The sequence below is a fragment of the Arthrobacter sp. U41 genome, from assembly GCF_007679325.1.
In the GTDB taxonomy this organism is placed as follows: Bacteria; Actinomycetota; Actinomycetes; order Actinomycetales; family Micrococcaceae; genus Arthrobacter.
This window is the reverse complement of the sequence record NZ_VEGI01000005.1, coordinates 98223-213565: the sequence shown is the minus strand read 5'-3', so window position 1 is coordinate 213565 and position 115343 is coordinate 98223. Positions and strand designations below refer to the sequence as shown.

Sequence of the window (115343 nt, the reverse complement as noted above, 5' to 3'; positions counted from 1 at the left end):
TCTGGGCGCGCAGGGCATCGGAGAGCGTGCGCATGGTCTCCAGTTCGCTGCCGAGGGACTCGATTTCCGTGCGGTCGCGGATCGTGGCGACGGTCCCGTAGACGGCCGCGCCGGTGCGTCCGGCGGCGGAGCCGGGCCCGACGGCGGGTCCCTGGTTCACCACGAGGATCCGCGAGCCCGTCAGGTGGATCTCGTCGAGCGCGGTCCGGCCCGACTCGAACAGCTCCCTGAGGCTGGGGGCCAGCGGGAGGTCCGCGAGCGACGGCGCCTCCTGCCGGCCGCCGTCGGCCGCCGTACCGTCGCGGCCGGCAGCCGGATCTCCGCCGTCAGACGTGCGGGGAGCGAGGCCCAGCAGTTCGGCGGCCTGGTCGTTGTACATCACCACCTTGCCCTTGGGATCGATCAGGATGACGCCTTCGCGGACCGAGTGGAGGACCGATTCGTAATAGGCGAAGAGCTGGGCGAGCTGCTCCGGACCCCAGCCCCGGGTGACCTGCCGGAGGTACCGTCCCAGCAGCCAGGACGCCGCCGATCCGCCCGCAAGCAGGGCCAGCCCGATGGCCAGCAGCGCCGGCAGCCTGCCGGAGACGGCGATGTCCACCGTGCGGACCGTTACCCCGGCCGCGACGAGGGCCCGCACCGTGCCGTCCGCGTCCTTGACCGGGGCAATGGTGCGGACGGAGGGGCCCAGGGTGCCGGCCGTGATCTCCGTGAAGACCTGGCCGTCCAGGGCGGCGTCGATGGACCCGATGTAGGGCTTGCCGAGTTCCTCGTCCTTGGGATGGGTCCACCGGGTGCGGTCCGGCGCCATGATCGTGATGAAGTCCGCGTCCGCGTCCGCCATGACCTTCAGGGCGTACGGCTGCAGGAGGGGCGTGGGATTCGCGGCGCCGGCCGCGTCCAGTACAAGCGGGTTGTCCGCCATGGTGGTCGCGACGGCGGCCATCCGCCGGCCGGCCTCGTCATAGGCCTGGTCGCGGGCGTCAACGAACGTGGCCGTGCCGACGATGGCGGTCAGGGCCAGCATGAACAGCAGATGGGCCACAAACAGCCGTCGGGCGATGCTCCAGCGGTGGATCATCAACACCTTCCATGACCAATATGAACGCAAGGGTGATGCGCGTCACTCCATCCCCAATGATGGTGGAACACGCAGAACGGACGCGACAGGCCCACAGCCTGGGCCGCCGACTTCCAGCCTACTAAGGAGAACACCATGGCCTCTCAACGAGGAGAGTCAGCGGCACTGGCCGCGGCGCCGGTCAAAAAGCGCAAGGGGCTCGACAAGTCCCATTACCTGTACATCGCGGTCATCGCCGCCGTCATCCTCGGCGCACTGGTGGGGCTGCTCTTCCCCGAGTTCGCCAAATCCCTGAAGCCCCTCGGTGACGGGTTCATCAAACTCATCAAGATGATGATCGGCCCGGTCATCTTCTGCACCATCGTGCTGGGCATCGGTTCGATCGCCAAGGCGGCCACTGTCGGCAAGGTCGGCGGGCTGGCACTGGGCTACTTCATGGTCATGTCCACCTTCGCGCTGGCCATCGGCCTCGTGGTCGGCAACCTGATCCACCCGGGCGAGGGCCTCAAGCTGGCCCCCTACGATCCGAGCAAGAAGGCCGCCACGGACAGCACCGTCGACTTCCTGCTGGGTATCATCCCCGGCGACATCCCGGTCCTGCCGACCCTGCTCGCCGCGCTCTTGGTGGGCTTCGCCCTCCAGCAGATGGGCCCGCAGGGCGCCCCGATCCTCAAGGCCGTCGGCTACGGCCAGGCCCTCGTCTTCCGCATCCTGGTCATGATCATGTGGCTGGCCCCGATCGGAGCGTTCGGTGCGATTGCCGCCGTCGTCGGTGCCACCGGCATGCAGGCCATCCTCAGCATGGCCACCCTGATGGGTGCGTTCTACGTCACCTGCGCCCTGTTCATCGTGGTGATCCTGGGCGGCCTCCTCAAGATCGTCGCCGGCGTCAACATCTTCCGGCTGATGAAGTACCTGGGCCGCGAGTACCTGCTGATCTTCTCCACCTCATCCTCCGAGGCCGCCCTGCCGCGCCTGATTGCGAAGATGGAACACCTGGGCGTGTCCAAGCCGGTCGTCGGCGTCACTGTCCCCACCGGCTACTCCTTCAACCTTGACGGCACCGCCATCTACCTGACCATGGCGTCCCTGTTCGTCGCCAACGCCATGGGCACGCCGCTGGACCTCGGCGCTCAGGTGTCGTTGCTGATCTTCATGATCATTGCCTCCAAGGGCGCTGCCGGTGTCACCGGCGCCGGACTGGCCACCCTCGCTGCCGGACTCCAGGCCCACAAGCCGGAACTGCTCGGCGGAGTCGGCATGATCGTCGGAATCGACCGCTTTATGTCCGAGGCCCGCGCCCTGACCAACTTCACCGGAAACGCCGTCGCCACCGTGCTGATCGGCACCTGGGTCAAGGAGATCGACGGCGGACGCGTGGAGCGGGTCCTCGCGGGCAGCGAACCCTTCGACGAGCAGACGATGATCGCCGGACATGGTGTGCACGAGACAGCCCCCGAGGCTGCCACCGAGCCGGCCCGACCGGTCCTGGCGAACGCCTGATTCGCAGGACGGCCCAAGACAAACCGCCCGGACGCCCCCAAGGGTCCGGGCGGTTTCTCGTGCCCGCATGGCAACCTTCGACTTCTACCAGAAGGTTGAGGCTCAAATATTGGCCGCTGTCAAGGTCCGCGGAATACCGTGTCGGGCGCTGTAACCTTGGGAGGAATAAGATCTGCGCTGGAGGTTCAGCGCAGATCAAAAAGCAGGTAGATCAAAGCAGGCAGAGAAATCACGCAGGCAGAATATCAAGCACCACCATCACCGTCATCGAAAGTGTGGATAGATACGTGAGCAGCGAACAGGGTTCAGCAACTCTGGAAGGCACCGAACTCGATCTGGAAGACGCCGTTATGGGCCCCACCGGGCGCCCTCAACGCGACTTTCCGGAGCCCGCGCCGCTGTCATCCCACGGCCCCGCGCGGGTCATCGCCATGGTCAACCAGAAGGGCGGAGTGGGTAAAACCACCTCCACCATTAACCTGGCTGCCGCGCTGGCCGAATACGGCCGCCGGGTGCTCCTCGTCGATTTCGACCCCCAGGGCGCGCTCTCCGCAGGCCTCGGCATCAATCCCCACGAACTGGACCTCACGGTCTACAACGTGCTGATGGACCGCAAGGTGAACATCCGCGACGCCATCCACAAGACCGGCGTCGAGAACGTGGACCTGCTCCCGGCCAACATCGACCTCTCCGCCGCGGAAGTCCAGCTCGTCAACGAGGTTGCCCGCGAGCAGGTGCTGGACCGCGCCCTCAAGAAAGTCGAGGACGATTACGACGTCGTCCTGATCGACTGCCAGCCCTCCCTCGGCCTGCTCACCGTCAATGCGCTGACCGCCGCCCACGGCGTCATCATCCCGCTCATCTGCGAGTTCTTCGCCCTGCGCGCCGTCGCGCTGCTGGTGGAGACCATCGACAAGGTCCAGGACCGGCTGAACCCCCGGCTCCAGGTCGACGGCGTCCTGGCCACGATGTACGACGCCCGCACCCTGCACAGCCGCGAAGTGATCTCCCGACTGGTGGAGGCCTTCGGCGACAAGGTCTTCGAGACCGTGATCAAGCGGTCCATCAAGTTCGCTGATGCCAGCGTCGCGGCCGAGCCCATCACCAGCTACGCCGGCAACCACATCGGCGCCGACGCCTACCGCAACCTGGCCAAAGAGCTCATTTCGCGCGGCGGCGCGCCCTAGCCAGGACCGTGACGGTTACAGGGACCCCCACAGCGCAGCCGGAGTCGTCGCCGCCCGCGAAAAAACCCGGATTCGAGGTCCGGCTTGCCAACTTCACCGGCCCCTTCGATCTCCTGCTCGGCCTGATTTCCAAGCACCAGCTGGACATCACCGAGGTGGCGCTGTCCACCGTCACCGACGAATTCATCAAATACATCAAAGGCCTGCAGAAACTGGGCGAGGAGTGGGCTCTTGATGAGGCCAGCGAATTCCTCGTCATCGCCGCCACCCTGCTGGACCTCAAGGCAGCCCGGCTCTTGCCGGCCGGCGAGGTGGAGGACGAGGAAGATATCGCCCTGCTGGAGGCCCGTGACCTCCTCTTCGCCCGGCTCCTGCAGTACAAGGCGTTCAAGCAGGTGGCGGGCATGATGGGTTCCACCCTCGAGCTCGAGGCCGCGCGGTATCCCCGGCAGGTCGCGCTGGAAGGCCACTTCGCGGCACTTCTGCCGGAGCTCCTGTGGCGGCACACCCCGCAGCAGTTCGCCGCCCTCGCCGAGGCCGCCCTCAAACCCAAGGAGGCCGCACCCACCGAGGTGGGCCTCGCCCACCTGCACGGCACCCCCGTCAGCGTCAAGGAACAGGCCGAACTGCTGGGGCACCGGCTGCAGCTTGCCGGACCGCTGACCTTCCGGGCATTGATCGCCGACGCCGAATCCACCCTCGTCGTTGTGGCGCGCTTCCTGGCGCTGCTGGAGATGTTCCGGGACAAGGCAGTGGGCTTTGAGCAGGTGCTCCCGCTGGGGGACCTGACTGTCCGCTGGACCGCCGACGGCGAAGCCTGGAGCAGCGCGAACCTGAGTGAAGAATACGAGGAGCAGCCGTGAACGAAGCATCCGACGCCGCACCCGACACCGGTCCCGGCATCACCGGTCCTGACACCACAGGCCCGGCCGACGTCGGAAGCCTCCCCGGCGGCGGTGAGTTTCCCGGGAGCGCCCGGGCAGCCCTCGAGGCGGTCCTGATGGTGATCGACCAGCCGGCGACGGCGGCCGAGCTCGCCGCCGGGTTGGACCTGACCGTCGACGTCGTCGAGGACCTGCTTGCGGAACTGCAGCGGGAGTATAACGGCTATACTGTTAATGCCCCGGATGTGGACGATGCCAGTTTCGCTATCAAGACTGCTGGCTTTCGTGCCGCCCCCCGGGGTTTTGAATTGCGGAATATCGCCGGAGGCTGGCGGATCTATTCACGCGCGGAGTTCGCCGACATTGTCGGCAAGTTCGTGCTGGAGGGACAGACAGCCAGGCTGACGCAGGCGGCGCTCGAAACGCTCGCCGTCATCGCTTACCGCCAGCCCGTATCAAGGGCGCGGGTGTCTGCAATTCGAGGAGTCAACGTTGACTCTGTCGTGCGGACGCTGACGCAGCGGGGGTTGATCGAGGACTCAGGAAATGATCCGGAGTCCGGGGCCATCCTGTACCGCACGACGTCGTATTTCCTCGAAAGAATGGGAATCGGCTCGGTGGCGGAACTACCGCAACTTTCACCCCATCTTCCGGGGCTGGAAGGCATCGAAGAGTACTACGACGCAGGAAGAATGTAGACATAATTGGTGCGGGTGCAACAACCCGCACACGAGTATCCACCGGGGCGCTGTTCGCCCCAGCCTGCGGGTGCTGTCGGGAGACAGTGGCCGTGGACAACAAACGAAGGACGGGTCATGACACAGGCGGGACGCCAGGGTTCACCACGTAACAGTTCGGGACGCAACAGTGCCGGACAAAACAAAGCACAGGGCTCCGGCCGCGGCGCACAGGGCTCCGGCGGCGGCGCCCAGGGCGGCGCAGGCCGCAGCGGCGGAGCCGACTACAAGGGCGGAAGCCGCGGCGGGGGAGCCGGCTACAAGGGCGGCAGCGACCGCCCCTTCAAGCACCCCAAGCCCCGCGAAGAGGCCTTCATCGATCCGGACCTGCAGGGACCCGACGGCGCGCCGTCGGCAAGCCGCTCCGCCTCCGGGGACTGGAAGTCCAAGGCGCCCTCCGGCAAGGAAGCGGCCCGCAAGGCTGCCGCCCGCAAGCCTGGCTTCGGCAAGGCCCCCGGCACGCCCGGGGCCCTCAAGCCCAAGCCGCGCATCGGCGCCGGGGCGGCCAAGGCCACCGGTTCCCGAGCCTTCGGCAGCGAACGCTTCGGCCAGAGCCTCGGGCCCGTGCGCAAGCCGGCCCGCAAGCGCGGCCCCCGCGCCGAGGTTCCCCAGTCCGAACTGCACGACCAGGACGGCATCCGCCTCCAGAAGGTCATGGCATCGGCCGGCGTCGCCTCACGGCGTGTCTGCGAAGAAATGATCGCCGAGGGCCGGGTTGAGGTCGACGGCCAGGTGGTCACCGAGCTCGGTGTCCGCGTGGACCCCAAGTCCGCCGTGATCCACGTTGACGGTCTCCGCATCCAGCTGGACGAGAACATGGTCTACATGGTGTTCAACAAGCCCAAGGGCGTTGTCTCCACGATGGAAGACCCGGACGGCCGCCCGTGCATCAGCGACTTCGTCCGCAACAGCCACGGCGAACGCCTGTTCCACGTCGGGCGCCTCGACGTCGCCACCGAGGGACTGCTGCTGCTGACCAACGACGGCGAACTCGCCAACCGCCTGACGCATCCGTCCTACGAAGTGCCCAAGACCTACCTCGTGCAGGTCCGCGGCCCGTTCCCGCAGGGTATCGGCGCCGAGCTGAAGGCCGGCGTGGAACTCGAAGACGGCATCGCTTCGGTGGACTCCTTCAGGCTCGTTGACTCCACCCCGGGCCACGTGCTGATCGAGGTCGTGCTGCACTCGGGCAAGAACCGGATCGTCCGCCGCCTGTTTGACGCCGTCGGTTTCCCGGTGCTCCGCCTGGTCCGCGTGAAGGTCGGGCCCATCGGCCTGGGCGACCAGCGCCAGGGCAGCATCCGCAACCTCGGCAAGCAGGAAGTCGGCCACCTGCTGGCATCCGTAGGGCTGTAGGCATGTCCGCCTTTCGCACCCACGGCCGCGGCCACCTCAACGGCCCGGTCGTGGTCGTGGGGACCGGGCTCCTTGGCACCAGCATCGGTCTGGGCCTGCGGGGCCGCGGAGTGGCAGTCTTCCTCTCCGACCCTTCGCCCACCAACCAGGCTGTCGCCGTCGACATCGGCGCCGGCCTGCCTTTGGCGCGCCTTGACGGCGAGCAGCCGGAACTCGTAGTGGTCGCCGCACCGCCGGATGTCACCGCGGACGTTGTGGAACGCGCCCTCAAGGACTACCCCGAGGCTACCGTCGTGGACATCGCCAGCGTCAAGGCCGGCATCCAGTCCGAGCTCCGGGCCCGCGGCGCCGACCTCGGCCGGTACGTGGGCACCCACCCGATGGCGGGCCGCGAAAAGTCCGGTCCCGTCGCCGCCCGCGGCGAACTGTTCACCTCGATGCCGTGGGTCCTGTGCCCCTCGGAAGAGACCCTTCCGCAGGCCCTCAAGGCAGCGCGCGCACTGGCCGGGGACCTCGGCGCCGTCGTCTCCGAGTTCGGGGCCGAGGAACACGACGAGGCGGTGGCGCTCGTCTCGCACCTGCCCCAGGTGGTGTCCTCACTCGTGGCCAGCCGGCTGCAGGGCACACCCCTGCATGCGCTGTCCCTCGCCGGCAACGGACTGCGGGACGTCACGCGGATCGCAGCGAGCGACCCCACCCTGTGGGTGCAGATCCTCGGGGCGAACGCGGACAAGGTCGTGGAAATCCTGCACGGGGTCCGCGAAGACCTCAACCGCCTCATCGGCACGCTCGAGAACCCGACGGCGCCTGGCGCCCGGCTGGACCTCGCACAACTGATCAGCGAAGGCAACGCCGGGCAGTCCCGCATCCCGGGCAAGCACGGCGGACCGCCGCAGGCGTACTCCTGGCTGACCGTCCTGGTGGACGACACACCCGGGCAGATCGCCAAACTCCTGACGGAGATCGGCGAGATCGGCGTCAACCTCGAGGACCTCCGGCTGGACCACTCCTCGGGACAGAACGTGGGCATGGTGGAAATCTCCGTGCTGCCCAACAAGCACGAAATGTTAATCGAAGCCCTCAATGACCGCGGATGGCGGGTACTCCAGTAATGACCCAGGAACTTATTGAAACCGTGGACATCCTCCGTCCCGGGAAAAGCCTTGTCGTCGCAATCGACGGGCCCTCCGGATCAGGCAAGTCCAGCGTCAGCAAAGAGGTGGCACGCCGGCTCAAGCTGGCCTACCTCGACACCGGTGCCATGTACCGCGCCCTGACCTGGTACTGCCTGGACAGCGGCACGAATCTGGACGACGGCGCCGCCGTGGAAACGGCCGCCGAGAACCTCCCGCTGGAAATCAGCACGAGCCCGCTGGAGGAATACGTCCGTGTCGGCGGCACCGACGTCACCCACGCGATCCGGGAGCCCTCCATCTCCGCCGCCGTCAGCGCCGTCGCCACCACCCTCGGCGCCCGCACCGAACTGATCCGCCGGCAGCGCGAGCTGATCGAAAAGCACCACCGCCGCATGGTGGTCGAAGGCCGGGACATCACCACCGTCGTCGCGCCCCATGCCGAAGTGCGGATGCTGCTCACGGCGAGCGAGGAGGCGCGGCTGCGCCGCCGGGGCATCCAGCTCGGCGGGAGCCAGAACGCCGAACAGCTCGCCGCGCAGGTAACCCAGCGCGACGCGAAGGATTCGACCGTGGTGAACTTCACCCGGGCCGCCGACGGCGTGGTGACGCTGGACTCCTCGGAGCTCGACTTCGCCGAGACTGTCGACGCCGCGCTCAGCATCGTGAACGGTGTTATCAACCATCAGGCCCTTAACCGTGACTGACGCCGGGCAGCGGCGCGACATGTCTCCTGCCGGAGCGTCCGACGCCACGGTGCCGGCCCGCTGGACCACGCTCTGGAGCCGGCCTGTGGGCTGGACCCTGAACCACGTCCTGTACCGGACCTCGGTGACCGGCCGCTCGAACGTCCCGGCCACCGGTCCGGTGATCTTCGCCGGCAACCACATCAGCTTCCTGGACGGACCGGTGATGTTCGGGGCATCCCCGCGTGCCATGCACATCCTGGTCAAGAAGGAGATGTTTAAGGGTTTCCTCGGCCGGGTGCTCCGGGCCTCCGGCCAGCTGGCGGTGGACCGCACGGGCGACCGGGCGGCCCTCCTGACGGCCAAGAGCGTGCTGGACGCCGGACGGTGCGTCGGCATCCTTCCCGAAGGAACGCGGGGGAGCGGCGAAGCCTCCGCCATCAACAAGGGCGTCGCCTGGCTCGCGCTGAACTCCGGTGCCACCGTGGTCCCCGTGGCCATCCTTGGCACCCGGACCGGCGGAGAACACCTCGACGCCGTTCCGCGGCTGCGCCGGCGTTTGCACGTCAGCTTCGGCGGAGCCCTCAACGTCAGCCGCAGGCCCGGCGAGACCGGGCGTGTTTCAATGGACAGGGCCGGAACCGAGATCCGCGCCGCGCTGGCCCGCCATGTCCAGGACTCGATCCAAAGAACCGGGCAGCCCCTGCCCGACGCGGATTCCCCGCAAGAACGTCATGAAGCAGCAGCCGGGACGCCGGCAGATCACCCCATAAGGAAAGTGCAATGAGCGATACGACTCAAACCTCCGGCCCGTTTGGCGCCGGCGAAGACGAATACACGCCCACCGGCACGGACCAGGTGGCCGAACACCTTGCCGCCCTGGACGATGAGGAAGCCGAGCTCCGCGCGGCCTCCCTCCGGGCCGGCCTGGACGACTACGAGCTGGATGAAGACGACGCCGCGCTCCTGAGCGGCGAGTACGATGACGAGGATTTCGACGGCCCGGTCAAGCTTGACCCCGTCCTGGCGATCATCGGCCGGCCCAACGTGGGCAAGTCCACCCTGGTGAACCGAATCCTCGGCCGCCGCGAAGCCGTGGTGGAAGACACCCCCGGCGTCACGCGTGACCGCGTGATGTACTCGGCCACGTGGAACGGCCGGAACTTCACGGTGGTGGACACCGGCGGCTGGGAGCACGATGCCCGCGGCATCCACGCCCGTGTTGCCGAGCAGGCCGAGATGGCCGTGGAACTCGCCGACGCCGTGCTGTTCGTCGTCGACTCCGCCGTCGGCGCGACGGCCACGGATGAAGCCGTGGTCAAGATGCTTCGCCGGTCCAAGAAGCCGGTCATCATGGTGGCCAACAAGGTGGACGACTTCGCGCAGGAAGCCGACTCGGCAACCCTCTGGGGCCTCGGTTTCGGCGAGCCCTACCCGGTCTCGGCTCTGCACGGCCGCGGGGTCGCCGACCTCCTGGACCACGTGATGGACACGCTGCCCGAGTTCTCCACCATCGAAGGCCTGGAGCGTTCCGGCGGTCCCCGCCGGATTGCCCTGATCGGGCGTCCGAACGTCGGCAAGTCCTCGCTCCTGAACAAGCTGGCCGGCTCCGAACGCGTTGTGGTGGACAACACCGCCGGCACCACCCGTGACCCGGTGGATGAGTTCATCGAGCTCGGCGGCCGCACCTGGCGTTTCGTGGATACCGCCGGTATCCGCCGCCGCCAGCACATGGCGCAGGGCGCCGACTTCTACGCCTCGCTGCGAACGCAGAGCGCCCTTGAAAAGGCGGAGGTCGCCGTCGTGCTTCTCGCGGTGGACGAGGTGCTCAGCGAGCAGGACGTCCGCATCCTGCAGCTGGCCATCGAATCCGGCCGTGCCCTGGTCCTGGCGTTCAACAAGTGGGATCTGCTGGACGACGAGCGCCGCACCTACCTGGAGCGCGAAATCGAGCAGGACCTGGCCCACGTGGCGTGGGCGCCGCGCGTGAACATTTCGGCGCTGACCGGCTGGCACAAGGACAGGCTGGTCCCTGCCCTGGACACCGCCCTGGAGAGCTGGGACAAGCGCATCCCCACGGGCCGGCTGAATGCCTTCCTTGGCGAACTCGTCGCGGCGCACCCCCACCCGGTCCGCGGCGGCAAGCAGCCCCGCATCCTCTTCGGCACCCAGGCCTCCAGCCGTCCGCCGAAGTTCGTGCTCTTCACCACCGGATTCCTGGACCCGGGCTACCGCCGCTTCATCACCCGCCGGCTCCGTGAAACCTTCGGATTCGAGGGCACCCCGATCGAGGTCAACATGCGTGTACGGGAAAAGCGCGGCAAGAAGCGCTAATTCCGGACCGCCCGCCGGGGGAAAAGTTCCCGTGACAGGCCAAAAGTGTCACGGGCACCCTCCGGGATCGTGTAAGCTTTTCAAGGTGGTTCGGCCGGACTGCTCAGATGAAATCTTCTGGAGACACAGGGGATGGAATCGGGAGCGGAGAACGGCGGAACCAGCGGGCTGTAGCGCAGCTTGGTAGCGCACTTGACTGGGGGTCAAGGGGTCGCAGGTTCAAATCCTGTCAGCCCGACCAACAGAAAGTACCCCGTCATTCCCTCTCAGGGAATGGCGGGGTTTTCTGCTTCCCGGCGCGGCCCTCCGGCACAGCTCTCAGGACAGCGGTATAGGACACACCCGGGCCGCGACGCTTATTTCAGGAACCGGGACGTCCGGCGGTCGGCCAGGATCTTGCCCTGCGTCTGGCAGCCGGGACAGTACTGCAGGGCCGTATCAGCGAACGACACCTCGCGGACGGTGTCCCCGCACACCGGACACGCTTCACCGGCCCGCCCGTGGACCCGCATGTGGCTGCGCTTCGTGTCCTTGAGTTCAGCGGGCGGCTTCCCGCCGGCTTCCCGGAGGGCCGTCCCGAGCACGCTGTGGATGGCGTCGTAGAGCCGCTGGACCGCCTCCCGGTCCAAGGACTTCGCCAGGGCGAAGGGCGATATCTCGGCCGCGTGCAGGATCTCGTCGCTGTAGGCGTTGCCGATGCCGGCCATCACGCTTTGGCTCCGCAGCACACCCTTGATCTGGTGCGCACTGGCCGCGAGGATGCCCGCCAGGGTGTCGGCGTCGAACCCGTCACTGAAAGGATCGGGCCCCAGTGCGGCGATTCCGGGAACGTCGGAGGGGGCCCGGACTACATAGACCGCCAGGCTCTTTTTCGTTCCGGCCTCGGTCAGGTCGAGGCCCAGCGGGCCGGAGCTGCCGGCAAATGTCAGCCGCGCCGCGATGTAGCCCTTGCCCGGTTTCAGCGGGGTATCGGTGGGCGCTTCGGTAAAGCGGACCCAGCCGGCCCGCGCCAGGTGGAAGACAAAGAACAGCCCCTCGGCTTCCAGGCTGACGAATTTGCCGAAGCGGCGCACGCCGGTCACTGTCCGGCCCTCCAGCGCGGAGAAGGGCGGATCAGCGGTTTTCAGCACGGCGAAAGAGACGATCTGGACCTTTGTGACGAGGGCGTCCCGCAGGTGCGCGTCCAGAAAGTCCGCGAGGGCCGCCACTTCCGGAAGCTCTGGCATTGCCTAGCCGATTTCGGCGTTTTCGGTCATCGCTTCATGATGCCAGAGTCCTCCCCGGGCTGCCCGGATATGCCTATACTTTCAGCGGCGGACAGTTCAGCTGGCCGCCGAAGACAATGGTGGTTGACCCGATGAAAGGCCCGTCATGAGCATCATTCCCGAAGAGCTGTCCTACACCGCAGAGCACGAGTGGGTTTCCGCTCCGAACGCCGACGGTGTGGTGCGCGTGGGTATCACTGATTTTGCCCAGGACGCGCTGGGGGACGTCGTGTACGCGCAGATGCCGGAGGCCGGCACCGCGATCAAGGCAAACGACGTCATCGGCGAGGTCGAGTCCACTAAGAGCGTCAGCGACATCTACGCCCCGGTCTCCGGTGAAGTGGTGGCCCGGAACGAGGCACTGGACACCGATTCCGCCCTGATCAACTCGGATCCCTACGGTGAGGGCTGGCTGATGGAAATCAAGCTCGCGGAGGCCGACGCGATCGAGTCACTGCTCAGTGCATCGGAGTACGAACAACAGGTAGGCTAAAGCTAAAGGCCATTCGGGCCGGGGCGTTGGGATAACTGCTGGGAAACCAGCCCAACAACGCCCCGCCGGAAGGCCGGATCCCGGATTTGCGAGGCTTTTCCGGACGGCATGCGTTGTTTGCAGGGGGGACACCTGCAGCGAATGGAGGAATCAATGTTTGGGCACGAACGCAACAACACCGGTGACGGTTTTGGCACGGGTGGAGTGAAGGCTTCGGAGACCACGTCGATCAACCTCACCCCGGTCCGCGACGAACCCACCGTCGCCCCGAAACTCTCGGCTGAGGAGCGGGCCGCCGTGGAGGCGCTGCCGTATGGCTCCGCCCTGCTGGTGGCGCACAGCGGACCCAACACAGGCGCCCGTTTCCTGCTGGACTCGGACGTCACGACGGCGGGCCGTCACCCGGATGCCGACATCTTCCTCGACGACGTCACGGTTTCCCGCCGTCACGTCGAGTTCCGCCGCACGGCGCGCAGCTTCGAAGTGGTGGACACCGGAAGCCTGAACGGCACCTACGTGAACCACGACCGCGTCGACAGCGTGGAGCTGAAGTCCGGCAACGAAGTGCAGATCGGGAAGTTCCGCCTTACCTTCTATCTGAGCCCTGCCCGCGCAGCAGGCAACGTCTGATTCCGGGGTAGCTGCCTGTGGCCATGGCACAAGCGGAACGGCGCGGACCCCAGGTTCTGAACATCGGGGAAGTCCTGGCTCAACTGAGCGACGATTTCCCCAGCATGACCGCGTCAAAAATCCGGTTCCTCGAGGAAAAGGGTCTGATCAACCCCCAGCGGACCCCGGCCGGATACCGGCAGTACGCCGAGAACGACGTCGAGCGTCTGCGCTTCGTGCTGTCCCTCCAACGGGACCAGTACCTGCCGCTGAAGGTCATCAAGGACTACCTTGATGCGATCGACCGCGGGGAACGCCCCGAGAACCTGCCCCCGGGTGTCACGGTATCGCCGCGGATTGTTTCCGAGGAGCTGGCCTCCGAACTGCACAACCGGGTCCGCCGGCTCAGCGAGGAACAGCTCCGGGCCGAGTCCGGGGCGAGCGTTCCGCTGGTCGAATCGCTCCTGAGCTTCGGCCTGATCGGGCATGTCAACGGCAAATTCGATGAGAACGCCCTCCAAGTGGCCCGCGCCTGCGTTCAACTGGAGCAACACGGCCTGGAACCGCGGCACCTGCGGCCTTTCCAGGCCGCCGCCGAACGGGAGTTCGGACTGGTGGAGCGCGCGGTGGCCACCCTGACCTCCCGCAAGGACGCCGCTTCCCATGCCCGGGCCGCCGAAGCCGCCCGGGAGATCAGCGAACTGTGCCTGACGCTGCACCGTGCGTTGGTTCAGGACCGCATCTCGAGGATGGACATCTGATGATTGAGGTGGAAATTGTAGGCGTGCGGATCGAACTGCCGTCTAACCAGCCGCTCGTCCTGCTCAAGGAAATCCACGGGGAGCGGCACGTGCCGATCTGGATCGGCACGCCCGAGGCCAGCGCGATCGCCCTGGCCCAGCAGGGGGTGGTGCCGCCGCGCCCGATGACGCACGACCTGCTGATCGACGTCGTCGAGTCCCTCGGGCACAACATCGTCAGCGTCAACATCGTGGCCGTGGAGGACAACATTTTCTACGGGCAGCTTCAGTTCGAGAACGGCACCACCGTCAGCTCCCGCGCCTCCGATGCCCTGGCACTCGGCCTCCGGGCCAAGTGCCGGATCTGGTGCGCCGACGCCGTGATGGAGGAGGCCGGAGTCCGGATCACCGAACACGACGAGGGCGAAGACACCCATCCGGGGCCGGCCGTCGACGAAGAGGGTGAGCTGCGCAGGTTCCGCGAGTTCCTCGACGACGTCGAGCCTGAAGACTTCGCCGGTTGAGCGGGCTGGCGCCCCGCAAAGCTTAAAGTCGAGGATGAAAGTTTCGACACGCCCCGGCAATACCCCGAACGTCTTTGACCTTGGGCCCCGGCAGGCCTAACGTCAGAAGTACAAGTTCCCATTGCATGCAACAGCCGCTCAGGTCACACTGGAAGGTGCAGCCCCGGCAGAATTACACGGATGAATTTTATCCACCTGTGGTTCGTTTTAGCTAGGCGTAACCGGTTGTTGGTGCATTTTCCGCAGGGGAGCCATGACAAGGAGGAACCACGTGAGTCCTAAAGGCGAAGCAGGCGAGCTGAAGCAGCCCTCGACGGCTGGTGTAGCCGTGCCCGCTAGCGGTGCCCAGGGCCTGCTGTTCACCGAGGACCTCCCTGTCCTGGACGAGGACGCGGGCTACCGCGGTCCTACCGCCTGCAAAGCGGCCGGCATCACGTACCGCCAGCTGGACTACTGGGCGCGTACCGGTCTGGTGGAGCCCGCCGTCCGCGGCGCTGCCGGCTCCGGTTCCCAGCGACTCTACGGTTTCCGCGACATCCTGGTTCTCAAGGTGGTCAAGCGCCTCCTCGATACCGGCGTCTCCCTGCAGCAGATCCGCACCGCCGTCGAGCACCTGAGGGAGCGCGGCGTGGAGGACCTTGCCCAGATCACGCTTATGAGCGACGGCGCCAGCGTGTACGAGTGCACGTCGGCGGACGAAGTCATCGACCTCGTCCAGGGCGGCCAGGGTGTCTTCGGCATCGCCGTCGGCCGGGTCTGGCGCGAAGTGGAAGGCAGCCTCGCGGCCCTTCCCAGCGAGCACGCCAGCGACCAGACATTTCCCGACGACGAACTCAGCAAGCGCCGGGCCGCCCGCAAGATCGGCTAGGCTGCAGGCCCGCGAGCAAATCCACGAACGGCGAAGGCCGCCTTCCCAAGGGGAGGCGGCCTTCGCCGTTGAAGCGTTCGGGGGCCCGCCGGGCGTCTTTCGGCCCCGCCGGGGCGGGCGCATCCGCTTAGCTGTGGACACGCTCCCGGACCCGGGCGCCGGCTTTCCGGCGGTCCGTGTCCAGCACGTTCACCAGCAGGGCATCGAACAGGGCGGCGGCGTTCTTCGCCGATTCCCCCGGCCAGTGGTGGATGGAGTGCGCGGCGCCCTGTATCTGCTGCCAATTGGCCTGCTCCGGGATGTGCGGGGAAAGCAGCAGCCCGCCGAACATGGCCTCCATCTCTGAAAGCCGGAAGGTGTGCTCCGCGGAGCCGGTGCGCACCCTGTTGGCGACGATCCCGGCGGGGGAGAGGTTCGGGGCGAATTCCTGGCGGAACAGCTGGATGGCGCGCATGGTGCGTTCCGTGCCGGCGACCGAGAACAGCCCGGGCTCGGCCACGAGCGTGACTTTGTCGCTGGCGGACCAGGCCATCCTGGTGAGCCCGTTCAGGGAGGGCGGGCAATCCACCAGGACCAGCTCATAGTTCTGCGCACCGGCCAGCACGGTGGAGAGCCGGCGCAGGTCGCGGCGGCCCAGGTCGGGGCGGTCATAGATCCCCGTGTAGGCGGAGCCGACGGCCACATCCAGGACGGGTGCGGCGGAGCCGGGGACGACGCCGTTGGCGTGGGCCCGTTCCACCCAGCCGCTGGGGACCACGTTCTCGGCCAGGCGTGCCCGGCGGGGGGCCTTGAGCATCCGGCCGATATCCTGCTGGTCTCCCGGCCGGACGCCGAGGGCCGTGCTGGCATCCGCGTGCGGATCAAGGTCGACAACGAGGGTGGGGATGCCGGCGGCCAATGCCGCGGACGCCAATCCGGTGGTCACCGATGTCTTGCCGACACCGCCTTTGAGGCTGCTGATGCTTACTACTTGCACTTGAAAAACCAATACCTAACGCCGGTTGCCGGGACGGGGTCCTGCCGGCTCCTGCGTTCTCCGGAGCCGGGGCGAGCATGCGCCACCCACCCACTCATCATATGTTGCCGTCCCGGGGAAACCTGCCTCATCGGGTGCCGGGGCGGCAGATCATGGATAAGCTTCCACCAGGGGCGCAGGCCGCCCTGGCTAATCCGGTATCCCTACGTGACGCACGTCCCTGTGACGGTCGACACAATAGTTTGTGTTTGCCCGTTCACGTCTTGGACACTGTGACCAATTACAGATACACCCGCGATGATGCAGGAGAAGTATGTTTTCGAAGATTCTGGTGGCCAACCGCGGCGAAATCGCGATCCGTGCCTTCCGCGCCGGCTACGAACTTGGCGCCAAAACCGTGGCAGTCTTCCCGCACGAGGACCGCAACTCAATCCACCGTCAGAAAGCCGACGAGGCCTACCTGATCGGTGACGAGGGCCACCCTGTCCGGGCGTACCTCGACGTTGACGAAGTGGTGCGGGTGGCCAAGGAAGCCGGGGCCGACGCCATTTACCCCGGCTACGGCTTCCTCTCCGAGAACCCGCGCCTGGCCCGGTCCGCCGCCGCGGCCGGCATCACCTTCGTAGGCCCTCCCGCCGAGGTCCTGGAACTCGCCGGCAACAAGGTCGCAGCGCTTGAGGCGGCCCGCAAGGCCGGCGTGCCAGTCCTGAAATCCAGCCAGCCCTCTAAGGACCTCGATGAGCTGATCGCCGCCGCCGACGAGATCGGGTTCCCCATTTTCGCCAAGGCCGTCGCCGGCGGCGGCGGGCGCGGCATGCGCCGCGTCGACACCCGCGAGGCCCTGCCCGAAGCCCTGCAGGCCGCCATGCGCGAAGCCGACGCGGCCTTCGGCGACCCCACCATGTTCCTGGAGCAGGCGGTCCTCCGCCCCCGCCACATCGAGGTCCAGATCCTGGCCGACGCGGAGGGCAACGTGATGCACCTCTTCGAACGCGACTGCTCCATCCAGCGCCGCCACCAGAAGGTCATCGAGATCGCCCCGGCGCCGAACCTCGACGAAGGCATCCGGCAGGCGCTGTACCGCGACGCCGTGAAGTTCGCCAAGGCTCTGAACTACGTCAACGCCGGCACGGTGGAGTTCCTCGTCGACACTGTGGGCGAGAGGGCTGGCCAGCACGTCTTCATCGAAATGAACCCGCGGATCCAGGTCGAGCACACCGTCACCGAGGAAGTCACCGACGTCGACCTCGTCCAGGCCCAGCTGCGCATCGCCTCCGGAGAGACCCTCGCGGACCTGGGACTCTCCCAGGAGACGGTCCAGCTCAAGGGCGCCGCCCTGCAGTGTCGTATCACCACTGAGGACCCGGCCAACGGCTTCCGGCCCGACGTCGGCAAGATCACCGGCTACCGCTCGGCCGGCGGCGCAGGCGTCCGGCTCGACGGCGGCACCGTCTACTCCGGCGCCGAGATCAGCCCGCACTTCGACTCGATGCTGGTCAAGCTGACCTGCCGCGGCCGCGAATACCCGGCCGCCGTCGCCCGTGCCCGCCGGGCCCTCGCCGAGTTCCGCATCCGCGGCGTCTCCACCAACATCTCGTTCCTGCAGGCCGTCCTGGACGATGCCGACTTCATTGCCGGCAACGTGGCCACCTCGTTCATCGACGAACGCCCCGAGCTGCTCAAAGCACGGGTGTCGGCGGACCGCGGCACCAAGCTGCTGACCTGGCTTGCCGAGGTCACGGTGAACAAGCCCAACGGCGAAATCACCGTCCACAGCGATCCCGCCGCCAAGCTCCCGGCCCTGGACGAGGCCGCGGCCCAGCCGGGCTCCCGCCAGCGGCTGCTGGAACTGGGGCCGGAAGGCTTCGCGGCGGCACTGCGCGCCCAGGGCGCCGTCGCCGTCACGGACACAACGTTCCGCGACGCCCACCAGTCCCTGCTGGCCACCCGGGTCCGCACCCGCGACCTCGTGGCAGCCGGACCCGCCGTCTCCAAGCTCCTCCCGGAACTGCTTTCCGTCGAGGCCTGGGGCGGTGCCACCTACGACGTCGCCCTCCGTTTCCTGGGCGAGGATCCCTGGGACCGGCTCGCCGCACTGCGCAAAGCCCTGCCGAACGTCTGCCTGCAGATGCTCCTCCGCGGCCGCAACACGGTCGGTTACACCCCGTACCCGGAGGAAGTCACGGTTGCCTTCGTCAACGAGGCCGCCGCTACCGGCATCGACATCTTCCGCATCTTCGATGCACTCAACGACGTCAACCAGATGGCCCCGGCCATCCGCGCCGTCCGCGAGACCGGCACGGCCGTCGCCGAAGTGGCCCTGTGCTACACCGCGGACATGCTGGACCCGGACGAGACGCTCTACACCCTGGACTACTACCTCGAGCTCGCCCAGAAGATCGTCGACGCCGGCGCGCACATCCTGGCGATCAAGGACATGGCAGGCCTGCTGCGTCCCGCCGCCGCCGCCCGGCTGGTGTCGGCACTGCGCGAACGCTTCAGCCTCCCGGTGCACCTGCACACGCACGACACCGCGGGCGGGCAGCTGGCAACACTGCTGGCGGCCGTCGATGCCGGCGTGGACGCCGTGGACGTGGCATCCGCCTCACTGGCCGGCACCACCAGCCAGCCCTCCGCCTCCGCCCTGGTTGCGGCCCTGGCCCACACGCCCCGCGACACCGGACTGAACCTGGCCAATGTGTGTGCCCTGGAACCGTACTGGGAAGCCGTGCGCCGGGTCTACGCACCCTTCGAGTCCGGCCTCCCGGGACCCACCGGACGGGTCTACCAGCACGAGATCCCCGGCGGCCAGCTCTCCAACCTGCGCCAGCAGGCCATGGCGCTGGGGCTCGGCGAACGGTTCGAGGCCATCGAGGACATGTACACCGCGGCGGACCGCATCCTCGGCCGGCTGGTCAAGGTCACTCCGTCCTCCAAGGTCGTCGGCGACCTCGCCCTGCACCTCGTGGGCCTCAACGCCGATCCCGCGGACTTCAACGAGAACCCGCAGAAGTATGACATCCCGGATTCCGTGATCGGGTTCCTGTCCGGTGAACTGGGCGATCCTCCGGGGGGCTGGCCGGAGCCGTTCCGCACCAAGGCCCTGCAGGGGCGGACGGTGAAGCTCCGCGACGTGGAGCTCAGCGCCGAGGACAGTGCCGCGCTCAAGTCCGATTCCAAGACCGTGCAGCAGACCCTCAACCGGCTGCTCTTCGCGGGCCCCACCAAGGACTACCAGAAGAGCGTGGAGACCTACGGCAACCTCTCGGTCCTGGACACCCGCGACTACCTCTTCGGCCTGCAGCGCGGCGCCGAGCACGAGATCGAGCTGGAGAAGGGCGTCAACCTGATCGCGTCGCTCGAAGCGGTTTCCGAGCCCGATGAGAAAGGCATGCGCACCGTCATGTGCACGCTCAACGGCCAGTCCCGGCCGGTGTCGGTCCGCGACCGTTCCGTGATCAGCAACGTCAAGGCCGCCGAACGCGCCGACACCTCCCAGCCGGGCCAGGTGGCCGCACCGTTCGCCGGAGCCGTCACCCTGACCGTCAAGGCCGGGGAAGCGGTCAAGGCCGGCGATACCGTCGCTACGATCGAGGCCATGAAGATGGAAGCGTCCATTACGACGCCGGTCGCCGGCACGGTCTCGCGCCTCGCCGTCGGTGCGATCGAACAGGTCCAGGGCGGTGACCTGCTGCTGGTTGTCGAATAGCGGCAGCGAACAACCCCGAGCCGGACACACAAAGGGACCCTCCGCTGATGCGGAGGGTCCCTTTGCCGTTGTGCTTAGAGCTGGGTGGGACGCGGCGCGCCGTACATCTCCTCGATGACGTTCTCGAAGTCCTTCATCACCTGGGCGCGCTTGACCTTCATGGACGGCGTCAGGTGGCCGGAGGCCTCCGTGAAGTCGGCCGGCACGATCCGGAAGGACTTGATCGCCTCGGCCTGGGACACCGACTGGTTGGCGCCGTTGATGAGCTCCTGCACCGCGGCCTTGACCACCGGGTTGTCGGTGGCTTCGGCGATGGTGGTCGAGGCGGGCAGCCCGTGGCGGTGCAGCCAGCCGGGCAGGGCCTCCTCGTCGAGGGTGACCAGGGCGCCGATGAAGGGGCGGTTGTCGCCCACCACCAGCACCTGGGACACCAGCGCGTCCGCACGGATCTGGTCCTCCAGGAGGGCCGGCACCACGTTCTTGCCGCTGGCCGTAACGATGATTTCCTTTTTCCGTCCCGTGATGGTCAGGAAGCCCTGCTCATCGAGCTGGCCGATGTCGCCGGTGCGGAACCAGCCGTTGTCGAAGGCTTCGGCGGAGAGGTCCTCGCGCTTGTAGTAGCCGCGCATCACGCAGACGCCCTTGGCGAGGATTTCGCCGTCGTCGGCGATCTTCACGGCGTTGCCGGGAATCGGGGCGCCGACGGTGCCGATCTTGATGAGTTCCGGCGTGTTGACGGTGACGGGGGCCGTGGTCTCGGTCAGGCCGTAGCCCTCCAGGATCTGCATGCCGATGCCCTGGAAGAAGTGCCCCAGCCGCTCGCCCAGGGGGCCGCCGCCGGAGACCGCGTGGGCTACCTCGCCGCCCATGGCGGCGCGGAGCTTGCTGTAGACGAGCTTGTCGAAGACGGTGTGCTTGAGCTTGAGGCCCAGGCCGACCTTCCCGGCCTGCCGGGCGCGGGAGAACTCGATCGCGGTGTCCGCGGCGCGGTGGAAGATGGCGCCCTTGCCGCCGTCCTCGGCCTTGGTGAGCGCCGAGTTGTAGACCTTCTCAAAGACCCGCGGCACCGCGAGGATAAAGGTCGGCTTGTAGCTCTGCAGGTCCGGCAGGAGGTTCTTGATGTCGGGTGTGTGCGCGACGGTGACGCCGGCGGCCACGGCGAGCACCGAAATGAACCGCGCGAACACGTGGGCGAGCGGCAGGAACATGATGGTCCGGGCGTGCTCGTGGACGATCTTGTTCAGCGAGGTGGCCAGCGCGTTTTCCGAGAGTTCCACGAAGTTGCCGTGGGTCAGCTCGCAGCCCTTCGGCCGACCGGTGGTGCCCGAGGTGTAGATGATGGTCGCGAGGTCCGTGAGCGACGCCAGGCTGCGCCGGGCCTCCAGCTCCTCGTCGCTGACGGCCGCACCGGCGGCGCGGACCTCGTCGAGGCCCTTTCCTTCGAGCTGCCAGACGTGGGCCAGGTCGGTGAGCCCTTCCGAGGTGGCGGCCTGCCGGATGATGTCCTCGTGGTGGGCGGACTCGCCGAAGGCGGCGACGGCGCCGGAATCGCCCAGGTTCCAGGCAACCTGGGAGGGGGAGGACGTCTCGTAGATCGGCACCGACACGGCGCCGGCGAACCAGATGGCGAAGTCGATCAGCGCCCATTCGTACCGGGTGCGGGACATGATGCCCACCCTGTCGCCGGCCCCGACGCCGCTGGCCATCAGGCCCTTGGCGAGCAGTGAAACATCGGCCAGGAAATCGGTGGCCCGGATGTCCTGCCACTGTCCTGCGTCGTCCAGTCGGGAGAACAGGGCCGGGTTGGAGGCCTTGGCGGCCTGACGCAGGACCAGGTCCGTGACGTTCGATTCCGGGGGGACGGTGACCAGGGGCGGGACACTGATTTCTCGCACGTTAGCTCCTTTGATATCCATAGACCCGCGAGGGGTACGACTAACACTAGTATGTGGGCCGAGAGATGTGTGTTCCACCACATCTACTGGTGAGTAACCTTACGGTTTGGTAAAGCCGCGGCGCCAGCGGCGGGTCCCGGAGCAGGACCGGAGGCGCATGACCGGAGCCGCGGCTGCCGCCGTCGGAGCGCCGCCCGCCTGCGCGCGCCCGTCTGTCAGGTCATGCGCCCACCGGAGTGGCCGGGCGACGCGGCCCCCGCCGGGGCGCTCCGGAGAATAGGATGGGGAATCATGCACACACCTACACCCGGACAGCAGCCCGGCCCGTATCGCAGGACCGCCGCCTGGCGGCGCCGGACCCTTGCCGGGGCGGCTGCCGGACAGGCCGGCCACGGATTCCGGGAGCATCTGCGGCTTGGCCGGAAGGGCCTCGCCATCGGTGTGGACATCGGCGGCACCAAGGTCGCGGCCGGCGTGGTGGACGCGGACGGCAGGATCCTCGCCCAGGCCAAGCGGTCCACTCCGGGCAATGATCCCCGGGCGGTGGAGCAGGTCATTGTTGAACTGGTGGAGGAATTGGGCGCGGGCCACCGGATCTGGTCGGTCGGGATTGGTGCGGCCGGCTGGATGGACCTCGACGGCGGCACCGTGCTGTTCAGCCCCCACCTGGCGTGGCGCAACGAGCCGCTCCGGGACAACCTGCAGCGCCTGCTCCGCCGGCCCGTACTGCTGACCAACGACGCCGATGCGGCCGCCTGGGCGGAATGGCGTTTCGGCGCCGGGCAGGGCCAGAACCGCCTGGTCTGCATCACGCTCGGCACCGGAATCGGTGGTGCCATGGTGATGGACGGCCGGCTGGAACGCGGGCGCTTCGGCGTGGCCGGGGAGTTCGGCCACCAGATCATCATGCCGGGCGGCCACCGCTGCGAGTGCGGAAACCGAGGCTGCTGGGAGCAGTACGCGTCCGGCAATGCGCTTGGCAGGGAAGCCCGGGAGCTTGCCGCCGCCAACTCGCCGGTGGCCCAGGAACTGCTTAAAGCGGTGGACGGCCACGCGGAGCGCATCACCGGAGTGATTGTCACCGAACTGGCGAAGGCGGGGGACGCCACCTCCCGGGAGCTGCTCGAGGACGTCGGGGAGTGGCTCGGACTGGGACTCGCCAATCTCGCAGCCGCCCTCGATCCGGGCAAGTTCGTGATCGGCGGCGGACTCTGCGACGCAGGAGAACTGCTGGTGGGCCCGGCCCGGAAGGCCTTCGCCCGGAACCTGACCGGCCGGGGTTTCCGGCCCGCGGCGGAAATCGACCTGGCGGCCCTCGGGCCGAATGCCGGCCTGATTGGTGCTGCGGACCTGTCCCGGGTCAGCAGCCGGATGCACAGCTAGCAGCGCTAGATGCGGGCGCCGTCGTCGTGCTCGTCCTTCTCGCCCGGCAGCTTCATGATCAGGAAGACCACCGACGCCGCGAAGGCGGCCACCATACCGAGGATGGCCATCAAGGGGGCCGAGCGCCAGAACATCGCCGACATCACGAGCGCCACGGGACCGCCCACAGCGCCCAGCCAGGCCAGCACGGTCATGGGGTCGGCGCCGGCGAGGCTGGGCGGTTCCTCCGGCACGAACTCGCCCGGGATGAACGGATCGCCGTCCTCGGCCTCATAGTCCCGGGGCCCCGGAGCGCCCCCGGGATCGTCCGCGGCTGCCGCGCCGGCGGGTGTACCGGCTGGTGGGCTTCCCGGTGTGCCTGCTGTTGAACCCCCTGTTGAACCCCCGGAGGGCTGGCCTTGCGCGAGCCGCTCCTCGGCGGAGAGTTCAATCGGTGCTCCGGCGGACAGGCCCAGCGGGTCGAAGTCGCTGAACGGCCGGCGGGCTGCCGGGCCGTCGAGGCCATGGCTGTCGATGCTCTGGCGGTCGAGGTCCCCACCGTCCGTCACAGGAGCTTCCGGCCGCTCGGCCCCGTCCGCGCTGTCCGTGGCTCCCGGTACCACCGGGGCGACGGGGTCCGCTGCAGGGTCCCGCCCTTCCAGCCTCGCGACCAGATCGAGCCAGACGGCGTCGTCCTGGCCGGCGCGGGAATCCGATGAATCGGGATCAGGAGAGTTGGAGTCCGGTCTACTCATCTGCCGTGTCCTTTTGGCTAGCGTGGGCAGCGTCCGGGGCGTCTCCCGCAACCAGCGACCGGATGAACTCGGCCGAGCCACGGAAGATTTCGGGCGCATCGTTGTCCATCGTAGCCACGTGGTAGCTGTTTTCCAGCCGGATCACCTCCAGCGGGGCGCGGGTCAGGCCGCGGCGCAGGGCCAGCATGCTCGAATCGGAGACCACATGGTCCACCGTGGAACGGTACACCCGCACCGGAGCGGTGATCCGGGGGAGCAACCGCACTGTGTCTTTGAACATCCTGTCCAACTGGTACGCCGCGGCGACCGGCGTCCGCGGGTAGGCTCCCTCGTCCATGCCCTCCTTCAGGATGTCGTTGGCGATCGCGGGGGTGCTCTTCAGCACGAATCGCAGGACGCCCGCCAGCGGTGCCCGGGGATCGTCAATGACAAGGCCGGGGTTGACCAGTATGGCCCCGGCCACCGGACGCGTGGCGGCTATCCGCAGCGCCAGCGCTCCGCCCATGGACAGGCCGGCCACGACCACCTGCTCACATTCCTCGGCCAGCTCGACGTACGCGGCATCCAATGCGCCGTGCCAGTCCTGCCAGTGCGTCCGTGCCAGCTCGTGCCAGCTGGTGCCGTGGCCGGGAAGCAGCGGCGTCCGCACCGCGTAGCCGGCGTCGGCCAGCGACCTGGCCCAGTCCCTGACGCCATGCGGGCTGCCGGTAAAGCCATGGGACACCACAACGCCGGTGCGGGTGCCGGTTCCGGTGAACGGGCTGCTGAACGGGCTGTGGTCCAGGGGGATGGTCATGGGGTCTCCGGGGCTCGGGCGGCGGACTGGACAGCTGACGCCGCGGACTGCGGGGCGGCGGTTGCGTGGTGGCGGAAAAACTCTACGGACTGCCGGAAGATCGTGGGGGCGTCGACGTCGAGCGTTGCCACATGGCCGCTATCCGGCAGGACCACGATGTCAACGTCCCGCGATCCCAGCCGCTTCCGCAGCAGTGCCGTCGACGACGGCGGAACCACCGTGTCCGTCGCGGACTTGAAGACGAGGGCCGGAGCGGCGACGGCGGGCAGTTCGCGCAGCGTCGTCTTGAACAGCCTGCTCAGCTGGTGGACAGCTTCCAGCGGCGTGAGCGAGTAGTCACCGTCCTCGGTGCTGACGGGCGTCGGGTTCGGTTCCTGGACCGGTACCGTGGTGCGCTGGACGTGCTTGAGGAGGCCGATGTAGCGCACCCGGCGGTCGTAGAAGCTCAGCCCCGGGTTGACGACGGCGACCCCGGCGACGTTGTGGCGGGCAGCCACGCGCAGGGCGATGGTCCCGCCCATGGAGAGTCCTGCCACGTAGCAGTGCCGGGTTCCCGCGGCGAGGTCCAGGTAGGCGTCCTCGAAGGCCCGGTACCAGTCCTGCCACCCGTGGCGGGCGAGGTCGCGCCAGTCCGTGCCGTGTCCGGGCAGCAGCGGGACGGATACGGCGAAGCCCTCGCGGGCCAGGTGTTCGGCCCAGGGGAGGACGCTGAGGGGGCTGCCGGTGAAGCCGTGGCAGATGGCCACACCGATGCCCGCGTTGCCGCCGTGGCCGGGGTAACTGAACGCTGCGGGCGCCACGGGAGAGCTGCTTCCGGTCATGAGCCCATCGTGTCACTGTTCCGGATAAAACTCACTAGAGTAGGGTGTCATTGAAGTCCGGGCCGGGTCCGATGCGGGGCCTGCCAGACGCCTGCCGGAGGGGTACACCACGTGTTTTATTGGTTCATGAAGACGTTCGTTCTCGGGCCGGTGCTGAAGACGCTTTTCAGGCCGTGGGTCAAGGGCCTGGACAACGTCCCCGCCGAGGGTGCCGCCATCCTGGCCTCCAACCACCTCTCGTTCTCGGACTCCATTTTTATGCCGCTGATGGTGCCCCGGCCCGTGGTGTTCCTCGCCAAATCGGAGTACTTCACCGGCAAGGGGATCAAGGGCAGGCTGACGGCCACGTTCTTCCGGCTCACCAACCAGCTGCCGATGGACCGTTCCGGCGGGGCCGCGTCCGCGCGCTCGCTCGATGCCGGCATGGACGTACTGAAGAACGGCTCGCTCCTGGGCATCTACCCCGAGGGAACCCGCAGCCCGGACTCCCGGCTGTACCGGGGGAAAGTAGGGGTGGCGCGGCTGGCGCTGCAGGCCCGCGTTCCCGTCATCCCCGTCGCCATGATCGGCACGGACAAAGTCCAGCCGATCGGCAAGCGGATGCCCAACATCCGGCGCATCGGCATGATCTTCGGCGAGCCGCTGGACTTCAGCCGGTACTACGGGATGGAGGATGACCGGCTGATCCAGCGCTCCGTGACCGACGAGATCATGTACGAACTGATGCGGCTCTCCGGCCAGGAATACGTCGACGAGTACGCCGCCGTCGTCAAGCTCCGGCTCGCCGGAAAAGCCACGGAAGTCCCGGAGGAAGGCCCGGCCGGTGCCGGCCCGGCCGCCCCCGGAAGTGTCTGACCCCAGCGTGTGACGGGACCGGCGCCATCAATGACGGTCCGGGGCCGACGAACGGCACGGAGGCTACTATCCTTAGAAGGTGACTGAGCTATCTGCGCCTTCGGCCTCCCCCCTGAACAGTTCCCTGAGCGGCTCCGCCCTGACCGGCCCCGCACTGACCAGCACAGCCCTGGCCAGCACCGCCCAGAGCGGAGCGGCAAACTATCCCGGCCTGGATCACTGGCGGGAACTGCCGGCCTCACAGCAGCCCAACTGGTCCGACCCGGCCGTTTTTGAAGCCTCCGTCAAGGAACTTTCAGTCCTCCCGCCGCTCGTCTTCGCCGGCGAAGTGGACATCCTGCGCGAGCGGCTCGCCGCGGCTGCCCAGGGGAAAGCCTTCCTGCTCCAGGGCGGAGACTGCGCGGAAACCTTCGAGGCCGCCACGGCAGACAAGATCAGCGCCCGCGTCCGCACCATCCTCCAGATGGCGGTGGTCCTCACCTACGGCGCCGCGATGCCCGTCATCAAGATGGGCCGCATGGCCGGACAGTTCGCCAAGCCGCGTTCCTCCAATGATGAGACCCGCGAGGGCATCACGTTGCCGGCCTACCGCGGCGACATCGTCAACGGCTTCGACTTCACGCCGGAATCCCGCGCCCACGACGCCAGCCGGATGCTCAAGGCGTACCACACCTCGGCCTCCACCCTGAACCTGATCCGCGCCTTCACTCAGGGCGGCTTCGCGGACCTGCGCCTCGTGCACCAGTGGAACAAGGGCTTCACCGAGAACCCCGCCCACGCACGCTACGAGTCCCTGGCCCGGGACATCGACCGCGCCATCAAGTTCATGGCTTCCTGCGGCGCGGACTTCGAGGCCCTCAAGCGGGTGGAGTTCTACGCCAGCCACGAAGCGCTGCTGTTGGACTACGAGCGCGCGCTGACCCGCATCGATTCCCGCACGGGCTTCCCGTACGACACGTCCGCGCATTTCCTCTGGATCGGTGAGCGCACGCGCGAACTGGACCACGCCCATGTCGACTTCCTCTCCCGCGTGCGCAACCCGATCGGCGTGAAGCTGGGGCCGGGCACCTCCGGCGACGACGCGCTGCGCCTGATCGACAAACTCGATCCGGACCGCGAGCCCGGCCGCCTGACCTTCATCACCCGGATGGGCGCCGGCAACATCCGTGAGAAGCTGCCTCCGATTGTGGAGCGGGTCACGGCATCCGGTGCCCAGGTCCTGTGGGTCACCGACCCCATGCACGGCAACACGGTCACCTCGCCGAACGGCTACAAGACCCGGAACTTCGACGACGTCATTGACGAGGTGCGCGGCTTCTTCGAGGTCCACCACGCGCTCGGCACCGTCCCCGGCGGCCTGCATGTCGAAATGACCGGCGACGACGTGGCCGAGTGCTTGGGCGGCGCGGACCCGGTGGACCAGGAGTCCTTCCTGGACCGCTACGAATCGGTCTGCGACCCCCGCCTGAACCACATGCAGTCCCTGGAGATGGCCTTCCTGGTGGCCGGCGCCCTGTCCAAGCGCTAAAGCTCCTCAACAACAAAGCTCCGCCCGGCTGGATTCAGCCGGGCGGAGCTTGTTTAATCCGGGGTGGCTGTCAGACCACGGTCAGGGTGACCACGGAGCCCTCCGGAACCTCCTCGTTCACCGGGTCCTGGTCCCGCACGGTGCCGAAGAACCCGCCCAGGATGTCGTTGACCTGCACTTCGAAGCCCAGTTCCCTGAGGGCCGCCTCGGCCTCGTCGGCCTGCTGGCCGATGAAGCTGGGCACTTCAACGAGCCGGGGTCCCTTGGAGATGGTGAGCGTCACCGTTCCGCCCTTGGTCAGGTTTCCCGACGCCGGATCCTGCGCCACCACGGCTCCCTCGGGCACCTTCCGGTCGTTGACGGGTTCGGGTGCGACGACGGCTTTCAGCCCGGCGGCTTCGATGGCCTTGACAGCGTCGGCCTGGTTCTGGCCGCGCACGTCCGGTACCGGAATCGGCTGCGGTCCCTTGGACACGGTCAGGTCGACGGGGGTGCCATGCCGCACCGGATTGCCACTACGGGGCGCCTGCGCAAGGACCGTGCCGGCGGGTTCGGATTCATCGAAGGTTTCGGAGATCTTCCCCAAGGCCATGCCCGCGCCGTTGAGGGCGGTCTTGGCCTCGTCCAGGGACTTTCCGGTGAGCTGCGGCAGGGGGAACAGCTGGGGGCCCTTGGACACGGAGAGGGATACCGGCAGGAACTTCCGGATCACCTCGCCGGCCGCGGGATCCGTGCCCACCACCAGTCCCGGCTTGACGTCGTCGTCGTAGACGTCCTTCGTGGTGGACTGGAACCCGGCGGCGCGGAGCAGCTGCTGGGCCTCGGCCACGGTTTTGTTCGAGAGTTGCGGGACGGTGCCGGGAGAGCCCGGCCCCATCCCGAAGAACCAGCCCGCCCCGCCGGCCAGCAGTGCCGCGACCACCAGCACCAGAATCCAGAGCAGGCCGCGGCGCCGGGGGTTTCCCGCACGCAGGCTCCGCACCGGCGTGGCGGCGGCGCGCTGGCGTGCCTTTTCCTCGTCACGGTCGTGCTTGCGCTGTGCCCGTTTGCTGGCCGGGGCCGCGGAGTCCGCTGCGTCGTCATAGTTGCCGGCGTACTCAACGTCGTCCGGTGTGGCCAGCGGGCCGTAGCCGTGACCCCGGGGGGCGGCGGACATCACGGTGGTCGGGTTGTTGCCGCGGGCGATGAACTCCGTGGGCTGCTGCCTGCCGCCGATCACTTCGGTGGCGCCGTCGCCGGTACGTGGTGCCTGGGCACCGGGCTGCCGGGCCGGCGGGCTGGGCGCCGGCGGTACGGGCGGCAGGGCCGGGCGTGCTGCCGGGGGCTGCAGGTCGAGCTCGGCGTCGCTCAGGTTCCGCCGGATGTGCCGGAGCTCGGAGAGCAGGGCGTTTCCGTCGACGGGACGCTTGTCGGGCTCGTTGGCGGTGCACCACTGCACCAGCTCGTCGAGCTCGCCGGCGAGTCCCGGAACCAGCTCCGAGGGGGCGCCCACGGACGAGTTGACGTGCTGGTAGGCGACCTGGATGGGTACCTCGCCGTCGAACGGCTGCCGGCCGGTGATCATCTCATAGAGCATGATCCCGACCGAGTAGATGTCGCTGCGGGCGTCGGCCTGCCTGCCCAGGACGAGCTCGGGGGAGAGGTAGGCGACCGTGCCGATCAGCGCGCCGGTACTGGTCGACGTCGAAATGGCACGGGCCAGTCCGAAGTCGCCGAGTTTGATGCGGCCGTCGTCGGCGATCAGCACATTTTCGGGTTTGATGTCCCGGTGGATAAGGCCGGCCTCGTGTGCCGCGCCCAGCCCCTCAACGACGGGGTCGATCAGGGCAAGCGCCAGACGTGGAGGCAGCGCGCCCCGTTCCTTGAGGACGTCGCGCAGGGTGTGGCCCTTGATGTACTCCATCACCAGGTAGGCCACCCGGTCGTCCTCGCCTTGGTCGAGGACGCCCACGACGTGCGGGTGTGAGAGCCGGGCGGCGGTCTTGGCTTCGCGGCCCAGCCGGTCAAGGAACTGCGGGTCGCCGGCCATGTGGGGGTGCAGCACCTTCAGCGCCACATCACGCTCCAGCCGGCGGTCGGTGGCCACGTAAACGGTGGACATCCCGCCGCTGGCGAGCCTGGACTGAATCAGGTACCGGCCATCCACCAGGGTGCCAACAAGGGGGTCCGACGAATATTCCTGCACTATACGATCCTAATCGCTGCACGGAAACGGGCCCGAATTAACATGCGATCCGGGCCCGTATCGTTATCCGCCGCAGTGGCCAGGGCGGCTGGTCGCGCGCGCGGTTGTGGCCGCCGCGGACTCCTAGCTGAAGTTCTTCTGGTGTGCCTTGATGGATGCGACGTAGTGCTTGGTGTCGTCATACATGCCGTACTTGCTGACCGAGTACTGGCCCTGGTAGTAACCCGCGATTGCCGTGTCACGGTCCTTGCTGGTGCGGATCAGCTGGCGGATGATGGCGACGCCGGCGGTGGCGTTGTCATAGGGGTCCAGCAGGTTCAGCTTGCGTCCCACCAGATCCGAGGCCCACTGGCCCGAGGACGGGATGACCTGCATGGTGCCGATCGCGTTGGCGGGGGAGACCGAGCGGTGGTCGAAGCTGGATTCCTGGAAAGCGAAGGCCAGGGCCAGCGAAGGATCGACCCCCATGCGCCGGGCGGTGTCCGCCACGATCTTCTTCATCTGTTCGCGGCTGGGCACCGGCGAGGCGTTCAGCAGGGCCTTGTTCTGGTTGGCGGAGCTGACGACGGCGGCCGGGTAGCTGAAGCCGAGGAAGGTGCTGGGGACGAGCGGCGTCACCGTGGCGGCCGGCGGGGTGGAGGCCGGGGCGACGGACGAACCCGCCAGCGCAAGCTTCTGGCCGGGGTAGATGATGCTGCTCATCGTCAGGCGGTTGGCGGCGAGAATGGCGGAGAGCTTGACGCCGTGCCGTGCCGCAATGCCGGACAGCGTGTCGCCGGACTTGATGGTGTAGGAACCCGCCGGCGCGGAAGCTGTGGGAGCAGCCGGAGCCGACGCAGCGGGCTTGGACGGGGCTGGCTTGGACGGGGCAGGCGCCGCAGCGGCGCCGATCTTGATCTTCTGGCCGGGGTGGATGATCGAGCCCATGTTGAGCCCGTTCAGGCTGAAGACCTGGGAGAGCTTGACGCCGTGGCGGGCGGCGATCGCACCGAGGGTGTCGCCGGATTTCACGGTGTAGACGCTTCCGCCGGCAGCAGCCGCCGGTTTCGCGGCGGCCGGTGCCGCCTTGGGGGGAGCTGCGGCCGTGGCGCTGAGCTTGATCTTCTGCCCGGGGTAGATGATCGAGTTCGCCTTCAGCCCGTTCGACCGCAGGACCGCGGCGGTCTCCAGGCCGAACTTCCCGGCGATGCCGCTGATCGTGTCGCCGAGGGCAATCGTGTACGTCGCCGGCACGGAAACCTTGGCGGGCCGGAAGGCGGCAGGGACGGCGGTCGGGACGGCGTTGGCCGGGATGAAAGCGGAAGCCAACGACTTGGCGGTCTGTCCCTGGGCCTGGGCCTGGATGGCGGCGGCCAGTGTGGCCGGGATGGCGCGCGGGCGTGATTCGGCCGCGGCCGGCTGCGCGATCGCCAAAGAAGAAAGGACGACGGCGGGAAGTGCCGCCGTCGTGGCCGCAATCATCGGCAGGCTGGGCCCCGGGTTGGGCTTTGGCGAACGTGACGTCATGGGGAAGATCCTCTTCTCAGCGGCGAACGCTGCGGGTCTGGCCTGGCTTGCTCGATAGGGCTGGTACTGGTGTTACCAGTGTGACTTAAGTTGTCAGTGTTACAAATGTGATCCATGTGAATCTCTCACGAATTGTGAAATAGCACAAGAAACGTTTCATATTCCGAAAATGCAGCCTCTCCGTTCGTTCCCCGGGAGTATTGGACGGGCGCATCGCTCGCTTCCCTGAACCGACAGGTGGTCTGCTTTCACTAGCGGGCGCCGACTAGGCGCGGAGCCCGCCGGCATGGCAATCTTGATCCGTGAGTAATGTAGAAAGCCTTGTGGGCGAATGGCTGCCCCTGCCCGACGTGGCACAGCTCCTGAACGTTTCCATTACGAAAGTCCACGCGCTTCTTGACGAGCGCGCGCTGGCTGCATTAAGGGTTGGTGAACGCCGGATCCGTTCCGTTCCTGCGGAATTCATTCAGGATGGGCATGCCGTCGAGAGCCTAAAGGGAACTATTGTGGTCCTCGCGGACGCAGGCTATTCCGACGAGGAACTCATTGTCTGGCTGTTTACTCCGGACGAATCGCTGCGCGGCCGGCCGATCGATGCCCTGCGCGAGGGGCGGAAGACGGAAATCCGGCGCCGGGCACAGTCCCTGGCCTGGTAGGACCGGAATATCCCGATACTTAAACAAATGGCAGGCCCTGCACCTCGGACATGAGGTGCAGGGCCTGCTTTGTTGGCGGCCGCCGAGGTCTGGCGCAGCCAGCCGGCCAGGCACCGGGTTTAGGCGCCGGATGCAGACCGGGCATCGGTTCAGACGCAGGCTGCAGGCCGGGTCAGGACGAGCGGCTGACCGTGGCCTCAGCCAGCTTCCGGAGCGCCGTTTTGGGAAGTTCGTCCAGTTCCAGGAGCTCCAGTTCAGCGAAAGCCGCCCGTCCGAATTCCTCGATCAGTACCTCCGTGGCCTGGAGTGCACCGCAATCCGTAATGATGCGGCGGATTTCGTCCACGTCGGCGTCATCGAGTTCGGGGCTGCCGAGCTTCGCGTCGATGTAGGCGGACTCGGCCTGGCTGGCGAGGTCCAGGGCGAAGGCGATCAGCACCGTCCGCTTGCCTTCGCGGAGGTCGTCTCCGGCGGGCTTCCCGGTGGTCACCGGATCGCCGAATACTCCCAGGACGTCGTCGCGGAGCTGGAATGCCTCGCCGAGTGGGAGTGCGAAGGCGGAGTAGCCCCGCAGCAGCTCGTCGCTGGCACCGGCCAGGGCGCCGCCCAGAGCCAGCGGATGCTCGGTGGAGTACTTGGCCGACTTGAAGCGGATGATGGACTGGGCCCGGCTGACGGCACCGGCGCGGTCCCTCTTAGGCCCCGCGACTTCCTCGAGGATGTCGAGATACTGGCCTGCCATGACTTCGGCGCGCATCAGGTTAAAGATCAGCCGGGCCCGGCTTCCGGACGCTGCGCTCTGTCCGATTTCGGTAAACGACTCCTCACTGAAGGAGAGGCACAGGTCGCCGGTAAGGATGGCGGCCGCATGGCCGAACCGTTCGCTGTCCAGCGCCCAGCCCTGCGTCTCGTGCAGTTCGCTGAAGCGCCGGTGCACGCTGGGGCCGCCCCGGCGTGTGTCTGATCGGTCGATGATGTCGTCGTGGATGAGCGCCGCGGCCTGGAAGAGTTCCAGTGCAGAGCCCGCCGTCACCACTTCTCCGGCACCGGCGTCGCCGCCTGCGCCGCGCCAGCCCCAGTAGCACATGAGTGCCCGCAGGCGTTTCCCGCCAGTGACCAGGTTCGAAATGGATCCCATCAGCGGGTCAATGTCGGGAGAGATTGACGACATCACCGCCTGGCGGGTGGTCAGGAAGTCGGTGAGCTTCCCGGCGACGGCGGCAACATACGCGGCCTGCTCGAGCCGCAATTGCTCCGCGAGCGTCACTTGACGGACCCAGCGTTGACATTGGCGCCGATGGTGAAGGTGGAAGCCCCGGCGGACGTCACGACGGCGATGTTGACCGTTTCATTGTCACCGCGGAGGAAATCCTTGGACGGTACGGCCCCCACAGTCTCCCCGGGAACGGCCTTGAAGCCCTGGGCCTGGAGTTGCTTCGTATAGAACGCCATCACCTCAGCCGGCGGCGCCGGGATGCTGCCGACGAGTGCCACGGTGGCAGGCACCGTGGTCTTGTCGAAGCTGCTGGAGACGATCTTCGCTTCGGGCATCACCGGAAGGAGCTTCTTCGGGAACCCGGGAACCATGGCGCCGACGGTGGCTGAGGTGCCGGGCGCGGCGGACGGGCTGGCCGGCGCTGTGGTGGAGGGCTGGGCCGCGGACGGCTTGGCCGAGGCCGACGATGAACCCGCGGAAGGGGTCGCCTGGGTGGCGGGGGTGCACGCGGCCAGGGCCATCAGCGTGCCCGCCGCCACTACGGCTGCCGCGGCACGTTTGCGCTGTCCAAATACCTTCACAGGGGCTTTCCTCCTGGTGTTGACGCCGGATTCAGCCTCCAGTTTAGTCAGCCCCGGGGCATAGGATTGAAGTTGTGGGGCCGGAGAAGGATAAACAGCAGCGGGAGCAGTCTCCCCAGGGCGCAGCCAGGCGGCTCAGCGAAGCGCAACTGCGCGAGGTCCGGCGGAGCAGCATCATGCATGTGGACATGGACGCGTTCTTTGTCTCCGTGGAACTGCGCAGCCGTCCTGCGCTTGTCGGAAGACCCGTTATTGTCGGCTACCCCGCGGACCGCTCGGTGGTGCTGTCCGCCTCGTACGAGGCCCGGAGGTTTGGGGTCAAATCCGCCATGCCCATGGCGGTTGCCATGCGGATGTGTCCTGCCGCGGTGGTGATCGAGCCCCGGCACAAGCTGTACTACGAGGTCTCCGGCCAGATCATGGATATATTCGGTTCGATTACGGAACTGGTGGAGCCGCTCAGCGTGGATGAGGCTTTCCTCGACGTCGGCGGAGCCATCCGGCGGCTGGGTCCGCCCCGGGAGATCGGGGAACTTATCCGCACCCGGGTCCGCAGCGAACTGGGCATCACCGCGTCCGTGGGAATAGCCGCCAGCAAGTTTGTGGCGAAGATCGCGTCCACCCGCTGCAAGCCGAACGGGCTGCTGCTCATCGGTCCGGAGGAGACGGTCCCGTACCTCCACAGCCTTCCGGTCAGCGCACTCTGGGGTGTCGGAGCCAAAACCGTAGAGGTGCTGTCCCGGATGGGCATCCGGACCGTCGCGGACGTCGCGGCGTCCCCGCTGCCGTCCCTGCGGAAAGTGCTGGGTGCTTCCGGGGAGCACGTGCACCGCCTGTCCTGGGGGATCGACCCCCGCCCGGTAACCCCCGTCCGGCTCGAGAAGAGCATCGGGGCGGAAGAGACCTTTGCGGTGGATACCGCCGACGAGGCGCAACTGCACCGGGAACTGCTGCGGCTCTCGCACCGGACGGCGGAGCGGCTCCGCAGCGCCGGCATGCACGCCCGCACCGTTGCCCTCAAATTGCGCTACGCCGACTTCTCCACCATCACCCGCAGCCGCACGGTGAGCACCCCGATCGACAGCGCCCAATTGCTGTACGCCGTGGCCGTCCAGTTGCTGGAGTCACTTGGTGACCGGCCCATGACGGTGCGGCTCGTGGGGATCCGCGCCGAACAGCTCGAGGAAGCCGCCCATGCACCCCTGCAGCTGAGCCTTGACCGCAGGGACGACAACTGGCGTGCCGCCGAGCAGGTCCTGGACCAGGTAACCCGCAAATTCGGCACAAAATCGGTGCTGCCGGCCCGGCTCCTGGACCCCGGGAACCATTCGGGCTGATCCGGGCCGCGAGCGGCCCGCTTTAGGGTGTCAACAGGACGTTCGGCATCTTTCAGAACAGGGCGCGACAAACTATCCTTATTTATACGTAGGTTTGGAACGACTGGATCGAGCGTTCGGACTAATGCAGGACCAGTTGAACACCCCGTTAGGGGCCGTGGAAACTCCCGTTCGACCAATGGCGGCGAAGGGGAACCACGCGGGAATCCCACACGTTGTGGGTTTAGGGACACTGGCCGCGTCAGTCTGGACGTTGGCCAACTTAAGGAGGTCGTGATGCCGCTCTCGGAGCACGAACAGAAGTTGCTGGAGCAACTTGAGAAGCAGCTGCATGAGGACGATCCCAAGTTCGCCAGCTCGATGGGCTCGGACGCAGGACGTTCATGGTCAACCCGGCATTTGGTGATCGGAGTCCTGGCCACGCTGGCCGGCGTCGTCCTCCTGCTCTTTGGCGTGACGATCCAGAACATCTTCGTCGGCGTCCTGGGCTTCGTGGTGATGGGCGCGGGGGTGTACTACGCCACCATGCGCGGTTCGGCTGCCGGGAAGGCGAAGGCCGCGGGAACGGGCCGGAAGTCCGGAAAGCCCCGGAGTTCATTCATGAGCAGTCTTGAGGAACGCTGGGACGAGAGGCACCGCGGGGAATCCTGACCGCCCGCCGGACTGGCGCTCCTCCGTCCGCTGGCTTCCAGTCGCCGGCATTGAGTCACCTGCCCCCGGTTACCCTGCCCCCGGTTACAAGGTCCAGTACCCGCACTCCATTCCGCACCACCGGAAGACCACAGGTGGCATAAAAGACCCGCTTCGGCGGGTCTTTTGCCGTTAATCAGGCCATTTGGGCCGCAAACAGGCGAGCAGGAATGCCTCCGGGAGGGTTGCGGCCCTTCCTGCACCCTTCCCAGGCGCCGCCGCGGGCGCGCCGGGCGCCCGGCACTCCACAATCCCTCCACTACGCACCACCAGGCCCGGATCCTTGCCATTGCAGGGAACCGCTGAGGGGTTTCTCCCACAAATCGACGTCGAATCGTTCGGCGTGTCGTTGACTGTGGAGGGATGTGGAGTAATGTGGAGGACGTAAGAGGGTAGTGGCAGCACAGGGGACGTTGGGCTTCCTACGAACAGACAGGCGGTGGGCCGTGTTTCTCGGCACACATTCGCCGCGTCTTGACGAAAAAGGTCGAATCATCCTTCCCGCGAAGTTCCGCGAGGAGCTTGCCGGCGGACTGGTTCTCACAAGGGGCCAGGAACGCTGCATCTACGTCTTCAGTGAGGCGGAATTCGGCCGGGTTCACGAGCAAATGCGGGAGGCTCCAATCTCCAACAAGCAGGCTCGCGACTACATCCGGGTTTTCCTCTCTGGAGCCTCCGACGAGGTACCTGACAAGCAGGGGCGCGTGACGATTCCGCCGGCGCTCCGGGAGTATGCAGGACTCGGCCGGGAACTCGCCGTAATTGGTGCAGGCACCCGCGCAGAGATCTGGGACGCCCAGGCCTGGAACGAGTACCTCGCCGAAAAGGAAACGGCCTTCTCGGAGACCGACGATGCCATACCGGGAATTCTCTGAATCCCCACCGGAACCACGCAGCACTGCACGATTCTTGACCGAGATCTCCAGCCGCCCATCCCGCGGATTCTCCTGGCTCACTTCCCCGGAGCCAGGCGGACGCAGGATAGGCGCGGATGGGGATCTGGATCAAGAAGCGGCAGGTACAGACCGCCCTCCAAAAGACTCAACCGAACCATGAAAGGACGCAGGCATGACGGACCCTGACCAGGCGAAGCCTACGTCCGAACGGCATGTGCCGGTCCTCAAGGACCGGTGCATCAATTTGTTGGCTCCCGGATTCGAGGCGGCCCGCAGCCGCGGGGAGACCCCCGTGGTCATCGACGCCACCCTGGGCATGGGCGGCCACTCCGAGGCCATGCTCCAGCGCTTCCCCGACCTGCACCTGATCGGCATCGACCGCGACGAGGAAGCCCTGGCGCTGGCGGGGGAGAGGCTGAAGCCCTTCGCCAACCGGATTGACCTGGTGCACGCGGTGTACGACGAGATTCCCGAGGTCCTGGCGGACCTCGGCTTCACCGAGGTCCACGGAGTCCTGATGGACCTCGGGGTCTCCTCCCTCCAGCTGGACGAGCGGGAACGCGGTTTCGCGTACTCCTTCGACGCCCCGCTGGACATGCGCATGGATACGAGCCGCGGCCAAACCGCCGCCGACGTGGTCAACAACTACTCCGAAGAAGACCTGGTCCGGATCATCCGGAAATGGGGCGAGGAGAAATTCGCCGGCCGCATTGCCAACCGGATCGTCGCCGCCCGCGCCGCGAAGCCATTCACCACCACGGGGGAGCTGGTCGAACAGATCCGCGACGTCGTCCCGGCCGGCGCCGCGAAATCCGGCGGGCATCCCGCCAAACGCACCTTCCAGGCGCTCCGGATCGAGGTCAACGAGGAACTTGACGTCCTGGAACGTGCCATCCCCGCAGCCATCGACGCGATCGCCGTCGGCGGCCGCGTCGTCGTGATGTCCTACCACTCGCTGGAAGACAAGATCGTCAAGGGCTTCTTCCAGGCCGGCTCAAAATCCTCCGCACCCCTCGGGTTCCCCGTGGAGCTCGAAGAGCACAAAGCAGAACTGAAAACCCTGACGAAGGGCACCGAAGTGCCCACCGCCGCCGAAATCGCCGAGAACCCGCGCGCCGCGTCCGCCAGGCTCCGCGCCGTGGAACGCATCAAAGCCAGGAGGGCCGCATGAGCACCGCCGCTGTCAGCAGATTCCCCGTTGCCACAGGCGCGACCGCCCGCGCCCTGCCCGGGCTCACCCCGGGCACCGGCCCGTCCCGGAAGGCGCGCACTCCACTGGCGCTGGTCCGGTCCGCTCCGCGGAAGCGCCGGGCCCCGTTTGTCGTGCTCTGCTTCGGCATCCTGGCCGTGGCCCTTATGGCCGTGCTGGTCCTGAACATCTCCGTCTCCACCGCGCAGTACCAGCTGGTGCAGCTCCGGGGCGAGCAGTCCACCCTGACGAAGCAGAACCAGGACCTCACCCAGCAGGTACAGAACTTCGGTGCCCCGCAGAACCTGGCGGCCAAGGCCGCCGAACTGGGCATGGTCACGTCCACCGCCAAGGGGCAAATCGACCTCTCCACACTGACCGTAACGGGCAAAGCCAAGCCCGCGGTCAAGGCAGACGTCGCAGGCGCCGTCATCGCCGCCCCGGCCGTCGCCGGGCAGCTCAGCGTCGTTCCGCCCGCCACCGTCAACGAGCCGCTCGCGAACCGCAAACCCGCCGAGGCGGATGCCAACTCTGCACCCGCAGCCGCCGCACCCAAGCCGGCCGCGCCCAAGCCGGCCGCGCCCAAACCGGAGCCGAAACCCGCTGCGCCGGCCGTCGAACTCCACGGTGGCTCCGTTCCCGCCCCCGCGCAGAAGGTTCCGGGACAGTAAGCAGGACGGACCACCAGCCAGGCAAGCAGCAAGGAAACATCGTGGCGCAGAACACCGGCAAGGCACGCAAGGCGAAAGTGCCGAGCGCAACCCGGCGGCTGCGGCTGGGCCTCGGGGTGATGCTGACGCTCCTGCTGGTCGTCGGCGGGAAGCTTTTCCTCGTCCAGGGCCTCGACGTCGGGGGCATGGCCGAGGCCGCCCTCCAGAACAGGCTCACCCCGATCGAGCTTCCGGCCGAACGCGGCAGCATCCTGGATGCCAACGGCACGGTCCTGGCCAGCAGCGTCATCCGCTACAACGTCGTCGTCGACCAGCGGGTCAACACCAAAACCGAGACGTTCCGCCGGTTTGACGAACGCACGGAGGAACTCGTCGAGGTTTCCCGTGACCAGGGCATCTCCGACCTTGCCGCGCTGCTGGGCATGGATGCGTCCGCGCTCAAGGATGCCCTGACCGGCCAGAAGCCCTATTACATTGTGGCCAAGGACGTGAAGCCTGACATCGAGGACCGCATCTCCAAACTGCAGATCCCGGGCATCGTCACGGTAGGCACCAGCAAGCGGGTGTACCCCAACGGCTCCGTGGCCGGCGGGATCGTCGGCTTCCTGCAGGACGGCACCACCGGCCAGGCCGGCCTCGAGCAGACCCAGGACGGGATCCTCAAGGGCACCCCCGGAAAGCGGCTCTTCGAAATCGGCGCCGACGGGCTCCGCATCCCGGTCGGCGTGGACCAGCTCACTCCGGCCGTGAACGGCAAGGACATCAAACTCACGCTGAACTCGGACCTGCAGTACTTCGCCCAGCAGGCCATTCAAAGCCAGCGGGACAAACTCAGCGCCGAATGGGGCGTCGTGATCGTCCAGGACATCAAGACCGGCGACATCATCGCCATGGCGGACACCAACTCCCCGGACCCCAACGATCCTGGCAAAGTCGACGCACAGGACCGCGGCGTCCGTGCCGTGACCGCCGCGTACGAGCCCGGCTCGGTGGAGAAGATGATCACGGCAGCAGCCCTGATCGAGGAGGGCAAGTCGAGCCCGCTCGAGAAGTTCACCATCCCGTCGTCGTACACCGTGAACGGCCAGACGTTCAACGACGCCTTCGCCCACGGCACCGAGGACCGGACGCTGGCGGGCATCCTTGGCTGGTCGATGAACACCGGTACGGTCATGGCCGGCCAGCGACTCAGCAAGGAGCAACGCTATAACTGGCTGAAGAAGTTCGGCATCGGAGAGGCACCGGACATCGGCCTGCCCGCCGAAGCCAAGGGCATCCTGACGCCGCACGAGCAATGGGACGGCCGCCAGGAATACACCGTACTGTTTGGCCAGGGCGTCTCGCAGTCCACGCTCCAGACGGTGCGGGCCTTCCAGAGCGTTGCGAACGACGGCGTGATGCTCCAGCCGCGGCTCATAGACAGCTACATCACCCCCGATGGCGTCGAGGAAAAGGTTCCGGCGAAAGAGCCGCGGCAGATCGTTTCCGCGGACACCGCCAAACAGGTGCGGGACATCCTCGAGAGCGCTGTTACGGAGGGCCAGATCAAGGAAGCAGGCCTGGACGGCTACCGGGTCGGGGCGAAGACCGGCACCTCGCAATCGCCGTGCGACGACGGCACCGCCGGGTTCTGCGGCTTCACGGCGTCGATGGTGGGGATGGCGCCGATGGACGATCCGCGGTTTATTGTTGAAGTGGTCCTGCAACGGCCCAAAGGCGATATTTACGGCATCTCGAACGGACCGGTGTTCCGGTCCGTGATGAGTCAGGCGCTGCGGACGTACAACGTTCCGCCGTCCAAAGGCCAGCCTGTCAGGTTGCCGCAGTACGCCAAGTAGCACCCGCGCAAGAACCAGCACCAGCCCGTCCATGAAACCTGTTCCGGGAAAATGAGCCTGCGGGCCGGGGGACCCCTCCCTGCGCAGCGCCGGATCCACCAGCACCACCAACGGAGATGCACGTGTCAGATCAGAATGCCCCCGGCGCTTCCGCCGCGCCGTCCGGCCCCGGGTCCACCGCGGGGTTCCGGCCCACTGCGGTTGCCGCAGTGCAGCTGGCAGCCATCGGCGAGTCGATCGGCGTCGTTGTCCCCGGGGCTTCCGGCTCCGTCCCGGTGACCGGGATCTCCCTGAACTCCCGCGCCGTGCAGCCCGGCGACCTCTACGTCGCCCTGCCCGGCGCGAGCCGGCACGGGGCCGACTTCGTCTCCCAGGCGGTGGAGGCCGGCGCGGCCGCCGTGTTGACGGACGACGCCGGCGCACGCCTTCTGGCGTTCTCGCACGACATCGCCGTTCCCGTGCTGCTGGCCGAGGAACCTCGCAGCCTCGTGGGCGGGCTGTCGGCGCTGATCTACCGGAGCCGGCCGGAGGACGCCCCGTCGCCTGCCCTCTACGGCGTCACAGGCACGAACGGGAAGACCACCACCACCTACTTCATCAACGCCCTCCTGCAGGCCCTCGGGCAGAAGACGGGACTGATCGGCACCATCGAGATCCTGGCCGGCGGTGAACCGATTCCGAGCCTCCTCACCACGCCGGAATCCACCGATGTCCACGCCCTGCTGGCCCTCATGCGCGAACGCGGCCTTGACGCGGCCTCGATGGAGGTCTCCTCGCACGCCATCTCCTTCCGGCGAGTGGACGGCGTCGTGTTCGACGTCGCCGGCTTCACCAACCTGACCCAGGACCACCTCGACCTGCACGGCAGCATGGAAGAGTACTTCCAGACCAAAGCAGAGCTCTTCACCCCCGCGCGGGCCAGCAAGGCCGTCGTCACGGTGGACGACGACTGGGGCGCCAAACTGTCCGGCACCGCAGCCATCCCGGTCACCACGCTGGCCACCCACGCCGACGCCGGGGCAATGGCCGGGACCGGGGCGCCGGCAGCGGCGGACTGGACCGTCAGCCGGCAGGCCCCGCGCGGACTCGGCACCGACTTCACCCTCCGCCACCGCGACGGCACGGAACTGCGGGTCCACACCGGGCTGCCGGGGAGCTTCAACGTGGCCAACGCCGCGCTGGCAACTGTGATGGTGCTCGCGGGCGGCCACGACGCCGCCGCCGTCCAGACGGCCCTCGACGCCGCCGACCCCTTCACGGTCGCCGTCCCGGGCCGCATGCAGCTCGTCTCCACCGCCCCCGCCGCGGTGGTGGACTTCGCCCACAACCCGGACGCCCTCGCCCGGGCACTTGACGCCGTCCGGTCCCCGGAACCGGGGTCACGCGTGATCATCGTCTTTGGGGCCACCGGCCAACGCGACCAGGGCAAGCGGCCCGCCATGGGTGCCATCGCCGCCCGCCGCGCCGACACCGTGATCATCAGCGACGACGACCCGCACGACGAGGACGCCGCGGCAATCCGCGCCGACGTCCTGGCAGGCGCTGTCGAGGCGAAGGAACGCGAGGGCCTGGACTGCAGCATCATCGAAGTTTTCCCCCGCGATGCCGCCATCCGGAAAGCCGTGGAACTCGCGGGCCCGGCGGACACCATCCTCGTCGCGGGACGCGGCCACGAAGTGTGGCAGGAGGTCAAGGGCGTCAACCTCGCCCTTGACGACAGGGTGGAGCTCCGCTCCGCCTTGACAGCTCGGGGATTCACCGTTCTCGAAGACCAGCGGATAGAGTCCTAAACCGACATGATTGCATTTACCGCGGCGGAAATCGCCGACATAACCCACGGCCGCCTGGCTGCGGAGCCGGGGATCACCCCCGGCTCCGTGGTGACCGATTCCCGGGAAGCGGCCCCAGGCTCCCTCTACGTGGCCAAGCCGGGGGAGACGGCCGACGGCCACGACTTCGTTGCCGCCGCCTTCGCACGCGGCGCCGTGCTGGCGCTGGTGGAGCACGACGTCGCCGACGACGCCGGGGTCAACTACCCCGCCGTTGTGGTCCAGGATTCGGTCCTCGCGATGGGCGCCCTCGCGGCGGAAGCGGTCCGGCGGATCCGTGCCGGCCGCGCCGCCGCCGGCGGGACGCTCACCGTTATCGGGATCACCGGTTCCGCCGGCAAAACCACCACGAAGGACCTGCTGGCAGGCATTCTCTCCGCCGAAGGCACCACTGTTGCACCGCAAGGTTCCTACAACGGTGAAGTCGGCGTCCCGCTCACGGTCTTCAAGGCGGACGTGGACACCCGTTACCTCGTCATCGAGATGGGCGCTACGGGAGTGGGCCACATCAGCTACCTGGCGGACATGGTCCGTCCCGACATCGGTGTGGTTCTTGGCGTCGGCACCGCCCACGCCGGGGAATTCGGCGGCGTCGAGAACATTGCCCTCGCGAAGGGCGAACTCGTCGAAGCCCTGCCGTCCGAAGGGACCGCCATCCTCAACCTGGACGATGCGCGGGTGGCCGCCATGGCCGGACGCACCCGGGCCACCGTCCTGGGATTCACCGCGCAGCCCGCCCGCGGAGACGGATCCGACGCAGCTGGTGGAGGAGGAGCCGGTTCAGGAGCAGCCGCTGACCGGGTCCGCGCCGAGCGAGTCGAACTGAATGCCGGCGGCAGCCCCGAATTCGAACTTTTCCTGCCCGGCGGCACCACCGGGCACCACGTCTCAGCCAAACTGATCGGGGCGCACCACATCGCCAACCTGCTGGCCGCAGCGGCGGCCGCCCACGCCGCCGGCGTGCCGGCCGCACGGATCGCCGCTTCCCTCAGCGCCCAGACCGCCGCCAGCCGCTGGCGGATGGAACGCACCGAGCGGGCCGACGGCGTCACCGTCATCAACGATGCGTACAACGCCAACCCGGAGTCCATGCGCGCTGCCTTGCGCACGCTCGCGGACCTGGGACGGGGCCGCCGGACCTGGGCCGTACTCGGGGCCATGCTCGAACTGGGCCCCGACTCCATCCGCGAACACATGGCCGTGGGCACGCAAGTGGTCCGGCTCAATATCTCCCGGCTCGTCGTGGTGGGCCGCGAGGCCCGCTCGCTCTACGTCTCCGCCGTCAACGAGGGGTCCTGGGGCAACGAATGCGTCTTCGCGGAGACGCCGGAAGAGGCCTACCAGCTCTTGCAGGCGGAGCTTGAGCCCGGTGACCTGGTGCTGTTCAAGTCTTCCAACAGCATCGGGCTGCGCCATCTGGGCGATCGGATAGCATTACCCCCACAGGCCCCCGGGACCGCTGCGGTTTCCGCAAAAGGACAGGCTGCCGAAAACGCTGCCGGAGATACGGCCGGAACCGCCACTGAAGGGAGTGCGCTGCTGTGATTGCACTGCTGATGGGGGCCGGGCTGGCCTTGCTGTTTGCCTTCCTGGGCACACCGCTGTTTATCCGGTTCCTGGTTCGGAAGAGCTACGGGCAATTCATCCGGGATGACGGACCCACCACCCACCACACCAAGCGCGGCACGCCCACCATGGGAGGCACGGTGGTGGTCCTGGCGGTGCTGGCGAGCTACGGCATCACCCACCTTGTCATGTGGATGATCAACCCGGCCTCGCCGGGCCCGTCCGCCTCGGCCCTGCTGCTGCTGTTCCTGATGGTCGGCATGGGGCTGGTGGGCTTCCTGGATGACTTCATCAAGATCTCCAAGCAGCGCAGCCTCGGCCTGAACGCCAAGGCCAAACTGATCCTGCAAGCAGCCGTGGGCATCATCTTCGCGATCCTCGCCCTCTACTTCCCGGACGAGAACGGTGTGACGCCCGCGTCGTACCAGATCTCCCTTGTCCGGGACATCCCGTGGCTGAACCTCGCCTTCGCCGGCACCCTCCTGGGCACCATCCTCTTCGTGCTGTGGTCGAACCTCATCATCACCGCCGCCACGAACGGCGTGAACCTGACGGACGGCCTCGACGGCCTGGCCGCCGGCGCCTCCATCATGGTCTTTGGCGCCTACACGCTGATGGGCATCTGGCAGAGCAACCAGTCATGCGGTTCGCCGCGGCAGGCCGGCTCAGGCTGCTACATCGTCCGGGACCCGCTGGACCTGGCCCTGCTCGCCGCCATCCTCAGCGCGGCGTTGGTCGGCTTCCTGTGGTGGAACACCTCCCCGGCGAAAATCTTCATGGGCGACACCGGGTCGCTCGCCATCGGCGGCGCCGTCGCGGGTTTTGCGATCCTGTCCCGGACCGAACTGCTGCTCGCCTTCATCGGCGGCCTCTTCGTCCTGATCACCCTGTCGGTCATCATCCAGGTGGGCTACTTCAAAATCACCAAGGGCAAACGGTTCTTCAAGATGGCCCCGCTCCAGCACCACTTTGAGCTCAAAGGCTGGGCGGAAGTCACGGTGGTGGTCCGGTTCTGGATCCTGTGCGGACTCTTCGTCGCCGCCGGACTGGGCATTTTCTACGCCGAATGGGTGGTACTGCTGTGACGAGTCCGATTCCCGCGCCCCTCACCACGTCACCCCGGCTCGAGAACCTGGTCACCTGGGACTCCGACTGGGCCGGGTTGCGCGTGGTCGTCACCGGCATCGGGATCTCCGGCTTCGCCGCCGCCGACACCCTGATCGAACTCGGCGCCCGCGTCGTCGTCGTGGACGCCGCCACGGGACCGAAGGCCCAGGCCCAGGCGGACACCCTGCGGATCGTCGGGGCCGCCGACGTCCTGCTGGGCGAGGACGCCGTCGACACCATCCCCACAATCGACGGTGCAAAGCCGGACCTGATCGTCACCTCCCCGGGCTGGCGCCCGGACCAGGCACTGCTCGCGGCCGCAGCCAGGGCCCACATCCCGGTCTGGGGCGACGTCGAACTCGCGTGGCGGGTCCGCGAACGCAAAGGACGCAAGACCGCGGACTGGCTCACCATCACCGGCACCAACGGAAAGACCACCACTGTGGGGCTGACCGAATCGATGCTGCAGGCCGCAGGACTCAAAGCCATCGCCGTCGGCAACGTCGGCACGCCCATCCTGGACGCCCTGCGCGACCCGGTGGACTACGACGTCTTCGCCGTCGAACTCTCCAGCTTCCAGCTGCACTGGAGCAATTCCGTCTCCCCGGTGGCGAGCGTCTGCCTCAACGTCGCCGAGGACCACGTGGACTGGCACGGGTCCTACGCGTCGTACCTGGCGGACAAGGCAAAGGTCTACGAAAACACCCAAAAGGCCTGCATCTACAACGCCGAACAGATCGAAACCGAGCGTATGGTGGAGGACGCCGACGTCGTCGAAGGCTGCCGGGCAGTGGCCTTCACCACCGTCACGCCGGCCGTCAGCATGCTCGGCGTCGTCGAGGGCCTCCTGGTGGACCGCGCCTTCATCGCCGAGCGCAAGGACAGCGCCGCCGAACTGGCGTCCGTCTCTGACCTCGGCGCCGTCGCTCCACGCCACATGGTGGCCAACGCCCTGGCAGCGGCGGCCCTGGTCCGGGCCTACGGCGTGGAGCCGTCCGCCGTCCGCAAGGGCCTGCTGAACCACCTGCCGGGGGACCACCGCATCCAGCTCGTCGCCCGGCACAACGGTGTGCTCTGGGTCAATGACTCCAAAGCCACCAACCCGCATGCGGCCGCAGCGTCCCTCTCGGCGTTCGAAAACGTCGTGTGGATCGCGGGCGGACTGTCCAAGGGAGTGAACTACGAGGCGCTGGTCCAGGAGCACGCCCGCCGGCTCAAAGCCGTGGTCCTGATCGGGGCGGACTCCAGCGATCTGCGGTCCGCCCTCCAGCGACACGCGCCGGATGTCCCCGTGATCGGCGAAGCGAAGGGCGAAACTGAAGAGGTGCAGACTGCCGCTACGGCCGACGCCCAAGCAGGACCCTCACCGATATTCGGTGAGACTGTGATGGCCCGGGCCGTCGCTGCGGCGGCGCAGCTTGCCGCCTCCGGGGACACTGTGCTCCTGGCCCCGGCGGCTGCATCCATGGACCAGTTCTCTTCCTACGCTCACCGTGGCGACGCCTTCATCGAAGCTGTCCGCGAGCTCGTGGAAGGGCAGGCTCAGACCAGCAAGGAGTAACTATGGTCAGCACGCCCACACCTTCGCCCGCGGCCTCCCCGGCCGCAACCATGCCAACGGCGGCCAGGACGGCGCCTGCCCAGGCACCATCAGGCCTGCAGGCGGTCGGCCACACAGTCCGGGACTGGTACCGGGGGTTCTGGTCCGCCCTCGAAGGAACGGGGAAGTCCCGCAACGGTTCCACGTACTACCTGATCCTGGGCTCCACCCTCGCGCTGACGGCGATCGGCATCCTGATGGTGCTCTCCGCCTCCAGCGTCGAGGCCATCGCAGCGGGGGAGTCTCCGTACACGGCAGCCCTCAAGCAGGGGCTATTCGCCGGGATCGGCCTGTTTAGCATGTTCCTGCTTTCCCGGGTCAACGTGGTCTGGCTCAAGCGCGGCGCCTGGATCGCCATCATCGTCGCGTTCGTGCTGCTGTTGCTGGTGCTGGTCATCGGCCGCAGCGCCCTCGGCAACAAAAACTGGATCGACGTCGGACCCTTCACGTTCCAGCCGTCCGAGGCCGCCAAACTGGCGCTGGCGCTCTGGATGGCCACGGTGCTGGACCGCAAAGCCAAACTCCTGTCCCAAACGAAGCATGTCCTCGTCCCTGTGGTCCCGGGGGCCGCCGGAATTGTCGGGCTCATCCTGATGGGCAACGACCTCGGCACCGCCATGATCGTCATGATGATCACGGCGGCCGCCCTGTTCTTCGCCGGGGTGCGGCTGTACCTGTTCGGGATCGCCGGCGTCATCATCGCCGCGGGCACGGTCGTTATGGCCATCACCAGCCCCAACCGTGTCTGCCGCATCCTGTCCTGGACGGGGCAGACCTGCGCGGACGGCTCCGACCTGAACTACCAGTCGACCAACGGCCTGTACGGCCTGGCGTCCGGCGGTTGGTTCGGGGTGGGGCTGGGGCAGAGCCGGCAGAAATACAGCTGGATCCCGGAAGCACACAATGACTTCATCTTCGCCATCATCGGCGAGGAACTGGGACTGGTGGGAACCCTCGTGGTGCTGGTGCTCTTCGCCATCCTCGGCACCGCCATCTACCGGGTTGTGGTGGCCCAGAAAGACATGTTCCACCGCGTCCTGGCCGGCACCATCATGGTCTGGCTGCTGGGCCAGGCGACCGTCAACATGGCCGTGGTCACCGGCCTCGCTCCGGTGGTGGGAATCCCGCTCCCGTTCATTTCCTACGGCGGCTCGGCCCTGCTCATGTCCTTGTGCGCAATCGGCGTAGTGTTGTCCCTGGCCCGGGCACAAATGGCACCGGGGCTCCAGCCGAAACGGCTCACCCGGTTCGGGCCGGCCGGGCTGGCGGCGTCGCTGCGGAAGCGGATCGCGGCACGCAGGGCGGCAACGGCCGCACCCGGCAAATCAGCCAAAACCAAAGCCGGCACAACGGCCGGCGGCCCAGTAAGGACCCAAGCGAGGACCGCCGACGGCAGCGCCGTCAGGACGCCGCGGGCCAACACCGCAGCCCGTACAGCGCCTTCCACCAGGACACCGGCTGCCACACCTCCGGCCCCAGGAACGCCGGCCGCCCGCACGCCGTCCACCCGAACTCCCGCCCCAAAAAACCCCGCACGAAAGCGTAAATAGGCCTTTATGAATACCGAGTCGTCTTTGTCCGTTGTCCTTGCCGGCGGTGGAACAGCCGGACACATCAGCCCGCTCCTGGCCATCGCGCACGCGCTTCGGGAGACCCGCCCCGACGTGAGGCTTCTCGCCGTGGGAACTCCGGGCGGCATGGAAGCCCGGTTGGTGCCGGCCGCTGGGGTGGACCTCGCCACCATCCGCCGGGTTCCCTTCCCCCGGCGGCCCTCGCTGGACCTGCTCCGGCTGCCGGGACGGCTGGTCGGCGCCGTGAAGCAGGCCGGTGTCATCCTGGAGGACGCCAAAGCGGACGTCCTGGTCGGCGTCGGCGGCTATGTGTGCACGCCGATGTACCTTGCGGCACGGCGCCGCAAGATCCCCATCGTCATCCACGAGGCGAACACGCGCCCCGGACTGGCGAACCGGGTGGGGGCACGGCTGGGCGGACACGTTGCCGTCGCTTTCGCAGGGACCCGGCTGGGCGCCTCCCGCCACGTCGGCATGCCGATGCGCCGGGAAATCTCCAACCTTAACCGGTCCGCGGCCAGGGCCGCGGCACGGGCGGCCCTCGGACTGGACCCGGACCGTCCGGCCCTGATCGTAACCGGCGGCTCCTCCGGCGCCCAGAGCATCAACCGCACCATCGCGGCGTCGGTCGGTCTCCTGGCGGAGTCCGGCATCCAGACCCTGCACATCACCGGACGGGGCAAGGCCGTCCACGACGCCGACGGAAAGCCGCTCGCAGCACCCGGCTACCAGCAGCGCGAATACGTCGACGGGATGGAAACGGTGTACGCCGCTGCGGACCTGCTGCTGGCACGCTCCGGTGCCGCGACCGTCTGCGAGGTCGCCGCCGTCGGCGTTCCGGCAGTCTTTGTTCCGCTGCCGATCGGCAACGGCGAACAGGCGCTCAACGCCGCCGGACTCGTCGAGGCGGGCGGCGCCCTCCTCGTGGAGGACGGCACGTTTTCGCCCGCCTGGGTCCGCGAGCACATCATCCCGTTGCTGCAGGATAAGGACAGGCTCGCGGTCATGGCGGCCAGCGCCGAAAAGCTCGGTATCCGTGACGCTGACCAGCGCATGGCAGACCTCATCCTGGAAACGGCCCAAGTGTACGCACCATCAGAAAAGCCCTCGAAGCAGCACGGCAGGAAGCGGTAGCGGAATGACCCAGCCCGAACACCAGCACACCACCACGGCCACCCGCACCGCGGAGTCCCTCGGCCGGGTGCATTTCATCGGCATCGGCGGCGTGGGAATGTCCGCCGTGGCCCGCATCATGGTGGCCCGCGGGCTGTCAATCAGCGGCTCCGACGCCAAGGACCTGCCGGTCATGGCAGACCTCGCCGCGGCCGGCGCCCGGATCTGCGTCGGCTACGACGCCGCCAACCTGGGCGACGCTCAAAGCGTTGTTGCGGGCTCGGCCATCCGCCCGGACAATCCCGAACTGGCAGCGGCCCGGGCTGCCGGGCTGCCGGTGCTCCACCGCTCCGAGGCACTCGCGGCCGCCATGGCGCAGGACACCGCGGTGACCGTGGCCGGCACGCACGGCAAGTCCACCACCACGTCCATGATTGCCGTCCTCCTGCAGGGCGCGGGCCTGGACCCGTCGTTCGCCATCGGCGCGAACGTGCCCGCCCTGGGCGTCAACGCCGCCAGCGGCAGCACCCCGATCTTCGTCGCGGAAGCGGACGAATCCGACGGGTCCTTCCTGAACTACCGCCCGCAGATCGCCGTTGTGACCAACGTCGAACCGGACCACCTCGACCACTACGGCACCGCCGAGGCCGTCTACGCCTCCTTCGACCGCTTCACCGCCCTGCTCCCGGCCGACGGTGTGCTGGTTGCCTGCGCGGACGACGCCGGAGCCAAGGCCCTGGCGCTGCGGACCCTCGAGCGCGGCAACACCCGCGTGGTGCTCTACGGCACCGGCGATGACGCCCAGCTTGTGCTGCACGACGGTGGCCCGGGGGACGTTGCCATCACCACGCCCGCCGGCCGCTTCCCCCTCGAGCTGCACGTTCCCGGGCGGCACAACGCCCTCAACGCGGCGGCGGCATTCGCCGTCGCCCTTGAACTCGGTGTGGACCCCGCGGTTGCCGCCGGCGCCCTGTCGCACTTCACGGGGGCGTCCCGACGCTTCGAATTCAAGGGGGAGGGCCGCGGCGTCCGGGTCTACGACGACTACGCGCACCACCCCACCGAAGTACGGGCGGCCCTGTCCGCGGCACGGTCAGTAGCCGGCGGCCACAAGTTGCACGTCCTCTTCCAGCCGCACCTGTTTTCCCGGACCCGGGAATTCGCCGAAGAGTTCGCCGCGGCGCTCAACACGGCGGACACGGCCCTGGTGCTGGACATCTATCCCGCCCGCGAGGACCCGATTCCGGGTGTGAGCAGCCAGCTGATCGCCGCGCACCTCGGCGCCGGCGGGAGGCTCGTCGGACCGGGCACGGAGGCAGTGCAGTCGATCGTGTCCGCCGCCGGGCCGGGGGACATCGTGCTCACCGTCGGCGCCGGCGACGTCACGGCCTACGGGCCGCTGATCGTTGCGGCCCTGGACGACGCTGCTGACCGGAACGGCAGTGCCGATCGGAACGGCAGTGCTGATCGGAACGACGGAGTGTCCGGTGCCTAGCACCCGCCGCCCCGGTTACACGGCTGGCGCTGGCCGGTCCCCGTCCGGGAGCGGGGACCCGGCGGCTCCGGATGTCATCTCTGCCTCCAAGGACAGCAGAGCCGGCACAGGTACCGCCGCCAGTGGTCCCGTAGCCGGAGTCCCCGCACGGGGACCCGCTGCAGGCCCCGCAGCTGCGCCCGCAACCGGATCAAAGCAGACGGCCTTGTCAGCCCGGGACAATGTGCTGTCCTTCCCCGAACCAAAAGCCAGACGCCGCAGACGCATCATCCAGGGCACCATCGCCGCCCTGGCGGTGCTGGTGGCGGGGATCGTCGCCGGGGCTGTCTACTCTCCGGTCCTCGCGCTGCAGACAGTGAGCGTGGAGGGGACGAAACTGCTGACGGCAGCCCAGGTCCAGAAGGCCCTCGCCCCGCTGCAGGGCAAACCCCTGCCGCAGATCAGCGACGGCGACGTCACTGCCCTCCTGCAGCCGCTGGTCCAGGTCAAGGAAGTCACCACTCAGGCCCGGCCGCCGTCGACGCTGCAGGTCAAGGTGACCGAACGCGTGCCGGTGGCCCTGGTCAGACAGGGCAAGGCGCACCAGCTGGTGGACGCCGACGGGGTGAAACTCAGCGACTCCGCCGACCCCGCGGCGGTCAAGCTCCCGGTCATCGACGGCGGGGGAGGCACGCTGCCCAAGGACCTGTTCCATGCCATCACCGGGGTCCTGGGCGCGCTGCCCGCGGACGTGCTCGCCCGGCTCTCCAACGCTTCGGCGAAGTCGGTGGATGCCGTTGAACTCAAGCTCGTTGACGGCCAGACGATCGTGTGGGGCAACGCGGGGGAGAAGGAGCTGAAGGCGAAGGTCCTCGAGGCCCTGCTGAAGGTGCCCGCGGACCCGAAGAACCCGGTCCGGATCTACGACGTCAGTGTCCCGCGGCACCCTGTCACCCGATAGCCGCCAATCACTTGACCTCAGACCGGCGTGGGCGGCAGCCAGGGCTGGCGCCTGGCGCCCAACTCCGGCGCCGGCACGGCACCACGCGGCCGTGATGACCGGCACCAAGGCAGCACCACAAGAGGCGATTTCTGCGGTATTACCGCGACACGCGGCGCCGGTTATTGAATGTCATCACACAAGGAAATAGCGTCACAGCATGAGTTACTTGACATAACTATAACCTTCAAGTCGAAGGTTAAGGTTCAAAGCTTCAAGCCCGACTCCATCAGTTTTCGCAATAGAACACGAACAAGGGACACGTAACGTGGCAGCTCCGCAGAATTACTTGGCCGTCATCAAGGTCGTCGGCATCGGCGGCGGTGGCGTGAACGCAGTCAACCGCATGATCGAGGTCGGTCTTCGCGGCGTCGAGTTCATCGCGGTCAACACCGATGCGCAGGCATTGTTGATGAGCGATGCAGACGTCAAGCTCGACATCGGGCGTGAGCTGACGCGCGGGCTGGGCGCCGGTGCGAATCCCGAGGTCGGCCGGCAGGCTGCCGAGGACCACGCTGAGGAAATCGAAGAGGTGATCCGCGGCGCCGACATGGTGTTCGTCACCGCCGGCGAGGGCGGCGGCACCGGCACCGGCGGCGCGCCCGTCGTGGCCCGGATCGCACGCTCCCTGGGCGCGCTGACCATCGGCGTCGTCACCCGCCCCTTCACCTTCGAAGGCCGCCGCCGCGCCGGCTCCGCGGAGGCCGGCATCGACGCCCTCCGCGATGAGGTCGACACGCTCATCGTCATCCCGAACGACCGCCTGCTGTCCATCAGCGACCGCAACGTCTCCGTGCTGGACGCGTTCCGTTCCGCCGACCAGGTCCTGCTGTCCGGTGTCCAGGGCATCACCGACCTGATCACCACCCCCGGCCTGATCAACCTCGACTTCGCCGACGTCAAGTCCGTGATGCAGGGCGCAGGCTCGGCCCTGATGGGCATCGGCTCGGCCCGCGGCGAGGACCGCGCCGTCAAGGCTGCGGAGCTGGCCATCGCCTCGCCGCTGCTGGAAGCATCCATTGACGGTGCCCACGGCGTCCTGCTGTCCATCCAGGGCGGCTCGGACCTGGGCCTCTTCGAAATCAATGAGGCTGCCCGGCTGGTCCAGGAAGTCGCCCACCCCGAAGCCAACATCATCTTCGGTGCGGTTATCGACGATGCGCTCGGCGACGAAGCGCGCGTCACCGTCATCGCCGCCGGCTTCGACGACGTCAAGGCCACCTCGCCCTCCATGGACCAGTCCCTTCCGCAGGCCGCACCGCAGCGCCCGGCGGCGCCGGCGGCAGCCCCGGCTCCGGCCCAGGCTCCGGCCTCGGCCCAGGTCCAGCCGCTGCACGCCACGGTGGGCGCTTCAGGTTACGGCGGCTGGGGCCAGCAGCGCCCGTCCGCGGTCCCTGCAGACTCCGGATTCGACGTCGACCTTCCCTCTGTCGTGGAGCCGGATCTGTCCGGACGCCACTCCGATGACCTGGATGTCCCTGACTTCCTCAAGTAGGTCCTGAAGCACCATGGCACTGCCGGATGGCAGTGCCATGGTGCTTTCTCGTAGGATCGTAGTTCTGCAAACACGTTTGGCAACGAACTGGGGTTTTGAATGTTCTCGTGGCGGGCTGAAGTCCGGCCGGGCGTCTGGGTGGCTTTCACCAACGCCGCCGCCGGCAACCTGGCGCTCCATGTAGGCGACAACCCGGTGGACGTCCATCGCCGGCGCGGGGACCTCGAAGCCGCAGTTGGACTCGCCGGCCGGCCCTTCCGGTACATGAACCAGGTTCACGGCAACCAGGTCGCCGGCATCGGCGCCGCGACGGTGGCCGGTCACCGTACTTTTGCCTCTGCCTCTGCCTCTGCCTCTGAGGCTGACGCTGATGCCGGTGCCGACGCCCCGACCGCTGACGCCATGGTCTCCCTGGGGGAACCCCTGGCCGTGATGGTGGCCGACTGTGTCCCGGTTGTCCTGGTCGGTGACCGGGCCGCCGGCGGAACGCCCGTCCTCGCTGTTGTGCATGCCGGGCGTCCCGGCGTTGCCTCCGGCGTCGTCCCGGCCGCTGTCACGCGGATGCGGGACCTCGACGCGGCCCGGCTCAGCGCCTGGATTGGCCCGTCCGTCTGCGGAGGATGCTACGAGGTCCCCGAGGACATGCGCCGCGACGTCGCCGCCCGGGTGCCCGCTGCATGGTGCACCACTACCAGGGGCACACCGGGCCTGGACCTGCCCGCCGCCGTCCGCAGCCAACTTCAGGACGCCGGCGTAGCGGTCGAATACTCCGGCAACTGCACCCTGGAAGACGAACAGCTGTTTTCCTACCGCCGCGACCCGGGCACCGGACGGTTCGCCGGACTGGTGTGGACGGAGCGAACGGATGACTGAACACCCCAATACCCAGCAACCCGACGGCGTGCCCGATCCGCGGCTGGAACAGCTCCGGGAGCGGCTGCAGGCCGTCCGGGAACGGATCGGCAGCGCCGCGGCAGCAGCCGGCCGGGCGGAGTCGCCGCCGCAGCTGATCGTGGTCACCAAATTCCATCCTGCCGAGGACGTCCGGCGGCTCGCCGCCCTGGGCGTCACGGACGTGGGGGAGAACCGGGACCAGGAAGCCTCGGAGAAGGCGGCTGCACTGGCGGCCCTGGAGCTGCGCTGGCACTTCATCGGCCAGCTCCAGAGCAACAAGGCCAAATCCGTCGTGAAGTACGCCCATGCCGTGCACTCCGTGGACCGGCTCCAGCTGGCCGCTGCCCTGGCCAAGGCCATGGCCGTCGAACAGGATCGCACCGGGCGGGCGCCCCTGGATTGCTTTATCCAGGTCAGCCTCGACGGCGACTCCGGTGGGCACCGCGGAGGGGCACTTCCTGCGGACGTCCCGGCGCTGGCCGCGCAGTTGGCCGGCTCGGCGGGGATCCGCCTCGCGGGTGTTATGGCTGTAGCCCCCTTGGGCGCGGATCCGGTCCCGGCCTTCGAAAAACTCGCGGAGCTCTCGGCGCGCCTCACGGCAGTCCATCCCGGGGCCGCCGGCATCTCCGCGGGCATGAGCCAGGACTTGGAACAGGCCGTCCGTCTGGGGGCGACACACCTTCGCGTTGGCTCCGATATTCTCGGTCCGCGTCCGGCGTTGCGGTAGGTTCAACGTATTGGAAGGTAATGGCGGGGATTCCAAGGCTGCTAAGTCATTGATCGGCCCGCTCACGGACACGATTAGGAGTCGACCATGGCCGGCGCTCTGCGCAAGACAATGATCTATCTTGGGCTCGCCGACGGCGACGAACACTACGAGTCCGAACACCAAACATCGCACAAGGATGAGGACGACTCCATGGAGCATGACCGCGAGGAACGCCGTGCACCGGCGCCCGTCCGCGAGGTCCCCAAGGAAGAGCCCTACGCCGCTGAAGAGGAATATCGCGCACCTGTGACACCCATCAAGCGAGCGGCATCGAGCCGCGAAGAGCACACCGGCCTCCGCCAGATCACCACGATCCACCCGCGGTCCTACAACGATGCCAAACTCATTGGTGAAAGCTTCCGTGACGGCATTCCCGTCATCATGAACGTCACTGACATGGGCGAGGCGGATGCCAAACGGCTCGTCGACTTCTCCGCAGGGCTGGTCTTCGGACTGCGCGGCAGCATCGAGCGCGTGACGAACAAGGTCTTCCTGCTCTCGCCGTCGTACGTCGAAGTCATCGGCGACGATAAGAAGATCAGCGAGACACAGGCGAGCTTCTTCAACCAGAGCTAGTCCAGGATTTTGCCCAAGGATGCCAGGCGGGGACACCCTGCCTGGCATCCTTGCTGAATTATCCGTGTTGAAATAGAGGCGTAACTATCAAGAGGACACTGCGGTATCCGGAATGAACATGGAGATATGAGATAACTCATGGGAATTGTTTTCGGACTTGTCTATATCGCACTGCTGTTGTTTTTTGTTGCCCTCATCATCCGGCTGGTCTTCGACTGGGTGCAGATGTTTGCGCGGAGCTGGCGGCCGCGCGGCGTGGCGCTCGTCACCGCCCACGCAGTGTATTCGGTCACAGACAGGCCCCTTAAACTGCTCCGTCGGCTCATTCCGCCGCTGCGGCTGGGTGGAATCTCGCTGGACCTTGGCTTCCTGCTCCTGTTCGTGGCAGTCACCATCGCCATGGGAGTAGCCAAGTTTCTGGTGTACTCCCAGCCCATCACGGCGTAGCCGGGCGGCGGACCTGGTCCGCGGCTTCAACTGATAGAAACTCCGGTTTGACACTGCGGTGTTGAATTAGAGGAACCAGACCATATTTAGGTACCGTAGTTTTGACGGCCGGAAGGCCTACTGACTAACTAGACCAACGAGGTGACCAGATGGCTTTGACGCCAGAAGACGTTGTCAACAAGCGCTTTCAGCCGACCAAGTTCCGCGAAGGCTACGACCAGGATGAAGTTGATGACTTCCTGGACGAGATCGTCGTCGAACTGCGACGCCTGAACCAGGAGAACGACGAGCTCCGCAAGAAGCTCGCCGAACTCGGCGCCGGCACGCCTGCCAGCTCCGCCGCCGCGGCTCCCGTCGTGGAAAAGGTCCCGGCACCCGTCAAGGCTGACAAGGACAAGGAAGACCGCGCCAAGGCAGAAGCCGAGGCCAAGGCCGCGGAAGCCGCCAAGGCCGCTGAGGCTGCCAAGAAGAAGGAAGCCGAGCAGGCAGCCGCACCGGCCCGCAGCGCCGCCACTCCGGCCGCCGAGTCCGCTGCAGGGCTGCTGGCCATGGCACAGCAGATGCACGACAAGCACGTCGCCGACGGCGAGCAGCAGCGCGACAAGATCATCGCCGAAGCACAGATCGAAGCCAGCAGCCTCGTCAACGACGCCCAGGAGAAGTCCCGCAAGATCCTCGGCGCCCTCGAGCAGCAGCGCTCCGTGCTGGAACGCAAGGTTGAGCAGCTCCGCGGCTTCGAACGCGACTACCGTTCACGCCTGAAGGCCTACATCGAGGGCCAGCTGCGTGACCTGGACGCCCGCGGCTCCGTGGCTGCCCCCGAGGTCGAAGCAAGCCAGGGCTAAAAGCCAAGTATTCTAAAAGCCGGTGGCTGAGGATTCCTCGACCGCCGGCTTTTGGCATTAACCGCAGGTTCCGCCGGCGGCCGTGCCCAAGCACCCAGCTCCCAGTCCCCGCACTGGCCCGTGAACGAAAGCCCTATGACTGACGCACCATCACCCGACGCCGCGCAGCCCGCTGAGTCCGCCCAGGCACGTCCCACCCGGCCGCGGCCGCGGCGTGCACTGCTGCTGACCCTGTTCTTTGGCCTGGCGGCATTCGCCTATGTCTTCGACCAGCTGACCAAACTGTGGGTCACCGCCAACATGACCGAGGGGGAGAGGATCCCCGTCCTGCCCCCGCTCCTGCACTGGTACTACATCCGCAACTCCGGCGCCGCCTTCTCGATTGGCGAGAACGTCACGTGGGTGTTCACCATCATCATGACCGCGGTATCAATCGCCATCCTGCTGCAGCTGCGCAAACTCGGCTCGCTCTGGTGGGCCCTGGCGCTCGGGCTTCTCCTCGGCGGCGCTTTGGGCAACCTCACGGACCGGCTCTTCCGTGAACCCTCCTTCGCCATGGGCCATGTGGTGGACTTCATCCAGCTCCCCAATTTCGCGATCTTCAACATCGCCGACTCCGCCGTAGTATCCGCGGTGGTCATCATTTGCCTGCTCACCCTGCGCGGGATCTCCCTGGACGGCACGCACCTCACGAAGGACACAGTGAACCATGACTCCTAGGGACGCGGCGCCTGAGCACACGACGCCCGAAGACCTGACCGCGGCCGGCGCACTGCCGGAGGACATCCTGCCGGCGGATGTCGACGAGGACGGTGCAGGCGACGTCACCGGAGCGGCGTCCGCCGCGACACCGGCAGCGTCCTTCCGCTTCGTGGTCCCGGACGAACTTGCCGGGACCCGCGTGGATGCCGGGCTCGCGAAGCTCATGGACATCTCCCGGTCGCAGGCCGCCACGCTGATCGGCGAAGGCAACGTCAGCAGCGGGGACAAAGCGGTCGGAAAGTCGCTCAAGCTCGCCGCCGGCGTTGTGCTCGACGTCGTCGTCCCGGCGCGCCGGGACCCCCTGGAAGTTGTGGAGGAAGTCGTGGAAGGCTTGAAGATCCTGCTGGACGATGACGAATTTGTTGTCATCGACAAACCGGTCGGTGTGGCCGCGCATCCTTCGCCCGGCTGGGTGGGACCCACCGTCGTCGGCGGCCTCGCCGGCCTCGGCTACCGGATCTCCACCTCCGGTTCACCGGAGCGCGCGGGCATCGTCCACCGGCTCGACGTCGGGACGTCCGGGGTGATGGTGGTGGCCAAGACGGAAGAGGCGTACACGGCCCTCAAGCGCGCCTTCAAGGAACGTACGGTGGACAAGGTCTACCACGCCGTCGTCCAGGGCCTGCCGGACCCGCTGGCCGGCACCATTGACGCCCCGATCGGCCGCCACCCGGGCCACGACTGGCGCTTCGCCGTGATTGAAGACGGCCGGGACTCCATCACGCACTACGAGGTCCTGGAGGCGTTCGGCAAGGCATCGCTGGTGGAAGTCCACCTCGAAACCGGCCGCACGCACCAGATCCGCGTGCACTTCTCCGCCTTGCGCCACCCCTGCGCCGGCGACCTGACCTACGGCGCCGACCCGCGGCTCGCCGCCACCTTGGGGCTCACCCGGCAGTGGCTGCACGCCCGGCAGTTGTCCTTCGCCCATCCCCGGACCGGGGAACAGGTCACCGTCACCAGCGAGTACCCGCAGGACCTGCGGTACGCCCTGGAGGTCCTGGAGTCCGGCCAAGCCTGATTGGTTGCCCGGGGGCTGCAGTCGGATCGGGCGGCGTCCGGAGTGCCGCGCTGAATCGTCCGTGCGCGGCACTAGAATGATTCGGTGACTTCCAGCAACAAATCGTTCGTTCATCTCCACAACCACACCGAATACTCCATGCTGGACGGTGCCGCCCGGCTGGGGGAGCTGTTCGACGAAACCGAACGGCTGGGCATGCCCGCCCTCGCCACCACGGACCACGGCTACCTCTTCGGTGCCTTCGACTTCTGGAAGCGGGCCACGGACCAGGGCATCAAGCCGATCATCGGCGTCGAGGCCTACGTCACCCCCGGAACTGCGCGCACGGACAAGACCCGTGTCCGCTGGGGCGAGGAAAACCAGCGCAAGGACGACATCTCCGGCGGCGGTTCCTACACGCACATGACGCTGCTCAGCTACAACAACAAGGGCATGCGGAACCTGTTCCGTGCCTCGTCGATCGCCTCACTGGACTCGGTTTTCGGCAAATGGCCCCGGCTGGACCGTGAGCTGCTGAACACCTACTCGGAAGGCCTGATCGCCACCACCGGCTGCCCGTCGGGCGAGGTCCAGACGAGGCTCCGGCTCGGCCAGTACCGGGAAGCCGTTGAAGCGGCCGCCGAATTCCGTGACATCTTCGGCGCAGAGAACTACTTCTGCGAACTCATGGACCACGGCCTGGACATCGAGCGGCGCGTCACGGGGGACCTGCTGCGCCTGGCCAAGGAACTGAACCTTCCGCTGGTGGCCACCAACGACCTCCACTACACCCACGAGCACGACGCCAAGGCGCACGAGGCGCTGCTGGCCATCCAGTCCGGCTCCACGCTCCTGGAACCGACGTACGACAACGGCGGATCCCGGTTCGCCTTCTCGGGCAGCGGCTACTACCTGAAATCCCCGCAGGAGATGCGGGAGCTGTTCCGGGACCACCCGGAGGCGTGCGACAACACACTCCTGATCGCCGAGCGCTGCGAAGTGTCGTTCAACACCGGGGCCAACTACATGCCCCGGTTCCCCTGCCCGGAAGGGGAGGACGAAACGTCCTGGCTGGTCAAGGAAGTCGACAAGGGACTCCGCTACCGCTATCCCCAGGGCATCCCCGACAAGGTGCGCACCCAGGCCGACTACGAACTGGGCGTCATCAATTCCATGGGGTTCCCGGGCTACTTCCTCGTGGTGGCCGACTTCATCAACTGGGCCAAAAACAACGGCATCCGGGTGGGTCCCGGACGTGGTTCGGGCGCCGGGTCCATGGTGGCCTACGCCATGCGCATCACCGACCTCGATCCGCTGCACCACGGCCTGATCTTCGAGCGCTTCCTCAACCCGGACCGCGTCTCCATGCCTGACTTCGACGTCGACTTCGATGACCGGCGCCGCTCCGAAGTGATCGACTACGTCACACGCAAATACGGCGACGAGCGTGTCGCCATGATCGTCACCTATGGCACCATCAAGACCAAGCAGGCCCTCAAGGACTCCTCACGCGTGCTGGGCTACCCGTTCAGCATGGGCGAGACGCTCACCAAGGCGCTGCCGCCGGCCGTAATGGCCAAGGACATCCCGCTCGCCGATATCCAGAACAAGGACTCCAAGCGCTACAGCGAGGCCGGCGACTTCCGGCAGCTCATCGCCACCGACCCGGAAGCCGCAAAGGTGTTCGAGACGGCGCTCGGCATCGAAGGCCTGAAGCGGCAGTGGGGTGTCCACGCTGCCGGCGTCATTATGTCCTCGGACCCGATCATCGATGTCATCCCGATCATGCGCCGCTTCCAGGACGGCCAGGTCATCACCCAGTTCGACTACCCGACGTCCGAGGGCCTTGGCCTGATCAAGATGGACTTCCTTGGCCTGCGGAACCTCACGATCATTTCGGACGCCCTCGAAAACATCAAGATGAACCGCGGTGTGGACCTGGACCTGGAGTCGCTCGAGCTCGACGACGCCGCGTCCTACGAGCTGCTGGCCCGCGGCGACACCCTGGGAGTGTTCCAGCTCGACGGCGGCCCCATGCGGTCCCTGCTCAAGCTCATGAAGCCTGACAACTTCGAAGACATCTCCGCCGTGCTGGCCCTGTACCGGCCGGGGCCCATGGGCGCCAACGCCCACACCGACTACGCGCTGCGCAAGAACAAGATCCAGGAAGTCATTCCGATCCACCCGGAACTCGAGGAACCGCTCTCCGAAATCCTCGGCGGAACCTACGGCCTGATCGTGTACCAGGAACAGGTCATGGCAGTGGCGCAGAAGCTCGCCGGGTACACGCTGGGCCAGGCAGACATCCTCCGCCGGGCCATGGGCAAGAAGAAGAAATCCGAGCTGGACAAGCAGTTCGCCGGGTTCTCCCAGGGCATGCAGGACAACGGCTACTCCATGGAAGCGGTCAAGACCCTGTGGGATATCCTCCTGCCGTTCTCCGACTACGCGTTCAACAAGGCGCACTCGGCCGCCTACGGCGTGATCTCCTACTGGACCGCGTACCTCAAGGCGCACTACGCGCCTGAGTACATGGCCGCCCTGCTCACCAGCGTCGGCGACGATAAGGACAAGTCGGCCATCTACCTCAATGAATGCCGGCGCATGGGCATCACGGTGCTGCCGCCGGACGTCAACGAATCCGCGCTGAACTTCACCCCTGTTGGCAACGACATCCGCTTCGGCATGGGCGCCATCCGCAACGTCGGCGTAAACGCCGTCGAGGCAATGGTGGCGGCGCGCGAAAAGGAGGGCGCCTACACGTCCTTCAAGGACTACCTGATGAAGGTTCCGGCGGTGGTGTGCAACAAACGCACCATCGAGTCCCTGATCAAGGCCGGCGCGTTCGACTCCCTGAACCACCACCGGCGCGCCCTGGCGATGATCCACGAAGAAGCCATCGACTCCGTCATCACGCTCAAGCGCAACGAGGCGATCGGCCAGTTCGACCTCTTCGCCGGGTTCGACGAAGCCGAATCCGAGGCGTCACTGAGCATCGAAATCCCCGATCTGCCCGAATGGGACAAGAAGGACAAACTCTCCTTCGAACGGGACATGCTGGGGCTCTACGTCTCGGACCACCCGCTGCAGGGCCTCGAAGGACTGCTGAGCCAGCACGCAGACCAGTCCATCACCTCGATCATCGCCGAGGACGGCCCGCACGACGGCGCCATCGTCACCATCGCCGGGATGATCACCTCGCTGAGCCGGCGGATCGCGAAAGCCAGCGGCAACGCTTACGCCCGGGCGGAGATCGAGGACCTGGGCGGTTCCGTCGAGGTGATGTTCTTCGGCCAGGTCTACGGCCCCATCGCGTCCGTCCTGGCGGAAGACCTGATCGTGGTGGTCAAGGGCCGGCTGCAGCGCCGCGACGACGGCGCCATCGCCCTCAACTGCATGGAGCTCTCCGTCCCCGACCTCAGCGAGGGCCTCAACGGGCCGCTCGTGATCACGGTGCAGACGCACAAGGCCACCGAAGCCGTGGTGACCGAGCTGGGAGACGTGCTGCGGACCCACCGCGGCAAGTCCGAGGTGCGGCTGCACCTGCAGGGCGACTCCCGCGTGGAGGTCATGGGCCTGCCCGTGCATCTGCGGGTCAACCCCAGCCCGTCATTGTTCGGGGACCTCAAGGTGCTGCTCGGTCCAACCTGCCTGGATAACTAAAGAGCGGCTCAGATCTCGTAGTCCAGCGGCACAGGCTGGCCGTAGGCGCCGGAGTGATAGAGCAGGGGAGCGCCATCGGCGCCCACTTCACCTTCCACGACCTCGACCACCACCACGGCGTTGTTCTCGAAGGAGAGCCGCATCTGGACCTTGCCGATCAGCCAGCCGGCCACATCGTTGAGGATCGGCACATCATGGGGCCCGAGCGCCCAGTGGTCGCCCTCGAACCGGTTGCTGGTGCGGGCAAAGCGGTCGGCCAGGGCCTGGTTGTCCAGCCCCAGCATGTGGACGCCGATGTAGGTGGTGTTAGCCACGGCCGGCCAGGAGCTGGAGGTCCGGGCCATGTTGAAGGTGAACCGGGGCGGCTTCGCCGAGAGCGAGGCCACGGAGGTTGCCGTGAAGCCGAAGGGGACACCGTTGAAGTTGGCCGTGATGATGGCCACGCCGGCGGCGTGCCGGCGGAACATCTCCCGAAAAGTTCCCTCGAAGGCTTGGTCCTCTGTGGCCACTGCGATCCAACTCCCTGCTGCATGTGTGATGTTCCTACCCTGCCAGCGTATTGCCCCGCCGCCCGGTCGCGGAACTTGAGCCGCCGGAGGTGTCCTGCGGAATGTCATCCGGGCACGTACGGCGTCATGTGCCCGGCGTCGGAAAGCTTGTTAAGGTTTGTTTCATGACACAGCCAGCAGTACACGGCCCGCACCCGAACGACGCCCCGCAGCCGGCCCGGCAGGGCGATACAGTGCACCCCGGCACGGTACACCCCCGCACAGTACACCCCGACAAAGCGCACCCCGGCTTTGTGCCGGAGGCCGCCTCCGGCCACCCGGCACCGGAGCCGGGGAGGTCCGCCATGTCGTGGCGGAAGGCTGCTGTCATGGCCGCCGCCGGTGTCCCGGTGGGGCTGCTGTGGTGGGTCCTGGCACCCTCGGGGTTGAACCTGCTCTCCGGTAATCCGGAGCTGCGGAGCGGCGGCAACACGGAGGGGTGGCTGCCCAGGGACCTGGTGCTGGCTGGACTGTTCCTGCTGGTCGGCTGCATTGCCGGTGCTGTGGCGTCCGGCACCAAGCACCACGGGCCGTCCGGACGGGATGTCCTCCTGGCCGTGGGCACAGGAGCAGTGGGCGCCCTCGCCGCCTGGGGAACGGGCGTCCTGTGCGGCCTGTGGTGGGGAACGCCTGAGGACACGTCGGCCAGCGCCAGCATCGCGTTTTCCCTGCGGTCCCTGGCCGTGCTGGCAATCTGGCCGGCCGCCACCGCCCTGGCCATCTTCCTGTATACCGTCTTCACCACGCCGCAGCCCGGGGCCGACGGCGAAACGACAGGGGAAAGAACAGGCGGAACAACAGACGAAACAACAGACGAAGCGACGGATCCGGCCCGGTTGTAACGGGCGCGACGTCACGGGCGCGGGACTCTGCGGTGCGGCACGTAAAATGATCGGGTGACCCCTTCAGCTGACAGCACCGTGCCCGCCGTACCCGCCGAACTCAACTTCCGCACCGTCGACCTGCGCGGCCAGCGGCTCACCCTCGCCGGCCTCCGCGCCGCAGTTCCGCGCGCTCAGACCGGCACCATTGCTGATGCCGAGCAGAAGGTCCTGGACATCATCGGCGCCGTGCGCGCCCGGGGATTCGACGCACTCAGCGAGCTCGCCCGGACCTTCGACGGCGTGGAGCAGTCGCACCCCCGGGTTCCCGCCGACGCCCTGACGGCGGCCCTGGCCGGGCTCGATCCCGCCGTGCGGGCGGCCCTGGAAGAGTCCATCAAGCGCGCCCGCCGTTTTGCCGACGCGCAGCGCCCCGCGGACACCGACGTCGAACTCGGCGAAGGTGCCGTGGTCAGCCAGAACTGGGTCCCCGTGGCCCGGGTGGGCCTCTACGTCCCCGGAGGCCTGGCCGTCTACCCGTCCTCCGTGATCATGAACGTCGTCCCGGCCCTCGCCGCCGGCGTCGAATCCATCGCCCTGGCCTCTCCTCCGCAGAAGGACTTCGGCGGGCTCCCGCACCCCACCATCCTGGCCGCAGCATGCCTGCTGGGGATCGACGAGGTCTACGCGATCGGAGGCGCCCAGGCCATCGCCGCCTTCGCCTACGGTATCCCCGGCGCAGGGGACAACCCCGGACTGGACCCCGTGGACGTTGTCACCGGCCCGGGCAACGTCTTCGTCGCCACGGCCAAGCGCCTCGTCAAGGGCGTCGTTGGCATCGATTCGGAGGCCGGCACCACCGAGATCGCGATCCTCGCCGACGCCAGCGCACAGCCCGGACTGGTCGCCGCCGACCTGATCAGCCAGGCCGAGCACGACCCCAAAGCGGCGTCCGTCCTGGTCACGGACTCCGAGGCCCTGGCCGACGCCGTGCGCGTTGAACTGGAGCGCCAGGCGGCAGCGACAAAGCACAGCGCGCGGGTCCGTGAGGCGCTCTCCGGCCCGCAGTCCGGCGTCGTGCTGGTGGACGACCTCGAACAGGGCATCGCGGCGTGCAACGCCTACGCGGCCGAACACCTGGAAATCATGACGGCGGACGCGGCCGGCGTCGCGGGCCGGATCCGCAGCGCCGGTGCGATCTTCGTGGGGGACTACAGCCCCGTCAGCCTGGGTGACTACTGCGCAGGTTCCAACCACGTGCTGCCGACCAGCGGCACGGCGGCGTTCTCCTCCGGGCTGAACGTCACCACGTTCCTGCGTGCCATCCAGGTGGTCAACTACACCCGGGCCGCCCTGGCAGAGGTCAGCGGACACATCGTCAGCCTGTCCGGGGCGGAGGATCTTCCCGCCCACGGCGAAGCCGTCACGGCCCGGTTCGCCGGAGGCTCCTGACCACTACATGTAGTAATTACAGGCTTGTTATTCAGCTACATCTAGTCGTAAACTGATGGCGGAGCCAACAGCTCCAAGAAACTGCCGGTGTGCCCATGTCGACTGCTTTGCTGTCGACCAGTGCGGCCGTCCACCTGCGCCAGGGGAGGAAATAACGTGTATTGCCCGTTTTGCCGCAACCCTGATTCCCGTGTGGTGGACAGCCGGATCGCCGACGACGGCTCGGCCATCCGCCGCCGCCGGCAGTGTCCCGAGTGCGGGCGCCGTTTCACGACTGTCGAAACCACCAGCCTCACGGTGATCAAGCGGTCAGGGGTTGGCGAACCTTTCAGCCGCAGCAAGGTCATCAATGGCGTGCGCAAGGCCTGCCAGGGCCGTCCCGTCACGGAAGACGACCTGGCCATGCTCGCGCAGGAAGTCGAAGAGGCGATCCGGTCCTCCGGTGCCGCGGAAATCGACGCGCATGAGGTCGGCCTGGCCATCCTCAACCCGCTCCAGAAGCTCGATGAGGTCGCCTACCTGCGGTTCGCGAGCGTCTACCAGGCTTTCGAGTCCCTCGAGGATTTCGAGGCCGCCATTTCCCTGCTCCGCCATGAGGCCGAGACCAAGGGACGCGAAGGCACCAGCCAGCAGAAGAGCCCGCTCTAGACCAGCGGTCACGGACCGGGGGAATCTGACCAGAGACTCCGGTGGTGGCAGCGGAGGGGAAGCCGCGGCCACCACCGGCACCACAACAAAGAGCTATCACTCCGGGTCGTTCCCAGCGTTCAGGACGACCCGAAGTGATAGCTCTTTTGGCTATCCCGCGTCTTGGGCTACTTCGTCAGTTTGTGCTTCAGCGCGATTTCGAGGGCAGCCCCCACGATGCCGGCGTCGTTCTTCAGTTCTGCCGGAACAATCGGGGTACGCAGCTGCAGCCGCGGCAGGTATTCGTCGGCGCGCTTGGAGATGCCGCCGCCGACGATGAACAGTTCGGGGGAGAAGAGGAACTCCACATGCGAGAAGTACCGCTGCAGCAGCACGCTGTACTCCTCCCAGCTCAGTCCGTCCCGTTCCCGGGCCACGGCCGATGCCTTGCTTTCGGCGTCGAAGCCGTCAATCTCCAGGTGCCCGAGCTCGGCGTTGGGGACCAGCTTGCCGTCGAAGATGAACGCGGAACCGATTCCGGTGCCGAGCGTGATGACCAGCACCGTGCCGTCCACGAATTCGCCGGCGCCAAAGCGTGCCTCCGCAAGGCCGGCGGCGTCGGCGTCGTTGATGACCTCGACGGGACGGCCCAGCCGGGCGGTCAGCAGGCCGTCGATGTCCAGTTCCAGCCAGGACTTGTCCACATTGGCAGCGGAGTGGACCACGCCGTGCTGGATGATGCCGGGGAAGGTGACACCCACGGGCGAATCGGGAGCCGGCGCCTCCGGGCGCGCGGACAGCGCGGCCACCACCTGGGCCACCACCTCGGCAACGGATTCAGGTGTGGAGGGCTGCGGGGTGGGGATACGCAGCCGGTCACCAATCAACTTGCCCTTTTTCAGGTCTACGATCCCGCCCTTGATGCCGGTGCCGCCGATGTCGATGCCGATCAGCGGGGCGTTCTTCTTCGACTTCTCGTCCTTCTTGGCCAATGTGGTTCCGTTCGTGGCAGGGGCAGGGCTAGGAGGTGGGCGGCGCAGGGCCGACCGGAGAAGACCGGAATCTTCTCGCGGGAATCAGGGGAGGGTGAGGACTTCCGCACCGGACTCCGTGACAAGCAGGGTGTGCTCGAACTGCGCGGTGCGTTTGCGGTCACGGGTGACTACGGTCCAGTCGTCGGCCCACATGTCCCAGTCCACGGTGCCCAGCGTCAGCATGGGTTCGATGGTGAACACCATGCCCGTTTCGATGACCGTGTTGTAGGCGGGCGCGGCGTCGTAGTGCGGGATGATCAGGCCGGTGTGGAAGGCCTCGCCCACGCCGTGGCCGGTGAAGTCGCGGACCACGCCGTAGCCGAAGCGTTTTGCGTAGGACTCGATGGTGCGGCCGATCACGTTGATTTCGCGGCCGGGGGCCACGGCGCGGATGGCGCGGTTCAGGGATTCCTGTGTGCGCTCAACGAGCAGCCGGGATTCCTCGTCGACGTCGCCGACCAGGAAGGTGTAGTTGGTGTCGCCGTGCACACCGCCGACAAAGGCGGTGATGTCGATGTTGAGGATGTCCCCGTCCTGGACCACGGTGGTGTCCGGGATGCCGTGGCAGATGACTTCGTTCAACGACGAACACAGCGATTTCGGAAAGCCGCGGTAGCCCAGGGTGGACGGGTATGCGTTGTGGTCGAGCAGGAATTCGTGGCCCACCCGGTCAAGTTCGTCCGTGGTGACGCCGGGCTGGATGTGCTTGCCGACCTCCACGATGGCCTGCGCGGCGATCCGTGAAGCGACCCGGATCTTCTCGATGGTCTCTGCCGACTTGATCTCCGAACCGGTGAACTTCGCGGGTCCGGGCTTGCCCACGTATTCAGGGCGCGGGATCGACGCCGGAACGGGACGGTGCGGGCTGACTGTTCCCGGGACCAGGGTGCCGATGGGTGCAGTCGAGGCTAGAGAAGGCATAGATTGATCATATAAGGCGATGCCGGAGGCAAATAAACAAACGCCAAGAAACATCAGCGCAAGGAGCATCAATGCCGGAGTACTGGTACAACGTCAACACCCATGAGGTTGAAGAGGACGCCATGTCCGACTGGAGCCAGCTGATTGGCCCCTACAAGACGCGGGAAGAGGCCGAACACGCCCTCGAGAAGGTTAAGGCCCGCAACGAATCCTGGGAAAAGGGCGACGAGGACGATTAGCCTGCGCCCCTGAAAGCCCGGCCGGTGCCGCATCGAGTTGTCGCCGCACGGTTGCAGGCCGGCCGCCCCGGAAGGTCCCTGCCGGCGCCCCTGCTGGACGGCGGGGGCTGATTTTTCTCACCCGGCGGGGATGAGGACGGGCCGGTTGGCCCCGGCCATACTGAGACAATGCCGACGAGCGTTACCCGCACCCGCGGCGCCCGATTTTCTGATCTGGCCAGGCTGGCCGCAGCCTGGGCTGCCTCGACGGTTGCCCTCATTGTCACCGGCGCCCTGTTGCCGGGGTTCTCGGCAAGCAGCTGGTGGTCGTACGCGGCGGTGGCCGCGGCAGCCGGCGTCGTCGGCCTGGTGCTCCGCCCCGTGCTGGTGGAGGTCTCGGCGAGGGTGGGCTGGCTCGCGGTACTCCTGACCGCTCTCCTCGGGCAGGCACTGATCATGTACGTCGCCATCCTGCTGGTCCCCGGCATCGAATCGACGGCCTGGACGGCCTTTGCCGCCACCTGGGTCAGCGCGGCCGTGGGCACCCTCATCTCGTGGACCACCACGGCCGGCACTGACGACGGCCTGATCACCTCATTGGCCGGCAGGGCGGGCCGGCAGCAGACAGTGGACGATCCGGAGGTGGACGGCGTCCTGTTCGTGCAGCTCGACGGTGTTCCCTTCCCGGTGCTGCAGTGGGCGGTCCAGTCCGGCGCTGTCCCGCATATCCGGCGCTGGCTGGCGTCGGGAGAGTACACGCTCAGGGAGTGGACTCCCCAGCTGCCATGCACGACGCCGGCGAGCCAGCTGGGTATCCTGCACGGCACCGTTGACGGGATCCCGGCGTTCCGGTGGTACGACCGTGACCTCAACCGGGTCCTGGTGGCCAACCGTCCGGCGGACGCCCGGGTGATCGAGGAATGGCACAGCACCGGCCGCGGCCTGCTCAGCGACGACGGCGTCTCCATCTCAAACCTGTTCACGGGCGATGCGCCCCGCGCGCTCATGACGATGAGCAGGGCGGAGGTCCAGCGCGGCTCCACGCAAACCCGGCGTGCGTTTGCGTGGTTTTTCACGTCCCCGAACGGGTTCATGCGCAGCTTCACGCGAACCGTCGGGGAGATCGTCAAGGAGCGATGGCAGGCCCGGCGGCAGGTCAAGCGTGACCTCGACCCGCGTGTGCACCGCGATTGGACCTTCGCCCTCCTGAGGGCTGTGACCAACGGCCTGCTGCGTGACCTGAACACCGCTCTTGTCGCCGAAGAACTGCGGCGCGGAACGAAGAGCATCTACGTCGACTACGTTGACTACGACGAAATCGCTCACCACGCGGGCGTGTTCCGGCCCGAGTCGCTCGCCGCCCTGGATGGCCTGGACCGCACCCTGGGATCCTTGGCCCAGCTCGCCGGCGACGCTCCCCGCCGCTACCGGCTGGTGGTGCTCTCGGACCATGGCCAGTCCCAGGGCACCCCGTTCGCTGACCGGTATGGCCAGTCGCTCGGCGATTTGTGTTCGGAACTCATGCAGGAACACGTGCAGAATGTGGACGCGCCCGTCGAGGGGCTGGGGCGCGCGGACTCCATTGCCGGCGACGTCGCGACGGGCGGGATCAGCGGAAGGCTCGCCGTCCGTGCCGGCGAGGGGTTGGCCAAGGCACAGGAGACGCCGGCACGGCAGACGCCGGCACGGCAGACGCCGGCAGGGCAGACGCCGGCAGGGCAGACGCCGGCAGGGCAGACGTCGGCACGGGAAACCTCCGCTCCAGGCGACGCCGCCGAGGAGCCGGTGGTGGTGCTGGGTTCGGGCAATCTGGGCCTGATCTACGTGCGCGGTGACCGGCGCTGGACGCTTGGGGAGCTCGAGCGGGACTGGCCGGCGCTGGTCCCCGGACTGGCGGGCCACCCCGGCGTCGGGTTCGTCGCCGGCATCGACGACGACGGCCGGGCATGGGCGATCGGGAGCGGCGGCCGCCTCAACATCGCCACCGGTGACGTGGACGGGATCAACCCGCTGGCCAGCTACGGTCCGCACGCGGCGCGGATGCTCCTGCGTGCCCTGCTGCTTCGCGAGGCGCCGGATCTGTACGTCAACAGCTCGGTCGATACGGTGACCGGCGACGTTGCAGCGTTCGAGGGCCTGGTGGGCTCCCACGGGGGCCTCGGCGGGTGGCAGGACCGCGCACTGCTGCTGGGGCCGGCCGATCTGATGGCGGGGCTGCCGGAGCGGATAGAGGGCGCCGATCAGCTCCACCGGGCGCTGGTGGCGATGCTCGAGTCCTGCGGCCAGCGCGCCACGCTGCGGGATGTGCCGCCCTGATGTGACCCGGGGGACCGGTGGCAAAGTGGCCGGTGGAAAAACGAGCGGTTGAACGGCGGCCGGTTCAGAGCCGCCTGTTCAAGAGTTAGCCGGGGCAAGGCGGAACGGTTGAAGAGTGACCCGTCGCGGGTCAGGGGACTCGGCTCACGAGGGCATGACCCAGGACTGGCCGGGGGCGAGGACGACGGCCGAGCAGCCCGGAGCCTGCTCCGCCACAGCGTGAGCAAACCGGCGCCCGGGCATTTCCAGCCAGCTCCGGGCAAAGTGGTTGACGAAGGGCGGGTGCAGCGTTCCCCAGTGCACCGGTACGGCGAACCGCGCGCCGCTCGCTGCGACCGCCCGGGCCGCGGTTTCGGGTGTCAGATGCCCGCCGGAGAGCTTTGGTCCCCACCCCCAGACCGGCACCAGGGCGAGGTCGAGGGAGCCACCCGCCATGGCCGGCAGTGCCGCCATCTCCGGATACAGCCCGGTGTCGCCAGCGATCCAGACGACGCCCGACGGGCCCCGGACCAGCTGGCCGTTGGCGTCGTTGGGCCGGTGCGGCATGGGGCGCTGACCATGGTCGGCCGGCACCTGGCGTATCTCGACTCCGCCGCCCACCTGGCTCCAGCCGTCACCCAGGGGAACCGCGTCCATCTGCGTCCGGCGGCGTAACCAGTCGGTATTGGCCGGTGAGCTCATCAGGACCGCCCCGCGCAGCATCCGAAGGGAGCGCAGTTCGGCGTGGTCGTGGTGCAGGTGGGAGACCAGGACGACGTCGGGCCCGGTCCACGATGCCGGGTCCGGCCGGGGTGCCAGGCGCCGCAGTATCCCGGCATGGGGCCGAAGCAGCGGATCGGTCAGGAGCCGGATGCCGTCCAGGTCCAGGACCACTGACGAGTGGCCAAGCCAGGTGATTTTCATGCCCGCACCGCGGTCCGACCGCACAGTGGACTGACCGCGCAGTGGACCGCGGCGCAGCCCGTTGTCAGGTCAGGCCATCGCCTTGGCCTTGAGGGAATCAAATTCGGTCTGGGTGATGGCGCCGGAGTCGAGCAGCGCCTTGGCGTCCGCGATCTGGCTGGCCGGAGAGGCCGACTTGCCGGCGACCTGCTGGATGTACTCCTGCTGGGCGGCCTGTTGTTCCGCTATGGCCTTCATCTGCCGCTCCGTCATGCTGCGGCCCCTGGCGATCAGGTAGATGAGTGCTCCGAGCCAGGGGACAAAGATCAGCAGTATCGACCAGCCGGCTTTACCCCAGCCGCTGAGCGTGCTGTCGCCAAACAAGTCGAACAGGCAACGGAACCACACCATCAAGGCCGCGATCCAGATGAAGAACCAGAAACTCCACAGCAGGACGTCCCAGAAGTCAGTCGAAATTGAGTCCATGGCTACTCCTCCACTAATGTCCCCCGGTGTCTGGCCCATCGCGCTTCACGCGGATCCGGCCGGAATGGCGGAACTTCTGCCGGGGCCCGATGCAGGCCCTCAACCGACAGCCTGCTCGTAATGGAGGCCCTCCACATCGTTCGTGAAGGATGAGGTGACGCCGCAAACCCGCAGGGGCGGACGCGGGAGGGCAGCGGCAGGGAGTGCCTAGAAGGAGTGCTCCGGGCCGGGGAACTGGCCTGAGCGAACATCCTCGCCGTACGCCTTGGCGGCATCGCTGAGGGAGGTGCGCAGGTCCGCGTACTGCCTGACGAACTTGGCCATCCTGCCGCCGCGCAGGCCCGCCATGTCCTGCCACACCAGGACCTGGCCGGTGGTGGCGTTGCCGGCGCCGATGCCGACGGTGGGGACGTCGACGGCGGCATCCACGGCCGCCGCCACCTCCGCCGGAACCATTTCCATCAACACGCAGAACGCACCGGCGTCGGCCAGCGCGATGGCGTCGTCGATCAGCCGCTGGGCGTCATCGCCGCGGCCCTGGACCCGGTAGCCGCCCAGCGCATGCTCGCTCTGCGGTGTGAAGCCGATGTGCGCCATCACGGGGATCCCGGCCTGGACCATGGCCCGGACGGTCTCCGCATAGAACTTGCCGCCCTCGATCTTGACCGCGTGGGCGAGCCCTTCTTTCAGGAACCGCACGCCGGTGGCCACGGCCTGCTGGGCGGAGACCTCGTAACTGCCGAAGGGCAGGTCCGCCACAACGAGGGCGCGCCGGGCGGAGCGGGTGACGGCGCGGCACAGCGGGAGCAGCTCGTCCACGGTGACGGGCAGGCTTGTTTCGTTGCCGAAGACGTTGTTCGAGGCGGAGTCACCCACCAGGAGGACCTCGATGCCGGCCTGGTCGAAGATTTCCGCCGTGTACTGGTCATACGCCGTCAGCATGGCAAAGCGCTCACCGTTGATTTTCGCCTGGCGCAGATGATGGGTGCGGATCTTCGCCGCCGGCTTCCGGGACGGCTCAGTCCCCGCTGTCGCTGCAGCCGGCTGAGCGGGGCTGGCGGCCGAGGGGCCGGTGCCGTAGGGGGCTGCTACTTCTGCTGAGGGCATGCTGGAATCGGGGCTTTTGCTTGTGGCCATGGCACGAGCGTAGTGCGATACCGCGCGTCCTAGCTACCGCGTCCCGGCTGCCGGGCCGGTGAATCATGTCACAATGCCGGGTGGACGGACCCGGTTTCGTGTCCTTGGGCACCGGCTCCCGGCGACAGGATCCCGGAACCGTGTGTTAACGCTGTGTTACGTGAGTCGGCTCCTCCAGCAATCACTGGCAATGATTAGTAAAGTGAATCCTGAGCAGCTGCGGGACCATGCCTGGCGGGAGTCAGGTGGGGCCCCGGGCACGGACGTTGAACCGGAAAGAGGCCACTATGGACCGCCAGCAAGAGTTTGTCCTGCGGACAATCGAAGAGCGCGACGTGCGGTTCGTGCGGCTGTGGTTTACCGACGTCGTAGGTTCGCTGAAATCCGTGGCGCTGGCCCCGGCCGAGGTTGAAGGGGCCTTTGAAGAGGGCTTGGGCTTTGACGGTTCCTCGATTGAAGGCCTCGCCCGTGTCTTCGAATCGGACATGCTGGCGCAGCCGGATCCCGCCACCTTCCAGATCCTGCCCTGGCGCGGCGAGACCGAAGCGACGTCCCGGATGTTCTGCGACGTCCTGACCCCCGACGGCGAACCCTCCGCCGCGGATCCGCGCAATGTCCTCAAGCGCAACCTGGCCAAAGCCGCTGACATGGGCTTCACCTGCTACACCCACCCCGAGATCGAGTTCTACCTGCTGAAGTCCCAGCACCCGGGACCGGACGGCGCCCCGGTCCCCGTGGACGAAGGCGGCTACTTCGACCACGTCCCGGGCGGCGTGGCCCAGGACTTCCGCCGCACCGCCGTGACCATGCTCGAATCGGTCGGCATTTCGGTGGAGTTCAGCCACCATGAGGCGGGTCCCGGCCAGAACGAAATCGACCTGCGCTACGCGGACGCGCTGCAGACCGCCGACAACATCATGACGTTCCGCACCGTGATCAAAGAGGTCGCGCTGCAGCAGGGCACCTACGCCACCTTCATGCCGAAGCCGTTCACGGCGCACCCCGGCTCGGGCATGCACACGCACTTCTCGCTGTTCGAGGGCGACACGAACGCCTTCTACGAGGCCGGGGCCGAGTTCCAGCTCTCCGAAACGGCGCGGCAGTTCATTGCCGGCATCCTCAAGCACGCCCCGGAGTTCACCGCCGTCACCAACCAGTTCGTGAACTCCTACAAGCGGCTCTGGGGCGGCGGCGAAGCCCCGAGCTACCTGAGCTGGGGCCACAACAACCGCTCCGCCCTGGTCCGCGTCCCGCTGTACAAGCCCGGCAAAGGCCAGTCCGCGCGGATCGAATACCGCGGCATCGACTCGGCGGCCAACCCCTACCTGGCCTACGCCGTGCTGCTGGGTGCCGGGCTCAAGGGCATCGAGGAGGGCTACCAGCTCCCCGCCGCGGCCGAGGACGACATCTGGTCGCTGAGTTCGGCCGAGCGCCGCGCGATGGGCCACGACCCGCTCCCGGCCAGCCTGCACGACGCCATCCGCACCATGGAGGACTCCGAGCTGATGCCGCAGATCCTCGGCGAACAGGTGTTCGAGCACTTCCTGCGGAACAAGCGGGCCGAATGGCAGGACTACCGCCTGCAGGTCACGCCCTACGAGCTGCAGCGCAACCTCGGTATCCTTTAGGCGGCCCGGGTGAGCCTGGCACGACGCCTCATTGCCGCCGGTTTCAGCGACCTGGAAAACGGCGAACGGTGGCTGGCGGCCCCCGAGCTGAAGGGCCTGGACCAGGACGTCCTGTTCGCCGGGCTGCAGCTGGCCGCGAACCCGGACACGGCGCTGCAGTCCCTGGTCCGGCTGATCGAGAAGCACCCGGACCTGCGGAAGCTCGCGGCCGCGGAGCCTGAACGCAGCGAACCGCTGTACCGGGTGCTGGGGGCCTCCGAGGCGCTGGGTGAATTCCTGATCCGCCACCCCGGACACCTCGACGCCTTCGACGTGACGGCCAGCCCGGAACCGCGCGCCGCGGACGCCGCCGTGCTGCGGGCCCGGCTGCTGCAGTCCGTACGCGCCGATCCGAAATCTCCCCGCCCGGTGGCCGCCCTGACGGGGCAGGAGGGCTACGAGGCGCTCCGCACGGAGTACCGCCGCGGCCTCGTGGATCTCGCCGTCAAGGACCTCTGCGCCGCGGACCCTCTGGACTTCATGCCCGCCGCCGGCGCCGAGCTGGCCGACCTCGCCGGTGCCGCGATCGAGGCGGCCCTGGCCGTCTCCCGCGCCGAGGCCGCAGGGCACTTCAGCGCCGCGGAGGTGGCCGACGTCGGGCTGGCCGTCATCGGCATGGGCAAATGCGGTGCCCGCGAACTCAACTACATTTCCGACGTCGACGTCATCTACGTGATCGAGTCCGGCGAGCTGGACGACCCGCGCGCCAACACCATCGGCACGGCCCTGGCGTCCGGCATTTCCCGGGCCATCATGTCACCGGGCCGCGAACCCGGGTTGTGGGAGGTGGACGCCAACCTGCGGCCGGAGGGCAAGTCCGGACCCCTGGTCAGGACCCTCGCCTCGCATCAGAGCTACTACGCCCGCTGGGCCGAGAGCTGGGAGTTCCAGGCCCTGCTCAAGGCCCGCACCATCGCGGGCGACGCCGAGCTCGGCGCCAGCTACGAGGCCGCCGTCGCGCCGCTGATCTGGTCCTCCGCCGGGCGGGAAGGCTTCGTGGAATCCGTCCGCTCCATGCGCCGCCGGGTCACCGAACACATCCCTGCGGATGAGGAGCAACGGCAGATCAAACTGGGCCGCGGGGGACTGCGCGACGTCGAGTTCACCGTCCAGCTCCTGCAGCTGGTGCACGGCAAGTCCGACGAGACCCTGCGCTGCCGCGACACCACCTCGGCGATCGCCGCGTTGTCCGCGGGCGGCTACATCGGCCGTTCCGACGCCGCGGAGTTCGACCGGGACTACCGCTACCTCCGGCTCCTCGAGCACCGGATCCAGCTTTTCCAGCTGCGCCGGACCCATCTCATGCCGGTCAAGGAAGCCTCGCTGCGGGCCCTCGCCAAAGCCATGCTGGGGCCCTTCTCCAGCGAACGGCCCAAACCCGATGCCCTGGCCGCGGCTTGGCGCAGCACCAAACGCTCCGTCCGGGAACTGCACGAGCGCATTTTCTACCGCCCGCTCCTGAACACCGCGGCGGCGCTCAGCAGCGAGGAAGCCAGACTCACGCCGGAAGCGGCGCAGGGGCGCCTCGCCGCGCTGGGCTACCTCGATCCGAGCGGCGCGATGCGGCATATCGAAGCGCTCACCGCGGGCGTCAGCCGCCGCGCCGCGCTCCAGCGCCAGCTCCTGCCGATCCTGCTCGGCTGGCTCGCGGAGGGTGTGGATCCCGACGCCGGCCTGCTGGGCTTCCGCCGGGTCAGCGAAGCGCTCGGCACCACGCACTGGTATCTGGGCATGCTGCGGGACTCGACGGCGGCGGCCGAACGGCTCTGCCATGTGCTCTCCAACTCCCGGCTGATTGCCGACCTGCTGGAGGTTTCACCCGAGTCCGTGGCCTGGTTGGGCTCGGACAAGGACCTGGTGCCGGTGACCTTTGAGGCGCAGTGGCTGGAGATTGTCTCCAAGATGTCCCGCCACGCAGAGCCGGAAAGCGCCATGCGCCTCATCCGGTTGATCCGGCGCCGTGAGATCCTGCGGATTGCCATCGCGGACAGTGCGGGGCTGCTGGACCAGGACCAGGTGGGCGCGGCGCTGGCCGACACGGACCGCGCCGCCGTCCTCGGCGCCCTGCGGGTAGCGGAAACCGTCGTTACGGCCGGGGAGCCGCTAAAGACGCACGTGCTGGTGGTCGCCATGGGGCGCCAGGGCGGCCGGGAGATCGGTTACGGTTCGGACGCCGACGTGATCTACGTTCACCGGGGCCTTCCCGGCGTCCCGGAGGATGAGGCCCAGCAGCAGGCGCTGCAGATCGTGGGCCGGCTTTCCAGCCTCCTGACCCAGCCGCTTAAGCCCGCCATCCTCGCCGAGCGCGTCCTGATGGTCGACGCCGACCTGAGGCCGGAGGGCAAGAGTGGACCGATGGTGCGGTCGCTGGAGTCCTACGCCGAGTATTACCGCCGGTGGTCGCTTGTGTGGGAGGCCCAGGCGTTGCTGCGGGCCCGTCCAATGGCGGGAGACGACGAGCTGGCGGCTGATTTCGTGGCCCTCATCGACCCGCTCCGCTACCCGGAGTCGCTGTCCGAGCAGGACGCCCGCGAGGTCAGGCGCGTCAAGGCCCGGGTGGAGGCGGAACGGCTGCCCCGCGGCGCGGACCCCGCCCGTCACCTGAAACTGGGCCGCGGCGGCCTGAGCGACGTCGAATGGCTGGCCCAGCTGCTCCAGCTGCAGCACGGCGGCGAGCATCCGGAACTGCGGACCACGTCCACCGTGGAGGCGCTCGAGGGCGCTGCTGCCGTCGGGCTCCTTGAAGCGGGCGACGTCGAGATCCTGCTCCGGGCCTGGCGCCTCGCGAGCCGGATCCGGTCGGCCAATGTGATCTGGACCGGCAGGGCCTCGGATGTGCTGCCGTCGTCCCGGCGGGATCTGGAAGCGGTGGCCCGCTGGTGCGGCTACGGGCAGGGCAACGCGGCCGCGCTCGAGGAGGACTACCTCCGGCTGAGCCGGCGCGCCCGGAGCGTGTTCGAACGGGTTTTCTACGGCCACTAATGCGTTTATGGCGGGCCCGCGCCAACGGGCCGGGGGAGCGTCCGGGGGCTGACACCCCGGGGGGCGCGGTGCTACGTTATCGGAATGGCCAGACAACTGTTTGTGAACCTCCCCGTCAAGGACCTCGACAAGACGGTGGAGTTCTTCACCGCCTTGGGGTTCTCGTTCAATCCTGACTTCACCGACGAGAACGCCACCTGCATGATCGTCAACGATGACGCTTTCGTGATGCTGCTCGTTGAGTCCTACTTCAAGACGTTCACGTCGAAGGCCGTCGCGGAGGCAAAGGGTGCCGCCGAAGTCATCATGTCCTTCTCCCTGGACAGCCGCGAGGCCGTGGACGAGGTCATCCGGAAAGCGCTCACCGCCGGCGGGGCACCGTCCGAGGAAGCCCAGGACTACGGTTTTATGTACACCCACAGCTTCCAGGACCCCGACGGCCACCTCTGGGAAGTGTTCTGGATGGACCCCGCAGGGCCGCCGAAAGACGCGGCGCTCTGACGGGTTAATGCAGCGCGCGGCGGGACCCGCCGGCTTGGGTACGCTTCTGTTATGCCGGAAAACGTGTGGCTGATGCCGCTGAAAAATCTCGACGACGACGCCCGCGCCATCAAACTGGGGGAGATCGCCGACCTCGAGGTCACCCAGGAACAGCGCAGGTTTGTCGGAGAGCCGCTGCGGATGATGCTCATCGGGCTGGAGGAGGAATCCCGCCACCCCATCGCGATTGACGCCAACGGCGCCGCGGTGGGCGTGCTGACCCTGCAGACCGGAGCCGCCACCCTGGCCGGGTGGGCGGACGACGAATCAGCCTGGCTGTTGCGCGGCTTCCTGATCGACCGCCGGCAGCAGGGCAAGGGCCTCGGCGCCCTGGCCGCGGACGCCGCGGTGCGGGCCGCGGCGAAGCTCACAGCCGCGCTCGGCGGAAACCAGACCGGCGTCGTGCTGTCGGTCAACGAAGAGAACCCGGCCGGGCAGTCCGCCTACCGCAAGGCCGGCTTCGAGGACCGCGGCCAGTACCTCGGCGGCGACGCACGCCCGCAGCGGACCATGTACCGGCCGTTCTGACCTCGCTCGCAACTCCCGGCCCCACCGCTGAATCAGTCGCTGGGCCGTCACGTCCCGAGCGGCGGCTTAAAGACCAGCGGCCCCCGCCGTAAAGGTGGGGGCCGCCGTCGTGGGTCGCGGGCGATTAGACGCCGTAGTACAGCTCGAACTCGTACGGGTTCGGGCGCAGCGAGAGCGGACGGATCTCGTTCTCGTACTTGTACTCGATCCAGGTGTCGATCAGGTCCTGGGTGAAGACACCGCCGGCCTGGAGGAACTCGTTGTCCTCGGCCAGGGCGTCCAGGGCTTCTTCGAGTGTGCCGGGAGCCTTGGGGATGTCCTTGGCTTCCTCGGCGGGGAGCTCGTAGAGGTCCTTGTCGATCGGTGCCGGCGGTTCGATGCGGTTGCGGATGCCGTCAATGCCGGCCATCAGCTGGGCAGCGAAGGCCAGGTACGGGTTGGAGGAGGGGTCCGGCGCGCGGAACTCGATGCGCTTGGCCTTCGGGTTGGAGCCCGTGATCGGGATCCGGATACCGGCGGAGCGGTTGCCCTGCGAGTAAACCATGTTGACCGGAGCTTCGAAGCCCTTGACCAGGCGGCGGTAGGAGTTCACCGTCGGGTTGGTGAAGGCCAGCACGGCCGAGGAGTGCTTCAGCAGGCCGCCGATGTACCAGCGGGCCATGTCGGACAGGCCGGCGTAGCCCTTTTCGTCGTAGAACAGCGGCTCGCCACCGTTCCACAGCGACTGGTGGCAGTGCATGCCCGAGCCGTTGTCACCGAAGACCGGCTTCGGCATGAAGGTGACCGACTTGCCCCAGGCGTCCGCCGTGTTCTTGATGACGTACTTGAACTTCTGCAGGTCATCAGCGGCGTGGGTCAGCGTGGTGAACTTGTAGTTGATTTCTGCCTGGCCGGCGGAACCGACCTCGTGGTGGCTGCGCTCGACCTCAAGGCCGGCCTCGTCCAAGGCGACGCACATGGCATCGCGGAGGTCCGCCTGCTTGTCAGTGGGGGAGACCGGGAAGTAACCGCCCTTGACCGGGGTCTTGTAGCCGAGGTTTCCGCCCTCTTCTTCGCGGCCGGTGTTCCAGTGTGCTTCCTCGGAATCGATTTTGTAGAAGCTGCCCTGCGGGGAGGACTGGTACTGGACGTTGTCGAAGACGAAGAACTCGGCCTCGGGTGCAAAGAATGCGGTGTCGGCAATGCCGGTGGAAGCCAAGTAGGCCTCGGCCTTCTCGGCCACGCCGCGGGGATCGCGGTGGTACGGGTCACCGGTACGCGGGTTCACGATCGAGAAGTTCAGCGCGAGGGTCTTCTCCATGCGGAACGTGTCGAGGAACGCCGTCGTCACGTCCGGGATGAGCTGCATGTCCGACTCGGCGATGCCCTGGAAGCCACGGATCGAAGATCCGTCGAAGAGCTGGCCGTTGACGAAGAAGTCCGCGTCAACGCTCTTGGCGGGCACGTTGAAGTGCTGCTGAACGCCAGGGAGATCGGTGAAGCGAATATCGACGAACTTTACGTCTTCGTCTTTGATGAACTTGAGGACTTCGTCCGCAGTCTTGAACATCTATGCTCCTTATGCATGTGAAAGATCTGGCCGTCAGGCCGTGTGGTCCAGCGCAGTCCGACAGCGGGGTAAACACAAAGGTCTGCCCCGCTCCTATGCCGCCAGCAACTGTTACCACCCTAAGGACACGGGATTTCCCCACGGTGTCCGCTTTGTTTCCGGCAGGTTACAGAATGCCCTGACATGTAAACGGTAGTCGCTGTCCACAACGTGGCCTATCCGTGACCAGAGTGTGGCCTCTGGATGTCCACACTCTGAACAGCGCCGAGGCACGTCCGTTGCCGATAGTCTTGGAGGGTGGTTGATCGTAAAGACATAGGCTCATGGCTCAGCGGCCCGGATACGTCCGGCATCTCAAAGTACCCGGGGGAGCGGCTGGGCCTGCCCGAGTCCGGGACGGAGTCCATTGCCCGCGCCGGCCGGCGCATCGTGGCCATCTTCATTGACTGGGGAATCGCGCTGCTGATCAGCAATTACGCGTTCGCCGGGAATCCGTGGGCAACCCTGGCCGTGTTCGCGGTGGAGCAGGCCCTGCTGGTCGGAACCCTCGGCTACAGCATCGGCCACCGCGCTATGGGGATCCACGTCATTCGTCTCGGCGGCGGCCCCGCCGGACCGGTCCCCGCCTTGGTCCGCAGCCTGCTGCTGTGCCTCGTGATCCCCGCCGTCATTTTTGACCCGGACCACCGCGGACTGCACGACAAGGCCATGAACACGGTCCTGGTCCGGATGTAGCTCTTCGCGGTGCCCGGCATGGCATCCCTGCCCGCCAGCCCTAGAGCCGGACCGGCGCGGCTAGACCCCGGCGGTCTCCTGCGCCGGCGTTGCCGCATCCCGACCGGTGCTGGCCGTCAGGTAGCCGCGGCGGCCTGCCCAGCGCTCGAACCAGACGGTGGCGAACGGGAACACCGCGGAGAGTCCGGCGAAGAACGCCACCCGGAACGGCCAGCGCAGCATCGCCCACAAGCTCAGCGCCGCAATCCCGTAGCCGATGAAGAGAGCCCCGTGGATCGGACCCGCGATCTCCACACCGAGTTCCGTGGTCCGGGTGACCCACTTGAGGAACATGCCCACCAGCAGCGCGGCCCAGCTGAAAGCCTCGGCGATCGCAAGGACGCGGAAGACGCGGATCACAGTAGTGGTGGAAGGCAGTTTCATGGCGGAGTCTCCGGCTCTGTCCCGGCGGGACGTTGAAGTGTCGTGGGCAATGGAAACGCCCCGGCTGCCAGCCATGAAGGCGGTAACCGGGGCGACCCTGTCCTCTGGCGTGTTGCTAGCGTCCGCGGGCGGCTTTGCGGTCCGGGCGGGCCTTGTACGGATCGATGCCCTTGGGGATCGGCAGGCGGCTTCCGAGCGAGGAGATGCGCTTGGAGACAGTGCTGACTTCGAGTTTGGTCAGTTCGTTCTTCATCTTGGTCATCTTCTTGGCGACCTGGCTGATCGGAACCTGGCCCTCGCCGCGGCCGCTCTCAATCACGTGGATGGTGACGTTGGGCAGGATACGGGCGAGGCGCTTGCGTTCGGCGTCGAGGAGCGGCTTGACGCGGGCGCTGGGGCCTTCGCTGACGAGGACGACGCCGGGGCGGCCGATGGCACGGAAGACGGCGTCCTGCGTGCGGGGGTTCACGGCGACGGGCTGGTCTTCGACGATCCAGCCGCGCTTGAGAGTCCCCAGCGCAGCGCCGGAGGCGCCCGGCTGGTTTTCGATACGTGCGAAGGCGGCGCGCTCGGCACGGCGGGACAGGATCAGGGTTGCCGCCAGGACGCCCAGCGGGATACCGATGATCAGGCCGGTGATCCAGTTGTCCAGCAGGAATCCGATGACGAAGCTGACAGCGACGACGCCAAGGAATGCCAGCAGCATGAGCCACGGGACCATCGGGTCGTGCTGGCGGGTCATCTTGAAGACCTCGCCGATCTGCTTCAGGCGGCTCGGCTTCTTGACCTTTGCCGCCTTGGGCTTGCGGGAAAAGAGGCCGCGCTTCGGAGCATCAGAAGCCGGAGTGGAGTTGCTGGAATCAGGGGAAGTCGCCATAGTGCCTTTAATTCTACGTGATGGACAGCGAAGGGCCGGACGCCGGATTCCTCCGGTGCCGGCCCATTACGGTAATCGTTCAGCTGTGCTCAGGAGTGCGCCGCGAGCAGCGAACTGGCTTCCTGGCGGGTACTGCCGGAGCTTTCGATGTGGGCGAGCTGGGCCGGGATTTCCCAGCCCTTCTTGCGCATCGCGGTGGCCCAGAGCCGTCCGGCCCGGTAGGAAGAGCGAACCAGAGGCCCGCTCATCACGCCGAGGAATCCGATCTCATCGGCTTCCTGCTGGAGGTCCACGAATTCCTGCGGCTTGACCCAGCGGTCAACCGGCAGGTGGCGTTCGCTCGGGCGAAGGTACTGGGTGATGGTGATCAGGTCGCAGCCTGCCTCGTGCAGGTCGCGGAGAGCTTCGGAGATTTCCTCGCGGGTCTCGCCCATGCCCAGGATGAGGTTGGACTTGGTGACCATGCCGAGCTTGCGGCCCTGCGTGATGACATCCAGCGACCGCTCGTAGCGGAAGGCCGGGCGGATGCGCTTGAAGATCCGGGGAACGGTCTCCACGTTGTGGGCGAACACCTCGGGCTTGGAATCGCAGATCGCTTCGATGTGCTCCGGTTTCCCGGAGAAGTCCGGGATGAGGAGTTCGACGCCGGTACCCGGGTTGAGTTCGTGGATCTTGCGGACCGTTTCGGCGTAGAGCCAGACGCCCTCATCCGCGAGGTCGTCGCGGGCCACGCCGGTGACGGTGGCGTAGCGGAGCTGCATCGCCTGAACGGAGCGGGCCACCTTGGTGGGTTCGAAAACGTCCACGGGGGAAGGCTTGCCGGTGTCGATCTGGCAGAAGTCGCAGCGGCGGGTGCACTCGGAGCCGCCGATCAGGAAGGTGGCTTCCTTGTCTTCCCAGCATTCGAAGATGTTGGGGCAGCCGGCCTCTTCACAGACGGTGTGGAGGCCTTCCTTCTTGACCAGGTTTTTGAGCTGCACGAACTCGGGACCCATCTGGACCTTGGCCTTGATCCAATCCGGCTTGCGTTCCACCGGGGTGGCCGCATTGCGCTGCTCGATACGCAGCATTTTCCGGCCTTCTGGTGCCAGGGTCACAGTAGAGCTCCTTCATGGGTTGCAACTAGCGCTTCTTCATTGTTGCGCAGTTCTTCGACGATCCGCGAAACGAGGTCGGCGGGGGTGACGTCACGGCCCGTCTCGTGGGAGATGGTGGTGACGCCGGCATCGGTAATGCCGCACGCGATGATCTGGGCGTACGGGGCCAGATCGTTGTTGCAGTTGATCGCGAAGCCGTGCATCGTGACGCCCTCGTGGACGCGGATGCCGATCGCGGCGATCTTGCGGGCAGGGCCCTTCTCGTCCTGGTCGATCCAGACGCCGGCGCGTCCTTTGATCCGGACCGCTTGGATGCCGTAGTCAGCCAGGACCGCGATGATCACGGCCTCGAGCCGTTCCACGTAGTCGCGGATCCCTGCAGGGTTCTTGAGCTTGATGATGGGGTAGCCCACCAGCTGTCCGGGACCGTGCCAGGTGAGCTTGCCGCCGCGGTCCACCGGGACCACGGGGGTGCCGTCAAAGGGACGTTCGTGGTCCTCGGTGCGTTTGCCCGCCGTGTAGACGGCGGCGTGTTCGAGCAGCAGGACCGTGCTGGGGGCGTCACCGGCGACGACCCTCTCGTGGAGTTCGCGCTGGATGTCCCAGCCGCGGGTGTAGTCGACGAATTCCGGGGCGAGACCCAGCCGGGAGAACTCAAGAGTCATGCCATCCAGCTTAGACCCCGTCCCGCATCCCTCCCGTTTGTGTGGTCAAGCTCTCACCCGGCCCCTCTCCAATGCTCTCCTCCCCAAGACTTCGCGAGGGGGCTTTTGCGGTCCTGGACGGGGTGGTACTGTCCCTGCGAGGCCACAGCCTGCCGGTGCCTGGCCACAGGGAGGGACGACATGTCGAGCACCGTTCCGAAGAAGCAGATGACCGTCGTCCAAGCGGCGTTCATCGGCGTGGGGTCGATGGTGGGCGCAGGGATCTTCGCCCTGCTGGGAGCGGCAGGGGCCGTCGCGGGCTCGGCGGTGTGGGTCTCCTTCCTGGTGGCCGGCGCCATCGCCGGGCTTCAGGGCTACTCGTTCGCGAAGCTGGGCGCCGCGTTTCCCTCGGGCGGGGGCATGCTCGCGTACCTGGCCCGCGGATTCGGTGAGGGGCACGTCACCGGCATCGTGTCCTGGCTGTTCTACGTCACCGGCGCGATCGTCGGTGCAATGGTGGCGTCGTCCTTCGGCGGTTATGCCAGCGCCGTACTGACTAACCGTGATCCCGGCTGGGCCAAGGTGTTCGCGGTCGCCCTCATCCTGGTCATGACCGTCCTGAACGCGGTCGGCTCCAAGGCGGTGGCACGGGTCCAGTCCCTGATCGTGAGGATCGTGCTGGCCATCCTGTCGGTGTTCGCGATCGTGACAATCGCCAACTGGGACCCCACGCTACTCGACCCGTCCGGTTACCCCGGCGTCCGGGAGATCATCGCGAGTGTGGCCCTGACCTTCTTCGCCTTCCTCGGGTTCGGTGTCATCACGTTCACCGCGAAGGACCTGCCGGACCCTTCCCGGCAACTGCCGCGCGCCATGTATCTGGCCTTGGCCGTCGCCACCACGGTGTACGTCGCGGTATCCCTCGGCGTGTTCGGCACCCTGACTGCCGGCCAGGTGGTCGAATACGGCGCCACAGCGCTCGCCGAGGCCGCCAAGCCCACCCTGGGCCAGGCCGGATATGTCCTGATGGTGATCACCGCCTTGCTCTCCACCTCCGGGGCCGTGAACGCCAGCCTCTACCCTTCGGTGGGTATGACCCAGCACCTGGCCTCGGTGGGGCAGTTTCCGCCGGTCTTCGGCAGGTCCGTGGGGCTCCGGCGTGTACCCGTCGGACTGCTGGTGATGGCCGGCCTGGCGGCGGTGATGGTGTTGGCGTTCAACCTGAACAGCATCGCATCGCTCGGAAGCGCGGTAGCCCTGCTGATCTTCTCCGCGGTCACCCTGGCCCACTTCAAGGTGTACAAGCAGACGGGCGCCAAGCTCCTTGTGCTCGTCGCAACCCTGGTCGCGACGCTGGGAACGTTTGTTGTGTTCTGCACCACCACGCTCGTCAACGAACCCACCACCGCCGTCGCACTGTTGCTCATCCTTGCGCTCGCGGTGCTGGTCGATCTGCTGTGGAAGCGCTCGCGGACGGCTGGGAGTAGCACCGCAGCACCGTGAAGTACAGAGGAAATTGGGACTATTCGGCTCGAATTCCCAGGTTCATGCTGTACTCATCCCGCACACTATGTGATAGAGGGCAGTGGAATGTACAAATTTTCAACTCCTCGCCCCGGACGGTGTCGCGCCGCCCGGCCCACAGCGCAGGGCCTGCCGGTGGGATGGGGCTGCTGTGAGCAGCGCTGACCAGACTATGGCCCGCCCGAAGGTGCCCACCGCCGTTTGGATTTCCTGGGTTGCCCTGGCGCTGATGACTACAAGTTCGGTGGCCAGCCTGCGTGCCGCCCCGACCATGGCCGTCTACGGCCTTGCTTCAGTCTTCCTGTACGTGGTTCCCGCGATCGTCTTCCTGCTGCCCACCTCTCTCGTGTCCGCCGAGCTGGCGTCCGGATGGAAGGGCGGTATCTACAAGTGGGTCGCGACGGGCATTTCCAAGCCCATGGGGTTCCTGGCGGTTTGGTGCCAGTTCGCGATGACCATTTTCTACTATCCGACTCTGCTGGGGTTCGTCGCGAGCACGCTCGCCTATGTGTTCAACCCGGAGCTGGCCAGCAACGGCGTGTGGACCGCGTTGGTGATTGTGGTGTTCTACTGGTCCGGCGTATATGTCTCATCCCGGGGCACGAAGGGTGTAGCCGGCCTGGCCAGCGGGGGTTTGATCATCGGGACCCTCATCCCGGGCGCGCTCCTCGTTTTCCTGGGCGTTATGTTCCTCGGCCAAGGCAACGAGTCGGCCGCCCCGATGACAGCGGCCAACTTCCTCCCTGAGTGGGCCGGGCTGGCCAGCCTGGTGCTGATCGTGAACAATTTCCTGTCCTATAGCGGCATGGAGATGAACGCGGTGCACGTGTCCTCGCTGAAGAACCCGGCCAAGGAGTACCCGAAGTCGATGTTCCTGGCCATGGGACTGGTACTCCTGATCTTCATCCTTCCGGCGCTGGCGATCAGCTGGATCGTCCCGGCCGAGGAGCTCTCCCTCACGGCGGGCGTTATGCAGGCCTTCGACGCTGTGCTGGCGTCCTTCAGCCTGCAAGCCCTCACGCCGATCCTTGGCATTATGCTGGTCGCTGCCTCCCTTGGCGGCATGCTGACCTGGCTCGCTGGTCCTTCCAAGGGCCTGCTGCTGATTTCGCGTGAGGAAGGCTACCTCCCGCCGTTCCTGCAAAAGCTGAACAAGAACGGCATCCAGCAGAACCTCCTGGTGATCCAAGGGCTCGTCACCACCGTGATCGCCCTCGGCTACGCACTGATCCCGGATGTCTCCAGCGCGTACTGGATTTTCTCGGTCATCACCACGCAGGTCTACCTGATCATGTACCTGCTGATGTTCGTGGCAGCCGTCCGGCTCCGCCGCAACGATCCGGACCACCCGCGTGGGTACCGCGCGCCGATGCTGATCGGGTTGTGCGGCGTCGGATTTGCGGCCTCACTGGCCGCCCTGCTGGTCGGGTTCGTCCCGCCGTCGCAGTTCGGCGACGGCGATCCGATTGTCTATTTCCTGATCGTCGGCGGCGGCGCACTGGGGCTCGGCCTCCTCGTGCCCTTCCTCTTCTACAAGTTCCGCAAGCCGTCCTGGAAGCTGCCTGACCAGGAGGCAAAGACGGAGGTGGCAGGGTCATGAGCACGCATTTGGAGACCTCCACCAAAAAGGGACGCTCGGTGGTGTACGTCGTGTCCATCATCTTGCTGGTGGTACTCGCCGTGATCGCCCTGCTGACATTCCGGTCCGCGCGGGAGACTCAGCAGTCCCTGGAGAAAGCCGACCAGCTGATCGCATCGATCAACGAGGCCGGGGGGAAGGCGCCCTCGCGCGAGCAGATCGCCCGGGTGCTCGGCGACGACGGCGGTGCGGTCTGCGCGAACCCGAACGAAGCGCTGAGCCGGGCCATCCTGCTCAGCCAGCTGGCGAACGGCGCCGCCGGCCCAGGAACCAGGCCGGTGATCGCGGACGCCCGGTTCGTCCAGGGCCAGCTCCGTATCATCCAGATCTATTGCCCGGAGGAGCTTGAAGAGTTCCAGCAGTTCGTCGACGACCTCCAGACGTACCGCTCGGGAGGTGCGTGAGCCATGGACCTGCGCTCCCGCGTCACCGACTTGATGCGCCCGTCGCGGAAGGAGCTGGCAGAGTTCGTGGCGATTCAGTCCGTGGCTGACGCCCGGCAGTTCCCCCCGGAGGAATGCGCCAAGGCGGCGCAGTGGGTACTCGGCAAGTTTGCCGGGCTCGGATTTTCGGACGTCCGCCTCGAACGGACACCGGACGGCTCCGACGCGGTGGTCGGCTCGAGGCCGGGACCCGATCCGGATGGGCCGACAGTGCTCCTTTACGCGCACTATGACGTTCAGCCACCCCTCGATGAGTCCGCGTGGCGCACCCCGGCCTTCGAACTCACCGAGGTTGACGGCCGGTGGTATGGACGGGGTGCTGCCGATTGCAAAGGCAACATCCTCGCCCATCTGCTCGCACTCCGGGCACTGGGCGACGACGTGCCGGTGAATCTGAAGCTGGTAGTCGAGGGCTCGGAGGAACAGGGGACCGGCGGACTCGAGGCGTATGTGGCGGGCCACCCGGACTTGCTCCGGGCAGACACAATCCTGGTGTGCGACACCGGTAACGCCGCCGTGGGACAGCCCGCGGCGACCGTGACCCTGCGCGGCATGGTCAACGTGGTGGTGACCGTGGAAGCGATGGCGTCCGAACTTCACTCCGGCATGTTCGGCGGCGCCGCCCCCGATGCGCTCGCCGCACTCATCCCGATGCTGGCATCACTGCGCGACCCGCAAGGCAACACCACGATCACGGGCCTGGACAACACCCAGACCTGGACCGGCGCGCCCTACCCGCCCGAGCAGTTCCGCACCGACGCCGGGCTCCTGGAAGGTGTCACGCTGCTGGGGGACGGCACTGTATCCGACATGCTCTGGGCGCGCCCCGCCGTCACCGTGCTCGGCATTGACTGCCCGCCGGTCACGGGCTCCTCGGCGTCCATCGTGCCGCGGACCTCCGCGCGCCTCAATCTGCGGGTCCCGCCCGGCATGTCCGCCGCCGACGCCCACACCGCGTTGGCCGGACAGCTCAAGGCCGCCGCACCCTGGGGCGTCCACGTGACGGTGGACCTGGAAGCCATCGGCTCCCCCTTCCGGGCGGCCGTCGGCGGGCCGGCTTTCGAAGCCATGAGCGCCGCGATGCTGGAGGCCTACGGAAGGCCCATGACCACGTTGGGCCAGGGAGGCTCGATCCCGCTCTGCAATGTGTTCGCCGACACCTATCCGGACGCGGAGATCATCCTTTTGGGGGTCGAGGAACCGCTGGCACTCATCCACGCGCCGAATGAGAGCGTTGATCCGAACGAAATCCAGGCCATGGCCCTGTCTCTGGCCCTGTTCCTCCAGCGGTACGCGACCGCCTGACCTCCTCTTTTGCAGGTTCCGGACCGGAGCCGAGTGGTTCGGAGCGCGCCGGGCCCGGCGCCGGTTGGCTGTGGATAACTTCTGCAGGATTCCGCTGGATCCGCTATTCCTTAGCTATGGAGGATTACGCGTGGAACAGCGGCGCGGCACCCGAGGTGCCCGGATTCGACGTCGGCCGCTGCCTGGGGCGCGGCGGCAGCGCCACCGTCTGGCTGGTGACCGAACACGTGAGCGGGACCGAGTACGCGCTGAAGTGTTTCGCCGCCGGGGACGGCCCAGGCCAGGGGGACACGGAGGAAGCGATCCGGCGCGAGGTGAGGATCCTGTCCGTCCTCGACCATGAGCATCTGGTGCGTGCCCGCTCGGTGCTGCGCCTCCGGGGGAGCCGGATGCGTCTGAACAGCGGGGACGACGGTGGCGATGACATCAGGGACGACGGCGTGGCCGACAACCCCGGGGGCGCGGACCTTGGCCTGATCATGGACTATGCAGCGGGCGGCTCGCTAGGGCAGCTCCTGGGGGGCAGGGGGAAGCTGGGACCGGGGGAGACGGTAACAGTCCTGACTCCGATCGCCCAGGCCCTCGCGTATCTGCACGGTCATGGCTTCACCCACGGGGACGTCTCACCCGGCAATGTGCTGTTCACCGCCCACGGCAAACCACTCCTGGCCGATCTGGGCGTGGCCCGCATGGTGGCCGACGCCGCCGCAGCGGCCGACGCCGGGACCGAGGGCTTCCGTGACCCGGCGCCGGTTGACGCCGTCCGGGCCGGACTCCAGCCGGAGCGCGACGTGTATTCCCTCGCGGCGTTGGGCTGGTACTGCCTGACCGGACGTGCCCCTGAACCGGGCGCGCAGCGGCCGCCCCTTCCGCTGCTGGTGCCGGACGTCCCGGCTGCGCTCGCCGCAGCGCTGGAATCCGGACTTCAGCAGGATCGCAGGCTGCGGCCCTCCGCCGCCGAGCTGGCGGCCGCCATCCGCCGCAGCGCTGTGGCCGAACCGGTGGATCTTTCGGTCTCGGTCCACCCGACGGTCATCCCGCAGCTGCTGACCCGGCGCTCGCTGCCCCGCACGGCCCGCGAGCGGCGGGTCGAACGGCTCCGGGCCGTGCCGCTCCGTTTCCGCAGGCGCCGCGTGGTGGCCCCGCTTCCACTGGCAGGACAGCGGGGAACCGGGCGTCCCTCCCGGAGTGACAGCGCGCGCCACGCCGCACGCCGGACATCCGCGGGCCGGCGTGGAGTTCGGGTCGCGGCCGCGGGCCTTGCTCTGCTGGGGGCCCTCGCTGCGGCGTGGGGTTTCGCCGGTGCGCCGCTGCCCCCGGCCTTCCCGGGCTTCGCGGCCACAGGCGCCGATGCGGCGAAGGAACCCGCGGGGACCTTGGCGCCCACCGCCGCGGAACCGGGACCGACGGCCCTGGATGCTGCCGTCCTTCCTCCGGGCGTGCAAGCGCAGCTCGCCTCACAGGACCCCGAGGAAGCGGTCCGCGGACTGTCCTGGCTTCGCTCCCGCGCGTTCAGCACTGGAGACTTCCAGCTGCTGGACCAGGTCAACGTCCCGGCGTCGTCGGCGGCCAGGGCGGACGAACAAATCAGCGCCACCCTTGAGGAATCCGGGCGGGTACTGACCGGATTCACCACTCGGCTGACCCACGTGGCACGTACGGATGGCAGCAACCGGCCACGGGCCGTCGTCGCCGTGACTGTCAGCACGTCCGCTTACCAGGAGCGCGACGCCGCGGGGGCCGTAGTGGCCGTGGCTGTTGCGGCACCGGAACAGCGGCTGCGGCTGGTCCTGGCTCCGGTCGGGGGCCGCTGGCGGATCCAGGACATCCTTCCCGCCGCCTCGGGCTAATGCCCGCCAACGACGCCGATGCCTCCAACTAGCGCACGGAGGCTGCTCAGGCTTTCGGACCGCGTTCAGCCACCCAGGCTGCAGCCTGGGCGAGGGACGGATGCTGCCATGCGAAGCCGGCCTCGCTCAGCACTGCCGGTTCCATCCGCTGGCTGGCGAGCAGCAGCTCGTCGGCCAGCTGGCCCATCACCAGGCGCAGCACGGGCGCGGGAACGCGGAGCACCGCCGGGCGGTGCAGGGCCCCGGCCAGATGCGCGATCAGGGAGTTCACGTCCGCGCTCTCCGGGGCGCAGAGGTTCACGGGACCGGACAACTGGCTCTCGAGCAGGAACGCGAAGGCGCCGGCTACGTCGGGCAGTGTGATCCACGGCCAGTACTGCCGGCCGTTGCCCAGCGGTCCGCCCACGCCCAGGCGCAGCAGCGGCAGCAGCCGTCCCAGTGCACCGCCGGAGCGGCTCAACACGACGCCTGTGCGCGGAGTGACCACCCGGACGCCGGGAGGGGCCTCGTGGGCGGCCGCTTCCCAGTCGGCGCAGATCCGGGCGAGGACGCCGCTGCCAGCGGGGGCGTTCTCGCGAAGGAGTGCCAGTCCGGCGTTGCCGTAGTAGTTGGAGCCCGACTGGCTCAGGAAGACCGACGGTGGAGTGTCCAGACGCCCCATGGCAGCGGTCAGCGTCCGCGTCGGCCCGAGCCGCGAGTTGCGGAGTTCGTTGATGCGGGAGCGGGTCCAGGGCCGGTCGCCGATGCCGGCACCGGAGAGGTTGATGACGGCGTCGGCCCCCTTCAGTGCGGTTTCATCGATGGTGCCCTCCGCGGGGTCCCATTGGAACTCGGACGGCGCGGCGGGCGGCCGCCTGACCAGAGTGCCGACGTCGTGCCCGGCGCTGCGCAGGCTGCTGCTAAGGGCGGTTCCGATCAGCCCTGAGGCTCCGGCAATGATGATTCGCATGTTCCATCTCACCATGCCCGGCACGGCTGGGGTACCTCCCGGGCCGGAGGGCCGGTCTTGACTATGATCGTACGATGACTTCTTCGAGTTACCTCCGTTTCCCGCATCTGCACGGCGATCTGGTCACTTTCGTGGCCGAGGACGACGTCTGGATCGCGCCCCTCGGCGGGGGCCGCGCCTGGCGCGTGTCCGCGCTGCAGCTGCCCGCCCGCAACCCCCGCTTCACCCCGGACGGCAAACAGCTGGTGTGGACGGTGGTTCAAGGCACGGCACCGGAGGTTGTCACCGCGGACGTGGACGGCGGCGGCTACCGCCAGCTGAGCTACTTCGGCCACGCCACCACCAGGGTCAAGGGTTTCACCCCCGACGGCGACGTCCTGGTCACGAGCGCCTTCCGCCAGGCTGACAGCCGCCTCACCCACGCCTACAGCCTGCCCCTCGCGGGCGGCTGGGCCACCGAGCTTCCGCTGGGCCCGGTGGAATCCGTCGCGTTCGGACCCGTCATCGGTGACGAACGGCCTGTTGTCCTGGCCAGCGTGCTCTCCCGCGAGCCCGCCTGGTGGAAGCGCTACCGGGGCGGCGCCGCCGGCAAGCTCTGGATCGATGGCGACGGAAACGGTGAGTTCGAACGCCTCGCCGCCGGGCTGGACGGAAACCTGACCGACCCAATGTGGGTTAACGGACGGATCGCTTTCCTCTCCGACCATGAGGGCTACGGGAACCTTTATTCCGTGTTGCCCAACGGCTCCGACCTGCGCCGCCACACGGACCACGAGGACTTCTACGTCCGCCACGCCGCCACCGACGGCCAGCGCGTTGTCTTCGAATCGGCCGGCGAGCTGTGGATGCTGCCGGACCTCGGCTCGGACGCGGTCAAACTCGAGATTTCCCTGGGGTCAGCCTCGCAGGCCCGCCGCGGTGTGCCGCTGAAGCCGGCACGGCACCTGGGCGATGTGGTCCCGGACCGCACGGGCGGCTCCAGCGCAGTGGAAGCCCACGGCACGCTGCACTGGCTGCGGCACAAGGACGGCCCCTCGCGGATACTGGAAGCAACACCCGGCGTCCGGGCCCGCCTGCCCCGTCCCTTCGGCGAGGGCAGGATTGCCTACGTCGCCGATCACGACGGCGTGGAGGCCCTGTACCTGAAAGAGATCGCCGGCACCCCGAATTTTGGAAACGAAGGTTCCGGCCGGAAGTCCGCAGACCAGTCCGGTCACCAGTCCGCCGCCCAGTCCGGGGGACAGCAGACCGCTCCGGCGCAGCAGCAAGCCTCCCGGCCGCAGAAGGATTCCGACGCCGGCGCGCCCCTTCCGAGGCCCGTCTCGGCGGCCGCCCTCACCCGGCCCGACGCCGTGGCCGCTGTCCCGGCGGCCAGCGCCGCCGGACCGGACCACCACCCCGCTGACGCCGTCGCCGGCGTCACAGCAGACACCGCCGTCATGGCCGGTCCCGCGGAAGGCACCGCCGGAGCCCGGCAGGCCCAGTCCGGCCAGCCGACCAGAATCGAATTCCCCAAGCCCACCAGGGCCAGCGCCATGGAGGCCAGCCCGGACGGCCACTGGCTCGCCGTTGGCACCGCGTTCGGCGAGATCTACCTCGCGGACACCCGCACCGGCACCATGTCGCTCGTCAGCAGCATCGGCGAGGGTAGCATCGAGGGCTTCAGCTGGTCCCCGGACTCGGCCTGGCTGGGCTGGTCCGAGCCGGTCACCTCCTTCGGTTCCCGCAGCCGGCTGCGCATGACCAGGGCGGACGACGCCGGCACGGCAGCGGACGGGAAGCGGACCATCGTGGAGGTCACCGACGGACGCTTCCGCGACGAAGCGCCGTCGTTCACCCCCGACGGAAAGTTCCTCGCGTTCCTCTCCAACCGCAGCTTCGATCCTGTGTACGACGGACACTCGTTCGACTTGTCCTTCCCGAGCCCGATCAAGCCCTACCTTGTGGCCCTCGCCGCGGACACCCCCTCGCCCTTCGGTCCGAGCATCGACCTGCCGGCCGCCCCGCAGGAGGACCCGCAGGTAGAAACTGACGACGCGCCGGCAGGAACGTCCGGCCCGGATCACGTTCCCGCGATCCGGGTCGACGCTGACGGCCTGGCGCACCGCGTCATCAGCGTGCCCGTGCCGCAGGGAAACTACTCCGCCCTTACTGCCACAGCCGGGGCACTTCTCTGGGTCGACAGCGAACTCTCCGGCGTCACCGGCGAGGGCCGCGCCAGCCTTGAGGACAAGAACGCGGCGCCCTGCCTCGTCCGCTTCGACCTGGCCAAGCGGAAGACCAGCACCATCGTGGACGCCCTGGACAGCTACCGTCTCTCCGGCGACGGCGAAAAGGTGGTGGTCCTGCAGGACAAGCAGATCCGCGTCTCACCCGCCAACGCCAAAGCCGACGAGGAGTCCGGGCAGCTGGTCAAGGTGGACCTCAGCCGCATTCGCGTGCAGCTCGACCCGCTCAGCGTCTGGGGCCAGGCCTTCGATGAAGCCTGGCGGCTCCAGCGCGACTTCTTCTGGACGGAAGACATGGCCGGGCAGGACTGGGATTCGGTGCACGCCCGGTACCGCCCGATCGTGGACCGCCTCGGCTCGCACGACGACCTTGTGGACCTGCTCTGGGAGCTCCACGGCGAACTGGGCACCTCGCACGCCTACGTCCGTCCCGCCGCCGTGACCGAGAACGGCAGCAACGGCCAGGGCCGTCTCGGCGCCGACCTCGTCTTCACTGGCGAGGGCTGGGAGATCACCCGGATCCTGGCCGGGGAGTCCTCCGACCCGCTCGCCACGTCTCCGCTGACCCGGCCGGGCGCCGACGCCAAACCCGGCGACGTGCTGCTGGCGATCGACGGCGTCGAGCTCACCGAAGCGCGTACTCCCGCCATGCAGCTGGTAGGCGCCGCGGGCCGCGCCGTCGAACTCACCCTGCGCAACGGCGCCGGGCACCCGGGCCAGGCCGGGAAACAGCGGCGCATCGCCGTCGTCCCGGTCAAGGACGAGGAGCGGCTGAGGTACCAGGAATGGGTGGCGGCGAACCGCCGGACCGTCCGGCAGGCCTCGCAGGGGACGTTCGGTTACCTGCACATCCCCGACATGATGGCCAACGGCTGGGCGCAGCTGCACCGCGACCTTGACACCGAAACGGCGCTCGACGGGCTGATCGTGGACGTCCGCCGCAACCGGGGAGGGCACACCTCGCAGCTCGTCGCGGAACTCATCGGGCGCAAGGTCACCGGCTGGAGCATGCCGCGCGGGGAACGGCCGCGGACGTACCCGCATCACGCACCGCGCGGTCCCGTCATCATCCTGACCGACGAATTCGCCGGCTCCGACGGCGACATCATCACCCAGGTTTCCAAGCTGCGGGGGATCGGCCCCGTCATCGGCACCAGGACCTGGGGCGGTGTGGTCGGCATCGACAACCGCTTCGCCCTGGCCGACGGGACCGGCGTCACCCAGCCGCGGTACGCCACCTGGTTCTCCGGCGGTGTGGGGTGGGGTGTCGAGAACTTCGGCGTCGCCCCGGACATCGAAGTGACGTTCCCGCCGCACGCCTATGCCGCCGGCATGGACCCGCAGCTGGAGTACGGCATCGGAGCGCTGAAGGAAATGATCCAGGAGCTGCCCACCGACAGGCCGCCGCTGCGCGAGGGCTACCGCCTGGTGCGGCCCGCCCCGCTGCCGGCCCGCCGGCCGGTAAACTAGCCGCGGCGTCCGCCGGGGCGCCACCGCCAACGGCGAAGGCCCCCGTTCCCTGACACATCAGGGAACGGGGGCCTTCGCCGTTGGCGCGTCAAACGCTAGGAGGCCAGGGTGGCGTCCAAGGTGATCTTGAGGCCGGTGAGGGCGCCCGAGACGGGGCAGCCCACCTTGGCTTCCTCGGCGATCCGCTGGAAGTCCTCTTCCGAGATTCCGGGGATCCGCGCGCTGACGGTCAGGTGGCTGTCCGTGATGCCGGTGCCGGGCACGAAGGTGACGTCCGCCTTGGTGTTGACTTCCTCCGGGGTGTGGCCGGCCTGCGCGAGGGCATGGCTGAAGGCCATAGAGAAGCACGCCGAGTGCGCTGCGGCGATGAGCTCTTCGGGGCTGGTCTTGCCCTCGGAAGCCTCGGTGCGCGCCTTCCAGGTGACATCGAAGTTGCCCAGGCCGGAGCTGTCCAGCGTGGTGTTGCCGGTGCCCGTCATCAGGTCGCCGTTCCATACTGTGTGTGCGGTGCGTGTTGCTGCCATGTCCACTCCTCGTCGTTTGTGAATCACCGTCCGGCGCTGCGCCGGACCATGCCGTGTCCCATCCTAGGGATAAGGCGCCCCCGGCGCACCGGTGTCCGCTCTCGGAGGATTGTGACGACGCTCAGTACGTCGCCGGCCGGGCTCTTTGCGGAACGACGACGGCGACGCACCCCGCGCGGGGTGCGTCGCCGTTGCAGGGTTGCGGGGCCTACTGCCAGAGGGTGGCGATGGCCACGTTGAGCAGGGCCAGGCCGCCCACGGCGTGCGCCAGGCCCTTGCCGACGTCCTCGCCCTTCTTGTACTTGCGGCGGCCCATAAACGCCAGGACCCCCACGGCCACGGCCACGGCCAACTTGATGCCGAGCTTGGCATAGTTGGCGTCCATGTCCAGGGCAGGGATGAGCCCCATCAGGGCGATGCCGGTCAGGAGCTGCAGCATCGCGCCGTCGAACTGGCGGGGGTGGACGGTGGGCTTCTTCATCTGGCCGATCCAGATGCCCACGATCATGGCGGCGCCGACGATGTGCAGGAAGACCACGATGTTATAGACGATATTCATGGCATCAGTCTAGCCAGAAGATTCTACGCGCCGTAGTAAGACCCGCCCGCCCCGGACGAGGGCGTTTCAAGCACAAAAAGGGCGACGGCGGCACGGTGTCCGGTGGTTTCCCACCGGCGCCCGCACCGCCGTCGCCCTAACGTGTTTCGTGGCGCTGGAGGCTACAGCCCGAGGTCTGCTTCGAAGGCGCCTTCCTCCAGGCGTGCCTTCAGCGTCTGCAGGAAGCGGCCTGCATCGGCGCCGTCCACCAGCCGGTGATCGTACGTCAGGGAGAGGTACATCATGGAGCGGATGGCCAGCGAGTCATCGCCGTTCTCATCTGCGACCACAACGGCCCGCTTGACGATCGCGCCGGTGCCAAGGATGGCAACCTGCGGCTGGTTGATGATGGGTGTGTCGAACAGGGCGCCCACGGAGCCGATGTTGGTGATGCTGAAGGTTCCGCCGGAGAGCTCGTCCGGGCCGATCTTGCCGTTGCGGGTACGGTCCGCGACGTCGGCGATCTTGCCGGCCAAGCCGGCGAGGTTCAGGTTGCCGGCGTCGGCAATGACCGGAACCAGCAGGCCCTTGTCCGTGTCCACCGCAATCGCCAGGTGCTCGGCGTTGTGGTAGGTGATCTCCTGCTTGTCCTCGTCGTAGGAGGCGTTGACCTTCGGGTGCTGCTTCAGGGCCTCGGCAACAGCCTTGGCGATGAACGGCAGGAAGGTCAGCTTGGAGCCGTTCTGGGCCTGGAAGGAGTTCTTCGCCTTGGCGCGCAGCTTGGCGACCTTGGTCATGTCCACCTCGTGCACCTGGGTCAGCTGGGTGGAGATGTCCAGCGACTCGCGCATGCGGCGGGCGATGACCTGGCGGATCCGCGGGGCCTTCTGCACGGTGCCGCGCAGCGAGGACTGATCGGCGGACGGACGCGCGGCGGGGGCGGCGGAAGCTGCCGGTGCAGCCGCCGCGGGAGCCGGGGCTGCCTTGGCTTCTGCTGCTGCCATCACGTCCTGCTTGCGGATGCGGCCGCCGACGCCGGTGCCGGTCAGGGAGGAGATGTCCACACCCTGCTGGTTGGCGAGCTTGCGGACCAGCGGGGTGACGTAGCCGGACTCCGCAGCAGAGGCTGCCGGAGCCTCTTCCTGGGCCGGGGCTGCGGGAGCGGCGGGGGCTGCTTCCTTGGGAGCTTCCTGCTTCGGTGCTTCAGCGGGAGCGGCTTCCTGCTTGGGAGCCTCTTCCTTCGGCGCTGCTGCCTCTTTCGGTGCTGCCGCTTCTTTCGGAGCTTCCGGGGAAGGTGCCGCGGCGGGAGCGGCGGCGCCGGAGCCGATCACGGCCAGGACGGAACCGACCTCGGCCGTTTCGTCCTCGGCAACGCGGATTTCCTGCAGGGTGCCGGCAACCGGGGACGGGATCTCGGTGTCGACTTTGTCGGTGGAGACCTCGAGCAGCGGCTCGTCGACCTCGACGGTGTCGCCGATGCTCTTGAGCCAGCGGGTGACGGTTCCTTCGGTGACGCTCTCGCCCAGGGCGGGGAGCGTGACTTCGTGGCCGTCGCCGGCGGGAGCGGCAGCTTCGGCGGCCGGTGCTTCGGCGGCGGGTGCTTCGGCGGCGGGTGCCTCGGTTTCGGCGGGTGCCTCGGCCGCCGGTGCTTCCGCGGGTGCTTCAGCTTCGGCGGGTGCTTCCTCGGCCGGGGCGGCTTCGCCCGAGCCGGCGGAACCGGAGCCGTCGCCGATGCGCACGAGCGGTGCGCCAACTTCAGCGGTCTCGTCTTCGGCCACGAGGATTTCCTCGATCACGCCGGCGATCGGAGAGGGGATCTCGGTGTCGACTTTGTCGGTGGAAACCTCGAGCAGCGGCTCGTCCACCTCTACCCGGTCACCTACCTGCTTGAGCCAGCGGGTGACGGTTCCTTCGGTGACACTCTCACCGAGGGCGGGCAAGTTAACGGATTCAGACATGTCGTCCCCGTTCTCCTTATTGATCTTTGGTGCGGATGATTGCTGCCTTGGTCGAGCTTAGTGCACCCGGCCTTTTGGGCCGGGTGCACTACGCCCTGTGGTCTTGCGGTGGTGCTGGCGGAACTGCTAGCCGTGAAGGGGCTTGCCGGCCAGGGCCAGGTGGGCCTCGCCGAGCGACTCGTTCTGCGTCGGGTGGGCGTGGACCAGCTGGGCCACGTCCTCCGGGTATGCTTCCCAGTTCACGATCAGCTGGGCTTCACCGACCTGTTCGCCCATGCGGGCGCCGATCATGTGGACGCCGACGACGGGGCCGTCCTTCTGGCGGACCAGCTTGACCAGGCCGCTGGTGCCCAGGATGGAGCTCTTGCCGTTGCCGGCGAGGTTGTATTCCTGGGTCTGGATCTGGTCGTCGCCGAACTTGGCTTTGGCGGCCTTCTCCGTGTAGCCGACCGTAGCGATTTCGGGTTCGGAGTAGGTGACCTTGGGGATGTTGACGTCCTCGACGACAACGGGCTTGAGGCCGGCGATTTCCTCGGCGACGAAGATGCCCTGCTGGTAGCCGCGGTGCGCCAGCTGGATGCCCGGGACGATGTCGCCCACGGCGTAGACGTTGCCGACGCCGGTGTGCAGGCGCTCGTTCGTGATGACGAACCCGCGGTCAATGGTCAGGCCGGCCTCTTCGTAGCCGAGGTTGGCCGTAACCGGGCCGCGGCCGACGGCGACGAGCATCAGGTCGGCTTCGAAGGTCTTGCCGTCCACGAGGGTGACCTTGACGCCGTCGTTGTTCTGCTCGACGCCCTGGAAGAAGGTGCCGGTGGAGAACTTGATGCCGCGCTTCTTGAAGGCACGCTCAAAAGCCTTGACGATGGTGGCGTCCTCGTTCGGGACCAGCGACGGCAGGCCCTCGATGACGGTGACGTCGACGCCGAAGGACTTCCACACGGAGGCGAACTCGACGCCGATCACGCCGCCGCCAAGGATGATGGCGCTCTTGGGGATGAAATCCATGGTGAGGGCTTCATCGGAGGTGATGACCTTGCCGCCGATTTCCAAGCCCGGCAGCGTGCGCGAGTAAGAACCGGTCGCGAGGACAATGTTCTTGCCCTTGTAGGCGGTGCCGTTCACGACGATGGTGTCGGTGCCCTGGAGCTTGCCTTCACCCTCGATGACGGTGATGCCCTTTTTGCCCTTGATGAGGCCCTGCAGGCCCTTGAACTTGCCGGCAATGATGCCGTCTTTGTAGGCGTTGACAGCGGTGATGTCGATGCTGTCGAGGGTGACGTTGACGCCGTACTTCGCCGAGTCACGGGCGTGGTCGGCCAGTTCTGCGGAGTGCAGGAGGGCCTTGGTGGGGATACAGCCGTTGTGCAGGCAGGTGCCGCCGAGCTTGCCCTTTTCGATGAGGCCGACGGTGAGGCCGAGCTGAACGGCACGCAGGGCAGTGGCGTAGCCGCCGCTGCCGCCGCCGAGTACCAGGATGTCGAATTCTTGCGCAGTTGCCTGATCGGCCACTAAAACGCTCCCTCGCGTGAACGATGACACGAGAGTACGCATCATCTGGTCTTGGAACTTCCCTGCCGTGATTATGCCAGCAGGGGAGTTCCCTTTCATTTGTGACTACCGGTGTTCACCTTAGCGAACCACTAATACATGCTCCACCTTGCCGTGGCGTTTGTGGAGCGCTTGTGTCCAGTGTCACGCGCCTTTGTGGCCGGGGGATCAGCCCCGGCCACAAAGGGCGTTGACGGCCGGAAGTTCGCCTTTAGGCGGTTTTGGCCAGGATGTCCTCGACGTAGGCCACCAGCGTGCGCACCGTGCAGCCGGTGCCCTGCTTGTGGTTGTAGCCGTAGGGGCTGCCGTTGTTGAAGGACGGGCCAGCGATGTCGATGTGCGCCCAGGGGATCTGCTCGCCGTCCTTGCCCTTGCCGACGAATTCGCGCAGGAAGACGGCGGCCGTCATCATGCCGCCGTGGCGTTCGCCGATGTTGGCGATATCCGCGACCTGCGAGTCGAGGCTGGGGCGCAGCTCCTCTGGAAGCGGCATCGGCCAGACCAGCTCGCCGGCGCGGTCCGCGGCGGCCTTGAGCGGGCCGGTGACGGAGTCGGAGCCCATCACGCCGGCGGTCCGGTCGCCCAGGGCGATCAGCTGAGCGCCGGTGAGGGTTGCAACGTCGATGATGGCGTCCGGGTATTCCTGGCTCGCGGCGACGATGCCGTCGGCCATGACCAGCCGGCCCTCGGCGTCGGTGTTCAGTACCTCGACGGTCTTGCCGCCGAAGATGGTCATCACGTCGGCGGGACGCTGGGCCGCGCCGGAGGGCATGTTCTCGGCGATGCACAGCCAGGCGGTCGCCTTGACGGGCAGGCCCAGGCCGGCGAGGGCCAGTACGGTGTTGAGGACGACGGCGGCGCCCGCCATGTCCGACTTCATGTCGCCCATGCCCAGGTGCGGCTTGAGCGAAATGCCACCGGTGTCGAAGGTGATGCCCTTGCCCACGAGCGCGATCTTGGCGGTGGCCCGCGCGGGGGAGTATTCCACCTTGACCAGGCGCGGCTGCCGGGTGGATCCCTTGCCGACGCCGAGGATGCCGCCGAAACCTTCCTTTTCAAGCCGCTTCTCGTCCCAGACGGTCACCTTCACGGGCAGGCCCTTGGACAGTTCCTTGGCCGCTTCCGCGAAGGATTCGGGGTAGAGGTGGCTCGGCGGCTGGTTAACCAGCGTGCGGGTCGCGTTCACGGCCTTGCCGATCAGGGCGGCGCGGTCCAGGACCGTTTTGAGGCCCTTGTCGGCGGCAAAGTCCGTGGCGATCACGACATTCTTCACCGGTTCCTTGAGGCCGTCCTTGGAGGAGCGGTACTCAGTGAAGGAGTACGCGCCCATCGCGGCACCCTCGGCGACCGCGGCGACATCGCCCAGTGACGACGTCGGGAGGGCCAGGGCGACGGTGCTGACGCCGGCCAGCTGGCGGACGGCCGAGCCGGCCGCGCGGCGGAGGGCCTCTTCGGTGATCGGCTGCGTTGCGGAGACCTTGCCGACGCCGGCGAGCACCAGGACCTTCGCACCGGCTTCGGCCAGGCCCGGGAGGCGGTGGGCCTGGTCGGCTGCGCCGGTGATGCCAAGAACACTGAGTGATTCCGCGAGGGCCTCGGCGGCCTTGGCCGTCAGGGGGTTGCTGAGCAGGACGGGTCCGTCCGTGCCCTGCCCCACGCCGATGACGAGGGCGTCGCTGGGGGACTTCTTCAGGTCCCCGGCGATTGCACTGAGTTTCACTTCGGTATTCTTGACCACGAGGACAGTCCTCAATTCTCTGAGTTTTTGCGGCAGGAACTGCATGTTCGGCGCCCTGCCATGGAACCTAAGCCATTGTCGGATTGAGACGGGACCATTTGGGACAAAAACATGGTGTCTTCAAGCCGTCATAAGGCCAGCTCCGATCGTAGTCTCTTCCCGGCACGGGTGTTCAATTGAATGAGAGCTGGAGCACACCCTGATCAGGAATGCGCCCGCACAGCAGCGTGTTGTAAGGAGTAACAGCGCCGCCGCCCGCAGGGGCCTTTCCGGCCGCTCCCACTGACTACGACGAAAGGAACATGCCGTGATTGAACGGATTTCCGGCTCCTTGCTGGACCCCGAATCGCTTTACCTGCGTGATGACGCGCTGTTCCACAGCCCCGAACTGCGCGGACTGAACCTCGTCATGGGATTTACCGGGTTTGCCGATGCGGGCCACGTCGTCAAGCAGATCACCGCCGAGCTGCTGGACACCCTGGATGCCGAGATGGTGGCCGAGTTCGACGCCGACCAGTTGATGGACTACCGGACCCGGCGCCCGCAGATCAGTTTCGTCGAGGACCACCTGCAGGACTATCAGGCACCGAAGCTGGCCCTGTACCGGCTGGTTGACGGGCTTGGCAGCCCGTTCCTGCTCCTGGCCGGATTCGAACCGGACCTGCAGTGGGAGCGGTTCGCGCGCGCCGTCGTCGGGATCGTCGAGGAACTGGACGTCAACCTCGTCACGTGGATCCATTCGATCCCCATGCCCGTGCCGCACACCCGTCCGGTGGGCGTGACGGTGCACGGCAACCGGCCGGAGCTCATCGAGGGCATTTCAGTCTGGCGGCCCACCGTTGAGGTTCCCGCCGCCGTCGGGCACATTCTTGAGTTGCGGCTGACGGAAGCCGGGCGCAACGTCGCCGGCTATGTTGTGCATGTTCCGCATTACCTGGCCGAGGCCGAATACCCCACGGCCGCCGTCGCCGGGCTGGAATACCTTGGGGCGGCCACTTCGCTGATGCTGCCCACCGACCGGCTCCGCGAAGCCGGCCGGGACGTCGGACGCCAGATCGCCGAACAGATTGATGCGTCGGAGGACGTGCAGCAGGTGGTCTCGCGGCTCGAAACCCGGTACGACGAGAACGCCGAAGGAACCGTCCGGCGTTCCCTGCTCGCCGACGAGAACGATCAGCTGCCCAACGCCGATGCCCTCGGCGCCGCCGTTGAGGCCTACCTCGCCCGTAAAGAACCCGGCGAATAAATACTATTTTCTTGGACCCGCTGGGCATAATAGGGGAGTGACTGCACCGCGCGCCTGGCTGATCTGGATCATCGGGGTCTTCGCGTACCTCGTGGCGGTCAGCCAGCGCACGTCCTTCGGCGTCGTGGGACTCGAAGCCACGGAACGCTTCCAGGCCAGTGCGGCCGAAATCTCCTTCTTCACCGTGCTCCAGCTGCTCGTCTACGCCGTCCTGCAGATTCCGGTCGGCATCCTTGTGGACCGCTTCGGTTCCCGGGCCATGATCGCCGGCGGCGCCCTGCTGATGGGGCTGGGACAGCTCCAGCTGGCGTTCGCCGAGAACATCCCCGGCGGTGTGCTGGGCCGTGTGCTGGTGGGCGCCGGGGACGCAATGACCTTCATCTCCGTCATCCGGCTGCTGCCCATCTGGTTCGCCCCCGCCCGGGTCCCGCTGCTCACCCAGCTGACCGGCATGTCCGGCCAGCTGGGCCAGCTCTTCAGTGTGGTGCCGTTCGCCATGATCCTGCACCTCGCCGGCTGGACCACCGCCTTCCTGACGCTGGCGGGCATGTCGGCCCTGGCCCTGGTGCTCGTGCTGGTCCTGCTCCAGGACCACCCGCCGGGGCACCCCGTGCCGGAACCGTCCAGCGGGCTGCGCGCCACCGGGGTCTCGCTGTCCCACGCCTGGCGCCAGCCGGGTACACGGCTGGGCCTGTGGAGCCACTTCACCGTCCAGTTCAGCGGCACCGTTTTCGCGATGACCTGGGGCTACCCGTTCCTGATCTCGGCGCAGGGCCTGGACACGCCCGCGGTGTCGGGGCTGATGACGCTGTACGTGGCTGCCGCCATCGCCGCCGGGCCCCTGATGGGCAGCTTCGTTGCGCGGCACCCGCTGCGCCGGTCCACCATGGTGCTCCTGATCTCCGGCGCCACCGCTGCAGCGTGGGCGGCCGTCCTGCTCATCCCGGGTCGTTCCCCGCTGTGGCTGCTGGCCGGGCTGGTGGTGGTGCTCGCTATCGGCGGCCCCGGTTCCATGATCGGCTTCGACTTCGCCCGCACCTTCAACCCGGCCCACCGGGTCGGGACCGCCACCGGGATCGTCAACGTGGGCGGCTTCATCGCCGCCCTGATGGCCATCTACCTGATCGGACTGGTGCTCGACGTCCTGTACGCCACCGGATTCTCCCGGGGAGAGCTGTACGGGCTCGAACCGTTCCGGATCGCCCTCAGCGTGCAGTTCCTGCTGCTGGGAGGCGGGGCTGCAGCAATCCTTGTCATCCGGCGGAAAGTGCGGCGGCAGATGGCTGCCCAGGGCGTGGTGGTGCCTCCGCTGCTGGCGGCCCTTGCCGAACAGCGCCGGCTCAGCGCGGAGCGGCGCCGGACGCCCTGAGCCCGGGACGCCCTGATTGTGGGGACGTCCTGAGCCTGGGAGGCCCCGATCGCGGGGCAGGGCCCTGTCTCAAGGCGTGGCCCGGAGTGGTTCACCCTGGTATGTCCCCGGTTCTTTCTACTGGTTGTCCACATAGGACAAGCGGCCTCTAACGGGCGCCCGCCGGCCCGGCCAAGCTGGCTCTATGACAGCTCAAGATCACCTGAGAATCACGGGCCCGGAGGACATCCTCGGGTTCATACCGCATTCCCTTGGCTACTGGCCGTCCAGCAGCCTGGTGGCCATGACCATGCAGGGTAAGCGGCTCGGAGCCACGCTGCGGGTGGACCTTCCCGGCGCTGATGTTTCCGGGACGTTTGGTTCTGCCGGATGGGCAGGGTTCGCCCGTACCGTGGCGTCCTACTTGGTGGCCGACAACGAAGCGGACGGCTCACTGCTGGCCTTTTTCACCGACACCGACGCCGGCACCGACACCCACGCGACCGGGGCGCCGTGGACGAAGCTCCTGACGGAACTCGAACAGGCACTGGCCGACGGCTCCCTGCCCGTCCGGGACGCATGGTTCGTCGGCGCCGAGTACTGGCGCAATGCTTACTGCCTCGACCCGTCGTGCTGCGCACCTCCGGGCCGGCCCGTGGAAGAAATCCGGAACAGCCGCCTCAATGCCGAGATGGTTTTTCGTGGCAGTACGGTCGGGGCGGCCCCCGGTGACGGTCTGCTGACGCCGCCGGGGGCGGCGGATCCCACAGTGTTGAGCTCCCAGCGGGACTGGGCGGAGCTCTTCTCGGCCCGAGCCCGGGACAGCGTGCAGTTCGGCCAGGTCCTGGACGTGTGGTCGCGGGTGCTGAACGCCGCCGCGCCGCTGCCGCAACTGCCGGCGCCGCTCACGGGCTACCTCAGGGCAACGCTTTGCGTTCTGCCCTGGCGTGACGCCGTCCTGGTGATGGCTGCCGCCGGGCGCGAGACCGCCAAGCGCGGAGCCGAGGAGTTCGGTGTGTTCGACGACGGCGCACCGGGTGCGGGGGCGCTGGCGCCTGTTCCATTGCCGCCGCTGGACGGATTCCCGCCACGGCGGCCGCGGCCCGGGGGAGCCGCGCGCGGCAGCTCCTTTGTGAAACAACCGCCGCCGGAGGTGGCAGGCTACGGGGAAGTTCTGTTGGGTCTGGCGCCGAGAGTGCCTGACTGGTCCGCAATGGCAAGCCTGGAGCGGATCCTTGAGCAACTTGGTACGGCCGGCGGCGAGGCGGGCGCCGCCGCACTGGCCGGCCGGGGCTGGATTGAATGGTGCCGGGGCAAGGGGTCCTACGCCCACGCGTTGTTTAACCGCGCGGACCAGGAGCACCCGGGCTACCGCCTGGCTGCACTGCTGGACGAGCTCGCAAGCCGCGGGACACTCTGCGGCTGGGCGGGCAGGAGGGAGACTGCCTGGCAGAGGTTCAAGCCGGAGGTGGCCTGACGCAAGCTGTCGTCCGGGGAGGGAGACCCGGTGGGCGGGGCGGGCGGCCCCGGAACGGCCGGTGAGGAGGCGCGGCGCAGGCGGCGCGATATGGCGCTCCCGCGCCGACGATCGGTGTCGATTCAGAAAATCGTGAGACAATGGTTGCCGAGACCCGGTTGGGTCCGTGTATTAAGTGCTCGTACTAGTCCTTGGAAACAGGGAACATTACGGTCGCCCCAGGAGTTCTACTTAGTGGCTCTGCTGGTCGTGATTGCACCTGATGTGAAACACGGACTTGACAGGGTCATAGTGGTGTTGCCCGTATGGTGATTCCACAGACCGCCGCTAGAAAGGTTTTCTGTGACCCCGTCTTCCGCGAAGAAGGAACCCGCCGACCAGGCCGTATTGTCCCCCGAGGAGAAGAAGGCGGCGACGAGCGCCAAGCGCGCTGCCACGCGCGCAGCCAACAAGGCTGTCAAAGACGCTGCCTTGGCCGACGGTGACGGCACCGCATCGGCAGTCGCCAAGCCTGAACCCAAGAAGCGCGGGCCCAAGCCCGGAGCCAAGGCCGCTGCCCAGGCAGCCGGCAAAGCCGCCAATGGCGAGGACGAAGCCGAGGACGACGTCGAGGTTGACCTCGACGACGTTGTGGTGGACGCCGTTGAGATTGGTGAAGACGGCGAGGAGGTCCCGGCCAAGGCTGCCGCCGGCGCGACCGGCTCCGGCTTCGTCTACTCCGACGCCGACGACGATGACGCCCCCGTGCAGCAGGTCATGTCCGCCGGCGCCACCGCGGACCCCGTCAAGGACTACCTGAAGCAGATCGGCAAGGTTGCCCTGCTGAACGCCGAGCAGGAAGTCGACCTCGCCCTGCGTATCGAGGCAGGACTTTTTGCCGAGGAAAAGATCGCCGCCGACGACGGATCCATGGATCCGAAGCTGAAGCGCGAGCTCGAATTCGTCATCCATGACGGCAAGCGCGCCAAGAACCACCTGCTGGAGGCCAACCTCCGCCTTGTGGTGTCACTGGCCAAGCGTTACACCGGCCGTGGCATGCTCTTCCTGGACCTGATCCAGGAAGGCAACCTGGGCCTGATCCGCGCGGTGGAGAAGTTCGACTACACCAAGGGCTTCAAGTTCTCCACCTACGCCACCTGGTGGATCCGCCAGGCAATCACCCGCGCCATGGCCGACCAGGCCCGCACCATCCGCATCCCGGTGCACATGGTGGAAGTCATCAACAAGCTGGCCCGCGTGCAGCGTCAGATGCTGCAGGACCTCGGCCGCGAACCCACGCCGGAAGAGCTGGCCCTGGAACTGGACATGACCCCCGAAAAGGTCGTCGAAGTCCAGAAGTACGGCCGCGAGCCGATCTCCCTGCACACTCCGCTGGGCGAAGACGGCGACTCGGAATTCGGTGACCTCATCGAGGACTCCGAGGCAGTGGTCCCGGCCGACGCGGTGAGCTTCACCCTGCTGCAGGAACAGCTGCACTCGGTGCTGGACACACTCTCCGAGCGGGAAGCCGGTGTGGTCGCGATGCGCTTCGGCCTCACCGACGGACAGCCGAAGACTTTAGACGAAATCGGCAAGGTCTACGGCGTCACGCGTGAGCGCATCCGCCAGATCGAATCCAAGACCATGTCCAAGCTGCGGCACCCGTCGCGGTCCCAGGTCCTCCGGGACTACTTGGACTAGGCACGCACCACACAACGCGGGGTCACCTCCGGCCTATCCTCACCAGGGGAAAGGGCCGGAGACGACCCCGCGTTGTTCGTTAAGCCGCACCGATTGTTCGTTAACGCGGAAAGAGCCCCTCCGGAATCGGAAGGGCTCTTTCTCTCGTGGTCTAAGCGGCCGGACTTTAGTCGACCGGGACCGGCGGCTTCTCGTGAAGACGAGCCGTCTCGTCGTGCCAGTCGGAGCTCAGTGGCCGGAGCGTCGGTTCTACGGCGCGGGCGTGGTGGCCGCAGAAAAGAAGCTCACCTCCGGAGGCGCCGAGAACAACCCGGACATACGCCTGTGCTCCGCAACGATCGCACCGGTCGACGGTGGTGAGTGTGCGGTCCGCAACTGCTGTTGTCATGTTCGGCCTCCTTGGTAGATCGGTATACCTATATAACCAGCATTCGCAGCGAAACCATGGCTGGGATGGCCCACTTTCGCTGTGCGCGTATCACGTCTCGGTAACGGGTTCCGGCGCGTGCGGCCGCCGGGGAGTGGCAGCACGCCGCACGCCGGCAGTCCGACTACCCTAGGAAGAGCGCCAAACAGCATTCCCCGTCCTGTAGCGACGGTTCCGTTCCTGAAGGAGTTTCCGCCCCGTGGCACCAAGTTCTGATTACACCGCCCGGCATCTCTCCGTGCTGGAAGGCCTCGAAGCCGTCCGTAAGCGCCCGGGCATGTACATCGGTTCCACCGACTCCCGCGGACTGATGCACTGCCTCTGGGAAATCATCGACAACTCCGTGGACGAGGCCCTCGCCGGTTTCGGCCATGACATCAAAATCATCCTGCATGCGGACAACTCTGTGGAGATCCACGACGACGGCCGCGGCGTCCCGGTGGACATCGAACCGAAGACCGGGCTGAGCGGCGTCGAGGTTGTTTTCACCAAACTCCACGCCGGCGGCAAATTCGGCGGCGGCTCCTATACCGCGTCGGGCGGCCTGCACGGCGTCGGTGCCTCCGTTGTGAACGCGCTGTCAGCCCGCCTCGACGTCGAAGTCGACCGCGGCAGCAAGACCTACCGGATGTGCTTCCGCCGCGGCGAGCCCGGCCGCTTCAAGGACACCGGCACCCGGCCGGACCCGGCGTCGGCCTTCTCGCCCTTCATCGACGGTTCCGTCCTGGACGTCGTCGGCAAGGCCAAACGCGGCGTGACCGGCACCCGGATCCGCTACTGGGCAGACCGGCAGATCTTCACCCCGGACGCCAAGTTCTCCTACGAAGAACTCGCCGCCCGCGCCCGGCAGACCTCATTCCTGGTCCCCGGCCTCAAACTCACCGTCCGGGACGAGCGCAAGCTCCCCGGCACCCCCGGGGAGTCAGGCCCGCACGAGGAAGTATTCCATCACGACGGCGGCATCTCCGAGTTTGTCGAGTTTCTCGCCGCTGATCCCGCCGTCACGGACATCTGGCGGCTCCACGGCGCCGGCAAGTTCAAGGAAACCGTGCCGGTCCTGGACGACAAGGGCCACAGCCACCTGACCGAAGTCGAACGGGACTGCGAGGTGGACGTCGCACTCCGCTGGGGCATCGGCTACGACAGCTCCGTGCGCACCTTCGTCAACATCATCTCCACGCCCAAGGGCGGAACACACCAGTCCGGCTTCGAACAGGCCCTCCTGAAGACCTTCCGCAAAGCGGTCGAAACCAATGCCCGCAAGCTCAAGGCTGGCAACGACAAGATCGAAAAGGACGACATCTTCGCGGGGCTCACCGCAGTCCTGACGGTCAGGCTGGCCGAGCCGCAGTTCGAGGGCCAGACCAAGGAGATCCTTGGCACCTCCGCCGTGCGGGCCATTGTGGCCAAGGTGGTGGAACAGGAGATCAACGCCAAGCTGACCTCGTCCAACCGCAACGACAAAGCCCAGTCGGCGCTGCTGCTGGAAAAGGTCGTCAGCGAGATGAAGTCGCGCATCTCCGCCCGTGTCCACAAGGAGACCCAGCGCCGCAAAAACGCCCTCGAGACGTCGTCGATGCCCACCAAGCTCGCGGACTGCCGCACGGACGACGTCGCGCGCTCCGAGCTGTTCATCGTCGAAGGTGACTCCGCGCTCGGCACCGCCAAACTGGCGCGGTCCTCCGACTTCCAGGCGCTGCTGCCCATCCGCGGCAAAATCCTCAACGTCCAGAAAGCCTCGGTGGGCGACATGCTCTCCAACGCCGAATGCGCTGCCCTCATCCAGGTGGTGGGGGCGGGGTCCGGCCGAAGCTTCGACATCAGCGCCGCCCGGTACGGAAAGGTCATCCTGATGACCGACGCCGACGTCGACGGGGCCCACATCCGCACGCTCCTCCTGACGCTGTTCTTCCGCTACATGCGGCCGATGATCGAGGAGGGACGCGTTTTCGCCGCAGTCCCGCCGCTGCACCGCGTGGAGGTCATCAACGCCGGCCAGAAGGCCAACGAGATGATCTACACCTACTCGGAGGCGGAACTGCACGTCCTGCTGGCGCGGCTCGCCAAGGAGGGTAAACGGTACAAGGAGCCGATCCAGCGCTACAAGGGCCTGGGCGAGATGGACGCGGAGCAGCTGGCCGAGACCACCATGGACCCGCGGCACCGCACCCTGCGCAAGGTCGGCATCGACAACGCCAAGCAAGCCGAGGAGACCTTTGACCTGCTGATGGGCTCGGATGTCGCTCCCCGCAAGGACTTCATCATCGCCGGGGCGTCGAGCCTGGACCGGGAACGCATCGACGCCTGACGCCACGCTTGACGCCCTGCGGGGCCGGAACAGCGGGGGGCATTGTCAGGGTCTGCCCGCGTGGTCGCCAGTGCCGAATTACCCTCTAACCGGGTATGCCTCCATCCGATAGTGTCGTCTCACGGCTCCGGGCAACGACGCCCGGAGCCGGATTCCGCAGCAATCAGGAGACCCCTATGAGGCACACTCGGAATATCCAGCGCGCGGCCGTTGCCGCCACGATCGGACTGGCGGTCAGCTTCGCGCCGCCGGCCCTTGCAGCAACCGGAACCACCTCGGACGCACTGCGCTCCGCGGTTTCCGCAGACAACATCATGAACCACCTCGAAGCCCTGCAGGAGATCGCGAATGCCAATGGCGGCAACCGCGCAGCCGACAGCCCGGGCTACGAGGCTTCGCTCGACTACATCGAACAAGCACTCGAGGACGCTGGCTACGACCCGGTCCGCCAGCCCTTCAGCTACGACCGCTACGAGTTCACGTCGGCGGCCCTGGAGCGGGTCTCGCCGAATGCGGAGACCTACACCTACGGGACCGACTTTCTGGACATGTCCTACTCCGGCGCGGGCGACGTCACGGCCGGCCTGGCCGCCGTCGACCTTAACCTGGCCGGTGACCGAGCCTCCACCAGCGGCTGCGAAGCGGGCGACTTCGCCAATTTCACGGCGGGAAACATTGCCCTGATCCAGCGCGGCACCTGCAGTTTCCGGATCAAGGCGGACAACGCCGCCGCGGCCGGGGCCGCCGGTGTCATCATCTTCAACCAGGGCGACGTTGTCCCCGGGGATGACCGCCTGGGCCTGTTCGGCGGCACCCTGGACCTGCCGCAGGCAGCAATCCCGGTCGTGAGCACCAGCTACGCCACAGGGGCTGAACTCGCCGGGCTCAGCGGCGTTGAGATGCGCCTCGCGGTGGACGCCGGAGTAAGCCGGATCGACTCATTCAACATCCTGGCCGATACCGGCGGACGTGCCGACCGGACCGTGGTGGTGGGCGCGCACCTGGACTCCGTGTCCGAAGGCCCCGGCATCAACGACAACGGCTCAGGATCGGCCGCCATCCTGGAGACTGCCATCCAGCTGGCCACTACGGATGCCACGCCGACCAACCGGATCCGCTTCGCGTTCTGGGGCGGGGAAGAGGACGGGCTGATCGGGTCGGAGCACTACGTCTCCCAGCTGACGGCCCGCCAGCTCAAGGACCACGCCGTCAACCTCAACTTCGACATGGTCGGCTCGCCGAACTTCGTCCGCTACGTCTACGACGGCGACGGCTCGTCCTTCGGCGAGAAGGGCCCCAACGGCTCGGCTCTGGTGGAAAAGGTCTTCCTGGACTACTTCAAGTCCCAGAACCTGCCGGTAGCCCCCACGGCCTTCGACGGACGCTCCGACTACTTCGGGTTCATCAACAACGGCATCCCTGCCGGCGGCCTGTTCACCGGCGCGGAGGACCTGAAGACCGCGGAGGAGGCGGCCGTCTTCGGTGGCGAAGCGGGTGCCCCGCTGGACCCGTGCTACCACGCGGCCTGCGACACCATCGAGAACGTCAACCAGATAGTGCTGGAGGAAATGGCGGACGCGATCGCCCACGCCACGCTCACCTTCGGCATGACCACCTCGGCGGTCAACGGCACGGCCAAGGGCAATGGAGCCGGCAACGTGGACCTCGAGTACAAGGCCAACAAGCTGCTCAAGTAGCCGCCGGGCCGCTGTGCGCATTGGGAGCCGGGCCGTTCCGCCCTCGGGTGGGGTGGTCCGGCTTCTGCGCGGGCAGCCGTCGACGGCGGCAGGCGCGGGATACGTCTCGGCGGGAGTCAGCCAAACAGGCCTCGGGGCTTCGGGCTTCGGGCTTTGGGCCCTGCCAGCCTCAGCCGAGCAGTCCGGGAACGATCAGCAGGGCCGTCGGGACAGCCAGCAGCAGCAGGCAGGCAACCAGCACCGCGGCGCGCACAGGTTCCGGCAGCGGTGGCTGCGGGGAGAGCAGGCGGCTGACACGGGACGCCGTCGTCCGCGCCGAACCCGCACCGCCGAGGGCGCCGGGCTGGCCGGGCTCGACGTCGGACAGTTCCGGTCCGCCGAACGCCATCCGGGCGTCCGGGGCGCCGGGGGAGCCGCTCGCCACAATGGCGATCGCCTTGATCAGCGTGGCCTTGCTCGCGGTCTTCAACGCGACGTCGTCGGCGAGCATCTCGATCAGCGAGCTGACCGCTTCCTGCGCCAGCCGTGTGGTGGGCAGCCAGGGAAGGGCCTGACGCCAGGCCGCAAAGGCCCAGAGCAGCAGATGGTGGCGCTGGTCCAGATGGGCGTTCTCGTGGTTCAGGACCGCGCGGAGTTCTGCGGGTTCCAGGGCCGCCATCAGCCCGTCGGAGAGCACCGTGACTGAGCGGGCGCCACCCGGCAGGCAGTAGGCGACGGGGGAGTCGACGTTGATCACCATGGTCCGCGGGCCATCAGCGGACGGGGATGCCAGCAGTGCCAGCAGTTCGCGGTGCCGCCTCCGCTGGCGCTGGATCTTGTAGAACGTCAGCAGCAGGGTGAACACCAGGTGGGCTGTCAGGAGGGCAGCGGCCGAGAGGGCGAAGATGTGCCAGAAACCCAGCTCCGTGGTGGGTGCATTATTGAAGACCATTCCGGCCAGGGACTTGAGGCCGGCCAGCAGGTTGTCCCCGATGGGTTCCAGCCCGTACACCAGCATGGCGCCGATCATGGACAGCCCGCCGGCGAGGGCGATCGCCTGCCACAGCAGCATGGCCGTAAACGGCGAACGTGCAGGCCACTGGGCGCGGGACAGCAGGATAGGCACCGGCCAGGCCAGCGCTATCGCCAGGACCGCCAGAAACCATGAGGTCCAGAACATCGGGCGCTAGCTGAGTCCCAGCAGCTTGCGCAGCGTTTCTGCCTCGGTGTCGGTAACGGAACCAATAAAGCGGGCCAGTACGGCCTCGCGGTCCGGTGCGGACCCCAGGACCTCGTGCATCAGCTCAGCGGTGTGGTCTTCACGGCTGGAGACTGCCTGGTAGCGGTGCGGGCGGGTGCCGCGCTCACGCTCCACGAGGCCCTTGCGCTCGAGGCGGGAGAGCACGGTCAGCACCGTGGTGACGGCCAGATCCTTGCCCACATGCCCGGCGGTGCCGTTTTCCGCACGCGTACTCTGGGCGAGCAGATCCCGCAGGGTGTTCGCCGTTGCAGCCTCATGGCCTGCCCAGAGCAGATCCATCACTGCCCGTTCCAGTTCACCGAGACTCGCCATTCCGTACGTCCTTCGTGAGTGCCGCTCCGGCCAATCGACTCTGCCGGGCGGTAAGTGAATACTTCAGTCTTAAATTTACCGTGTTTTACGGATAGTTTCTACATGAAGTAGAACTGCCCGGGCCCGGGCGTGTCGCGCCCGGGGTCGCGGCGGTGCTGCGGCGGCACTGCGGCGGAACAACGCGCCGGACCCGCGGACGGGACCCCGGGGCGTGGCGGCGCCGGACGGGAGGGGCAGACCGCCCGGCGGCTCCATTGCGGGCCGTAACGCACCGTGGGACTCTGGGGTGCAGGGAGCCGCCAAAAGTGTTCTACACTCGGTAGAAGAATCTTTCTACGGGACGTAGAAGTTGCTCGCCTAGCAAAGTAGGGACTGCCTTGGACGCCTTGGAAATCGCACGCTGGCAATTCGGAATCACCACGGTCTACCACTTCATGATGGTGCCGCTCACCATTGGCCTTGGCCTGGTGGTCGCCGTGATCCAGACGATGTGGCACCGCACCGGCAAGCCGGAATACCTCCGGATGACCAAGTTCTGGGGCAAGCTCTTCCTGATCAACTTCATAATGGGCGTGGCCACCGGCATTGTGCAGGAGTTCCAGTTCGGCATGGCGTGGAGCGAATACAGCCGCTTCGTGGGGGACGTGTTCGGAGCGCCGCTGGCCATGGAAGCGCTGCTCGCGTTCTTCGTGGAGTCCACGTTCCTGGGCCTCTGGATCTTCGGCTGGAAGCAGCTGAAACCGGCCGTCCACCTGGCCTGCCTTTGGATCGCCGTGATCGGATCGGTCTTCTCCGCCTACTTCATCATTGTGGCGAACAGCTGGATGCAGCACCCGGTGGGTGTTGAGATGATCGACGGCCGTCCGGTCATGACCGACGCCTGGGCGGTCTTCACCAACAACACCGCCCTCGTCGCCGTCCCGCACACCATCTTCGGCGCGCTGGCCGTCGCCGGTGCGTTCCTGTTGGGCATCGCCTGGTACCACCTGTGGCGCCGCCGCCACGACGGAATCGACACGGTCGGCGAGGACGGCAAGGTGGTCCCCGGCGAGTCGGACATTCCCGGGCGGGACCGCACCGACCACGCCGTCTGGATCCGGTCCCTGCGGATCGGCGCCGTCGTCGCCATGATTTCCTTCGCCGGAACCGCCATCACCGGGGACCTGCAGGGCAAACTCATGTTCGAACAGCAGCCCATGAAGATGGCGGCCGCCGAAGCGGCCTGCCACGACGGCACCGGCTTCTCCATCCTGAGCATCGGCAACGTCGGCTCCAAGAACTGCGATGACATCGTCGCGCTCATCGAGGTCCCCGGGATCCTGTCCTTCCTCGCCAAGGGCGATTTCACCACCGAGGTTAAAGGCGTCAACAGCCTGATCGACCAGTACAAGGCCGACTACGGCACGCATCTGCCGGACAACCCCATCTACGGGGAACGGGCCGGCAAGGAGATCCAGTACGTCCCGGTCATGGAGGTCACCTACTGGGGCTTCCGGATGATGATCGGCTTCGGCGGACTGGCGGCCGTGGCTGCGCTGGCGGCCCTGTGGCTGACCCGCAAGGGAACCGTCCCCGCTTCCCGCGGCCTGATGCGGCTGGCCGTCTTCGGGATCCTGGCGCCGTTCGGGGCCAATGCCGCCGGCTGGATCTTCACCGAGATGGGCCGGCAGCCGTTCGTCGTCGCCCCCAACCCGGACCCCAGCGGCATCGACCAGGTCTTTATGTTCACGGCCGCGGCTGTTTCACCCGGCGTCTCGGCCGGCGAGCTGCTGACCTCCCTCGTGGTGCTCACCGCCGTGTACGCGGTATTGCTCGTGGTCGAGGTCAAGCTGCT

95 protein-coding genes, 1 tRNA gene and 1 pseudogene (2 of these 97 cut by a window edge) are annotated in these 115343 nt (G+C 67.3%); 66 read left to right on the top strand and 31 right to left on the bottom strand.

Annotated elements, in window-relative coordinates; translation table 11 throughout:
- A protein-coding gene (locus tag FS787_RS15275) for a sensor histidine kinase (protein ID WP_144673658.1) crosses the window boundary here: on the bottom strand, positions 1-1081 show its 5' portion. The gene continues 641 nt to the left of window position 1, outside the view; 1081 of the gene's 1722 nt are visible here — the first part of the coding sequence; the start codon lies at positions 1079-1081; its stop codon lies off the left edge, out of view.
- Between the two features lie 135 nt (positions 1082-1216).
- On the opposite strand from FS787_RS15275, the gene FS787_RS15270 reads away from it, so the two are divergent.
- The 10 genes from FS787_RS15270 (at position 1217) to FS787_RS15225 (ending at position 11142) form a co-directional block, all read left to right on the top strand.
- A complete protein-coding gene (locus FS787_RS15270) occupies positions 1217-2584 on the top strand; it encodes a cation:dicarboxylate symporter family transporter (protein ID WP_144673656.1) in 1368 nt (455 codons plus the stop codon).
- Positions 2585-2871: 287 nt separating this feature from the next.
- Positions 2872-3771, top strand: a complete 900-nt coding sequence (locus tag FS787_RS15265; RefSeq protein ID WP_144673654.1) for a ParA family protein — start codon at positions 2872-2874, stop codon at positions 3769-3771.
- 8 nt (positions 3772-3779) lie between these two features.
- Positions 3780-4634 carry a ScpA family protein gene (locus FS787_RS15260; RefSeq protein WP_144673652.1) on the top strand — a complete coding sequence of 285 codons (855 nt, stop codon included), beginning with the start codon at positions 3780-3782 and terminating at the stop codon, positions 4632-4634.
- On the top strand, positions 4631-5353 hold the full coding sequence (locus FS787_RS15255) for an SMC-Scp complex subunit ScpB (RefSeq protein ID WP_395940357.1): 723 nt from the start codon (positions 4631-4633) through the stop codon (positions 5351-5353). The genes FS787_RS15260 and FS787_RS15255 overlap by 4 nt, the downstream gene beginning before the upstream one ends.
- A gap of 117 nt (positions 5354-5470) precedes the next feature.
- Entirely contained in the window at positions 5471-6748 is a 1278-nt protein-coding gene (locus tag FS787_RS15250; RefSeq protein ID WP_144673650.1) for a pseudouridine synthase, read from the top strand.
- Positions 6749-6750: 2 nt separating this feature from the next.
- On the top strand, positions 6751-7860 hold the full coding sequence (locus tag FS787_RS15245) for a prephenate dehydrogenase (RefSeq protein WP_144673648.1): 1110 nt from the start codon (positions 6751-6753) through the stop codon (positions 7858-7860).
- Positions 7860-8588 (top strand): (d)CMP kinase, encoded by a 729-nt coding sequence (cmk, locus tag FS787_RS15240; RefSeq protein WP_144673646.1) that lies wholly within the window; start codon positions 7860-7862, stop codon positions 8586-8588. The genes FS787_RS15245 and cmk overlap by 1 nt, the downstream gene beginning before the upstream one ends.
- Positions 8589-8673: 85 nt before the next feature.
- A complete protein-coding gene (locus tag FS787_RS15235; RefSeq protein ID WP_144673745.1) occupies positions 8674-9354 on the top strand; it encodes a 1-acyl-sn-glycerol-3-phosphate acyltransferase in 681 nt (226 codons plus the stop codon).
- Positions 9351-10901, top strand: coding sequence for a ribosome biogenesis GTPase Der (gene der, locus FS787_RS15230; RefSeq protein WP_144673644.1), 1551 nt, complete (start codon positions 9351-9353; stop codon positions 10899-10901). Before FS787_RS15235 ends, der begins: the two co-directional genes overlap by 4 nt.
- 164 nt (positions 10902-11065) lie before the next feature.
- A tRNA-Pro gene (locus FS787_RS15225) sits at positions 11066-11142 on the top strand.
- 115 nt (positions 11143-11257) lie between these two features.
- Here the strand turns inward: FS787_RS15225 and FS787_RS15220 are convergent.
- A complete protein-coding gene (locus FS787_RS15220) occupies positions 11258-12127 on the bottom strand; it encodes an Fpg/Nei family DNA glycosylase (protein WP_144673642.1) in 870 nt (289 codons plus the stop codon).
- Between the two features lie 145 nt (positions 12128-12272).
- On the opposite strand from FS787_RS15220, the gene gcvH reads away from it, so the two are divergent.
- The 5 genes from gcvH (at position 12273) to FS787_RS15195 (ending at position 15400) form a co-directional block, all read left to right on the top strand.
- The gene (gene gcvH, locus FS787_RS15215; protein ID WP_056431139.1) at positions 12273-12659 is read left to right on the top strand and encodes a glycine cleavage system protein GcvH; all 387 of its coding nucleotides are present in this window, start codon (positions 12273-12275) and stop codon (positions 12657-12659) included.
- Positions 12660-12812: 153 nt separating this feature from the next.
- The gene (locus FS787_RS15210) at positions 12813-13289 is read left to right on the top strand and encodes an FHA domain-containing protein (protein WP_144673640.1); all 477 of its coding nucleotides are present in this window, start codon (positions 12813-12815) and stop codon (positions 13287-13289) included.
- 23 nt (positions 13290-13312) lie between these two features.
- Positions 13313-14029 (top strand): MerR family transcriptional regulator, encoded by a 717-nt coding sequence (locus FS787_RS15205; protein ID WP_144673638.1) that lies wholly within the window; start codon positions 13313-13315, stop codon positions 14027-14029.
- Positions 14029-14532: a bifunctional nuclease family protein gene (locus FS787_RS15200; RefSeq protein WP_144673636.1), complete on the top strand. Its 504-nt coding sequence runs from the start codon at positions 14029-14031 to the stop codon at positions 14530-14532. Before FS787_RS15205 ends, FS787_RS15200 begins: the two co-directional genes overlap by 1 nt.
- Positions 14533-14803: 271 nt before the next feature.
- Positions 14804-15400: a MerR family transcriptional regulator gene (locus FS787_RS15195; RefSeq protein WP_144673634.1), complete on the top strand. Its 597-nt coding sequence runs from the start codon at positions 14804-14806 to the stop codon at positions 15398-15400.
- Positions 15401-15527: 127 nt separating this feature from the next.
- Here the strand turns inward: FS787_RS15195 and FS787_RS15190 are convergent, their stop codons facing one another.
- A complete protein-coding gene (locus FS787_RS15190; protein ID WP_144673632.1) occupies positions 15528-16376 on the bottom strand; it encodes a ParA family protein in 849 nt (282 codons plus the stop codon).
- A 313-nt stretch (positions 16377-16689) separates the two neighbouring features.
- Here FS787_RS15190 and FS787_RS15185 point away from each other — a divergent pair, with 313 nt between their 5' ends.
- Positions 16690-20085: a pyruvate carboxylase gene (locus FS787_RS15185; RefSeq protein WP_144673630.1), complete on the top strand. Its 3396-nt coding sequence runs from the start codon at positions 16690-16692 to the stop codon at positions 20083-20085.
- A gap of 74 nt (positions 20086-20159) precedes the next feature.
- On the opposite strand, the gene FS787_RS15180 is transcribed toward FS787_RS15185, so the two are convergent.
- Positions 20160-21980 carry a long-chain fatty acid--CoA ligase gene (locus tag FS787_RS15180; RefSeq protein WP_144673628.1) on the bottom strand — a complete coding sequence of 607 codons (1821 nt, stop codon included), beginning with the start codon at positions 21978-21980 and terminating at the stop codon, positions 20160-20162.
- Positions 21981-22271: 291 nt separating this feature from the next.
- On the opposite strand from FS787_RS15180, the gene FS787_RS15175 reads away from it, so the two are divergent.
- The gene (locus FS787_RS15175; protein WP_144673626.1) at positions 22272-23363 is read left to right on the top strand and encodes an ROK family glucokinase; all 1092 of its coding nucleotides are present in this window, start codon (positions 22272-22274) and stop codon (positions 23361-23363) included.
- 5 nt (positions 23364-23368) lie between these two features.
- On the opposite strand, the gene FS787_RS15170 is transcribed toward FS787_RS15175, so the two are convergent.
- From FS787_RS15170 to FS787_RS15160, 3 genes are read right to left on the bottom strand one after another with little or no spacing between them, the layout of a single operon-like run.
- Positions 23369-24097, bottom strand: a complete 729-nt coding sequence (locus FS787_RS15170) for a hypothetical protein (RefSeq protein WP_144673624.1) — start codon at positions 24095-24097, stop codon at positions 23369-23371.
- Positions 24090-24893 (bottom strand): carboxylesterase, encoded by an 804-nt coding sequence (locus FS787_RS15165; RefSeq protein ID WP_144673622.1) that lies wholly within the window; start codon positions 24891-24893, stop codon positions 24090-24092. The genes FS787_RS15170 and FS787_RS15165 overlap by 8 nt, the downstream gene beginning before the upstream one ends.
- On the bottom strand, positions 24890-25714 hold the full coding sequence (locus tag FS787_RS15160) for a carboxylesterase (protein WP_144673620.1): 825 nt from the start codon (positions 25712-25714) through the stop codon (positions 24890-24892). The genes FS787_RS15165 and FS787_RS15160 overlap by 4 nt, the downstream gene beginning before the upstream one ends.
- Before the next feature lie 111 nt (positions 25715-25825).
- On the opposite strand from FS787_RS15160, the gene FS787_RS15155 reads away from it, so the two are divergent.
- Positions 25826-26569: a 1-acyl-sn-glycerol-3-phosphate acyltransferase gene (locus FS787_RS15155; RefSeq protein ID WP_144673618.1), complete on the top strand. Its 744-nt coding sequence runs from the start codon at positions 25826-25828 to the stop codon at positions 26567-26569.
- A 154-nt stretch (positions 26570-26723) separates the two neighbouring features.
- Complete coding sequence (locus tag FS787_RS15150; protein WP_260982584.1) at positions 26724-28097, top strand: class II 3-deoxy-7-phosphoheptulonate synthase; 1374 nt, start codon at positions 26724-26726, stop codon at positions 28095-28097.
- 70 nt (positions 28098-28167) lie between these two features.
- On the opposite strand, the gene FS787_RS15145 is transcribed toward FS787_RS15150, so the two are convergent.
- A complete protein-coding gene (locus tag FS787_RS15145) occupies positions 28168-30285 on the bottom strand; it encodes a Stk1 family PASTA domain-containing Ser/Thr kinase (protein ID WP_144673616.1) in 2118 nt (705 codons plus the stop codon).
- 120 nt (positions 30286-30405) lie between these two features.
- Positions 30406-31788 (bottom strand): LysM peptidoglycan-binding domain-containing protein, encoded by a 1383-nt coding sequence (locus FS787_RS15140; RefSeq protein WP_260982578.1) that lies wholly within the window; start codon positions 31786-31788, stop codon positions 30406-30408.
- A gap of 302 nt (positions 31789-32090) precedes the next feature.
- On the opposite strand from FS787_RS15140, the gene FS787_RS15135 reads away from it, so the two are divergent.
- Positions 32091-32444: an Rv2175c family DNA-binding protein gene (locus FS787_RS15135; protein ID WP_144673614.1), complete on the top strand. Its 354-nt coding sequence runs from the start codon at positions 32091-32093 to the stop codon at positions 32442-32444.
- A gap of 172 nt (positions 32445-32616) precedes the next feature.
- On the opposite strand, the gene FS787_RS15130 is transcribed toward FS787_RS15135, so the two are convergent.
- Together FS787_RS15130 and FS787_RS15125 are read right to left on the bottom strand one after the other, a co-directional pair.
- Positions 32617-33711 (bottom strand): polyprenyl synthetase family protein, encoded by a 1095-nt coding sequence (locus FS787_RS15130; RefSeq protein ID WP_144673612.1) that lies wholly within the window; start codon positions 33709-33711, stop codon positions 32617-32619.
- A complete protein-coding gene (locus FS787_RS15125; protein ID WP_144673610.1) occupies positions 33708-34241 on the bottom strand; it encodes a hypothetical protein in 534 nt (177 codons plus the stop codon). The genes FS787_RS15130 and FS787_RS15125 overlap by 4 nt, the downstream gene beginning before the upstream one ends.
- A 74-nt stretch (positions 34242-34315) precedes the next feature.
- Here FS787_RS15125 and dinB point away from each other — a divergent pair, with 74 nt between their 5' ends.
- The 23 genes and pseudogenes from dinB (at position 34316) to dnaE (ending at position 62573) form a co-directional block, all read left to right on the top strand.
- A complete protein-coding gene (dinB, locus tag FS787_RS15120) occupies positions 34316-35578 on the top strand; it encodes a DNA polymerase IV (protein WP_395940356.1) in 1263 nt (420 codons plus the stop codon).
- 276 nt (positions 35579-35854) lie between these two features.
- A complete protein-coding gene (locus tag FS787_RS15115) occupies positions 35855-36229 on the top strand; it encodes a DUF3040 domain-containing protein (RefSeq protein WP_144673608.1) in 375 nt (124 codons plus the stop codon).
- A 485-nt stretch (positions 36230-36714) separates the two neighbouring features.
- The gene (gene mraZ / locus FS787_RS15110; RefSeq protein ID WP_056431195.1) at positions 36715-37143 is read left to right on the top strand and encodes a division/cell wall cluster transcriptional repressor MraZ; all 429 of its coding nucleotides are present in this window, start codon (positions 36715-36717) and stop codon (positions 37141-37143) included.
- Positions 37144-37336: 193 nt separating this feature from the next.
- Positions 37337-38335 carry a 16S rRNA (cytosine(1402)-N(4))-methyltransferase RsmH gene (rsmH, locus tag FS787_RS15105; protein WP_144673606.1) on the top strand — a complete coding sequence of 333 codons (999 nt, stop codon included), beginning with the start codon at positions 37337-37339 and terminating at the stop codon, positions 38333-38335.
- A complete protein-coding gene (locus FS787_RS15100) occupies positions 38332-39024 on the top strand; it encodes a hypothetical protein (protein WP_144673604.1) in 693 nt (230 codons plus the stop codon). Before rsmH ends, FS787_RS15100 begins: the two co-directional genes overlap by 4 nt.
- Before the next feature lie 41 nt (positions 39025-39065).
- Complete coding sequence (locus tag FS787_RS15095; RefSeq protein WP_144673602.1) at positions 39066-40862, top strand: penicillin-binding protein 2; 1797 nt, start codon at positions 39066-39068, stop codon at positions 40860-40862.
- 122 nt (positions 40863-40984) lie between these two features.
- Positions 40985-42652 carry a UDP-N-acetylmuramoyl-L-alanyl-D-glutamate--2,6-diaminopimelate ligase gene (locus tag FS787_RS15090; protein WP_260982577.1) on the top strand — a complete coding sequence of 556 codons (1668 nt, stop codon included), beginning with the start codon at positions 40985-40987 and terminating at the stop codon, positions 42650-42652.
- A gap of 6 nt (positions 42653-42658) precedes the next feature.
- Positions 42659-44236, top strand: coding sequence for a UDP-N-acetylmuramoyl-tripeptide--D-alanyl-D-alanine ligase (gene murF, locus FS787_RS15085; RefSeq protein WP_144673598.1), 1578 nt, complete (start codon positions 42659-42661; stop codon positions 44234-44236).
- Entirely contained in the window at positions 44233-45342 is a 1110-nt protein-coding gene (gene mraY, locus FS787_RS15080; protein ID WP_056431208.1) for a phospho-N-acetylmuramoyl-pentapeptide-transferase, read from the top strand. The genes murF and mraY overlap by 4 nt, the downstream gene beginning before the upstream one ends.
- A complete protein-coding gene (murD, locus tag FS787_RS15075; protein ID WP_144673596.1) occupies positions 45324-46925 on the top strand; it encodes a UDP-N-acetylmuramoyl-L-alanine--D-glutamate ligase in 1602 nt (533 codons plus the stop codon). The genes mraY and murD overlap by 19 nt, the downstream gene beginning before the upstream one ends.
- Positions 46926-46927: 2 nt before the next feature.
- Positions 46928-48226, top strand: a pseudogene (gene ftsW, locus FS787_RS15070) (putative lipid II flippase FtsW); the annotation flags it as partial.
- A gap of 294 nt (positions 48227-48520) precedes the next feature.
- Positions 48521-49669, top strand: coding sequence for an undecaprenyldiphospho-muramoylpentapeptide beta-N-acetylglucosaminyltransferase (gene murG / locus FS787_RS15065; RefSeq protein ID WP_144673592.1), 1149 nt, complete (start codon positions 48521-48523; stop codon positions 49667-49669).
- Positions 49670-49673: 4 nt separating this feature from the next.
- Positions 49674-51143, top strand: coding sequence for a UDP-N-acetylmuramate--L-alanine ligase (gene murC, locus FS787_RS15060; protein WP_144673590.1), 1470 nt, complete (start codon positions 49674-49676; stop codon positions 51141-51143).
- A complete protein-coding gene (locus FS787_RS15055; RefSeq protein WP_144673588.1) occupies positions 51136-52083 on the top strand; it encodes a cell division protein FtsQ/DivIB in 948 nt (315 codons plus the stop codon). Before murC ends, FS787_RS15055 begins: the two co-directional genes overlap by 8 nt.
- A gap of 307 nt (positions 52084-52390) precedes the next feature.
- Entirely contained in the window at positions 52391-53617 is a 1227-nt protein-coding gene (ftsZ, locus tag FS787_RS15050) for a cell division protein FtsZ (RefSeq protein WP_144673586.1), read from the top strand.
- Between the two features lie 99 nt (positions 53618-53716).
- Positions 53717-54490, top strand: coding sequence for a polyphenol oxidase family protein (locus FS787_RS15045; protein WP_144673584.1), 774 nt, complete (start codon positions 53717-53719; stop codon positions 54488-54490).
- Positions 54483-55238 carry a YggS family pyridoxal phosphate-dependent enzyme gene (locus FS787_RS15040; protein WP_144673582.1) on the top strand — a complete coding sequence of 252 codons (756 nt, stop codon included), beginning with the start codon at positions 54483-54485 and terminating at the stop codon, positions 55236-55238. Before FS787_RS15045 ends, FS787_RS15040 begins: the two co-directional genes overlap by 8 nt.
- An 87-nt stretch (positions 55239-55325) precedes the next feature.
- Complete coding sequence (locus FS787_RS15035; protein WP_144673580.1) at positions 55326-55856, top strand: cell division protein SepF; 531 nt, start codon at positions 55326-55328, stop codon at positions 55854-55856.
- A gap of 138 nt (positions 55857-55994) precedes the next feature.
- Entirely contained in the window at positions 55995-56303 is a 309-nt protein-coding gene (locus FS787_RS15030) for a YggT family protein (protein ID WP_144673578.1), read from the top strand.
- A 149-nt stretch (positions 56304-56452) separates the two neighbouring features.
- On the top strand, positions 56453-57148 hold the full coding sequence (locus FS787_RS15025; protein ID WP_144673576.1) for a DivIVA domain-containing protein: 696 nt from the start codon (positions 56453-56455) through the stop codon (positions 57146-57148).
- A gap of 135 nt (positions 57149-57283) precedes the next feature.
- The gene (gene lspA / locus FS787_RS15020; RefSeq protein ID WP_144673574.1) at positions 57284-57868 is read left to right on the top strand and encodes a signal peptidase II; all 585 of its coding nucleotides are present in this window, start codon (positions 57284-57286) and stop codon (positions 57866-57868) included.
- Positions 57858-58931, top strand: coding sequence for an RluA family pseudouridine synthase (locus tag FS787_RS15015; protein ID WP_260982574.1), 1074 nt, complete (start codon positions 57858-57860; stop codon positions 58929-58931). The genes lspA and FS787_RS15015 overlap by 11 nt, the downstream gene beginning before the upstream one ends.
- 84 nt (positions 58932-59015) lie before the next feature.
- Positions 59016-62573, top strand: coding sequence for a DNA polymerase III subunit alpha (gene dnaE / locus FS787_RS15010; RefSeq protein ID WP_144673572.1), 3558 nt, complete (start codon positions 59016-59018; stop codon positions 62571-62573).
- A gap of 8 nt (positions 62574-62581) precedes the next feature.
- On the opposite strand, the gene FS787_RS15005 is transcribed toward dnaE, so the two are convergent.
- Positions 62582-63040: a flavin reductase family protein gene (locus tag FS787_RS15005; protein ID WP_144673735.1), complete on the bottom strand. Its 459-nt coding sequence runs from the start codon at positions 63038-63040 to the stop codon at positions 62582-62584.
- 206 nt (positions 63041-63246) lie between these two features.
- Between FS787_RS15005 and FS787_RS15000 the strand changes: the two genes are divergently transcribed.
- From FS787_RS15000 to nrdR, 3 genes are all read left to right on the top strand, one after another.
- Positions 63247-63963: a hypothetical protein gene (locus FS787_RS15000; protein WP_186329214.1), complete on the top strand. Its 717-nt coding sequence runs from the start codon at positions 63247-63249 to the stop codon at positions 63961-63963.
- Positions 63964-64017: 54 nt separating this feature from the next.
- Positions 64018-65394 carry a histidinol dehydrogenase gene (gene hisD / locus FS787_RS14995; protein ID WP_144673570.1) on the top strand — a complete coding sequence of 459 codons (1377 nt, stop codon included), beginning with the start codon at positions 64018-64020 and terminating at the stop codon, positions 65392-65394.
- A gap of 156 nt (positions 65395-65550) precedes the next feature.
- Positions 65551-66042 (top strand): transcriptional regulator NrdR, encoded by a 492-nt coding sequence (gene nrdR / locus FS787_RS14990; RefSeq protein WP_144673568.1) that lies wholly within the window; start codon positions 65551-65553, stop codon positions 66040-66042.
- A gap of 167 nt (positions 66043-66209) precedes the next feature.
- Here the strand turns inward: nrdR and ppgK are convergent, their stop codons facing one another.
- Both ppgK and map read right to left on the bottom strand, forming a co-directional pair.
- The gene (ppgK, locus tag FS787_RS14985) at positions 66210-67013 is read right to left on the bottom strand and encodes a polyphosphate--glucose phosphotransferase (RefSeq protein ID WP_144673566.1); all 804 of its coding nucleotides are present in this window, start codon (positions 67011-67013) and stop codon (positions 66210-66212) included.
- An 84-nt stretch (positions 67014-67097) separates the two neighbouring features.
- Positions 67098-67976 carry a type I methionyl aminopeptidase gene (map, locus tag FS787_RS14980; RefSeq protein ID WP_144673564.1) on the bottom strand — a complete coding sequence of 293 codons (879 nt, stop codon included), beginning with the start codon at positions 67974-67976 and terminating at the stop codon, positions 67098-67100.
- Between the two features lie 71 nt (positions 67977-68047).
- Between map and FS787_RS14975 the strand changes: the two genes are divergently transcribed.
- Entirely contained in the window at positions 68048-68215 is a 168-nt protein-coding gene (locus tag FS787_RS14975; protein WP_128081649.1) for an SPOR domain-containing protein, read from the top strand.
- A 168-nt stretch (positions 68216-68383) separates the two neighbouring features.
- Entirely contained in the window at positions 68384-70510 is a 2127-nt protein-coding gene (locus FS787_RS14970; RefSeq protein ID WP_144673562.1) for a phage holin family protein, read from the top strand.
- Between the two features lie 144 nt (positions 70511-70654).
- On the opposite strand, the gene FS787_RS14965 is transcribed toward FS787_RS14970, so the two are convergent.
- The 3 genes from FS787_RS14965 to panB all read right to left on the bottom strand — a co-directional run bounded on the left by FS787_RS14965 (position 70655) and on the right by panB (position 73015).
- Positions 70655-71413 (bottom strand): MBL fold metallo-hydrolase, encoded by a 759-nt coding sequence (locus FS787_RS14965; RefSeq protein WP_144673560.1) that lies wholly within the window; start codon positions 71411-71413, stop codon positions 70655-70657.
- A gap of 69 nt (positions 71414-71482) precedes the next feature.
- The gene (locus FS787_RS14960; protein WP_144673558.1) at positions 71483-71878 is read right to left on the bottom strand and encodes an SHOCT domain-containing protein; all 396 of its coding nucleotides are present in this window, start codon (positions 71876-71878) and stop codon (positions 71483-71485) included.
- Between the two features lie 207 nt (positions 71879-72085).
- Entirely contained in the window at positions 72086-73015 is a 930-nt protein-coding gene (gene panB / locus FS787_RS14955; protein ID WP_144673556.1) for a 3-methyl-2-oxobutanoate hydroxymethyltransferase, read from the bottom strand.
- Between the two features lie 287 nt (positions 73016-73302).
- Between panB and glnA (FS787_RS14950) the strand changes: the two genes are divergently transcribed.
- From glnA (FS787_RS14950) to FS787_RS14935, 4 genes are all read left to right on the top strand, one after another.
- The gene (gene glnA, locus FS787_RS14950) at positions 73303-74643 is read left to right on the top strand and encodes a type I glutamate--ammonia ligase (protein ID WP_056431274.1); all 1341 of its coding nucleotides are present in this window, start codon (positions 73303-73305) and stop codon (positions 74641-74643) included.
- 9 nt (positions 74644-74652) lie between these two features.
- Complete coding sequence (locus tag FS787_RS14945) at positions 74653-77664, top strand: bifunctional [glutamine synthetase] adenylyltransferase/[glutamine synthetase]-adenylyl-L-tyrosine phosphorylase (protein WP_144673554.1); 3012 nt, start codon at positions 74653-74655, stop codon at positions 77662-77664.
- Between the two features lie 84 nt (positions 77665-77748).
- Positions 77749-78165 carry a VOC family protein gene (locus FS787_RS14940; RefSeq protein ID WP_144673552.1) on the top strand — a complete coding sequence of 139 codons (417 nt, stop codon included), beginning with the start codon at positions 77749-77751 and terminating at the stop codon, positions 78163-78165.
- A gap of 51 nt (positions 78166-78216) precedes the next feature.
- Complete coding sequence (locus FS787_RS14935; protein WP_144673550.1) at positions 78217-78732, top strand: GNAT family N-acetyltransferase; 516 nt, start codon at positions 78217-78219, stop codon at positions 78730-78732.
- A gap of 124 nt (positions 78733-78856) precedes the next feature.
- Here the strand turns inward: FS787_RS14935 and glnA (FS787_RS14930) are convergent, their stop codons facing one another.
- Positions 78857-80281 (bottom strand): type I glutamate--ammonia ligase, encoded by a 1425-nt coding sequence (gene glnA / locus FS787_RS14930; protein ID WP_144673548.1) that lies wholly within the window; start codon positions 80279-80281, stop codon positions 78857-78859.
- A 297-nt stretch (positions 80282-80578) separates the two neighbouring features.
- On the opposite strand from glnA (FS787_RS14930), the gene FS787_RS14925 reads away from it, so the two are divergent.
- Positions 80579-81016, top strand: coding sequence for an RDD family protein (locus FS787_RS14925; protein ID WP_144673546.1), 438 nt, complete (start codon positions 80579-80581; stop codon positions 81014-81016).
- 60 nt (positions 81017-81076) lie between these two features.
- On the opposite strand, the gene FS787_RS14920 is transcribed toward FS787_RS14925, so the two are convergent.
- The 4 genes from FS787_RS14920 to lipB form a co-directional block, all read right to left on the bottom strand.
- Positions 81077-81439 (bottom strand): DUF3817 domain-containing protein, encoded by a 363-nt coding sequence (locus FS787_RS14920; protein WP_144673544.1) that lies wholly within the window; start codon positions 81437-81439, stop codon positions 81077-81079.
- 115 nt (positions 81440-81554) lie between these two features.
- Complete coding sequence (locus tag FS787_RS14915; protein ID WP_144673542.1) at positions 81555-82316, bottom strand: DUF4191 domain-containing protein; 762 nt, start codon at positions 82314-82316, stop codon at positions 81555-81557.
- A gap of 89 nt (positions 82317-82405) precedes the next feature.
- The gene (gene lipA / locus FS787_RS14910) at positions 82406-83413 is read right to left on the bottom strand and encodes a lipoyl synthase (RefSeq protein ID WP_144673540.1); all 1008 of its coding nucleotides are present in this window, start codon (positions 83411-83413) and stop codon (positions 82406-82408) included.
- Entirely contained in the window at positions 83410-84078 is a 669-nt protein-coding gene (lipB, locus tag FS787_RS14905) for a lipoyl(octanoyl) transferase LipB (protein WP_144673538.1), read from the bottom strand. Before lipB ends, lipA begins: the two co-directional genes overlap by 4 nt.
- 180 nt (positions 84079-84258) lie before the next feature.
- Between lipB and FS787_RS14900 the strand changes: the two genes are divergently transcribed.
- From FS787_RS14900 to FS787_RS14880, 5 genes are all read left to right on the top strand, one after another.
- Entirely contained in the window at positions 84259-85560 is a 1302-nt protein-coding gene (locus FS787_RS14900) for an APC family permease (RefSeq protein WP_144673536.1), read from the top strand.
- Between the two features lie 172 nt (positions 85561-85732).
- Positions 85733-87181: an APC family permease gene (locus tag FS787_RS14895; protein ID WP_260982573.1), complete on the top strand. Its 1449-nt coding sequence runs from the start codon at positions 85733-85735 to the stop codon at positions 87179-87181.
- The gene (locus tag FS787_RS14890) at positions 87178-87624 is read left to right on the top strand and encodes a hypothetical protein (protein WP_144673534.1); all 447 of its coding nucleotides are present in this window, start codon (positions 87178-87180) and stop codon (positions 87622-87624) included. Before FS787_RS14895 ends, FS787_RS14890 begins: the two co-directional genes overlap by 4 nt.
- A 3-nt stretch (positions 87625-87627) precedes the next feature.
- The gene (locus FS787_RS14885) at positions 87628-88968 is read left to right on the top strand and encodes a dipeptidase (protein ID WP_144673532.1); all 1341 of its coding nucleotides are present in this window, start codon (positions 87628-87630) and stop codon (positions 88966-88968) included.
- 116 nt (positions 88969-89084) lie between these two features.
- Positions 89085-90818 carry a protein kinase domain-containing protein gene (locus tag FS787_RS14880; protein WP_144673530.1) on the top strand — a complete coding sequence of 578 codons (1734 nt, stop codon included), beginning with the start codon at positions 89085-89087 and terminating at the stop codon, positions 90816-90818.
- 46 nt (positions 90819-90864) lie between these two features.
- Here the strand turns inward: FS787_RS14880 and FS787_RS14875 are convergent, their stop codons facing one another.
- On the bottom strand, positions 90865-91767 hold the full coding sequence (locus tag FS787_RS14875) for a TIGR01777 family oxidoreductase (protein WP_144673528.1): 903 nt from the start codon (positions 91765-91767) through the stop codon (positions 90865-90867).
- A gap of 74 nt (positions 91768-91841) precedes the next feature.
- Here FS787_RS14875 and FS787_RS14870 point away from each other — a divergent pair, with 74 nt between their 5' ends.
- The gene (locus FS787_RS14870; RefSeq protein ID WP_144673526.1) at positions 91842-95465 is read left to right on the top strand and encodes a S41 family peptidase; all 3624 of its coding nucleotides are present in this window, start codon (positions 91842-91844) and stop codon (positions 95463-95465) included.
- Between the two features lie 95 nt (positions 95466-95560).
- On the opposite strand, the gene FS787_RS14865 is transcribed toward FS787_RS14870, so the two are convergent.
- The 5 genes from FS787_RS14865 to FS787_RS14845 all read right to left on the bottom strand — a co-directional run bounded on the left by FS787_RS14865 (position 95561) and on the right by FS787_RS14845 (position 101774).
- Complete coding sequence (locus FS787_RS14865) at positions 95561-95989, bottom strand: OsmC family protein (protein WP_144673524.1); 429 nt, start codon at positions 95987-95989, stop codon at positions 95561-95563.
- 208 nt (positions 95990-96197) lie between these two features.
- On the bottom strand, positions 96198-96548 hold the full coding sequence (locus tag FS787_RS14860) for a hypothetical protein (protein WP_144673521.1): 351 nt from the start codon (positions 96546-96548) through the stop codon (positions 96198-96200).
- Positions 96549-96709: 161 nt separating this feature from the next.
- Complete coding sequence (gene sucB, locus FS787_RS14855; RefSeq protein WP_144673519.1) at positions 96710-98485, bottom strand: 2-oxoglutarate dehydrogenase, E2 component, dihydrolipoamide succinyltransferase; 1776 nt, start codon at positions 98483-98485, stop codon at positions 96710-96712.
- 126 nt (positions 98486-98611) lie between these two features.
- Positions 98612-99997 (bottom strand): dihydrolipoyl dehydrogenase, encoded by a 1386-nt coding sequence (gene lpdA, locus FS787_RS14850; protein WP_144673517.1) that lies wholly within the window; start codon positions 99995-99997, stop codon positions 98612-98614.
- Positions 99998-100247: 250 nt separating this feature from the next.
- Positions 100248-101774, bottom strand: a complete 1527-nt coding sequence (locus FS787_RS14845) for a leucyl aminopeptidase (RefSeq protein ID WP_144673515.1) — start codon at positions 101772-101774, stop codon at positions 100248-100250.
- A 307-nt stretch (positions 101775-102081) separates the two neighbouring features.
- Here FS787_RS14845 and FS787_RS14840 point away from each other — a divergent pair, with 307 nt between their 5' ends.
- From FS787_RS14840 to FS787_RS14825, 4 genes are all read left to right on the top strand, one after another.
- Complete coding sequence (locus FS787_RS14840) at positions 102082-103020, top strand: proteasome assembly chaperone family protein (RefSeq protein WP_144673513.1); 939 nt, start codon at positions 102082-102084, stop codon at positions 103018-103020.
- A gap of 37 nt (positions 103021-103057) precedes the next feature.
- Positions 103058-104389, top strand: coding sequence for a nitrate/nitrite transporter (locus tag FS787_RS14835; RefSeq protein WP_144673511.1), 1332 nt, complete (start codon positions 103058-103060; stop codon positions 104387-104389).
- Between the two features lie 184 nt (positions 104390-104573).
- Entirely contained in the window at positions 104574-105845 is a 1272-nt protein-coding gene (locus FS787_RS14830; protein WP_144673509.1) for a DUF4192 family protein, read from the top strand.
- Between the two features lie 342 nt (positions 105846-106187).
- Positions 106188-107525, top strand: coding sequence for an RNA polymerase sigma factor (locus FS787_RS14825; protein WP_144673507.1), 1338 nt, complete (start codon positions 106188-106190; stop codon positions 107523-107525).
- A gap of 166 nt (positions 107526-107691) precedes the next feature.
- Here FS787_RS14825 and FS787_RS14820 read toward each other — a convergent pair whose 3' ends face one another.
- Entirely contained in the window at positions 107692-107913 is a 222-nt protein-coding gene (locus tag FS787_RS14820; RefSeq protein WP_082492737.1) for a hypothetical protein, read from the bottom strand.
- Between the two features lie 238 nt (positions 107914-108151).
- Here FS787_RS14820 and FS787_RS14815 point away from each other — a divergent pair, with 238 nt between their 5' ends.
- Together FS787_RS14815 and FS787_RS14810 are read left to right on the top strand one after the other, a co-directional pair.
- A complete protein-coding gene (locus FS787_RS14815; RefSeq protein WP_144673505.1) occupies positions 108152-110260 on the top strand; it encodes a type IIA DNA topoisomerase subunit B in 2109 nt (702 codons plus the stop codon).
- A gap of 176 nt (positions 110261-110436) precedes the next feature.
- Positions 110437-111957 carry a M20/M25/M40 family metallo-hydrolase gene (locus FS787_RS14810; protein ID WP_144673503.1) on the top strand — a complete coding sequence of 507 codons (1521 nt, stop codon included), beginning with the start codon at positions 110437-110439 and terminating at the stop codon, positions 111955-111957.
- A gap of 169 nt (positions 111958-112126) precedes the next feature.
- Here the strand turns inward: FS787_RS14810 and FS787_RS14805 are convergent, their stop codons facing one another.
- Together FS787_RS14805 and FS787_RS14800 are read right to left on the bottom strand one after the other, a co-directional pair.
- Positions 112127-113116 carry a M56 family metallopeptidase gene (locus tag FS787_RS14805; RefSeq protein ID WP_144673501.1) on the bottom strand — a complete coding sequence of 330 codons (990 nt, stop codon included), beginning with the start codon at positions 113114-113116 and terminating at the stop codon, positions 112127-112129.
- A 6-nt stretch (positions 113117-113122) separates the two neighbouring features.
- Complete coding sequence (locus FS787_RS14800) at positions 113123-113509, bottom strand: BlaI/MecI/CopY family transcriptional regulator (protein WP_056431365.1); 387 nt, start codon at positions 113507-113509, stop codon at positions 113123-113125.
- A 377-nt stretch (positions 113510-113886) separates the two neighbouring features.
- Here FS787_RS14800 and FS787_RS14795 point away from each other — a divergent pair, with 377 nt between their 5' ends.
- Positions 113887-115343: the 5' portion of a cytochrome ubiquinol oxidase subunit I gene (locus FS787_RS14795; RefSeq protein WP_144673499.1), read on the top strand. The gene runs 139 nt beyond the window's last position; the window shows 1457 of its 1596 coding nt (coding positions 1-1457); its start codon is at positions 113887-113889; its stop codon lies beyond the right edge, outside the window.

What these genes read in the sequence shown, in the direction of transcription:
- FS787_RS14860 (WP_144673521.1), bottom strand. Translation starts at nt 96,548, where the DNA reads ATGAATATCGTCTATAACATCGTGGTCTTCCTGCACATCGTCGGCGCC.
- glnA (WP_056431274.1), top strand. Translation starts at nt 73,303, where the DNA reads ATGGACCGCCAGCAAGAGTTTGTCCTGCGGACAATCGAAGAGCGCGAC.
- FS787_RS14830 (WP_144673509.1), top strand. Translation starts at nt 104,574, where the DNA reads ATGACAGCTCAAGATCACCTGAGAATCACGGGCCCGGAGGACATCCTC.
- cmk (WP_144673646.1), top strand. Translation starts at nt 7,860, where the DNA reads ATGACCCAGGAACTTATTGAAACCGTGGACATCCTCCGTCCCGGGAAA.
- murG (WP_144673592.1), top strand. Translation starts at nt 48,521, where the DNA reads ATGAATACCGAGTCGTCTTTGTCCGTTGTCCTTGCCGGCGGTGGAACA.
- FS787_RS14920 (WP_144673544.1), bottom strand. Translation starts at nt 81,439, where the DNA reads ATGAAACTGCCTTCCACCACTACTGTGATCCGCGTCTTCCGCGTCCTT.
- FS787_RS15005 (WP_144673735.1), bottom strand. Translation starts at nt 63,040, where the DNA reads ATGTTCCGCCGGCACGCCGCCGGCGTGGCCATCATCACGGCCAACTTC.
- lspA (WP_144673574.1), top strand. Translation starts at nt 57,284, where the DNA reads ATGACTGACGCACCATCACCCGACGCCGCGCAGCCCGCTGAGTCCGCC.
- FS787_RS15030 (WP_144673578.1), top strand. Translation starts at nt 55,995, where the DNA reads ATGGGAATTGTTTTCGGACTTGTCTATATCGCACTGCTGTTGTTTTTT.
- FS787_RS14900 (WP_144673536.1), top strand. Translation starts at nt 84,259, where the DNA reads ATGTCGAGCACCGTTCCGAAGAAGCAGATGACCGTCGTCCAAGCGGCG.
- FS787_RS15140 (WP_260982578.1), bottom strand. Translation starts at nt 31,788, where the DNA reads ATGACGTCACGTTCGCCAAAGCCCAACCCGGGGCCCAGCCTGCCGATG.
- glnA (WP_144673548.1), bottom strand. Translation starts at nt 80,281, where the DNA reads ATGTTCAAGACTGCGGACGAAGTCCTCAAGTTCATCAAAGACGAAGAC.
- FS787_RS14935 (WP_144673550.1), top strand. Translation starts at nt 78,217, where the DNA reads ATGCCGGAAAACGTGTGGCTGATGCCGCTGAAAAATCTCGACGACGAC.
- FS787_RS14890 (WP_144673534.1), top strand. Translation starts at nt 87,178, where the DNA reads ATGAGCACGCATTTGGAGACCTCCACCAAAAAGGGACGCTCGGTGGTG.
- FS787_RS15165 (WP_144673622.1), bottom strand. Translation starts at nt 24,893, where the DNA reads ATGACCATCCCCCTGGACCACAGCCCGTTCAGCAGCCCGTTCACCGGA.
- FS787_RS15270 (WP_144673656.1), top strand. Translation starts at nt 1,217, where the DNA reads ATGGCCTCTCAACGAGGAGAGTCAGCGGCACTGGCCGCGGCGCCGGTC.
- FS787_RS15045 (WP_144673584.1), top strand. Translation starts at nt 53,717, where the DNA reads ATGTTCTCGTGGCGGGCTGAAGTCCGGCCGGGCGTCTGGGTGGCTTTC.
- FS787_RS14940 (WP_144673552.1), top strand. Translation starts at nt 77,749, where the DNA reads ATGGCCAGACAACTGTTTGTGAACCTCCCCGTCAAGGACCTCGACAAG.
- FS787_RS15170 (WP_144673624.1), bottom strand. Translation starts at nt 24,097, where the DNA reads ATGAGTAGACCGGACTCCAACTCTCCTGATCCCGATTCATCGGATTCC.
- FS787_RS14960 (WP_144673558.1), bottom strand. Translation starts at nt 71,878, where the DNA reads ATGGACTCAATTTCGACTGACTTCTGGGACGTCCTGCTGTGGAGTTTC.
- FS787_RS15100 (WP_144673604.1), top strand. Translation starts at nt 38,332, where the DNA reads ATGAGCACCGCCGCTGTCAGCAGATTCCCCGTTGCCACAGGCGCGACC.
- FS787_RS15205 (WP_144673638.1), top strand. Translation starts at nt 13,313, where the DNA reads ATGGCACAAGCGGAACGGCGCGGACCCCAGGTTCTGAACATCGGGGAA.
- FS787_RS15245 (WP_144673648.1), top strand. Translation starts at nt 6,751, where the DNA reads ATGTCCGCCTTTCGCACCCACGGCCGCGGCCACCTCAACGGCCCGGTC.
- sucB (WP_144673519.1), bottom strand. Translation starts at nt 98,485, where the DNA reads ATGTCTGAATCCGTTAACTTGCCCGCCCTCGGTGAGAGTGTCACCGAA.
- FS787_RS15040 (WP_144673582.1), top strand. Translation starts at nt 54,483, where the DNA reads ATGACTGAACACCCCAATACCCAGCAACCCGACGGCGTGCCCGATCCG.
- FS787_RS15210 (WP_144673640.1), top strand. Translation starts at nt 12,813, where the DNA reads ATGTTTGGGCACGAACGCAACAACACCGGTGACGGTTTTGGCACGGGT.
- FS787_RS14805 (WP_144673501.1), bottom strand. Translation starts at nt 113,116, where the DNA reads ATGTTCTGGACCTCATGGTTTCTGGCGGTCCTGGCGATAGCGCTGGCC.
- rsmH (WP_144673606.1), top strand. Translation starts at nt 37,337, where the DNA reads ATGACGGACCCTGACCAGGCGAAGCCTACGTCCGAACGGCATGTGCCG.
- FS787_RS15015 (WP_260982574.1), top strand. Translation starts at nt 57,858, where the DNA reads ATGACTCCTAGGGACGCGGCGCCTGAGCACACGACGCCCGAAGACCTG.
- map (WP_144673564.1), bottom strand. Translation starts at nt 67,976, where the DNA reads ATGCCTTCTCTAGCCTCGACTGCACCCATCGGCACCCTGGTCCCGGGA.
- FS787_RS15160 (WP_144673620.1), bottom strand. Translation starts at nt 25,714, where the DNA reads ATGACCGGAAGCAGCTCTCCCGTGGCGCCCGCAGCGTTCAGTTACCCC.
- panB (WP_144673556.1), bottom strand. Translation starts at nt 73,015, where the DNA reads ATGGCCACAAGCAAAAGCCCCGATTCCAGCATGCCCTCAGCAGAAGTA.
- FS787_RS15200 (WP_144673636.1), top strand. Translation starts at nt 14,029, where the DNA reads ATGATTGAGGTGGAAATTGTAGGCGTGCGGATCGAACTGCCGTCTAAC.
- FS787_RS14880 (WP_144673530.1), top strand. Translation starts at nt 89,085, where the DNA reads ATGGAGGATTACGCGTGGAACAGCGGCGCGGCACCCGAGGTGCCCGGA.
- FS787_RS14865 (WP_144673524.1), bottom strand. Translation starts at nt 95,989, where the DNA reads ATGGCAGCAACACGCACCGCACACACAGTATGGAACGGCGACCTGATG.
- FS787_RS15035 (WP_144673580.1), top strand. Translation starts at nt 55,326, where the DNA reads ATGGCCGGCGCTCTGCGCAAGACAATGATCTATCTTGGGCTCGCCGAC.
- FS787_RS15250 (WP_144673650.1), top strand. Translation starts at nt 5,471, where the DNA reads ATGACACAGGCGGGACGCCAGGGTTCACCACGTAACAGTTCGGGACGC.
- FS787_RS14800 (WP_056431365.1), bottom strand. Translation starts at nt 113,509, where the DNA reads ATGGCGAGTCTCGGTGAACTGGAACGGGCAGTGATGGATCTGCTCTGG.
- FS787_RS15220 (WP_144673642.1), bottom strand. Translation starts at nt 12,127, where the DNA reads ATGCCAGAGCTTCCGGAAGTGGCGGCCCTCGCGGACTTTCTGGACGCG.
- FS787_RS14915 (WP_144673542.1), bottom strand. Translation starts at nt 82,316, where the DNA reads ATGGCGACTTCCCCTGATTCCAGCAACTCCACTCCGGCTTCTGATGCT.
- gcvH (WP_056431139.1), top strand. Translation starts at nt 12,273, where the DNA reads ATGAGCATCATTCCCGAAGAGCTGTCCTACACCGCAGAGCACGAGTGG.
- FS787_RS15185 (WP_144673630.1), top strand. Translation starts at nt 16,690, where the DNA reads ATGTTTTCGAAGATTCTGGTGGCCAACCGCGGCGAAATCGCGATCCGT.
- FS787_RS14875 (WP_144673528.1), bottom strand. Translation starts at nt 91,767, where the DNA reads ATGCGAATCATCATTGCCGGAGCCTCAGGGCTGATCGGAACCGCCCTT.
- FS787_RS14885 (WP_144673532.1), top strand. Translation starts at nt 87,628, where the DNA reads ATGGACCTGCGCTCCCGCGTCACCGACTTGATGCGCCCGTCGCGGAAG.
- FS787_RS14965 (WP_144673560.1), bottom strand. Translation starts at nt 71,413, where the DNA reads ATGAAAATCACCTGGCTTGGCCACTCGTCAGTGGTCCTGGACCTGGAC.
- FS787_RS14970 (WP_144673562.1), top strand. Translation starts at nt 68,384, where the DNA reads ATGCCGACGAGCGTTACCCGCACCCGCGGCGCCCGATTTTCTGATCTG.
- murD (WP_144673596.1), top strand. Translation starts at nt 45,324, where the DNA reads ATGGGTGGTACTGCTGTGACGAGTCCGATTCCCGCGCCCCTCACCACG.
- FS787_RS15000 (WP_186329214.1), top strand. Translation starts at nt 63,247, where the DNA reads ATGACACAGCCAGCAGTACACGGCCCGCACCCGAACGACGCCCCGCAG.
- FS787_RS14870 (WP_144673526.1), top strand. Translation starts at nt 91,842, where the DNA reads ATGACTTCTTCGAGTTACCTCCGTTTCCCGCATCTGCACGGCGATCTG.
- FS787_RS14810 (WP_144673503.1), top strand. Translation starts at nt 110,437, where the DNA reads ATGAGGCACACTCGGAATATCCAGCGCGCGGCCGTTGCCGCCACGATC.
- FS787_RS14975 (WP_128081649.1), top strand. Translation starts at nt 68,048, where the DNA reads ATGCCGGAGTACTGGTACAACGTCAACACCCATGAGGTTGAAGAGGAC.
- FS787_RS15025 (WP_144673576.1), top strand. Translation starts at nt 56,453, where the DNA reads ATGGCTTTGACGCCAGAAGACGTTGTCAACAAGCGCTTTCAGCCGACC.
- lipB (WP_144673538.1), bottom strand. Translation starts at nt 84,078, where the DNA reads ATGACTCTTGAGTTCTCCCGGCTGGGTCTCGCCCCGGAATTCGTCGAC.
- FS787_RS15115 (WP_144673608.1), top strand. Translation starts at nt 35,855, where the DNA reads ATGCCGCTCTCGGAGCACGAACAGAAGTTGCTGGAGCAACTTGAGAAG.
- murC (WP_144673590.1), top strand. Translation starts at nt 49,674, where the DNA reads ATGACCCAGCCCGAACACCAGCACACCACCACGGCCACCCGCACCGCG.
- murF (WP_144673598.1), top strand. Translation starts at nt 42,659, where the DNA reads ATGATTGCATTTACCGCGGCGGAAATCGCCGACATAACCCACGGCCGC.
- FS787_RS15175 (WP_144673626.1), top strand. Translation starts at nt 22,272, where the DNA reads ATGCACACACCTACACCCGGACAGCAGCCCGGCCCGTATCGCAGGACC.
- der (WP_144673644.1), top strand. Translation starts at nt 9,351, where the DNA reads ATGAGCGATACGACTCAAACCTCCGGCCCGTTTGGCGCCGGCGAAGAC.
- FS787_RS14820 (WP_082492737.1), bottom strand. Translation starts at nt 107,913, where the DNA reads ATGACAACAGCAGTTGCGGACCGCACACTCACCACCGTCGACCGGTGC.